This is a genomic window from Halomonas fontilapidosi (assembly GCF_014192285.1).
GTDB classification, from domain to species: Bacteria; Pseudomonadota; Gammaproteobacteria; order Pseudomonadales; family Halomonadaceae; genus Halomonas; species Halomonas fontilapidosi.
In genome coordinates this window covers 57,672-169,717 of sequence record NZ_JACHXQ010000004.1, presented here as the reverse complement: position 1 = coordinate 169,717, position 112,046 = coordinate 57,672, and the positions used below count along the sequence as shown (strand labels likewise).

Here is a 112,046-nt window from a genome sequence, read left to right as displayed (position 1 = left end):
GCCCTGAGCGCGACCTGCCGCGCCTGCCCGGCCTGCTCGCGCCGCGCTACCGCACCGCCGAAGCGCCGCCCATAGCCCCGCTGCACCGCCGCCGTTACCGGCAAGAAGCCAGCCGCCAGGGGGTACGCCACGCCAAGTATCACGCGCTTTCCACCTTTACCCTGGTGGAAACCACCGGCCTCGCCTGGGCCTGGAAGCTGATCCGTGACAGCCGCCGGCGCCCGGCCGCCTCGCCCTCACCGACACCCCTGGCGGGCCCCTTCCACGCCGTCGGCGGTGAGCCGCTGACCCCGGCGGAGCGCGTCGAACTCGCCCGGGGGCTGCTCGAGGGCCTGGCACCGGGCGGCGAGGTCGCCCCGCTACTGGTGCTGGTAGGGCACGACTCGGCGAGTGACAACAACCCTCACCACGCCGGCCTGACCTGTGGCGCCTGCGGCGGCCAGGGCGGTGGGCTCAACGCCCGCCTGGCCGCGCAGCTGCTCAACGACCCGGAGGTGCGGCGGGGGCTGGCCGCCCGCGGTATCGCCCTGCCGGAGGGAACCCACGTGCTCGCCGCCACCCACTGCACCCTGACCGACCGCGTTACCCTGCACGACACCGACGCAATGCCGGAGGCGCTGACGCCGCTGCTTAAGCGCTTCGAGCAGGCACTGGCAGAGGCGGGCCGCACCACCCGCGAGACGCGCGCAGCGACGCTGGGGGTCGCGGCCGAGGACGACGCGACGCGCCTGGCCGCCCTGGCCCGGCGCGGCGGCGACTGGTCGCAGCCGCGTCCTGAGTGGGGGCTCGCCAACAACGCCGCCCTGCTGCTGGCCCCACGGGAAGCGAGCCGCGGTCGCGACCTGGCGGGACGGGTGTTCCTGCACGAATATCACCCCGCCCACGACCCCGACGGCCGCACCCTGGAGGCGCTGATGAGCGCCCCCATGCTGGTGGCCAACTGGATCAACCTGCAGTACTTCGCCTCGAGGGCCGACCCCGAGCGTCACGGGGCTGGCAACAAGCTGCTGCATTCGGTGCTGGGGGGCCATATCGGGGTGATCGAGGGCAACTCGCCCCAGCTGCGCACCGGCCTGCCATGGCAGTCGCTGCACGACGGCAGCGACTGGCGCCACGAGCCGTTGCGCCTGACGGTGGTGATCGACGCGCCCAGGGAGCGCATCGAAGGGGTGCTGGCGCGCCAGCCCGACGTGGCCCGGCTGGTCGACCATCGCTGGCTCTGGCTCTGCCGGCTTACCGCGTCAGGGCTGGAGCGCTACATGCCGGGCGGCTGGCACTGCATTTCATAAGGCCATTCGCCACGACAGGCCCGCCCAGCGAATGGTCCCCCAGGCCGGGCCTTATGAGGCCTGGGGCATCTGCGCATCCCTAACCGTCTCGAGGAAGGCCAGCAACGCCGGCAATTCCTTGTCGATGTGCTGGCTGAGATCATGGTCGCCGGGCAGCAGGTGCAGCTCGGCGGGTGTCGCCCCGCGGCTGGCATACAGCCGCTCGGCGTCGCGGGGCGGAATCACCGTGTCGTCGCGACCATGCACCAGCAGCACCGGGCAGTGCACCTTGGGCAGCGTGTTCACCGGTGCAATGTCATCGAAGCGGTGGCCGATCACCCGCTCCACGTAGCGCATCACGTACCAGCCCACCGGAAAGAACGGCAGGCCCTTCTCCGCCAGCCAGCGGCGCATCATGCCATCTGGATGGGCGAAGGCGGAAAGGCTGACCACGGCGGCGATATCCTGGCGCCGTGAGGCGGCCAGCAGCACGGCCGCGGCACCCACCGAGTGGCCGAGCAGTGCCACCGGTTGCGGGGCCATGCCTGGCCGGGCATGCAGCCAATCCAGCGCGGCCTCGGTATCCTCGGCGAAGCGCGGCATGGAGGAGAAGCTGTCGGCGTCGCTGTCACCGTGATTGCGCATATCGACCAGCAGCACGTTCCAGCCTGCGGCCTGCAGCGGCGTCGCCAACGGCAGCATCAGCTCGCGGTTGGCGCCCCAGCCATGCGTGACCACCACCGTGCCTCGGCCCGGGGTCGCCGGCAGCCACCAGCCTGCCAGCATCCGGCCGCGGCGTGTGGGCAGGGTTACTGTCTCGCCCGCCACGCCGTGCTCGCCCAGGGAGCACGCGATCGGCACGCGCGGGGCCGCCAGGCTGATGCGCAGCCGCCGATGGAAGAGGTGCAGCAGCAGCGCCAGCCCTGCCGGTAGCAGGCCCCACCCCAACCATCCAGGCACGGTGATCATCGACTAGCCACCGCCGTTGAGCCACCAGGTGGCGGCATTCAGGTAGGCGGCGAAGCTCACCCAGGCCAGGTAGGGCACCAGCAGCCAGGCGGCAACGGGGGATACCCGTGCGAAGCGCCGGATAGTCAGCACGATCAAGCCCCACAGCAGCAGCAGGTCGAGCAGCGCCAGGAACATCCAGTGCAGCCCGAAGAACAGGATCGACCACAGGGCGTTGGCGGCCAGCTGGGCAACAAAGGGCCATAGGGTATGCCAGCGCGCCGCGGGTGGCGCCGCCAGAGTGGCTCGCCAGGCGGCCAGCGCCATCAGCAGGTAGAGGGTGCTCCAGGCGATGGGGAAGGCCAGGTCGGGCGGGGTGAGCGGCGGCTTGGCCAGGCCGGCGTACCAGTCGCCAGGCGGCGTGGCAATGCCGCTCATTGCCGTTAGCGTCACCAGGGCCAGCCAGCCGAGGAAAATCATCAAGGAACGGGACGCGGTCATGCTCGGCCTCCTTGGCCCGTCGGGAATCCGTGCGAGCGTAGCACACTCGCCCCGGGCTACCGGGGAGCGCATCGTCCTCCCCGTGACCGTGCGCCCGTTGCCTTGGTAATCTCGAATGTCTTGGCCATGGTGAGGTCCCGGCCGGCGGGGCACCAGGAGGAAAGCATGCACGAACAGTTCGACGTCATCATCGTGGGCGGCGGGATGGTCGGCGCGGCATTGAGCGCCGCCCTCGGCCAGGAGGGCATGCGGGTCGCCCTGGTGGAAGCCGGACAGGCGCCCGCGCCCGTCGATGACAATCACCTTGACCTGCGGGTCTCGTCACTCAACCTCGCCTCGCAGCAACTGCTCGAATCGGTGGGGGCCTGGTCATTGATCCCGCCGGCGCGGCGCTGCCCGTTTCGGCATATCCTGGCCTGGGATATCCATGGCCATGGCGAGACCCGGTTCAGCGCCGAGTCCATCGACCTGGAGGACTTCGGCAGTTTTGTCGAGAACCGGGTGATCCGACATGCCCTCTGGACGCGCCTGACCGACATGCCCACCGTCGAGTGCCTCTGCGAGACTGCGCCGATTGCCCAGCTCAGCGGCCACGACCGCGTCATGCTGGAGCTGGACAACGGTCGCCTGCTCGCAGGTTCGCTGCTGGTGGGGGCCGAGGGTGCCAGCTCAGGGGTGCGCGAACGGGCCGGCATCCGGCTCGATGTGACGGATTACCAGCAGCGTGCGCTGATCATCAATGTCGAGACGACACTGCCCCAGCAGGACATCAGCTGGCAGCGTTTCACGCCTGAAGGTCCCCAGGCCATGCTCCCCCTGCCTGGCCATCATGCCTCGCTGGTGTGGTATGGCGACCCCGACCAGACCGCGGCGCGGGAGGCACTGGATGACGAGGCCCTGAAGGACGCCGTCGAGCGGGAGTTCCCATCTCGGCTCGGCGGCATCGAGCGGGTGCTGGGCCGCGCCAGCTTTCCCATCAGGCGCCAGCACGCCCGACAGTACACCGCCTCGCGCACTGTTTTGGTCGGCGATGCCGCCCACGTGGTCCATCCGCTGGCCGGCCAGGGCCTGAACCTGGGCCTGCAGGACGTGATCGCCTTGCACGAGCGGCTGAGAACTGCCCGGGCGAACGGCAAGGACCTCGGCGGTCTCGCCACCATCGGCCGCTATGCGCTGGAGCGCCGCCCGCAAACCCTGGCGATGATGGCGGCGACCGAGACCTTCCACCGTGTCTTTACCGGCGGGGAGGGGCTGCGTAGCGCGGGCTCGGCGGCACTGGCCCTGGCCGAGCGGCTTCCCCAGGCCAAGCAGTGGATGATGCGCCGCGCCCTGGGCATCTAAGCCTCTGCTGTCTCGAGGCCGGCTTGGTCGAGAGACCGGGCTCCCTCGACCGCGCTGCTGATGTTATGTTATAACCTCCGCCAGTTTTCCGGAGGTCCCCCATGGCACACCACAGACACCGGCATCGCCCGGAAGGGCCCTGCCATTTCTCGCTGATGTCGCTTTCCGCGACCCGCCGCCTGCTGCTGGTCGCCGCCCCGCTGGTCGCCCTATGGCTGGCGGTCTCCTGGGCCGCGGGATGGTGGTCCTGATGGCGCGCCTGCAACTGCACGATCTGCAGCTGGCCCGCGGTGGCCAGACGATCCTCGAGCACCTGGACGGCCGCTTCATGGACGGCGCCATTACCGCGCTGATCGGCGCCAACGGCGCCGGCAAGAGCACCCTGATCGCCGCCATCATGGGCATGCTGGCGCCGGTGGCCGGCAGCGTGGAGTGTCGGGTGCCCCGCGAGCGCTGCGCCTGGCTGCCCCAGCAGCTGGCGCTGGACCTCACCTTCCCGATGAGCGTGGAAGAGCTGATCATGACCGGCACCTGGCCCAGTCACGGGGCCCTGAAAGGCTACTGCGGCCCCCACTATCGCCGCGGCCGCGAGATCATGGCGCGGCTGGGCATCTCGCACCTCGCCCACCGCCCTCTCGGCGAGCTCTCAGGCGGCCAGCGCCAGCGCGCCCTGCTGGGCCGCACCCTGATGCAGGAGGCCGAGCTGCTGCTGCTCGACGAGCCCTTCGCCAACGTCGACATCGAAACGGTGGACGTATTGATGGAGGTGCTGCGCGACATGGCCCGGCAAGGCGCCACCATCCTGCTGGTGATCCACGACATGGAGCAGCTCGCCCGCCTGGCCGACGACGTGCTGCTGCTCTCCGGCGGCCATGGCCGCTGGGTCAGCCCCGACGCCCTGCTCGACCAGCACAGCGGCCTGATGCCCCGGGCGCCGCGCCTGCCTATAACCTTTCCGGAGGCGTCCCATGCTGGCACTGCTTGACGCCTGGCTGCTGGTACCGCTCGAGTACGGCTTCATGCAGCGCGCTCTGGTGGCCGGCCTGGCGCTGTCGCTGGCCGCCCCGCCGCTGGGTGTGTTCCTGATGCTGCGCGGCATGAGCCTGATCGGCGATGCCATGGCCCATGCCATCCTGCCCGGCGTGGCGCTGGGCTTTCTGGCCGCCGGTTTCTCGCTGCCGATCATGAGCCTGGGCGGCATCCTCTCGGGGCTGCTGATCGCGGTGCTGGCCGGCAGCGTGTCGCAGATGACCGGTCACCGCGAGGACTCGGCGATGGCCAGCTTCTTCCTGATCTCGCTGGCCGCCGGGGTCATGCTGGTTTCGCTGGGTGGCAGCAGCGTCGATCTCACCCATGTGCTGTTCGGCTCGATACTGGCCGTGAATTCCACCGCCCTGATACTGATCGCCGCCATCAGCAGCCTGATCGTGGTGATGTTGGCGGTGATCTTCCGCGCCCTGGTGGTGGAGTGCCTGGACCCGCTGTTCCTGCGCGGCCAGGGCGTGCGCGGCGGCGTGGTGCACGGCATCTTCCTGGGACTGGTGGTGCTCAACCTCACCGCCGGCTTCCAGACCCTGGGCACCCTGATGGCGGTAGGCCTGATGATGCTGCCGGCCACCACGGCACGCTTCTGGAGCCAGCGCCTGGAGGGGTTGATCGCCATCGCGATCGTGATCGGCCTGGTGGCCAGCACCGGCGGTCTGCTGCTCTCCTATCACCTCAGCCTGCCCTCAGGCCCGGCCATCATCCTGCTGGCGGGCAGTGCCTACGTGCTCTCTGCGCTGTTCGGCCGCCACCACAGCCTGACTGCCCGCTGGCGCCGCCATGCCGCGCCGCTGGGCGCCCCCCAGCGCGACTGACACCGTTAAGGAGACCGCCATGCGTCTTTCCCGCACTACTGCCCTGCTGGCCGGAGTATCCACCCTGCTGGCCCTGCCCGCCGCCCTGGCCGCCGAACGCGTCCAGGTCGTCACCAGCTTCAGCATCCTCGCCGACATGATCGAGAACGTCGGCGGTGAGCATGTCGAGGTGACCGCCCTGGTGGGGCCAGACAGCGATGCCCATGTCTACTCGCCGCGCCCCACCGACGCTCGCACCCTGGCCGAGGCCGATCTGGTGATATTCAACGGCCTGCAGTTCGAGGGCTGGATCGAGCGGCTGATCGACGCCAGCGACTTCGCCGGTCCCCGGGTCGTCGCCACCGAGGGCATCGAGGCACGGCTCGCCGACCTGGCGGACGACGACCACGACGAGGCTCATGATCACGATCATGACGCCCAAGCGTCGCATCATGACGGCCATGACCATGGTGCCATCGACCCCCACGCCTGGCAGGACCTGGGCATGGGCGAGCTCTACGTGGGCAATATTCTCGCCGGCCTGATCGAGGCCGACCCGGACAATAGTGGCGCCTACGAGGCCCGCGCCGCACGCTACCTCGAGGAGGTCGCCGCCCTCGACAGCGAGTTGCACGAATTGCTCGACGAGATTCCCGCCGGCACCAGTGTGATCACCGGCCACGACTCCTTCGGCCACTTCGCCCGCGCCTATAGCCTGCAGTTTCTCTCGCCTCAGGGGCTCTCCACCGAGACCGAGCCCAGTGCGGCCAACATGGCCCGGCTGATCGACGTGATCCGCGAGGAGAACGTCCGCGCGCTGTTCCACGAGAACATGACCAGCCCGGCGATGATCGACCAGCTGGCCGAGGAGACCGGCCTGTCGGTGGCCGGCACCCTGTATGCCGATGCCCTGGCAAGCGACGGCGAGGCCAGCACCTGGCTGGGCATGATGCGCCACAACGCCCACACCCTGCACGACGCCCTGGCCGAGCCGGGCCATGATTAAGGACAACACGACGACGATAACCATGCGGGTGATGACCACGGTCATGACGACCATGACCACGATCACTGACCGTTAACCCCGCCACGCGACAGCGCCACCTTCGGGTGGCGCTGTTTTTCATATCACCACCGAATTTATGGGACCATCGAGCTTCGGCCGCCAAGGATGTTCCCTCATGCTCGAATTTCGCCAGGTCCACAAGGCCTATGCCACGCCTCAGGGCCCACTGGAGGTACTGGCGGGCGCCGACCTGACCCTGGCCAACGGCGAGAGCCTGGCGCTGATGGGTGAATCAGGCTCCGGCAAGTCGACCCTGCTGCACCTGGCTGCAGGGCTCGACCTGCCGGATCGCGGCGAGGTCAGGGTAGGGGGCGAGGTGGTCTCGTCGCTGGCCGAAGCCGACCGGGCGAAGCTGCGTCGCGAGACCCTGGGCCTGGTGTTCCAGCAGTTCCACCTGGTGCCGAGCCTGACGGTGTGCGACAACCTGCGCCTGCAGGCCCGCCTGGCCGGCCGCGAACGCCCCGACTGGACCGCCGAGCTGATCGAGCGGCTGGGCCTTGCTGGGCTCGAGAAGCGCTATCCGGAGCAGCTCTCCGGCGGCCAGCAGCAGCGCCTGGCAATCGGCCGCGCCCTGGCGCCACGCCCGGCCTTGCTGCTCGCCGACGAGCCCACCGGCAACCTGGACGAAGGCAGTGCCGACGACGTCCTGGCGCTGCTGCTGACCCTGGTACGTGATACCGGCTGTGCCCTGCTGGTAGTGACGCACAGTCCTCGAGTGGCCGCACCGCTGGACCGACGCCTGAACCTGACGCATGGCCAGCTAACACCACTCGCCACGGGGCAGGACGCATGCGCCTGATACTCACCGCCCTGGCAACCCTGCTCTCCCACTACAAGCGCCACCCCGGCCAGCTGGCCATGCTGCTGCTTGGCCTGTGGGTCGCGGGGGCGCTATGGAGCGGCGTGCAGGCGATCAACGCCTCGGCCCGCGACAGCTATGCGCGGGCCGAGGCACTCTTCACCACCGGGCTGGACCGCCTGGAGCGCCGCGATGGCGAGCCCCTCGAGCGCGAGGATTTCGTGACCCTGCGCCGCGCAGGCCTGCCGGTGTCGCCGCTCATCGAGGGCAGGGTGGTCGCGTCGACCGGCGAGCGGCTGACGGTGGTCGGCATCGACCCGCTGACCCTGCCCGGCGACAGCGCCTTCGCCACGGCGGGCAGCGGCGGCGAGCTGACGGCCTTCTTCACGCCGCCCTGGCAGACCCGAGTGGCGCCGGATACCGCGCCGCGGCTGGGACTCGAGCGACAGGCGGCCCCCGGGGCCGAGCCCGTGCTGGCCGATGGCCGACAGTTGCCGCCGCTGGCCATCGCGCCATCGCTGCCGCCGGATACCCTGGTGGTAGACATCGCCGTCGCGGCGCGGCTGTTGGAACGGGGTAGCGCGCTGAGCCGGCTGGTCACCGCACCCGACGCGCTGGAAACACCGCCCAAGGGCTATCGGCTCAGCCGCGCCGAGAGCCTGGTCGACCCGGGCGAGCTCACCGAGAGTTTTCATCTCAACCTCACGGCCATGGCACTGCTGGCGCTGATCGTCGGGCTGTTCATTGTCCAGGCGGCGCTGGGCCTGGCGCTGGAGCAGCGCCTGGGGCTACTGCGTACCCTGCGCGCGCTGGGCGTCCCGGGGCGCACCCTGGTCGCGCTGCTGGCGCTCGAGCTGGCCCTGCTCGGCGTCATCGGCGCGCTCGCAGGCATTACCAGCGGCGTCTGGCTGGCACGCGTCCTGCTGCCGGATGTCGCGGCCACCCTGCAGAGCCTCTACGGTGCCGCGGTCGGCACCCAGCTGCGCCTGCCCTGGCACTACTGGCTAGGCGGGCTCGGCGTGACCCTGGGAGGGCTCTTCGTTGCCGGCAGCGGCATGCTGTGGCGGGCCGCACGACTCGGCGTGCTGGGGCTTGGCCAGGCCCAGGCGTGGCGCGCCGGCTTCCAGCGCCAGCTGCGCGGCCAGGTGCTCGCCGGCACCCTCGCCGCTGCAGTGGCCCTGGCAGTATGGTCCTGGCTGGCCACCCGCCCCGCCGGCGAGGGGCTGGTCGCCGGATTCGTGCTGATCGCGGCGCTGATGCTGGCCTGCGCGCTCTGGCTGTCGCCCCTGCTCGCGGCAGGGCTCGCGGGCCTCGGCGGGCTCGCCCGGCACCATCCGCTGACCCAGTGGGCCCTGGCCGACCTCCAACTCCAGCTGCCGCGCCTCTCGCTGGCGATGATGGCGCTGCTGATCGCGCTCTCCGCCAACCTGGGGGTGGGCAGCATGGTCGGCGGCTTTCGCCTCACCTTCCTCGACTGGCTCGACCAGCGGTTGACCGCCGACTTGTACCTACGCCCGCCGGCCGAGCAGTTCGATGCGGTGCAGGCCTGGCTGGAGGAGCGTGACGAGGTCGCCGCGCTGCTGCCCACCGCCAACGCCGAGACGACGCTGCTCGAAGTCCGTGCGGGGGGCGACGGCCGGCGACTCGAGGTGCCGGTATCACTGTTCGGCATTACCCCGGGGGCTCGTCTCACGCCGACCTGGCCACTGCTCGCGACTCGCGCGGGACGGGACGCCGCCTGGACGGCTCTCGAGGAGGGCGACGCGTTCATCAACGAACAGCTGGCCCTCGGCCAGGGCATTGGTCCGGGCGACCGCCTGGTTCTCAGCGCGCCGGGCGGCCGACAGCCGGTAACGGTGGCCGCCGTCTACCCCGACTACGGCAATCCGCGCGGCGAGGTGCTGTTCGCCAGCGCCACGCTGCGCGAACGCTTCGCCGCCGCGCCGGGGTCGCTGGGCATCGTGCTCGCCGCATCGGCGCCCAGCGGGGAGCACGAGACCGAGGCGCGCTCGACAGCCCTCTCTCAAGCGCTCACCGAGCGTTTCGCGCTGGATTCGCAAGCGCTGATCGACCAGCGCGAGGTCAAGGCGCTCTCGACCGAGATCTTCGAGCGCACCTTCGCCATCACTCGGGCGCTCAACGCCCTGACCCTCGCCGTGGCGGCCCTGGCCCTGCTGGCCAGCCTGCTGGCTCAGGCCCGGGAGCGCCGGCGTCGGCTGGCGCCACTCTGGGCGCTGGGCGTGACCCGCGCTCGCCTGGCCAACATCCAGCTCGGCCAGCTGGGCGGCGCGGCCCTGGTCACCGGCCTGGCGGCCATCCCGCTGGGGATTGCCATCACCGCCTGCCTGGTGGCGGTGATCAACGTGGCCGCCTTCGGCTGGCGGCTGCCGCTGCATGTCTTTCCCGGCGAGATGGCGCTGACCCTCGCCACCGCCCTGGGCGTGGCGCTGCTGGCGGCGATCCTGCCGGTGCTGAAACTCTGGCGCACGCCGCCCCGCACCCTGCTGGCCGAGGAGGAAGCGACATGAGGCATTGGCTGAGCCGGCCACGGGCGGCACTATTGGCAACAGGACTGGCGATAGGCTTGGCGTCAGGGCTTACGGGCTGCGAAGGCGAGAGCTCCCCCACCCCCTCCCAGGGTTTCGCGGGGCTGGGCGCCGGGGCCGAGGGCTTCCGCCAGGCCGCCCCGGGCACGCCCCTGCGCTTTCCCGAGGATCATGGCCCCCATCCCGACTATCGCATCGAGTGGTGGTACCTCACCGCCAACCTGGAAGACGCGACCGGCGAGCCCCTGGGCGTACAGTGGACCCTGTTCCGCCAGGCCCAGCTGCCGCCTGCCGAGCGCCCCGAGACGCCCGGACCCTGGGCCGCCAGCCAGCTGTGGATGGCGCATATGGCGGTATCCCATGGCGAGACGCATCGGGTGGCCGAGCGTTTCGCACGAAGCGGGTCTTTGGCAAGCGATCGCGAACGCGATCAGGCCGGCGTGACCGCCTGGCCCTTCCGGGCCTGGCTCGACGACTGGGTGCTGGCCAGCCAAGTCAGTGAGTCAGGACGCGATGCGCTCGACCGCCTGACCCTCTCGGCGCGGGCCGGAGCGGAAGGTTCGCGCTTCGGCTACCGGCTGGCGCTGGACGCCGAGGGGCCCCTGGTGCGGCACGGCCGGAACGGCTTCAGCCAGAAGGCCGCCGACGGCCAGGGGTCGATCTACGTCAGCCAGCCCTTCTACCGGGTCAGTGGCGAGGTCACCCTCGATGGCCGCTCCCGACAGGTCACGGGCCACGCCTGGCTCGACCGCGAATGGAGCAGCCAGCTACTCGGCCCCGACCAGTCCGGCTGGGACTGGTTCTCGCTGCATCTGGCCGACGGGCACAAGCTGATGGCATTCCGACTGCGCGGCGGCGGCGATCGCGGGGGCGACTTCCTCTCGGGCAGCTGGATCACTCCCGACGGCAAGGTCACGCCGTTGGATGACGATGCTCTTGACCTTACCCCCCTAGCCACCTCGGCCGTGGCCGGCCGAGAATTGCCTACCCGCTGGCGGCTGCGCATACCCGAGCAGGATCTCGATCTGGTGGTCGAGGCGCCCAACGCCAATCGCTGGATGGCCACCACGGTGAACTACTGGGAGGGCGAGGTCATCGCGCTCGATCGAGACAGCGGTGACACCCTCGGTGAGGGCTATCTGGAGATGACCGGCTACTAAACCGGTTGATGGCCGCCGAGGGAATCGCGACGCCGCACACCAACGAGGCCGCCCTGTAAGGCGGCCTCGTCGTGTGGTGCATCACGGCAGGGATCAGGCGTCGGGCACGTCCAGCGCCTGCTGTACCACTGGCCAACCGGGCTCGCCGTCACGGGTGGTCACGCCCTCGAGGAAGGCCTGAACCTTACCCGGATTGGCGCGAATCCAGTCCAGCGCGACCGCCTCTGGCTCGCGCTCCTCGTAGCTGAAGCCGCGGATCATCGCGCTCTGATCGTCAGCCGTGAAGCTGAGCTGATCGAGCAGACGGGTGGCGTTGGGACTGCTATCGGCGAAGTCGCTGGTCACCAGGGTCCGCACGTCACTGCGACCGCCGTCGGGGCCCCACATGTCCTGGGTATCGGTCAGGTACTCGACGTCGTACTCGATGTTCATCCAGTGAGGCGTCCAACCGGCGAAGACGATCCACTCCTCACGGTCAATGGCCGAGTCCACGGCGCTGAGCATGCCGGGCGTGGAGGTCTCGGACAGCTTCCAGTCGCCCAGGCCATAGGTGTCGTTCTCCACAGCCTCATTGAGGGTGTCGCTCATGCCGGAGCCCACCTCAATGGAGTAAATGGTGCGATCGAGCTTCTCGGCGATGTCCTCGTCGGCCAGGTCCTCGGCGGAGGTCACGCCAGCCTCATGAACATAGGTCGGCACCGCAAAGCCCAATCGTGCGCCCTCGACGTTGTTGCCGAGGTCGACGATGGCACCCTTTTCCATGGTGGCATCGAACATCGCTTGCTGGGCGGGCAGCCACGCGGCGAGGAAGGCATCCAGTTCACCCTGGGTGAGAGCCTCGTAGGTGATGGTCGAGCCCAGCTCCTGCTGGCGGGTCTCGTAGCCCAGGGCATCCAGCAGTTGGCCGGCCAGGGCGCTCTTGACGGTCACGCCGGGCCAGGCGGGCACGGAAAAACGCACCTGGGCGGGCTCCTCGGCAAGAGCAGCGGCGCTCCAGGCCAGCGGCGTAGCCAGCAGGGCGCCGGCCAGGGCAAGGGTCACGGGGCGATTACGCGCTTTCATCGGGTCTCCTTGGCAGGTCATGCCATGAACAAACACGGCGCAGACCTTATCGCCCGATAGCGTGTATGGCAAAAACGCTATGTCGTGCCCGAGGCGAGAATCAGTCCCCCTTGCCCTTCATGCGGTCGGCCTGCACGACCTCGATCCAGTAGCCGTCGGCGTCCTTGACGAAGACGACGTCCTTCATCTTGCCCTGATCGCCGCGCTTGACGAAAGTCACGTCGTTGGCATCGAACCAGGCCTGGGCGGCCTCGAGATCGGGTACGCTGAAGCAGATGTGGCCAAAGCCCTGGGGTTCGGCATTGCCATCGTGGTAGGCGAAATCCTGCTGATCCTCGGTGCCCCAGTTGTGGGTCAGTTCGAGCACGCCGCGCTGGCTGAAGGTCCAGGCGGTGCGTTCAGCGGTCTCTTCGGGGACGCGCTCACCGGCTTCCGGCCGGGCCAGGAAGTAGAGCGAGAACTGCATCTCTTCGAAGTCGAGCCGACGCAGCACCTGCATGCCGAAGACGCGGGTATAGAAGGCCAGCGCCTTCTCCGGGTCCTTGATCCTCAGCATGGTGTGATTGAGTCGAAAGCCCTCGCTATCGACGGTAGGTGTCTGAACGCCTGGGTACTGTTCTCCCTGAAAGCTCATGAAAGCTCCTTCTCGCTGAAGTGAATGGACAAGATACCGTGGAGGTGAGGGCGACCGGCGGGCTTTTCCACCCCGTCGTGCATCCCCTCGGCGCCGTCGTCCGCCGCCTGCTATATAAGGAATATACAAATAATGTATAAGCCATTCGACCACCGGCAACCAACCCCATCAAGGGATGCTTGATTCAGGGGCAAAAACTTCTACACTAGTTATACATTCAAAAATGCCAATGAGGTTGCTCCATGTCCATCCCGGCCTATCAACTGGGTGATCACGTCACCCTGAAAGAGATCGCCAACGCCATCGACCATGGCCTCACGCCGATCGTCGAGGTCGAATCGATGGACGGTATCTACACGGTGCGCTTCCACCATGCCAACGATGTCTCGGAGCTGTCCGACAACAAGGGCAAGACCCGCACCTTCCTCGGCACCGGCGAGATCCGCGACCTGCTCGGCGGCATTGGCCTGACCCACGGCGTGCTGACCTGGGGCGATCAGTGCGGCGACGAGATGATCGGTGTGCCGGGGCACGCCCTCACGCCCGACGAAATGCTGGCCAGCGGTACGCGTATCGCTTTCCGCTGATGCATCGCCGGGGCGGCAGGCTCCCCTCAATGAGCGCTCAACCCGCCCCGAGGCGGGCATGTGCCGTGTCTAGCCGCCGCCCGGCGAGAAAGCAGAGCATGCGTTGGGCGGGCCTGCATCGACGCCTGACCCGCGAGATCGAGTCGTCTGCCCCACGCTTAAGCGGGCGTTAAGCTGCCGGGGCCACAGTATCGGGGAAACGTCATGGAGACGCCCCGATGCGATGCCCCGATCCCCTGCTCTCCCCTACCCCTTGCCGGCAGCCGCCGATGGGGCTGTGTTCGCCACCGTTGGCCTGGCGTGAAGCCTACCAATGGCGTGAGCGACGCTGTCTGGAACAGCTCGTATGCCACCGCTTCGCTGCCGAGCACGGTGCCTGCATCGGCCACTTCCTGCCGCGCCTGTTCGGGCTCTGGCAGGCCGATACCCCAGTGGCGGCAGTAGGCCTGCGCGCCGCCACCAGCGGAGCGCTGTTCCAGGAACGCTATCTGGACGACAGCGCCGAGGCCTTTCTCTCGCGCCGCCTCGGCCGGACGATATCCCGCGATAAGATCGCCGAGATCGGCAACCTGGCGAGCCAGCGGCCTGGCCTGCAGCGCTCGCTCTATCTCCATCTGGTGGAGCAGCTGGCGGAAGATGGCATCGCCTGGCTGCTGTTCACCGCCACGCCCGAGGTTAACAACGGCATCCGCCGACTGGGCCTCGACCTCCATCCGCTGATGCCTGCCGACCCGGTCCGCCTGGGGGCCGAACAGGCCGAATGGGGGCGCTACTACGACCGCCACCCCTGGGTGATGGCCGGCGACCTGCGCCGAGCCTACCGGGCGCTCGTCGACCGCGGCCTGCTGCCCCTGGCACGTCCTGCGGAGGTGACCGATGCCCGGCTCGCCTGAGGCCTTTCTCGCGCGGCTGGCCCGACACGCCGCCAATTGCCCCGACCGACCGGCACTGGCCGACGGCCAGCGCCGCGTCACCTTCGCCGAGTTGCCGGCCGAGATCGAGGCCCGGCGGCGGCGCCTGGCCGCCGCCGGGACGGAGCGGGTCGCCCTCGCCCTGGATAACGGCATCGACTGGGCACTGTGGGACCTGGCCCTGCTGCGTGACAGACGCGTCGCGGTGCCGGTGCCCGCCTTCTTCAGCGGCGTCCAGCGTCGTCACCTGGTGGCGAGTGCCGGGCTGGATGCCTGGATCGGCCCCGGCGGCGAGGCGCTCGGCTTTTCCGCCACGCCCGACCCGGCCATCGCCACCCGGCGCGTCGTCTCACCCCCGGCCCTGCACCCCGGCACCAACCGCATCACCTTCACCTCCGGCACCAGCGGCAACCCCAAGGGGGTCTGCCTGGATGCCGCCGCCCCGCTCACCGTGGCCGAGGGTATCGCCGCCGTGGTCGAACCGCTCAGTATCGAACGGCACCTGGCGATGCTGCCGCTGGCGACCCTGCTCGAGAACATCGGCGGCCTCTACGTACCTCTGTGGCTCGGCGCCACCGCCTGCCTGCCCGCGGTCGCCGAGCTGGGCTGGCAGGGGGCGAGCGGCTTCGACCCCCACCGGGCCCTGGCGGCCATCGAGGCCTTCCGGCCCCACAGCCTGATCCTGGTGCCCCAGCTGCTCCAGGCGCTGGTGACGGCGAGCCCCAAGGCCCCGGAGAGCCTGCGCTTCGTTGCCGTAGGCGGCGCCCGGCTGGCGCCAGCGCTGCTCGATCAGGCCAGAGAGGATGACTGGCCGGTCTTCGAGGGCTACGGGCTCTCGGAGTGCGCCTCGGTGGTGTGCCTGAACCGGCCCGGCGAGCCCGCCCGTGGCGTGGGCCGTCCCCTGCCTCATACCGAGGTGCGCATCGATGGCGCCGGAGAAGTATGGGTGCGCGGCGCTACCCAGCTCGGCTATCTCGGCGAGCCGGCGCCCGCCTCGGGCTGGCATGCCACCGGCGACCTGGGCCACTGGACCGGCGAGGCCCTCGTGCTGAAGGGACGCCGTCGCGAGGTCTTTATCACTGCCTATGGCCGCAACGTCGACCCCCAGTGGGTGGAAGGCGAGCTCTGCGCCCGTCCCGCCATCGCCCAGGCTCTGGTCTTCGGCGAGGCCTTGCCCCATAACCGGGCGCTGATCGTGCCCGCCGCGCCCGACCTCGACGACAGCCGTCTGGCGGCGGAAATTGCCGCGGCCAATTCGGTCCTGCCCGACTACGCCCGCGTCCATGAATGGCGGCGCAGCGCTCCTTTCACCTCCCACAACGACCAACTGACGGCCAACGGCCGACTGCGCCGCGACGCCATCCTCGCCGCCCATGGCGACTGGCTGCGCGCCACTACGTACCGCCCCCGGCCTGACATCCAAGAAGGAGTGAGCCCATGACCCCCTATCAGCAACTGCAGACCGCCACCCGCACCGAGCGCGACTGGCTGCTCGCCACCCCGCTGCTGACCCGCGCCCTGGCTGGCGAGGTGAGCCATGACGAGTACCTCGCCTTCCTCGGCCAGGCCTACCACCACGTGCGCTTCACGGTGCCGCTGATGATGGCCTGCGGCGCCCGCCTGCCGGACCGGCTGGAGTGGCTGCGCGCCGCTCTGGTGGAGTACATCGAGGAAGAGCACGGCCACGAGCAGTGGATCCTCGATGACATCCGTGCCGCCGGTGGCGATGCCGAGGCGGCCGTGGCGCGCCCAGCGGACCCCGCCACCCGGCTGATGGTGGCCGCGGTGCGCGACGAGATCACCCACGGCCACCCGGTGGGTTTCTTCGGCATGGTCCAGGTACTGGAAGGCACCAGCACGGCGCTGGCCACCCAGGCCGCCGAACGGCTGCAGGCGAGCCTCGAGCTGCCCGACGACGCCGTGCGCTACCTGACCTCCCACGGCAGCCTGGACATCGGCCACCTGGCCTTCTTCGAGGGGCTGGTGAACCGCCTCGAGGCCGACGACCTGGCGGCGGTGATCGATACCGCCAGGCTGGTCTACCGCCTCTACGGCGCCATGTTCCGCGGCGTCGAGGCGCGCTGTGCCAGTGGCAGCGCCACCCGGGAGCTCTCCGATGCGCTGGTCTGAGCGCTTTTCTCGACGCCCGCGGCTGCCGGAAGGGGGCTGGCCCGCCCAGCGGGTGCTGATCACCGGCGCCAGCGGCGGCATCGGCCAGGCGCTGGTGGACGAACTGGCCGCCGCCGGGGCGCAGCTGCTGATCTCCGGCCGCCGGGTGGAGGCACTCGAGGCCACGGCGGCTCGCCATCCCGACCGGATCATCGCGCTGCCCGCCGACCTGACCCAGGCCGAGGAGCGCCAGCATCTGGTGGCTGCGGCTCGGCAGGCGAACTGCACCATGCTGATCAACGCCGCCGGCGCGAACCGGGTCGCGCTGTTCACCGAGGGCTCCGATGCCGAAATCGAGCAACTGGTCGCCCTCAACCTCACCGCCACCCTGCAGCTGACGCGTGCCCTGCTGCCCCAGCTGATGGCGGCGCGCCATGGCTGGGTGATCAACCTGGGCTCGACCTTCGGCACGCTGGGCTACCCCGGCCAAGTCGGCTACTGCGCCACCAAGTTCGCCCTGCGTGGCTTCAGCCAGGCCCTGCGCCGGGAGCTCGCCGATACCCGGGTGCGGGTGCTGCACGTCTCGCCCCGGGCCACCCGCACCGCCATGAACGCCCCCGAGGTGGAGGCCATGAACGCCGCTCTGGGCAATGCCATGGACAGCCCCGCCCAGGTGGCCCAGGCGGTGCGCCACGCCGTGGAGCGCGGCCGCCCCGAGGCCCAGCTGGGCGGCCCAGAGCGCCTCTTCGTGCGCCTCAACGCCCTGCTGCCGGGGGTGGTCGACCACGCCCTGGCGCGCCAGCTTCCCGTCATCCGCCGTTTTGTCACCAGGCCAGACGAAGTCGGCCCCGGCGATACACTCTGATACCCCGCCACAAGGCGTCTTGCCATGACACGACACGACAGCAAACAATCGGCCATACGAGGCCACCTGATCACGGTCCTGCTGACCACGGCTCTGGTCTGGCTACCGGCGAGCAAACTACTGGCCTTAGAAACCGAGATTGCCGAACCGCTAGGTCGGCTGCAGCAGCGCTGGGCCGAAATCCGCTATGAATTGCCCGCAACGCAACAGGCGGACGCCTATGCCGACCTGGCCACCGAGGCCGACCAGCTGCTCGAGGCCCACCCCGATGCGGCCGAGCTGCATATCTGGGCCGGTATCGTGCGCTCTACCCAGGCCGGTGCCGAAGGCGGGCTGGGGGCGCTCGGTCTGGTCAAGCAGGCCCGCCATCACCTGGAGGCCGCCCTGGCGCAGGACCCGCTGGCGCTGAACGGCTCCGCCTATACCAGCCTGGGCGCGCTCTACTATCAGGTGCCGGGTTGGCCGATCGGCTTCGGTGACGACGACAAGGCCGAATGGCACCTCAAGCGCGCACTCACGATCAATCCCGACGGACTCGACAGCCTCTACTTCTGGGGCGACTATCTGCACCAGCAGGGCCGCGACGTTGAAGCGCGCCAGGCCCTGGAGAAGGCCCTGCAGGCGCCGCGTCGGCCCGGCCGCGAGCTCGCCGATGCCGGACGCCGCGAGGAAGTTCGCCACCTGCTGTCACAACTGGAGAAGTGAGACGCGATGCGCATCCTGCTGGTCGAGGATGACCCGAGCCTGGCGTCGGGCATTCGCCTGGCCCTCAAGCCAGAGCATTACACCGTGGATCACCTTGCCGATGGCGCCAAGGCACTGGCCGCCCTGCAGGGCAATGAACCCTTCGATGCAATGCTCCTCGACCTGGGCCTGCCTGGACTCGACGGCATGCGGGTACTCGAGGCCGTGCGGCGCGGCGGCAACCGAGTGCCGGTGCTGGTGCTGACCGCGCGGGACGCCGTTGACGACCGCATCGCTGGCCTCGATGCCGGGGCCGACGACTACCTGGTCAAACCCTTCGAGGTCGCCGAACTCAAGGCGCGCCTGCGCGCCCTGTTGCGTCGCAGCCAGGGCCAGGCCAGCCCGCTGCTGGAGTGCCGCGGCATCCGTCTCGACCCCGCCAGCCGGGACGTCTGCTACCGCGGCGAAAAGATCTCGTTGTCACGTCGCGAGTTCACCCTGCTCCAGGAGTTCATGGGCCACCCGGGGCGCATCTTCACCCGCGACACACTGACCCGGTTGGTCTACGGCTGGGAGGAAGACGTGGAGAGCAACACCATCGAGGTGCATGTCCATCACCTGCGTCGCAAGCTGTTCCCCGGCCTGATCCGCACGGTGCGCGGCATCGGCTACGTGATGGACCGCGCGCCCCAGGAGGCCGAGGCGTGACCTCCATCCGCCGCCGTACCCTGGGCCTGGTGCTGCTGGTGTTCGGCATCAGCATGCTGGCCATCGGCCTGGTCAGCTACCGCTATGCCGCTCACGAAATCGAGGAGCTCTATGACGCCAGCCTGGCCCAGAGCGCCCGCCTGCTGGAGGGGCTGATCCAGGCGCCGCTGCCGGTCGCGCAGCGCGAGGCGCTGCTGGCCAGCCTGGAGAGCGCCCTCCAGCGCGCCGAGCAGTCGGACAAGCGCCTCGCCGGCCACCGCTACGAGAGCAAGCTGGCCTTCCAGCTATGGGAGGGGGGACAGCTGGTGCTGCGCTCAGCCAGCGCGCCGGCGGAGCCCTTCAGCGATGCAGCCCCCGGCTATGTCAGCAGTCGAGTGGCGGGCCACGACTGGCGGGTCTATGTCCTCGACCTTCCGGAGTCGTCGCGGCGGGTGATGGTCGCCGAACGGGATGATGTGCGTGGCGAGCTGACCCGCGCCGTGGCGCTGCGCACCCTGCTACCGGACCTGATCGGCCTGCCGCTGCTGGCACTGCTGCTGTGGTGGGCCACCGGCCGGGGGTTGCGGCCGTTGTCGCGGCTGGCCACGGCGATCCGCCAGCGCGACCCGCAAAATCTGCGGCCGCTGGTGATGCACCCCCTGCCCCGCGAGCTGGACACCATCGTCGGCGCCCTCAACCGGCTACTGGAGCGCATTCGCCGCCTGCGGGTGCGCGAGAAACGCTTCATCGCCGATGCCGCCCATGAGCTGCGCACCCCACTGGCGGTGCTCGACCTGCATGCCCAGAATGCCCTGGCAGCCGAGGACCCCGCCGACCGTCGCGAGGCACTGGGGGAGCTGCGCAACGGGGTGGCCCGGGCTACCCGCCTGGTCGCCCAATTGCTGACCCTGGCTCGCCTGGAGCCCGAGGAAGAGGAGCAGGAGACCACCGCCCGCGTCGCGAGCGACCTGCTGGTCGAAGTACGCGAGGCACTGGCCGAGCTCTCGCCGCTGGCGGTCGAACGCGGCCAGGCACTGGACCTCGCCGCCGACGAGGGGAGCGACTGGCGACTGGCAGCCGAACCGGGTGCCCTCGGCATCCTGGTACAGAACCTGGTCGGCAACGCCCTGCGCTACACCCCGGACGGCGGCCGGGTGACGGTGACCCTGGACGCCGACACGACCCGGCTGCGCCTGCGCGTGGATGACCAGGGCCCGGGGATTCCCGCCGCGGAGCGCGAGCGCGTCACCGAGCGCTTCCATCGTGCCGGCCCCGGCGCCGGTGCCGGCCTGGGGCTCTCCATCGTCGAGCGCCTACTTGTACGTCATGGCGGCACCCTCAGCCTGGAGGAGGCCCCTGCCGGCGGCCTGCGCGCCGTGGCGACGCTGCCTCGGGGCGACTAAGGCTTCGTGTCAGCATGTCATGCCTGACGACACCTTGGCCCTGACAACGGAGTGCCGCGCCCCGAAAGCGGATGCCGGCGAGGCGCATCATCAGCAACGCCTCGTCGATACCGCCGTCGGGAGAAATGGTGCGCGGCGAAAGCCGCGAGAAGTCGGTCAGCATCTCGAGGGCGGGACTCGCGGCACTCAGTCGCGGACGAGGCGGAGTCACCAGCAGCGGCGCACTCTCAATCTGGCACCGGCTTTCCTGCCCGCCCCTGATGATCGATCGCGCTCTGCTATGGGGCAACGCACCAGCATCCATCAGTGTGAGGAACACAACAGCGCCCGGTCACTCCCGCTCCGGCGTGTCCCTGCTGGCCAGGCCGGGGCGCGTCTCGTATTCCACGCCATGGTCGCGCAGGTAATCGCGGATCAGCTGTCGTACCACCTGCGACGGCGTCAGGTCCTGGGCCGCACACAGCTGCTCGAAGGCCCGCTTCTTGTGCGGGTCGATCAGCAGGGTCAGGCGTGCCGTCTTCTTTTCCATCGTGACTCTCCGAAAAACATTATCATTAAATGTTAATTCTCGGCGTCACCCAAGGCAATGGCGGGGACGCATTTGTCGACAATACTAACGTCATGTTAATGTTATTCACATAAGCAACCGGTTCACCGCCTCAGAGAGATGCGACCACCAGCTCATCCGAGGGGCAGGTGACCCCGCAACAAGGAGACCCCGCGCATGGCACGCCACCGACCGTCCCCGCGCCTTCCCGGCATCGCCACCGGCCTGCGAGCGGCCTGGCGAGACGGCTACGGCCTGGGCGACCTGCGCCGCGACGTGCTGGCCGGGCTGACGATCGGCACCGTGGCAGTGCCGCTTTCCATGGCCCTGGCCATCGCCACCGGCGTGCCTCCCCAGCACGGGCTCTATACGGCAATCGTCGCCGGCGCCATCATCGCGCTGACCGGCGGCTCACGCTTCAATGTCTCGGGTCCCACGGCGGCCTTCGTCGTCATTCTTTTCCCCATCGTCCAGCAGCATGGCCTGGGCGGCCTGCTGATCGCCACGATGATGGCCGGGGTAATCCTGGTGGCGCTGGGCCTCACCGGCCTGGGACGCCTCATTCAGTACGTGCCCTATCCGGTGGTGCTCGGCTTCACGGCGGGGATCGCGGTGGTGATCGCGGTGCTGCAGCTGCCCGACTTCCTGGGCCTTGAGGTCGGGCAGCTGGGCGAACACTTCGTCGAGAACCTGTCACGTATTGTCGCCTCCCTGCCCAGTCTGAGCCCGCTGGAACTGGGCATCGGGGCCTTCACCCTGGGCGTCATGCTGCTGTGGCCGCGCCTGCACGTACCGCTACCGGCCCCGCTGATCGGGCTGGTGGTGGGGGCAGTGCTGGCCTATGCGGTCAACCACGGGATAGGCGACGCGAGCACGGGGAACCTGGTAGAGACCATCGCCTCGCGCTTCACCTGGGAGGCACAGGGCGAGACGGGCAGCGGGATTCCGCCTATCGCGCCGAGTTTCGCGGCGCCCTGGCGGCTGCCGGGCGCGGATGGCGAACCGCTGGTGGTGGATTTTGCGCTGCTGCGTGCGCTGCTGGGCCCCGCTTTCGCCATCGCCATGCTGGGGGCAATCGAGTCGCTGCTCTGCGCGGTGGTGTCCGACGGCCTGACCCGGACCCGGCACGACCCCAATGCCGAGTTGATCGGCCAGGGGCTGGGCAACATCGTCGCGCCGCTGTTCGGCGGCATCACCGCCACGGCTGCCATCGCCCGGACCGCCACCAATATCCGCAGCGGCGCCCGTTCACCGATCGCGGCCGTGGTGCATGCGCTGGTCGTGCTGCTGGCGGTGGTGGCCCTGGCCGGTCTGCTGGGGCTGGTCCCGATGGCCGCGCTGGCGGCGCTGCTGTTCATCGTCGCCTGGAACATGAGTGAGGCCCGCCACGTCCTGCATACCCTGCGCTCGGCACCGGCGGGTGACGTGGCCATCCTGGTGACCTGCTTCACCCTGACCGTGCTGTTCGACATGGTGCTGGCGGTGGCCGTGGGCATGGGGCTGGCCGCTGCGCTGTTCATTCGGCGCATGGCGCTGCTGACCCAGACCCGGCAGATCGACGCCGGGACGCACGCCAGCATCGACGAACTGCCCGGCGAAGTGGCCCTCTATGACATCGATGGCCCGCTGTTCTTCGGCGCCGCGGAAAAGGCGCTCACCTCGCTGCATCTGGTGGACCCGAAGGTGCGGATCGTCATCCTCGACATGCATGACGTGCCGAGCATGGATGGCACCGCCATCGTGGCCTTGCAGGCGCTGACCGACGAGATGCATCGCCAGGGGGTCGCCCTGGTACTGGTCGGCCTGCCGACGCACATCCTCGTCACGCTGCGCCGCGCGGGGATCCGCCGGCGCGCCGGCCGACTGACCTGGTGCCGAGAACTGGCTCAGGCCCGCAAGATCGCCCTGCGCTGGCTCGCCCAGGTCACCTGAGGGAAAGCAACGGCTGGCGATGCCCCTGACACGCCATTGTCATCACGCCTTAAGCGATCCTTAAGACGGCGCTTCTAAGGTACGGTGAACGGGACATGCAGTCCCGTCCATCGCACCACGGGAGACAACAATATGGACACCGTCATGGGCGAGACCGGCGCGGCAAGACCGTTGACCAGCGGGCATCGTGCCGGCCTGCTGGTGGTGGCCGGCTGGCTGCTGCTGGCCATCGGCGTGCTGCTCGCCGGCTGGGCACCGATCGCACTGCCGCTGGGGCTGATCGGCCTGGGCGCCGCGGCCATGGCCCTGATGTGGCCGAGCCGGGCACTTCCGCCAGACACCCTCGACGCCCTGCACAGCCTGACCCTGGCCAGCCTGATCACCCTTTCCGGCTTCCACCTGCTGGCCTGAACCCCGACCTTTACAGCCTAGAAGCGGGCAGCGATAGTGGGCCCTCACGACAGGGGCGCCGCGGCAATATCGCCACGGCTGAGAGGCACCCTCGGAACCTGACCCGGATAATGCCGGCGTAGGGAGTCGTGCGGCCCCGGCCCTGCTGCCGCGCTGCACCTCCCGCGCCGGGGAGGCCCCATGCTTGCCATCGATCCCGCCACGCACCTGAGCCGGGTGCGCGAGACCAGCCCGCTGGTCCACAACATCACCAACCATGTCGCCATGAACAGCATGGCCAACGTGCTGCTGGCCATCGGCGCCTCGCCGGCCATGGTCCATGCCCGCGAGGAAGCCGCCGAGTTCACCGCGCTGGCCAGCGCCCTGACGATCAACATCGGTACCCTCTCGCCGCACTGGGTCGAGGCCATGGAGGCCACTGCCCTGGCCGCCAGGGAGACCGGCCACCCCTGGGTGCTGGACCCGGTGGCCGTGGGCGCCACGCGGTTTCGCCGCGAGACCGGTGCCCGGCTGCTGGCGCTCGCGCCGGACGTGATCCGGGGCAATGCCTCGGAAATCATCGCCCTGGCGGGGCAGGCCGGCGGCGGCCGCGGCGTGGACAGCACCGACCCCGCCGAGGCGGCCCTCGACGCCGCCCGCCGTCTGGCCCGCCAGACGGCGGGCGTGGTCGCGGTCACCGGCGAGGTGGACCTAGTCACCGACGGCCAGCGGGTCGCCCGCGTCCGCGGCGGCCACCCGCTGATGCCCCGGGTCACCACCCTGGGCTGCGCGCTGACCGGCGTGGTGGCAGCGTTCCTGGCCGGCGCCGATGACCGGTTCGAGGCGACGGTGGCGGCGCTGGCCTGCTATGCCGTGGCCGGCGAGCTGGCCGGCGACGTGGCACAGGGCCCCGGCAGCTTCGCGGTGGCCTTTCTCGATGCCCTCTTCCACCTGGAGGACAAGGCCCTGGCCGAACGGGCCCGCCTGGAGGTCGACGATGCGCCTTGATCTCTCGCTCTATCTGATCACCGACCGCGCGCTCTGTACGAGCCCGGGGCTGGTGGAGACCGTGACGGCGGCGGTGCGCGGGGGCGTGACGATGGTGCAGCTGCGCGACAAGCATGCCTCTGATGCCGAACTGGTCGACCAGGCGCGTCGCCTCAAGGCCGCGCTTTACGGCAGCGGCGTGCCGCTGATCATCAACGACCGCCTGGAGGTGGCAATCGCCGCCGGCGCCGACGGCCTGCACCTAGGACAGGACGACGGCGACGTGGCCGATGCCCGCGTGCTGCTGGGCCCTGAGGCGATCCTTGGCCTCTCGGTCCAGACGCTGGAACAGATGGCACGCCTGGACGTCGAGCATCTCGATTATCTGGGGCTGGGTCCGGTGTTCGCCACGCCCAGCAAGCAAGACCATGCCGAGCCGCTGGGTTTTGCGGGACTGGCCAGGCTAGTGGCCGCCAGCCCCCTGCCGAGCGTGGCCATCGGCGGCCTCAAGGCCGAACACGTGGCCGCAACACATGAAGCCGGCGCCGAGGGCCTGGCGGTGGTCTCCGCTATCTGCGGCACCCCCGACCCCGAGGCTGCCGCGCGGCGCTTCTTCTCGTGATGCAGCCGGCCGTGGCGCCGCGCACTACACCATCGGCCAGCTGACGCCGCTGCGGATAGAGATCGGCACCGAGCGATCGAAGCCTACTCCAGGTCGTTGCCAAGCGACTTGAGCTTTTCGGAACTCAGGGCAAGGTCGTCGTTACGGTTGACGCCAATACCCTGATCGATGATGCCCCGAGCGATCTCCTGTGCCTCCTCCAGAGAGTGCATCTGGTAGGTGCCGCACTGATGCTCGTTGAGCTCCGGAATCTCCTCCATGCGCTTGACGTTCAGCACATCGTGCATGGCGGCCTGCCAGGCAGCGGCGACGCCCTGCTCGCTGGGGCTGCCCAGCAGGCTCATGTAGAAGCCGGTGCGACAGCCCATGGGGGAGATATCGATGATCTCGACGCCGTCGCCGTTCAAGTGCTGGCGCATGAAGCCGGCAAACAGGTGCTCCAGGGTGTGAACCCCCTTTTCCCCCATCATGTCCTCGTTTGGCTTGTTGAAGCGCAGGTCGAAGACGGTGATGGTGTCGCCCGAGGGGGAGCGCATGGTCTTGGCGACGCGCACCGCTGGGGCACTCATGATGGTGTGGTCCACGGTAAAACTGTCGAGTAGCGGCATGTCGGCTCCTGCAGGTAATGGGGAAGGGCGAGGCAGCACAGGCCGCACCCGGTGCGAGCATGGTATCTCGCCGCGCCGCCTGTTCGCCAACGCCAGGCGCTTGATGAACGCCCATGCTCATGGGCATGCCCGGCATGCTGGCCAAAGGTGGCATTGAACAGCAGCGTGGCCACCCAGCCGTCGTCCTGACCGGCAGAGTCCTCGTGGCTGGCCTGCGCCTCCTGGAGCATGCCATGTGTCCACACTTTCACTGTGACAACCTGCCCGTGCGGCTGGTCACGACCTCTCATGGCCACGGTTGCGAATGGCTACCCGAGTGGGCGGTAAACCGCCAGCGCTTGCTGCTGACGCTGGCCCCCGCCTAGTTGCAGGAACCTCAGGAGGTCGGGCGGCGCTTCAGGGTGGTGCGTCGCTCGTGGTAGGCGATTGCCAGGCCGCTGCCGATGATCAGCACACTGCCGAGGAACACCCAAAGATCCGGCATCTCGCCCCAGAACCACCAGCCCAGCAGCACCGCCCAGAGCATGGCGGTATAGTCGAAGGGGGCGGCGATGGCCGCCGGCGCATGGCGGAAGGCTAGGGTGATGAAAGCGGTGGCGCCCACCCCGAAGAGACCCGATCCCGCAAAGGCCAGCCAGTGCCAGGGATGCGGCGTCTGCCACACCCAGGGCAGCGCCAGAGCGGTCAGGACGAAGGGCACCAGCGTCATGTAGAAGACCATGGCCCAGAGGTGTTCGCTACCGCCCCAGCGCCGCGCGGTGATCATCATCAGCGCATAGAAGACCGCCGCGCCGATCAGCGCCAGGGCGCCGGGGTCGAAGGCCTCGCCACCGGGACGCACCACGATCAGCACCCCGGCAAAGCCCACCAGCGAGGCCAGCAGCACCGGCCCTTCAATACGCTCACCCAGCAGTGGCACCGAGAGCAGGGTGACGAACAACGGGGCCACAAAGGCGATGGCGGTGGCCTCGGCCAGCGGCAGCAGGGTCAGGCCCAGCACGAAGCAGAACATGGTGCCGGTGTAGATCAGGCCGCGCAGCAGGTGGATCCCGGGACGACGCGTACGCAGCTTGGTCAGGCCGCCACCGAACCTGGCCAGCACCGCGATCAGCGGCAGCGAGACCAGGGTACGGAAGAAGATGATCTGCAGCGGCGAGTGCACCTCGCCAAGCCACTTGGCGATGGCATCGCCAATGGCCAGGCAGAGCACGCCCAAGCACATGAAGCCGATGCCCTTGAGTGACGCTGACATGCCGAAGGCCCTCCCCTGGCCGAACCCCAAAAAGCCACCCCGCCGGCCTGGGGCCGGCGGGGTGAAGTAAGACCTCTACGCTAGTCGGTGACGCCCCGGAGGGCAAGCTCTCACAGGCTGGCCTGGACCACCATGCACTCCATGCCCTCGGCCACCAAGCGCCGACAGGCGGTATGCGCCTGGCCCTCGTCCATGTCCACCAGGCGGGCGCGATAGACGCCGACCCGTTCGGCATCGGCCACGGCGACTCGGGCGTCGGCCAGCTCGCTGGCCAGCTGACTGGCGGCGCGAGACGCCAGGGTGCGGGCATGGACGGCATCGCTGAAGGCACCGACCTGCACGCCCCAGCCTCCCCGCGGGGCGCTGCCGGAAACGGCATCCACCGAGGCATGAGAGCTTGCCATCAATTCGCGGATGGGGTCGTCGGCAGACCCCTGCTCAAGGTTCACCATGCCGGCGACGGCAGGAGTGTCTGCGGTGGCGACGCGTGATGCCAGCGCCTGACGCGAGGCGTTCACAGCCGCTGTCGGCGCCTCGATCGGGGCCGGCGGGAAGGCCTCAGCCGGCGAGGCAGCGCTCGGCGACGGTGCGCCGAGACTGGCCAGGCGGACCCGGTTGCCGACCGGCTGGCCCGGCGCCTGGGGCTCGCCCGGCATCAGCCGGCCTCCGGAGATATCGGCACTGGCCAGCCAGCCCCGACCATCGGCCAACGAGGCGCGCAGGAAGCCGCGATCCAGCAGGTCGGCGGTGTGCGCATCGCGCGACGCGGCGCTGAAGCCACCCATCACCACGGTCAGCAGGCGACGGCCATCACGCACCGCCGAGGTCGCCACGTTGAAACCCGAGGCACGGATGAAACCGGTCTTGAGGCCATCGGCACCGGCATAGTTCTTGAGCAGGCGGTTGTGACCCGTGATGGTCTTGCCCTTCCAGCGGAAGCTCGTCCGCGAGAAGTAGGGATAGTATTGAGGGAAGTCGCGCATCAGGTGCCGGGAGAGCACCGCCATGTCGCGTGCCGTGGTGACCTGGCCGGCGTCGGGCAGACCGTGGGGATTACGAAAGACGGTGTCCGGCATGCCCAGTTCACGGGCCTTGTCGGTCATCATGCGACCGAAATGCGCTTCGCTACCGCCGAGGGCTTCGGCCACCACCACGGCCACATCGTTGGCCGACTTGATCACCAGCGCCTCGATGGCCTTTTCCACGGGAATGCTGGAACCGGCCTTCACATAGAGCTTGGAAGCCGGCCTGGACGCGGCATGGGCAGAGACCGGCAGCGGCTGGCTCAAACTCAGCCTGCCCTCCTCCATGGCCTCGAACATCAGGTAGAGCGTCATCATCTTGGTGAGCGAGGCGGGATAGCGCAGCCGGTCGGCATTCTCAGCGTAGAGAATCTCCTGGCTGTCGGCATCGACGACGATACCGGCATAGCGTGGATTGGCCTGAGCAGTTGCCGTGGCCAGTAACAGGCAGGCCATCAGCACAGTGATGCCCCCTGCGAGGCGCCGGTTGATTGTTGTGATAGGCACCATGTCGCGTTCCCTCGAGGTTCGTTACTTTTGCATAAACCATTATGGCCGCCTGTGGCGCCCTGTACAGGGTGAAGTCGTGACTTTTTTGGCGATTTTTCGCCGCATTACCGTGTCACGTCAGCCGATCGTCGGCGTGTCATCCCTGCCGATTGTTCACACCTAGCTGCCTGACCTTCACCCCGCGCCCACCAGCCGCTGCCCGCCGAGCCATACCAGGCGCAGCGCCAGCAGCGTCAGCGCCCACTTGAAGAGGCTGTCGAAGCGGTGATCCGAAAGACGATGCAGCACACGCAGGCCAAGCCAGGTGCCAAGAAAGCCCGCCGCCACCATCACCAGGATCAATGCCAGCCAGTCGTGGAAGACGAACCCGGCCACGCCGAACACGAAGGCCTTGCTCAAGTGTTGCAGCAGCATGCAGGCGGAAAAGGTGGCGACCTTGGCCAGGCGACCGACCTGGCTCTGCTTGATGAAGGCGGCCACCATCGGGCCGCTGGCGCCCACCAGGCTGGAGAGCAGGGTGGTGACGGCGCCGGCAACCAGCACGCCTCCCCGTCCCAGGGCCCGTTTCGGCAGCCCCGGTCCCCAGCAGGTGAAGAGCACGAACGCGGCGATGCAGAGCTCGAGCACCCCCGCCGGCAGGCGTACCAGCAGCCAGGCTGCCGCCAGCGCACCCAGCACCACCCCCGGCAGGAACGCCGCAAGCGTGATGCGATCGACATGGCGCCAGGTCAACGCCGTACGACCGACGTTGGAGCCCAGCTGAACCATGCCGTGGACCGGAATCAGCGCCGCCGCCGGCATCACCTGGGCCAACGCCATGATCATCAGCACCCCGCCCCCGACGCCCACCGCGGCGGTGAAGGCCGAGGTGAGCACCGAGAGCAGTATCAGGAGAAGATTGATCCCCGCCGAGAGCGGTGAGAGAACGTCCAGTAGCGCCATCATGCACTCCCTGCCAAAGCGTAAGACAGCGGCCCATGCTAACCAGGATTTTCGCCAACGGTGAGCTATCTCGGTCTGTGCTTCCTGGCTTGTCGCTTTATGCCAATAAAGATTCGCTCAAGGTCAAGACGGTACGACGAGGGGCATTCACACTGGGCGTATCGAATCCCCCACCCCGAGGAGCGGAGCATGAACCGCAACGTCATACTGACCTGTGCCGTCACCGGCGCCGGCGACACCACCGGCAAGAACCCCAACGTGCCCATCACACCGAAGCAGATCGCCGATGACTGCATTGCGGCCGCGAAGGCGGGCGCCAGCGTGGCGCATATCCACGTGCGCGACCCCGAGACCGGCGGCGTCAGCCACTCCGTCGACCACTTCCGCGAGGTCATGCAGCGGGTGCGCGAGGCCGACGTCGACATCGTCATGAACATCACCGCCGGTGGCGGCGGCGACTGGATCCCCGACGCCGAGGACCCCACCCGCGGTGGCCCGGGCAGCGACATCCAGACCCCGGCCGAGCGCCATGAGCCAGTGGGCGAGCTGCTGCCGGAGCTCTGCACCCTGGACTGCGGCAGCCTCAATTTCGGTGACATGGTCTACGTGAACCCGGCCGACTGGCTGCGCGAGCATGCCCGCCTGGTGCAGGCCGCCGGCGTCAAGCCGGAGCTCGAGTGCTTCGATCTGGGCCATGTGTGGTTCGCCCGTCAGCTACAGCAGGAGGGCCTGCTCGATGGTGACCCCCTCTACCAGCTCTGCCTGGGGATTCCCTGGGGCGCCGAGGCGGACACCGAGACCATGCTGGCCATGCGCAACAAGCTGCCGGAAACCGCTCAGTGGGCGGCCTTCGGCATCGGCCGCCACCAGATGCCCATGGCGGCCCAGGCGATACTGCTGGGGGGGCATGCCCGGGTCGGCCTGGAGGACAACCTCTATCTGGAGAAGGGGGTGCTGGCCACCAACGCCCAGCTGGTGGAGAAGGCCTCCCGCCTGTTCGAGAACCTCGGCGCCGGCGTCATGACGCCGGCCGAGACCCGCGCGCATCTCGCGCTGCGCGACCCGAATACCCGCCAGGTCGTGGAAAGAACCGTCGGAGGTGAGGCATGAGCCACCAGCTGAGCGTGATCGGCACGGGGGTGATCGGCAACGGTTGGATCGCCCGCGCCCTGGGCCGCGGCTGGGATGTGGTGGCCTTCGATCCCGACCCCGAGGCCCCGGCGCGCACCCGTGCCTTCGTCGACAATGCCTGGGCCTCGCTCGAGCGGCTGGGCCTGGCCGAGGGCGCCAGCCCCGAGCGGCTCACCTTCGTGGATAGCCTGGAGGCGGCCGTGGCGGGCGCCGACCTGATCCAGGAGAACGTGCCGGAGCGCCTGCCGCTCAAGCAGGAGATCCTCGCCGCCCTCGACGCCGTCGCGGCGCCGGAGGTGGTGATCGGCTCCTCCACCTCCGGTTTCAAGCCCAGCGACCTGCAGCAGGACTGCACCCAGGCGCCGGGGCGGGTGATCGTCGCCCACCCCTTCAACCCGGTCTACCTGCTGCCGCTGGTCGAACTGGTGGGCGGCGACGCGACCCGAGCCGAGCACACCGAGCATGCCCAGGCGCTCTACCAGGGGCTGGCGATGCGCCCGCTGGTGGTCAAGCGCGAGATCGAGGGGCATATCGCCGACCGCCTGATGGAGGCGCTGTGGCGTGAGGCGCTGCACCTGGTCAACGACGGCGTGGCCACCACCGAGGAGATCGACGCCGCCGTGGTCTACGGCTGCGGCCTGCGCTGGTCGCTGATGGGCACCTTCCTGACCTTCCACCTGGCCGGCGGCGAGCAGGGCATGCGCCACATGCTCGAGCAGTTCGGCCCGGCGCTGAAGCTGCCCTGGACCAAGCTCGAGGCCCCGGAGCTCACCGATGAGCTGATCGACAAGGTGGTCGAGGGCTGCGAGTACCAGGCCGCCGGCCGCAGTGTGGCCGAGCTTGACCGCCGCCGTGACGACTTCCTGGTCGAGCTGCTCGGTCTGGTGCAGAAGTACTGGCCTGAAGCGGAAGGCCTGGAGGGGCGCATCTGATGATGATCCTGGAGACCTGCGTAGCCCCCGAGTGGGTGGACTACAACGGCCACATGAACGACGCCGAGTATGCCCGCGTGTTCTCCCTGGCGGTGGAGGCGCTGATGGACCATATCGGCCTGGATGCCGCCGGCCGCCAGCGGCACGGCTATACGATCTACACCCTCGAAACCCACCTCTGCTATCGCCGCGAGGCCCACGAGGGTCAGCCGCTACGCGTCGCCCTAAGCCTGCTGGATCGCGACGCCAAGCGGCTGCATGCCTTCTTCGAACTGCTCGATGAGGCGGGCAACCTGCTGGCCACCAGCGAGCAGATGCTGATGGGCATCGACAGCGAGGCCGGGCGTCCCGCGCCCTTCCCCGCCCCCGTCGAGGCCGCCATTGGCGCACTGCCCCACGTCGCGCGTGACGCCTGGCCGGCACTGGCCGGGCGCACCATCGGCATCCGTCGTTGAGCGAGCCGCGTTATGCTCTGCGAGCCGCCCTCCCCCTGGGCGGCTCGTGGTGTATCCTCTGCCCTTCACCCAGGTGACGCCGCCTCAGGGTGACGGGGGCGGGATGGGTCACTCACTCGCTTGTCGACGCGCCTCGCGGGGGGATTGCCCGTAGTGCTCGCGAAACGCCCGCGAGAAACTGGGACCGGAGGTAAAGCCACAGGCCAGCCCGACGGAGAGCACGTCCATGTCGGTCTCGGTGAGCAAGTGCTGCGCACGGCCCAGACGCAAGGTCAGGTACCAGCGGCGGGGAGAGGTGGCAAGGTGCTGCTCGAAGAGGCGCTGCAGCTGACGCTGAGAGATGCCGCTGCGGCGGGCGATATCGGCAAGCTCCAGCGGCATCTCGAGATGCCGCTCCATCAGTGCGACCGCTTCCACCAGACGGCGGTTATGGGTGCCCAGGCGACGCGCCAGGGTCATGCGCTGCTGATCATGGCGACTGCGCAGCCGTTCGTGGATCAGCTGTTCGGAGACGTCGATGGCCAATCGAGATCCATGGCGACGGGCGATCACCTCCAGGACCATGTCCATGGCGGCGGCACCGCCGGCGCAGGAGAAACGACGCTCCCCGAGTTCGAACAACTCGTCGGAGGTCTGGATAGCGGGGAAACGTTCACGGAAGGCAGGCAGACTCTCCCAATGCAACGTCACGCGCTCGCCCTTCAGGAGTCCTGCGGCGGCAAGCAGAAAACAGCCGGTATCCAGGCCTCCCAGAACACAGCCAGCCTCGTCCAGGCGGTGAAGCCAGCCCATCAATGGCCGGGCAAGATGCGCCTCGGGCTCGAAGCCGCTGCAGACCGCCAGCGTGGGCAGATGGTGCACCTCGTGGATGGAATGGTCAGAGAGCAATGTCATGCCATTGCTGGCAGTCACCGGCTCGCCGTCGACGCTGATCAGGGTCCAGTCGAACAGTGGCCTGTCACTGATGCGGTTGGCAATGCGCAGCGGCTCCACCGCGGCGAAGAATGCCATCATCGAGAAACGCGGCAACAGCAGAAAACCCACCGACTCAGGCAGCGGGCCGTGGTATTCGAGGCGCATGCTCGTCTCCTCAACGCTGCCGCCGCATGAAGACCATGGAGCCGACAACACGCCCGGGATGATTGGCGTGGACGGTCAGTCGTCGCTCAGCATGGTGTCACGTAGCTTCTGCTCGTCAAGCACGATCAGGCGCTGGCGGTCGATGTTGATGACGCCCTCCTCCCGCAGCCTGGCCAGCAGCCGCGAGAGGGTTTCCGGGGTCATGGCCAGCTGGGCGGCCAGCCAGCGCTTGGGGATAGTCAGCCGCACCACGCGGGGTTCCCGAGCACGGCCCGCGGGGAGCTGGCGCAGAATGTAGCTGACCAGGCGCGCCATGGCATCGGCCTGGGTCAACAACGCCATGTCCTCGAGGCGCTCGGTGAGTTCCAGGGCCAGGCGGCTCATGAACTCGGCACGGCAGGCCGGCTGACGGTCCATGATCTCGCGGCAGTGCGCCGCGCGGATGGTCAACACATGGGTACGACGCAGGGCCTCGGCGGAATAGAGGTAGACCCCGGCGCTGGAGACCATGCTCAGCTCGCCCAGAGTGCCGCCGCGCTCCACGCAGCGGATGGTCGCCAAGCGGCCGTCGCCGGCGCTGCGCACCAGACGCACCGCCCCGCTGATCACCACGTAGAGCCATTTGGCCGGGGCATCCTGGCGAAACAGCCACTCGCGGGGCTTGAGGGTGCGAACCTCGCTATCCTTCAGCAACGCATCGAGCTGCGCTTCGTCGAGGTCGTTCAGCCAAGGCACCCCACACACCAGCTCACGCAGCTGCCGAGGACGGAACAGCAGATCAGTCGAGGAACTGGGAACCGGGGCAGTATCCGTAGACATGGCCTTCCTCCACGTGGGTGTCGGCTTCGATGATCAGGTAGCCATGGGCCTGGCTGGCGGCGCTGAGCATGTGGGAACCCTGGCCGCCGGCCAGGCGCGCAACGGGGGCCTCTCCACTCCAGTCCAGCACCACCCTGAGCAGCTCGCGGCGGCCTTTCGGTGCCTGCCGGGAAAAACCCGCGACGACCGGAAAGCGTTGCAGCGCCGACGGGGTACGTCCCTGGCGGCCCTGCACCAGAGGCCGTGCCAACCACTGCCAGCCCACCAGCGAGGCCACCGGATTACCGGGCAGGCCGATGAACGGGGTGCCGTCACGCAGCGAAGCGCCGAGCCAACCGAGGGTGAACGGCTTGCCGGGCTTGATTGCCACGCCGTGGAAGGCAATGCCCCCCAGGCGCTCCAGGACCGGACGCACGTGGTCTTCCTCTCCCACCGAGACCCCACCCGTACACACTACCAGATCGGCTTCCTCACCTGCCTGGCCAAGACATTGATCCAGGTCAGCTGAGGTGTCGGCGACGACGCCCAGGTCAAGGACCTCGCAGCCCTGCTGGACAAGCAGGGCACGCAGCATGGCACCATTGCTGTTGTAGACCTGGCCGGGCGCCCAAGCTTGCCCCGGCTCAATCAGTTCGTCGCCGGTGCTGATCAGGGCCACGCGAACCCGCCGGTACACCGTCACGGCTGCGGTGCCCTGGCTGGCCAGCAGGGCGATAGCCGCGGCGCTCAGCCGCGTGCCCGCGGCCAGCAGCATATCGCCGGCACCGCTCTCCTCGCCGCGGAAACGGATATTGGCGCCGTCGGCCAGCTCCCCCGCGACGTGAACCCGCCCCGTGGCATCCAGGCTGACCTTCTCCTGAGCCACCACGGCGTCCGCCCCCCGCGGCACCGGGGCGCCGGTGAAGATGCGCGCGCAGCCTCCCTCGGGCAGCTGCAACACTCCGGCGCCGGCGGGCACACGCAGCACCACCGGCAAGCCATCCGGGCTCGCGGCGAGCTCACGACGACGCAGGGCATAGCCGTCCATGGCACTGTTATCGACCCCGGGCAGGTCTAGGCTGGCCCGGGCATCCTCGGCCAGCACCCGGCCGGCCGCCTCGGCCAGGGCGACCCGCTCACTGCCGACCACTGCCACGCCGGCGGCCATCATCAGGGCGCGGGCGTCGAAGAGGTCCAGCAGGCCGGGTGTGACGACCGCCGCGCAGCCGCAGTTCATGCCTCTGCCCCTTCCGCCATGCCCTCGTCGATGCGCTCCTGTCGGGATGCGCAGCGTCTTGCCTCCGGCAGCACCATGGCAACGAAGTTACAGGGCCTCGTGCGGGCGTCGAGCTGGGCGGCCAGGATGCCATCCCAGGCGGTGGCGCACGCCTTGGGCGAGCCGGGCATGGCGAACACCAGGGTACGATCGATCAGCCCGGCCACCGCCCGGGACTGGATGGTGGAGGTACCGATGGTGGCCAGCGAGAGCTGGCGGAACAGCTCACCGTAGCCGTCGACCGCCTTGTCGAACAGCGGCATCAGTGCCTCGGGGGTGGTGTCTCGCGACGTGAAACCGGTGCCGCCGTTGACCAGGATGACCTGAATATCCTCGCGGACCACCCAGGCCGAGACCACCGCGCGGATACGATAGACGTCGTCGGGCACGATGCGCCGCTCCACCAGGGCGTGACCGGCCTCGGTGAGGCGCTCGGAGAGCAGGTCGCCGCTGCCATCCTCGTCGAAGCCGCGGGTGTCGGAGACGGTGAGCACGGCGATGCCAAGCGGGGCGAAGGGCGTATTGGCGTGAACGTGGGCCATGGAGTCCTCCTCGCCGCCCGCGGCACAGGCGGCGGCATGGAAAGGAGCGTCGGAAACGTCGAGGGGGCCGAACCGGCCCCCTTTCAGTTGGCTACTGCATCAGGGCGCTGGCGCTGTCGTCGTCGAGCGCAATGCCCTCGACGCCGATTTCGGCCTCCAGCGCCAGCAGGTAGTGGCGCAGGGCCCGACGAGTGGCCTGCTCGCGCAGGCTGTGACGAACGTGCTCGGCGACCTGCTCATAGGGCAGCTCGCGGCCCTCGGCGCGCTGGTCGATGGTGACCACATGCCAGCCGTAGCGCGAAGCCAGCGGACGGTCATGGAGCCCCTCGGGCAGGTGCTGCAGGGCGCGGTCCAGCTCGGCCACGGTCTGGCCGGGCGCCAGCCAGCCCAAGTCACCGCCCTGATCCTTCGACGGGCAGGCGGAGTGGCGCTGGGCGAACTCGGTAAAGCGTTCGGGCACTTCCTGCAGCTCGCGGACCAGCTTCTCGCCCAGGCGATAGCCGGCGTCGCGGGCCGGCGCATCGTCCGGAGCGGCGGCCAGCAACACGTGGCGCACGCGCAGGCGGGTCGGCTCGCTGAAGCGCTCGGGGTGCGCGGCGTGGAAGCGCCGGCAGTCCGCTTCGGCAGGCTCGGGTACCTCCAGCTCGCGCTCCAGCAGCTCGGCGATGGCCGAGTCGGCCTCGTCGAACGCCTCGCCGGCGGCCTCGGCCACACCCAGAACCGCCGCCCGCTGGCGCAGCAGTTCGCGCACCACCAGGGCACGGGCCGCCTTGAGCTGGGCAGTACCGGCGCTGTCCGCCGGATGATATTGCATCTCCTCGGCGATGGCGGCCTCCGCGATGGTGGCCTCGCCGACCCGGATGGGTGGGGGCGTGGCGCCCCCCGGGATCATCTCGATATCGATCTTCTGCATGGTGATAACTCCTCAGCCCCGCTTGCGGACGACTTGGTAGCGGCGCGTCACGTAGCCAAAGGGCACGCTCCAGACGTGAACCAGGCGGGTGAAGGGAAACAGCAGGATGATGGTCAGGCCGAGGAAGACGTGCACCTTGTAGATCCAGGAGACCTCGGCCATGTAGTCGGCCGCCCCGCCGCTGAAGAACACGATGGACTGGGCCCAGCCCGCCAGGGTCAGCATCATCGCGCCGTCCAGGTGGCCCAGCGAGAAGAACACGCTGATCACGCCCAGGCCGGCCTGGAAGACAATCAAGCCGAGGATGGCGGTATCCATCATGCTCGACGAGGCCTTGACCCGCGGGTTGGTCAGGCGACGGTAGAGCAGCATGGCACCGCCGGCCAGGCACAGCACCCCGGCGATACCGCCGATGACGATCGCCAGCACCTGCTTGGTTCCGGCGCTCAGGAAGGGCGCATAGACCCAGTGCGGGGTCAGCATGCCGAACAGGTGGCCAAAGAAGATGACGATGATGCCGATATGGAAGAGGTTGCTGGCCAGGCGCATGTTCTTCGACGAGAGCATCTGGCTGGAGCCGGTCTTCCAGGTGAACTGGCCATGGTCGTAACGCATCAGGCTGCCGACCAGGAACACCGTGCCGGCCAGATAGGGGTAGTAGCCATAGATCAGGTGTTGCAGATATTCGCTAAACATGACGGTTCTCCTTTAGCGATCGGTCACGGTGCGGTCGGTATGGCCGCTGCCGGGCATGATCCTGACGGGGTCGCTGGGCACGGCCTGCTTGCGCTCGGCGAGGCGGCGACCCTCGGCGGACTGCAGCGCGCAGTCCTCGTCGGAGGCGGCACTGAAGCGCACCGCTTCCTCTTCCCAGACCTCGTCCAGCGCCTCGGGGGTATCATCGGGGGCTTCATCCTTCACCGTCTCGCGGTGGGCGTCGACGTCCCCTTCGGCACCGATCAGCGCCAGCAGCGCCAGCAGCACCAGGGCATGGTCGGCCTCGCGCTCTTCCAGGCGCGCACTGAGCAACGCCAGGATATGACGGATCTCGCCCAGCCAGCGGCCGATATCGGCCTCCGGGCGGGTCGAGAGGTACTCCAGGAACATCGGCAGGTAGTCGGGCAGCTCACGCGCATCGAGCTCGAAGCCCGCGGCGCGGTACTCGGCCATCAGGTCGACCATCGCCTGGCCACGATCTCGGGACTCCCCGTGAACGTGCTCGAAGAGCAGCAGCGAGGTCGTGCGACCCTTGTCGAATAGCGCCACGTACTCGGACTGCAGTTCCAGCAGGTCGGCCTCCAGCAGGCGCTGGCACCAGTCCATCAGGCGAGCGCGCAGCGCCGCCTCCCAGCGGCGCTCGTCGTTGATGATCTCGATCAGCTCCGGCGCAGCCGCCTGGAGTTCCGCGGAGGGATAGTCGAGCAGCCGGGCCAGCACACGCAGACTCAGCATGTCAGGCTCCGCCACCGGGTATTGGATGGCTGCCTCAGCCATGACGCACCTCCTCGTGCTGTTGCTTGCCCTGTGCCTGGGGGTCGAAGGTCTCCACCGGCTGTACCAGGGTGGTGGTCTGTGAACGGCCGTTGAACAGGCTCGGCTTGCTCTCGCCGTGACAGCCGTCGCCGAAGGTGAAGCCACAGCCGCCGCGCTCCGGGAAGGCCTCGGTGGCCATTTCGCGATGGCTGGTGGGGATCACGAAGCGATCCTCGTAGTTGGCGATGGCCAGATAGCGGTACATATCCTCCACCTGGGCCTCGCTGAGGCCGACGCTCTCCAGCACCTCGGTCTCGGCCTTGCCTTCGACGTGCTTGCCACGCATGTAGAGGCGCATCGCCATCAGACGCTTGAGTGCCAGTACCACGGGCTCTTCCTCGCCGGCGGTCAGCATGTTGGCCAGGTACTTGACCGGAATGCGCAGCGACTCGATCTTCGGCATCACGCCGTCGAACTCGACGTTGCCGGCCTCGGCGGCCGACTGGATCGGCGACAGCGGCGGCACGTACCAGACCATCGGCAGGGTGCGATACTCCGGGTGCAGCGGCAGTGCCAGGCCCCAGTCCATGGCCAGCTTGTAGACCGGCGAGGCCTGGGCGGCAGCGATCACATTGTCGGTGATGCCGTCCTTCTTGGCCTGGGCGATGACTTCTGGGTCGTTAGGGTCCAGGAAGATTTCACACTGGCGGTGATAGAGGTCACGCTCGTCCGGGGAACTGGCCACTTCCTCGATGCGGTCGGCATCGTAGAGCAGCACGCCGAGGTAGCGGATCCGCCCCACACAGGTCTCGGAACAGATGGTCGGCTGGCCGGCCTCGATGCGCGGATAGCAGAAGATGCACTTCTCGGACTTACCGGTCTTCCAGTTGTAGTAGATCTTCTTGTAGGGGCAGCCGGAGATACACATCCGCCAGCCGCGGCACTTGTCCTGATCAATCAGGACAATGCCATCCTCCTCGCGCTTGTAGATCGCGCCACTCGGGCACGACGCCACACAGGTCGGATTGAGGCAGTGCTCGCAAAGCCGCGGCAGATACATCATGAAGGTGTTCTCGAACTGGCCGTAGATATCGGCCTGGATCTTCTCGAAGTTCGAGTCCTTACGCCGCTTGGCGAACTCGGTGCCGAGAATCTCCTCCCAGTTCGGGCCCCACTCGATCTTGTTCATGCGCTCACCGGAGACCAGCGAACGCGGCCGCGCTGTGGGCTGATGCTCGCCCTGCTTGGCGGTGTGCAGATGTTGGTAATCGAAGGTGAACGGCTCGTAGTAGTCGTCGATCTCCGGCAGATCGGGGTTGGCGAAGATGTTCGCCAGCACCCGCCACTTGCCACCGATGCGCGGCTCGATCTTGCCATCCTTGCGACGCAGCCAGCCGCCCTTCCACTTGTGCTGGTTTTCCCACTCCTTGGGATAACCGATGCCGGGCTTGGTCTCGACGTTGTTGAACCAGGCGTATTCCACACCCTCACGGCTGGTCCAGACGTTCTTGCAGGTCACCGAGCAGGTATGGCAGCCGATGCACTTGTCGAGGTTGAGGACCATGCCTACTTGCGAACGAATCTTCATTTGACGGCCTCCTGCACGGTGTCATTGCCTTCGCCATCCAGCCAGTCGATGTTCTTCATCTTGCGAATCAGGACGAATTCGTCGCGGTTGGAGCCGACGGTGCCGTAGTAGTTGAAGCTGTAGGAGAGCTGCGCGTAGCCGCCGATCATGTGAGTCGGCTTGGGGCAGATGCGGGTGACCGAGTTATGGAAGCCGCCACGCGTGCCGCTGACCTCGGAGCCGGGAATATTGGTGATGCGCTCCTGGGCGTGGTACATCATCACCATGCCGGTCTTGACCCGCTGGCTGACCACGGCACGGGCGGTGATCGCACCATTGGCGTTGTAAAGCTCGATCCAGTCGTTGTCTTCAATGCCGATCGACTGCGCATCGTCTTCCGACAGCCAGGCAATGGGGCCGCCGCGCGACAATGTCAGCATCAGCAGGTTTTCACTGTAGGTGGAGTGGATCCCCCACTTCTGGTGCGGCGTGATGAAGTTCAGCGCCTTGGTCTTGTAGCCATTGTCGGCCGGCAGGGTGAAGCCCTGCGCCGCCTTGGTATTGATCGGCGGCCGATAGGCCAGCAGGCTCTCGCCGAAGGCGCGCATCCAGGGGTGATCCTGGTAGAATTGCTGGCGGCCGCTGACGGTGCGCCAGGGGATCAGCTCGTGGACGTTGGTATAGCCGGCATTGTAGGAGACGTGCTCGTCCTCGAGGCCGGACCAGGTCGGGCTGGAGATGATCTTGCGCGGCTGGGCAACGATGTCGCGGAAACGGATCTTCTCGTCTTCCTTGGGATGCGCCAGGTGGGTGTGATCCCGCCCGGTGATCTTGGAAAGCGCGTCCCAGGCCTTCACCGCGACCTGGCCGTTGGTCTCCGGCGCCAGGGTCAGGATCATCTCGGCGGCGTCCACGGCACTCTCGATCTGCGGACGCCCCTTGTGCGGCCCGTCCAGCTTGCGATGGTTGAGCTTGCCGAGCAGTTCGACCTCGGACTCGGTGTTCCAGTTGATGCCCTTGCCGCCGTTGCCGATGCTCTGGAGCAGCGGGCCCACGGAGGTGAAGCGCTCATAGGTCTCGGGGTAGTTGCGCTTGACCTCGATCAGTGCCGGCATGGTCTTGCCCGGGATCGGCTCGCACTCGCCCTTCTTCCAGTCCTTGACCTCGACCTGGGAAAGCTCCGCCGGGGAGTCGTGCTGGTGCGGCAGGGTGACCAGGTCGGTCTCCTCGCCAAGATGCCCCACGCAGGCCTTCGAGAAGGCCTTGGCGATGCCCTTGTAGATCTCCCAGTCGCTGCGCGACTCCCATGCCGGGTCGGTCGCCGCGGTCAGCGGGTGGATGAAGGGGTGCATGTCGGAGGTATTGAGGTCGTTCTTCTCGTACCAGGTCGCCGTGGGGAATACGATGTCCGAGTAGAGGCAGGTGGTGGACATGCGGAAGTCCAGGGTCACCAGCAGGTCGAGCTTGCCCTCGGGCGCCTGGTCATGCCACTTGACCTCTTCGGGTATGGTGCCGCCTTCCTCACCCAGGTCCTTGCCCTGGATACCGTGACGAGTGCCCAGCAGGTACTTGAGCATGTACTCATGGCCCTTGCCAGAGCTGCCCAGCAGGTTGGAGCGCCAGATGAACATGTTGCGCGGGAAGTTCTGGGAATTGTCCGGGTCTTCCGCCGCGAAGGAGAGCTCGCCACTCTTGAGCTGCTGAACGGCGTAATCCTTGGTCGACATCCCGGCTTCCTCGGCCTGCTTCGCCAGTCGCAGCGGGTTGGTGCCCAGCTGGGGGGCGGAGGGCAGCCAGCCCATACGCTCGGAGCGCACGTTGAAGTCGATCAGGCTACCCGGATAGTCCTCGGCCTTGGCCAGCGGCGAAAGGATCTCCTTGATCTCGAGCTTCTCGTAGCGCCACTGGGAGGAGTGGTTGTAGAAGAAGGAGGTGGAGTTCATGTGACGTGGCGGACGCTGCCAGTCGAGACCGAAGGCCAACGGGGTCCAGCCGGTCTGCGGGCGCAGCTTCTCCTGACCCACATAATGGGCCCAGCCACCCCCGCTCTGACCGATGCAGCCGCACATGACCAGCATGTTGATCAAGCCGCGGTAGTTCATGTCCATGTGGTACCAGTGGTTCATGCCGGCACCGACGATGATCATGCTGCGCCCTTGGGTCTTGTCGGCGTTGTCGGCGAACTCACGGGCAATGCGCGCGCACTGAGCCGCTGGCACACCGGTGATCTTCTCCTGCCAGGCCGGGGTATAGGGGCGGATCTGATCGTAGGACGTGGCACCGTCATCTTCGCTATCACCGCTGAAGCCGCGGTCGATGCCGTAGTTGGCGCACATCAGGTCGAACACGGTGACCGCCAGCATCTCGCTGCCGTCGGCCTTCTTCATTTTCTTGACGGGCAGATTGTGGAACAGCAGGTCATCCGCCGCACCCGCGCCTTCGCCTTTCACATGGTCGAAGTGCTCGTGCTCGATGCCGCCGAAGTAGGGGAAGGCGACCTTGGCCACGCTGTCGTGGTGCTCGGCGAGGCTCAGCAGCGGCTTGATCTCGGTGCCTTCGGCGTCGAGGGGCTCGAGGTTCCACTTGCCGACCTCGTCACCGGTCTCGCCCCAGCGGAAGCCGATGGAGCCGCGCGGCACCACCAGCTGGTCGCGGGTCTCGTCCCAGGCGACGGTCTTCCACTCCGGGTTGTTCTCCTGACCCAGGCTGGCATCGAAATCGCTGGCACGCAGCTGACGTCCCGGCGCATAGCTGCCGTCTTCACGGGGCTCGAGCTCGACCAGGAACGGCATGTCGGAGTAGCGGCGCACGTAGTCGGTAAAGTAGGCGCTGGGCTTGTCGAGGTGGAACTCCTTGAGGATGACGTGGCCCATGGCCATCGCCAGCGCGGCATCGGTGCCCTGCTTGGCAGAGAGCCACTCGTCGGTAAGCTTGGAGACCTCGGCATAGTCCGGGGTGATGGAAACGGTCTTGGTGCCCTTGTAACGCACCTCGGTAAAGAAGTGGGCATCCGGCGTCCGCGTCTGCGGCACATTGGAGCCCCAGGCGATGATATAGCCGGAGTTGTACCAGTCGGCGGACTCGGGCACGTCGGTCTGCTCGCCCCAGGTCATCGGCGAGGCCGGCGGCAGGTCGCAATAGAAGTCGTAGAAGCTCATGCAGACGCCGCCGATCAATGACAGGTAGCGACTACCGGCGGCATAGCTGACCATCGACATGGCGGGAATCGGCGAGAAGCCGATGATGCGGTCGGGCCCGTACTGCTTGGCGGTGTAGACGTTGGAAGCCGCGACCAGCTCGTTGAGCTCGTCCCAGTTGCCGCGCACGAAGCCACCCATGCCGCGGGCGCGCTTGTACTGCTTGGCCTTGTCGGGGTCCTCGACGATGGAGGCCCAGGCATCGACCGGATCACCCTTGGCCTCGAGAGCCTCGCGCCACAGCTTGAGCAGCGGCTTTCTGATCAGGGGGTACTTGAGACGGTTGGCGCTGTACATGTACCAGGAGTAGCTGGCGCCGCGCGGGCAGCCACGAGGCTCATGGTTGGGCAGGTCCGGCCGTGTGCGCGGATAGTCGGTCTGCTGGGTCTCCCAGGTGACCAAGCCATTCTTGACGTAGATCTTCCAGCTGCATGAACCGGTGCAGTTCACCCCGTGGGTGGACCGTACCACCTTGTCATGCTGCCAGCGCTGCCGGTAACTGTTCTCCCACTCGCGGGACTCCTGGCGAACTTCACCATGGTCGTTGGCGAAGGGTTCGCGGGCCTTGCGGAAGAAGTTCAGCCGATCGATGAAGTGACTCATGGTCGCTCTCCAGGCTCCTGAAAAGATGCGTGGCCATCCCCGGCCACTCGAACTGCCACTCCCTCACAGGGCTCAGGCAGCTTCCATGGAGGGAATTCTGGGGGATTGGAAGGCACAATTCTGCCCGGTTACCTCCATATACATGCCCTCTACCTCCAAGGGGATAGACGCGTAAAAAGGAGGGGTTAGATGGCGCGTTCAGCGGGCACGGCGCCGATCTCGCGCATGATCGGCCAGCATGATCAACATGCATGCCACCAGCGCCGCATAGAGGAACATGAAGCCCACCGTACGTACGCCCAGCCACTCGCCACCCAGCACGAAAACCGGCGGCAGCAAGGCGGCGAAGAGTCCACCCAAGGTCAGGGCCAGCCCACCCACCAGCGCCATGTCGCTGCCATGATCACGATGGATCAGCCGCATCAGGCTACCCTGTCCTATCCCCATGGCGACGCCCATGGCCACCAGCAGTCCCAAAAAACCCCATAGCGGGGCCGCATAGCGCAGCGTCAGTTCGCCATGTATCCCCTCGATGCGCATGGAGAAGGGGGGATAGGAGAGCAGGAAGAGGCAGACCAGTACGAAGGCGCTGACCCACCAGCGCAGACTGCGAAAGTCGCGCAGATCAGCCAGCATGCCGCCGATCACCTGGCCCGCTCCGACTGCCAGCGTGAAGGGCAAGGCCCAGAGGGCCGCGGCCTGCAGCGAGAGGCCATAGCGGGCCGCCAGGTGGCCGGGCAGCCACAGCGCCAGGGCCACGAAGGCGCCGAAGAAGAAGCTGTAGGTGATCGCCAGTCGCCACAGCTGCCAGTCGGCGAGGAGGCAGGCGACGCGGACGACGCGCGTCCTTGGCGAGCCCCGCGTCGGCGGTGCCTCGTCATCCCCGTCCTCGGTTGTCTCGGGGGAGGCGGGCGCATCGGCATCGTCGGCGAACAGCCATAGCAATGCCGCGATCAGCAGTACCGGCAACAGGTAGAGCAGCGGCGCCATGCGCCAGCCATAGGCCTGGCTGACCAGCGGCAGCAGCAGGTAGCTCAGCCCCGCCCCGACCATGCCGGCCCCGTAGAAGCCCAGTGCCAGGCCGGCATGTCGAGGCGGCCCCAGCTCCGCCACATAGACCAGGCCGGCGGCCAGGGCCCCGGCGCCCAGCCCCAGGCCCAGGCCGGCCATCAGAAATTCCAGATAGTGGTCCGCCTGGCTGATCCACCACAGAAAGGGGCAGATCAGCAGCAGGCAGCCGAGCATTACTCGGCGCCCGCCGAAGCGCCGGGCCAGTAGCGCCATGGGCAGGCTGGCCAGGCCCCCGGCGAGCATCGGCATGGCCAGCAGCACCGCGAAGCCGACGCCGCCCAGGGCCAGGTCGCGACGCAGCTCCACACCGAGCATGGCAAACAGGGTCCAGCAGGCGAAGACCAGGGCGAAGGCCAGCGGTGACAGAATCACCACCACCAGGGCCCGATAGCCGGGAGGCGCCGACGCGTCCTGTGACGGGTCGGCACGCGGCAGCGGCGGTGAAGTCTCGTCGTTGCGAGTCATGGGCGGCAGGCTTTGTGCAGGTTTTGTGAAGGGTTCCTGAATTCTCGGGAGCGCCGCCCGGGGCGTCAAAAGAGCAAGGGAGGTACACCTTTGAGGGAGCTATCACTACCCACTAGGGTATAGTGACACCCTGAATCCATGGACTTGTAACGCGCGCGGAGGCCCCACCCGCCGATGAAACTGCTGCAACGCTCTCTGGTGGCGCGCATCGTCGCCTCGCTGCTGGCGATCAGCGCCATGGCACTGATCAGCATCGTGGTGACCATGGTGGTCGCCAACGGCAGCCGCGGTGATGCCGCCGCCATCAACGTGGCCGGCTCGCTGCGCATGAATACCTACCAGATCGTCGCTGCCCTGCAGCGTTATGAACGCCAACCCGAGGCGTCGCAGCGCGAGCGTGTCGAGGTACTCAGCGAACGCTTTCGCGAGCGACTCAACAGCCCGCAGCTGACCGAGGCCCTGCCCGAGGCCGAGGATCATCCCCTGCAGACCCAGTACCAGATGCTCCGGACCCGCTGGGACGAAGCGCTGGCCCCCAAGGTGAGCCGCGCCATTGCAGGCGAGGGCGTGGACGTCGAGGTACTCCGTCAGACCCTGGACGGCCTGGTGGGTGACATCGACCAGCTGGTCTCCCAGCTGGAGCAGAACAGCGAGGCCAAGATCCGCCTGCTCAGCGTACTGCAGATTCTCTTCCTGGCGCTGACCGCCGTGGTAGTGGCCATCGCCCTCTACGACATCCGCCACAACCTGGTGGCCCCGCTGCACCAGCTGGTGGTGCTGGCCAGGGAGGCCGGCCGTCGCAACTTCGGCTACCGAACTCAGCTCAAGGGCAGCGACGAGCTGGCGCTGCTGGGCAGCACCTTCGATGGCATGGCCGAGGAACTCGGCGCCAGCTACGCGGCGCTGGAAGCACGCGTCTCGCGCAAGAAGGCCGAGCTCGAGCGCAGCAATCGGGTCATGCAGGTGCTTCACGACGGCAGCCGGGCCCTCTACGGTGGCGGCAATGACCTCTGCGCCAGTGCTGCCCCGATGCTGCGCCGCATCGAGGAGCTGCTCGAGATCGGTCCGATTCGGCTTTCGCTGCACGACCCCTATGACGACCGCGAGGTACCGATTCTCGCTACCCACTCACCCAGCCGACCGACCTACTGTCGCGACCATGACTGCCACGCCTGCCTGCTCGACCCCGAGCCGCTGGCGCTCTCCGAAGACGGCGAAGCGGAGTGCCTGCTGCTGCCGGTGAGCGTCGGCGCCACCCTGCTCGGCACTCTGGAAGTCTGGTATCCCCAGGACCGCGAGCTCACCGACAGCACCCGCCGGCTGCTCAACGCCCTGACCGACCAGCTGGCCACGGCGGTGTACCTGCAGCGGCGCATCGAGCAGCAGCAGCAGGTGACGTTGATGAACGAGCGCACCATCATCGCCCGGGAGCTCCATGACTCCCTGGCCCAGTCGCTCTCCTACCTCAAGATGCAGGTCGCCAGGCTCGAGCGCATGCAGGCCAAGGAGATGCCTCGCGACGCGCAGACAGCGGTCTTCGGCGAGCTGCGTACCGGGCTCGACAGCGCCTATCGTCAGCTCCGCGAGCTGCTCACCACCTTCCGCCTCAAGCTCGAGGGGCCCGGCCTCTCCAGCGCCTTGCGCCAGACCACCGAGGAATTCGCCGAGCGGCTGGGCTGCCAGGTAGAGCTGTTCTTCGACGTCCCGCCGCACCTGCTCAATCCCAACGAGGAGATCCATGTGCTGCAGGTGGTGCGCGAGGCGCTGGCCAACATCCACAAGCATGCCCACGCCCATTGGGCGGCGGTCACGGTGCGCTTCCAGCAGGCCCGGCTGCATGTCATGGTCGAGGACGATGGCATCGGACTGCCGGATAGCGGCTCGCCCCCCATGCACTATGGGCTGGTGATCATGCGCGACCGTGCCGATACCCTGGGCGGTGAGTTCGCGGTGCGCAACCGCCAGGCGGGCGGCACCCTCGTCGAGCTCACCTTCTCCCCGCAGACCGCGCGACTGATCGCCCAGCAGCCGGCCAGCGGCCCCGAGACCACCGCCATTCCACACGGACACAGGAACTCGCCCGGATGACACTCACCGATCACGACACCCCTGCCACGATCCTGCTCATCGATGACCATCCGCTGCTGCGCCGCGGCGTGTCGCAACTGCTCGAGTTGGAAGACGACCTGGTGCTGGCCGGCGAGGCGGGCGAGCCGGAGGTGGGGATCCGGCTCGCCGGTGAGCTCGACCCCGACATGATCCTGCTCGACCTCAACATGCCCGGTATGGACGGCATCGCCACCCTGAAGGCGCTGCGCGAGCAGGGCTATGCCGGGCGCATCGTGATGTTCACCGTTTCGGACCACGAGGAGGACGTGGTGGCCGCCCTGCGCAGCGGTGCCGACGGCTACCTGCTCAAGGACATGGACCCCGACGAGATGGTGCGCCAGCTGCGCCAGGCGGCGCTGGGTCGCATGGTGATCAGCGAGAGCCTCACCGCCCTGCTGGCCGAGGCCCTGCGCAGCCAGCGCAACCAGCCTGCGGCTCCGGATATCCACAGCCTGACCCAGCGTGAGCGCGAGATCCTGCGCGAATTGGCCGCCGGCCTCTCCAACAAGCTGATCGCCCGCAAGCTCGATATCACCGAGGGCACGGTGAAGGTTCACGTCAAGCATCTGCTCAAGAAGCTCAATCTGCGCTCGCGGGTCGAAGCCGCGGTATGGGCCGTTCAGGAGGGCGTGGACAAGTAGGTTCTGTGTGGATACCTCCAAAGACTCCCGCCGCGTCCTCTGGCTCTCGCCACGCTCGCCGTCTCTATAAAAATATTTTAAATATCAACGACTTGTCGGCGAATACCTCCTACCTCGCTGGAGGTATCCCGCCGATTTTGCGGCATTTTCTCCCCGTTTCGCCGCCCTCCGTCCAGGCGTATCTTGCGCGACAAAGCCCTGCCTCTTGATATCGGTCAACCGCGACCGCTGGCCGGGGCCTAACGCAAGCGCTCGGAGGGAAACACACCATGACCAGAAAGAACGCCGACATCGAACACTGGGATGTCGAGAACGAGGAGTTCTGGGAGAAGGAGGGCAAGAAGGTTGCCAATCGCAACCTCTGGATCTCCATTCCCAGCCTGCTGATGGGCTTCGCCGTGTGGCTGATGTGGGGCATGATCACCACCCAGATGCGCAACCTCGGCTTCCCCTTCACGGTGGACCAGCTGTTCACGCTGACCGCCATCGCCGGCCTCGCCGGCGCCACGCTGCGCATCCCGGCCTCGTTCATGATCCGCATCGCCGGCGGGCGCAACACCATCTTCCTGACCACCGCCCTGCTGATGATTCCCGCCCTGGGCACCGGCATCGCGCTGATGAATCCGGACACGCCCTTCTGGGTGTTTCAGGCCCTGGCGCTGCTCTCGGGCATCGGTGGCGGCAACTTCGCCAACTCGATGAGCAACATTTCCAGCTTCTTCCCCAAGAAGCAGCAGGGCTATGCCCTGGGCATGAATGCGGGCCTCGGCAACTTCGGCGTGACCACCATGCAGATCCTGATTCCGCTGGTGATGACCGTCGGCATCTTCGGTGCGCTGGGCGGCGATCCGATGGAGCTGCAGAAGGCCAGCGGTACCCTGATCGGCCGTATCGAGGCGGGTACCGATACCTGGATCCAGAACGCCGGCTTCATCTGGCTGGTCTTTCTGATCCCGCTGGCCTTCGCCGGCTGGTTCGGCATGAACAACATTCGCGCCATCACGCCCAATCCCGGTTCTCCGGTGCAGGCCTTCGGCAAGATCCTGGGGCTCTATGGCGTGGGGTTCCTGGCCTCGATCATCGGCGTCGTGGCGCTGGGCTGGCTGAACATGTGGATCGCCCTGCCGCTGACCATCGTGCTGACCCTGTTCCTGCTGCGCCTGATTCCCGGTGACATCAAGCCGAACATCCAGAAGCAGTTCGCGATCTTCTCCAACAAGCATACCTGGGCGATGACGGTGCTCTACATCGCCACTTTCGGCTCCTTCATCGGCTTCTCCGCGGCGCTGCCACTCTCCATCAGCGTCATCTTCGGCAACATGATGGAAGTGGGCGCCGACGGCAACCTGATGCGAGTGGCCAATCCCAATGCACCCAGTGCCCTGACCTGGGCCTGGATGGGTCCCTTCGTCGGCGCGCTGATCCGCCCGGTGGGCGGCTGGATCTCCGACAAGGTGGGGGGTGCGATCGTCACCCAGGCGATCTCCGTGGTGATGGTGCTGGCCTCCGCCGCCGTGGGCTACGTGATGATGCTGGCCTACAACGCCACCGACCCCAATCAGTACTTCTGGATGTTCCTGATGCTGTTCATCGTGCTGTTCGCTGCCAGCGGCATCGGCAACGGCTCCACCTTCCGCAGTATCGGCTTCATCTTCGACCTGCAGCAGAAGGGGCCGGTGCTGGGCTGGACCTCCGCGGTGGCCGCTTACGGCGCCTTCATCGCCCCGCGGGTGATGGGCGAGCAGATCAAGGCCGGCACCCCGGAGATGGCCATGTACGGCTTCGCGGTCTTCTACGCCCTCTGCCTGGTCGTCAACTGGTGGTTCTATCTGCGCAAGAACGCCTACGTGAAGAACCCCTGATTCATCAAGCCGGTAGCGCCCGGGAAGATCCCGGGCGCCCCTACCCGAGATAGCGAGATCCGCCATGAAGATCATGCTTGCCTACGATGGTTCGCGGAATGCCAGGCTTGCCCTGGAACAGACCATGCAGATGTTCCACAACAGCGCGCCCACCCTGGTGCTGGTCGGGGTCGCCGAGAACCCGCGGGATGCCACGGATGCCAACGAGGAGCTCTTCCAGGAGGAGTACCGGGAGCTCAAGGCACAGCTGCAGGAGGGTGTGGAGACGGCCGTGAAGGCCGGATTCGATGCAGAACTGCTGATCGCCGAAGGCGATGCCCGCAAGCTGCTGCTGCAAGCGACGCACAAGGAGCGGCCCGATCTGCTAGTGATCGCACGTCACAGTCACGAACCCGATCCGAGCTTCATCGCCAAGTCGCTGAATGCCATCTTCGATGAATTCGACTACATGACCTTCGGCAGCGTCAGCTCCTTCCTGACCCGCCGTGCCGAGTGTCCCTTGCTGATTCTTCCCACCGGCGAATCGGCAACACAGGAATAACGACCATGAAAGTCTCTTCCGTCTTCAAGGTGAAAAGTCCCGAGATCCGGGCCCTGCACCTGACCTGGATCGCCTTCTTCATTACCTTCTATGTCTGGTTCAACATGGCGCCCCTGGCGTCAAGCATGCTCAAGAGCGTCGACTGGCTGACCCAGGACGACATCAAGCTGTTCGCCATCTGCAACGTGGCCCTGACCATACCGGCGCGGATCATCGTCGGCATGGCGCTGGACCGCTTCGGTCCGCGGCGGGTGTTCTCGATCCTGATGGTCACCATGTCGGTCCCGGCCCTGGTGTTCGCCTTCGGCGATACCATGGCGCAGTTGCTGGTCTCGCGCCTGGTGCTCAGCTCCATCGGCGCCAGCTTCGTGGTCGGTATTCACATGACCGCGCTGTGGTTCAAGCCACGGGACATCGGCTTCGCCGAGGGTTTCTATGCCGGCTGGGGTAACTTCGGTTCGGCGGCGGCGGCCATGACCCTGCCGACCATCGCCATCACCATGTACGGCGGTGACGACGGCTGGCGCTGGGCCATCGCCCAAAGCGCCATCGTGATGGCGGCTTATGGCGTCTACTACTGGTTCGGCATCACCGATGGTCCGGATCCCAAGGCCCACCGCAAGCCGCGCAAGGCCGCCGCCATGGAGGTCAGCAGCTGGGCCGACATGATCAAGCTGATCCTCTGGACCATCCCGCTGGTCGGCGTCCTGGGCATCCTGGTGTGGCGCATCCAGAACATGGGCTACCTTTCCACCACCGGTGCCGTGATCGCCTATCTGGCCATCGTCGCGGTCGTCATCTATCAGATCATCCAGATCCTGCGCGTCAACGTGCCGATCCTCAAGGAAGGTGTCCCCGAAGACGACAAGTACCCCTTCAGCAGCGTGGCGGCGCTGAACAGCACCTACTTCGCCAACTTCGGTGCCGAGCTGGCCGTGGTCTCGATGCTGCCGATGTTCTTCGAGGAAACCTGGGGCCTCAGTGCCGCCATGGCCGGCCTGATTGCGGCGTCCTTCGCCTTCGTCAATCTGGTGGCGCGCCCCATGGGCGGGCTGGTCTCCGACCGCATGGGCAACCGCCGCTTCGTGATGCTCAGCTACATGTTCGGCATCGGCATCGGCTTCGTGCTGATGGCCATGCTCAACTCGAGCTGGCCGCTGATCGTCGCCGTGGCCATCACCATCTTCACCTCCTTCTTCGTGCAGGGGGCCGAAGGCGCGACGTTCGGCATCATTCCCTCGATCAAGCGTCGTATCACCGGCCAGATCTCAGGCATGGCCGGCGCCTACGGCAACGTGGGGGCGGTGGTTTACCTGACCATCTTCACCTTCGTCACGCCGACCCAGTTCTTCTACATCATTGCCACCGGCGCCTTCCTCAGCTGGCTGATCTGCCTGATCTGGCTGAAGGAGCCCGAGGGCGCTTTCGACGAGGAGTATCACGTCTCCTCGGTGGATCGCATGATCGAAGAGCAGGCAGCGCTAAAGGCCGGACAGGCCTCGCGCTGAGGCGTTTCCCCCGACCCGGGCGGTTCAACGACCGCCCGGGTCGCTGCGTCTTGAGCCACGGTATCGCGCGTCGCTGGTGACGCAACGAGGAGTGCGGCCCCGAGGCTATCACCAACGAGATAGAGATGAGATTTGAGGAGGTAGGCCAGCGCTGAAATTGATGCACATCAAACTCGATCTCGCCAAGGCTGACAGGCTGTAAGTCAAAGCTTCACGCAACGTCGAGGGAGGCACGCCATGCAACATCTCGAGGGGGTAACCCGGCCCCAGCAATACCGGGCGCTGGGCCTCAGTACCCTGGCCTTCACCACCTGCTTCGCGGTATGGACGATCTTTTCCATTATCGGTGTCCAGATCAAGCAGGACCTGGGACTCAACGAGACCCAGTTCGGCATCCTGGTCGCGACCCCGATCCTCACCGGCTCGATCAGTCGCATCTTCCTGGGCATCTGGACCGAGCAGTTCGGCGGTCGGCGTGTGTTCAGCGTGCTGATGCTGATCACCGCCGTCTGTGTCTTCCTGCTCTCCTACGTCGAGAGCTATGCGATGTTTCTGGTCGCGGCACTCGGGGTCGGCCTGGCCGGGGGTTCCTTTATCGTCGGTATCGCTTATACCTCCTACTGGTTCGAGAAGGAGAAGCAGGGCACGGCGCTGGGCATCTTCGGTGCCGGTAACGCAGGGGCCGCGGTGACCAACTTTGCCGCTCCCTTCCTGCTGCTGGCGCTGGGCTGGGAGCAGACCGCGGTGGTCTATGCGATCGTGCTGGCGGCCGTCGCCGTGGGCTTCTGGGTGTTCTCCAAGGAGGATCCGATGACCCGCGCCCGCCGCGGCCAGGGCGGCAAGGGCTCCTCCGCCCGGGACCAGCTCGAGCCGCTCAGGCACCTCCAGGTGTGGCGCTTTGCCCTCTACTACTTCTTCGTGTTCGGTGCCTTCGTGGCCCTGGCCTCCTACCTGCCGCGCTACTATGTCGGCGCCTACGACGTCAGCATCGCCGTGGCCGGCTCACTGGCGGCCCTCTACACCCTGCCGGCCAGCGTGTTCCGCGCCCTGGGCGGGTGGATGTCCGACCGCTACGGCGCGCGGGCGATCATGTACCTGACCTTCATCGCCTCGCTGGCCTGCCTGTTCCTGCTCGCCTATCCCGAGACCCGCTACGTCGTGCAGGGCAAGGAGGGCGAGATCGCCTTCTCGCTCGCCATGCCGCTGTGGGGCGTGGTGGTGCTGACCGTGCTGCTGGGCTTCTTCATGTCGCTGGGCAAGGCCGCCGTCTACAAGCACATCCCGGTCTACTATCCGGAGAACGTCGGCTCGGTAGGCGGCCTGGTCGGCATGATCGGCGGCCTGGGCGGTTTCTTCCTGCCGATCCTGTTCGGTGCCGTGCTCGATCTCACCGGCATCTGGACCAGTTCCTACATGGTGCTGTTCGTGCTGGTGGCGGTATCCCTCGCCTGGATGCACGGTGCCATCCGGCGCATGGAGCGCCAGCGCCTTCCCGAACTCGGTGAAGAGCGCTATCGCTACCTGCCGGAGATCCAGGCGCCAGCCGAACAGTATGCCGAGCACCGGCGGTCGCAGCAGCGCAAGGAGTGACGCCACGTAACGAACGACGTGAATGCCACCTGCGGGTGGCATTCGTGCTTTCGGTGGAGTGTCTTGATCCAGGCCAGGAAAATCCGCCGCGTCTCACGCTATAGTGGCATATGAAATACATCAATAGGTCGGGGCCTCGATATGGTCCCGGCCGACCTGCCGGATGCGAGGTATCTCCCATGTCCCAATCCCTGGCCCATGAATTGCCCGTCAACGCCGACAAGAGCGCTCGTGGCCGCGGCGTGGCCATCGTCGTCTACATGCTCTTCCTGGGCAGCGTGCTCACCGTCGTCACCGCGCCTATCGGCGTACTGATCGCCCACCTCAAGCGCCAGCGCGCCGAGCCCTGGGTAGAAAGCCATCTGCAGTTCCAGATCCGCACCTTCTGGCTGGGCATGCTGGGCGGTGGGCTATTCGTCGCCACCTGGCAGCTGCTGGGGCTGGTGGGCGCTCCAGCCGTGGCGCCCTGGGCGCTGGGCTATGTCTACTTCACCGTCTGCCTGATCTGGATGGTGGCGCGCTGCGGCGTGGGCATCAGCCGCCTGACCTCCAACCAGCCGGTGGCCGACCCGCGCAGCCTGGCCTTTGGCGGTGCCCGGGTGACCCTGGCCGACGAATGAAGGAACGGGCACTTCCCAATCCCGGCTGGGGACCGCTCTCGGCGCTGCCCGGCAACCCGCTGATGTGGGTGCTGATCCTCAGCGAGATGTTGGTCTTCAGCGCCTTCTTCGCGCTGTATGCCGCGGAACGAGTGGCGGCAACGGCCCTCTTCAATGCCTCCCAGCGCGAGCTCGATCCGCTGCTGGGTGGGCTCAATACCCTGGTACTGCTGACCAGCGGACTCTTCGTAGCCCTGGCGGTGGAGGCGGTGAGCGCCGGACGGATTCGCCGTACCCGCCAGTGGCTGGGTGCCTCCATGGCGCTGGGTGTGCTGTTCGGCGTCATCAAGGGCATCGAGTATGCCGGCAAGTTCGCCGTCGGCATCACCCCGGAGACCAACGCCTTCTTCGGTTTCTACTATGGGCTCACGGCGTTCCATTTTGCCCATGTGCTATTTGGCCTGGCGTTGCTGGCGCTGGTGACCTGGCGGACCTCCATCGAGAACGTGGAGACCGCTGCCGCCTTCTGGCACATGGTCGACCTGATCTGGATCCTGCTCTACCCGCTGCTCTATCTATTACGTTGAGCTGATGGCTCCCTATTGCGCTGAAGGCTCTCCATCAAGCTGAGGGCTATCTATCAAGCTGAGGGCTCTCTATCAAACAAAAAGCTGAGGGCTCCCTCCCGAGGTGACCATGACATGCTGCCCGGCACCCGCCGCCTGCTCATTACCTGGGCCACGCTGATGGCCCTGACGCTGCTCTCGATGATCTCGGCGCAGCTGGATCAGGACAGCTGGCAGGCACTGCCGCTATGGTCGGCGGGCCTGGTGATCGCCGCCACCGGCTTCAAGGCCCAGCGGCTGCTGATGGTCTACCTCAACCTGCGCGCCGCCACGCCGGCCTGGAAGGGCACCTTCGTGGGCCTGGTGGTGTTGACGCTGGCACTGATCGCCGGCGGCTACCTGGTAGCGCGGCTGACCGGCTGACGCCGACGCCGGCCGCTCCCCCCTGCCGCGGTGCGAAGGCGAGAGACCCCCCGGCGCCCGCTGGCACGTCGCGATCTCGCGTCACCTCCTGTCGTTACGGTAAACCAGCAAGATCGTGCCCCGCGCCGAGATGCCTGTTATAAGTGAAAGTGCAGGCAGCAAGCACCCTGCCCATTCGGCAACTGACTCACGCGAACGTGGCTGCTGCGTTGGCTCAAAAGCGTCGCTCGGCGACGAAAGTTATGACTTCCCAACACCCCGTGGCACCCGGCCGCATCGTGGCCATCGGCGGCGCCGAGGACAGGACCTCCGATCTCGAGATCCTGCGGGAGGTCTTTGCCTTGGCCCCCGAGGGCCAGGACGAGGTCGCCGTCATCGCCACCGCGAGTGGCATTCCCGACGAGGTGCTGCCCGACTATGAAGCGGCCTTCTCTCGCCTCGGCGCCAGCCGCGTCCATCTGCTGGGGATCCGGGACCGCCAGCAGGCGGCCGAGGATGACACCGTTCGCCTGATCAAACAGAGCGGCGTCATCTTCTTCACCGGCGGTGATCAGCTGCGCCTGACCAATGTCCTGGGGGGATCTCCGGTGCTGAGTGCCATCCGTGATCGCCTCGAGGACGGCGCAGTGGTGGCCGGGACCAGTGCCGGTGCGGCAGCCATGCCGGGCACCATGATCTACAACGGCGCCGCCGCCGATGCCCTGCGCAAGGGCGCCGTCAACATGACCTTCGGCCTGGGCTTCGTCGATGGCCTCATCATCGACAGCCACTTCCTCGAGCGCGGGCGCTTCACGCGCCTGATGGAGGTCGGGGCAAGCAACCCGGAATACCTCGGGGTGGGCCTGGGCGAGGATGCCGGCGTGATCATCCACCCCAACGGCATCCTCGAGGCCATCGGGCCGGGCCATGTCGTCCTCATCGACAGCCGGGACCTGGCGAGCTCGAACATTGCCGACCTCTCCATGGGCGAACCGGTGGCCGTCGAGCACATGATCCTCCATGCGCTGGTCAGCGGCCACGGGTTCGACATCGAGGCACGGCGCTATCTCGTCCCCCACGAACTCGGCGCCATTCTCGCGGAGAGTCGATGAACATTCTCGAGCACCGGGCACTGCGCGGCCCGAACTACTACAGCCGCTACCCGGCGATCTTCATGCGCCTGGACATCGGCGACCTCGAGGAGAAGCCAAGCGATACCGTCGCCGGTATCGTCGAGCGGACTGCCGCCCTGCTACCGACCCTGCAGGAGCACCGCTGCTCGGTGGGCCGGCCCGGCGGCTTCCTGGAGCGACTGGAGCGTGGCACCTGGGCCGGCCATGTCGTCGAGCATGTGGCGATCGAGCTGCAGAACCTGATCGGCTTCTCGGTGGGCTACGGCAAGACCGTCGACAGCTACGAGCCCGGTATCTACAACGTCGTCTACCGCTACCGTGACGAGGCCTGCGGCCTGGCGGCCGGGATCGAGGCTGTCGACCTCGTCGAGCGACTGTTCGCCGGCGAGGCGATCGACATGCCGGCGATCATCGAGCGCCTCAAGCAGGTGCGCGACGCCCACATGCTGGGGCCCTCCACCGCCTCGATCATTGCGGCCGCCGAGCGTCGTGGCATTCCCCACATCCGCCTGAGCGAGGAAAACAGCTACATCCAGCTGGGTCACGGCCACCGCCAGCAGCGGATCCAGGCGACGGTAACCGGCCATACGGACCTGATCGGCTACGGCATCGCCGGTGACAAGGCCTGGACGAAGCAGGTGCTCGGCGATGCCGGCATTCCGGTTCCCGAGGGCCGTGTCTGCGACTGCCTCGATGACGCCCTCGAGGCCGCGCACGCCATCGGCTACCCCGTCGCGGTGAAGCCGCTGATCGGCAACCATGGCCGCGGCGTGAGCACCAACGTCGACGATGACCAGGCCCTGCGCGAGGCCTTCGGCATCGCCTCCCGCCACAACCCCTCGGTGATCGTCGAGCAGTACATCGAGGGCGAGGACCACCGTCTGCTGGTCATCGACAGCAAGCTGGTGGCCGCGGCCAGGCGCCGCCCGGCCCATGTGATCGGCGATGGCGTCGCCACCCTGCAGGCCCTGGTCGACAGGGAGAACCAGGACCCGCGTCGCGGCGTCGGCCATGAGAACCTGCTCACCCAGATCCAGCTCGACGAGCAGTCGCTGAGGCTGATCGGCCAGCAGGACCTGAGCCTGCAGAGCGTCATCCCGGCCGGCGAGATCGTCTACCTGAAGCCCACGGCGAATCTCAGCACCGGCGGCACGGCCACGGACGTGACCGACGACGTCCACCCGGAAGTACGCTACGCGGCGGAGCGGATCGCGCGGCTGGTCGGGCTCGACATCATCGGCATCGACCTGCTGGCCGAGACCCTGACCCGGCCCCTGGAGGAGCAGGCCGCCGCGGTGGTCGAGGTCAATGCCGGACCCGGTTTTCGCATGCACCTGTCGCCCACGCACGGCGAGGGACGCGATGTCGGCCAGCCTGTGATCGACATGCTGTTCCCGGACAGCGAGACCGACGCCCGCATTCCCATCGTGGCGGTGACCGGGACCAACGGCAAGACGACCACGGTACGCCTGCTCTCACACCTGCTCCGCCAGGCGGGACGCAACGTCGGCATGGCCTGTACCGGCGCCATCGAGATCGACAACCATGTCATCATGCGCGGCGACTACAGTGGCCCCCAGGCGGCGGCCATCGTGCTGCGCGAACCCACGGTCGAATACGCCGTGCTCGAAGTGGCCCGTGGCGGCATCATGCGCCGCGGCCTCGGCTTCGACGAATGCGACGTGGGGGTACTGCTCAACATCGCCAGCGACCACCTGGGGGAGCATGACATCCACACCCTCGACGAGCTGGCACGCTGCAAGACCGTTGTCATCGATGCCGTGCGCCAGGGCGGGACGGCCGTGCTCAATGCCGATGACCCGCGGGTGATGGCCGGCCAGGAGTGGGCGCGAGGCGATGTCACCTTCTTCACCCTGGACCCGGAGGCTGCCTCCATCCGCCAGCATGTCCGCGATCACGGGGTGGCCTTCACGGTCCACCAGGAACGCATCGTGATGCGTCTGGGCCAGGTCGAGGCCGAGGTGATCCCGGTGGTGGACGTGCCGATCACCTTCGAGGGCCATGCCCGCTTCAATGTCGCCAATGCCCTGGCCGCCAGCGCGGCCGCCTATGCCCTGGGGCTCTCCATCGCCGATATCCAGATGGGCCTGCAGACCTTCCACCCCACCCCCGGACAGAATCCCGGACGCACCAACCTCATCGACGCCAACGGCATGAAGGTGCTGATCGACTACGGGCACAACGTGCCGGCGCTCGAGGCCTTGAGCGAACTGGTCGGCTGCATTCCGGCCCGACGACGCATCAGCGTGGCCAGCGCCCCGGGGAATCGCCGTGACGAGGACCTCGTCAGCCTCGGCACCCTGCTCGCCCGGATGCACGACGTCGTCGTCATCTACGAGACCGATGCCCGCGGTCGCGCCGTCGGTGAAGCCGCCGACCTGCTGCGCGACGGTGCCGAATCGATGGGGGGCTGTCGGGTCGAGATCGTCCTGGAGGAGCACCAGGCCGTCGACCGGGCTTTCGACGAAGCCTGCGAAGGTGACCTGCTGGTGCTGCTGATCGACGATGTCGAGGGCGCCATCGAGCGCCTGAAGGGTCGTCGCTTCTCGCCACCGGCGGCGACTGACCCCAACGGTGAGTCACCATGATGCCCCTCGATGAGCGGGACGCCCCCCTGCTGACCCTGCTGCGCGTCGGTCGCATCTTCGCCCCCCAGCCCCTCGAGGCGACCGACCTGCTGATCGCCGACGGCCGGCTAGCGGCCTTGGGGCGAGAGCTCGACGTCCCGACGGGCTGGCCGGTGCGGGTCGTGGAGGCGCGTGATCTGACCGCCGTTCCTGCCTTTATCGACCAGCATGTGCATGTGACGGGTGGCGGCGGCGAAGGCGGCTGCGGCACCCGCTGCCCGGAGATCACCGCCCGGGAGATCGCCGCCATGGGCATTGGCACCGTGGTGGGGGTGCTGGGCACCGACGGCATCAGCCGCTCGCCGGCGGACCTGCTGGCCAAGGTCCGGGGACTCAGGGCCGAGGGCATTGCGGCCTACATGTACACGGGGTCCTATCGCGTGCCGCCACCGACCCTCACCGGCGACCTGCAGCGCGACCTGGCCTGGATCCCCGAGGTCATCGGCCTGGGCGAGCTGGCGATCTCGGACCACCGCTCCAGCCAGCCCCGCCAGGACGAGATCGCGCGGCTGGTCAGCGAGGTGCGCGTCGGTGCCATGCTGGCCGGCAAGCGCGGCATCTGTCACTTCCATGTCGGTGACGGCCAGCGGGGACTCGAGCCGCTGCGCCGGCTGCTCGCGGAGACCGAGATTCCCGCCGACCAGGTGATACCCACCCACGTCAACCGCCACCGCGTGCTGCTCGAGGAGGCTGCCGACTATGCGCTGGCCTTTGCCGCCAGCGTGGATGTGACCGCCTTCGAGGACCCCGGCGAGGAGGGTCTCTCCGGCTTCGATGCCGTCTCCCGGCTGCTCCTGCGCGGCGTGCCGGTCGAGCACATCACCATGAGCTCGGACTGCAACGGCAGCCTGCCCGAGTTCGATGCCCAGGGTCACTACATCGGCATGCGGGTGGCGCGCAACACCGCCCTGATCGCGGACTGGCAGCGCCTGGTGCGCGAGGAGGTGTTGCCACTCGACCAGGCCCTGGGCCTGATCTCGGGAAACGTGGCGCGGGTGCTCGGGCTCGATGGCCAGAAGGGCCGCCTGGCCGCCGGTTTCGATGCCGACGTGACCCTGCTCGACGACGACCTCCAGCCGCAGCAGACCTTCGTGGCAGGGAAGCGAGTCTATGCCAGGGACGACTCGCCGTAGCACCGCGGGCGCAGCGCCTCGAACTCGCGACGCAGCCGGCGGATGCGACGCGGTTAACCCCAAGTCCGATCGGCTGCTAGGCTGAAAGACATTCTCCAGATCCCGAATGTCCCCTTCCTCGCTACCGATATCCGACGCGGAGCTGACAATGCAGATGTCCCTCTCGCCTCCCGACGCCACCCTGACCGTCCGGCTGATCCTGAACGGTGAGCCAGTCACCCTCGAGGTCCCCCCACAGGCCATCCTGCTTGATGTGCTACGCGATCAGTTGCACCTCGGTGGCACCAAGAAGGGCTGTGACCATGGCCAGTGTGGCGCCTGCACGGTGCATGTCGATGGCCGCGCGGTGAATGCCTGTCTGCGCCTGGCGGCGATGTGCGAGGGCCAGGCCATCACCACCATCGAGGGACTGGCGGAAAAGGGGCAACTGCACCCGGTTCAGGAAGCTTTCCTCGTGCATGACGCCTACCAGTGCGGCTACTGCAGCCCGGGGCAGATCATGTCCGCCGTGGCCCTGCTTGAGGACCCGGAGGCCGCCACCGACGATGCCGCGGTCCGTGACGCGATGAGCGGCAACCTGTGCCGTTGCGGGGCCTACCGCAACATCCAGGCGGCCATCGCCGATGCCCGCCGCCATCTGGAGAGCAATGCGCAACAGCAAGGCCGCCAGCCATGAAACCCTTCGCCTTCTCCCGTGCCGATAGCCTCGAGACTGCCGTGGAGTACCGCCAGGCCGAGCCGAACAGTGCCTTCGTGGCCGGCGGTACCACCCTTCTCGACCTGACCAAGCTCGATGTCATGCGTCCATCGCGGGTCATCGACATCAACGCCCTGCCGCTGGAGGGAATCGAGCGGCTCGGGGATGACCGCCTGCGTATCGGCGCCCTGGTGACCAACGCCGAACTCGCCCGCCACCCCGCCGTGCGCGAGGATTACCCGCTGCTGGCCCGGGCGATACTGGCCGGCGCCTCGACCCAGGTGCGCAACATGGCGACCACCGCCGGCAATATCATGCAGCGCACGCGCTGTCCCTACTTCCGCGACGTGGCGGCGGCCTGCAATAAGCGCCAACCGGGCAGCGGCTGTGATGCCATCGGCGGCATCAACCGCATGCATGCCGTGCTCGGTGGAAGCGAGGCCTGCGTGGCCGTCCATCCGTCTGACATGTGCGTGGCGCTGGCGGCCATCGGGACCACGCTCACCCTGCACGGCCCGCAGGGCGAGCGCGAGATCGATTTCGCCGATTTTCACCGTCTTCCCGGCACCACGCCGCATCTGGAGCATATGCTCGGCGACGACGAACTGATCGTCGCGATCACCCTGGACCCCCCGCTGCGGCCTCTTGGCACGGCCTACCTCAAGCTGCGCGACCGCGCCTCTTACGAGTTCGCGCTGGCCTCGGCGGGTGCCATGCTCTCGCTGGACGACGGGATGATCGGCGAGGCGCGCCTGGCGCTGGGCGGCGTGGCCACCCGGCCCTGGCGCTGTCACGAGGCGGAAGCGCTGCTCGTCGGTCGACGCGCCGAGGAGGCCGCCTTCACTCAGGCGGCAGATGCCGCCCTTGCCGAGGCACAGCCGCTTTCCCACAACGCTTTCAAGGTCGTGCTGGCACGTCAGGCCATCGTGCGCGCCCTGCGCGATGCCAGGGAGGGACACCCATGAGCGAGATCAACGACCCCGCCATCGTCGGACATCAGACGCCGCGTATCGATGGCGAAGACAAGCTGACCGGCCGCGCCACCTATACCACCGACTGGCAGGTCACGGGCATGCTGCATGGCTATCCGGTGCCCGCCACCATCGCCCATGGCACCCTCGAGGCGCTGGAACTCGACGAGGCGCGTGCCATGCCCGGGGTAGTGGATATTCTCCACCACCGGCACTTCCCTGAGCTGCAGCGCAGTCCCAACAGCATGAAGCACGGCGACCAGGTCAGCGAGGTGCGCCTGCCCTTCGAGGACGAGCGCATCTATTACCACGGCCAGTATATCGCCCTGGTGGTGGCCGAGACCTTCGATCAGGCGCGTGCCGCCGCCCTGTGTGTCCGCGCGCGCTACCGGCGCGAGCACGATGTCAGGCCCGGCCTGCTGTCAGGCGATGCCGAGGGCGAGACGGTCGACGACTATTCGCGTGGCGATCCCGATATCGCCTTCGCCTCGGCGCCGGTGATCCATGACGCCACCTACACCATCGCACCCGAGAGCCATGTACCGCTCGAGCCCCATGTCACCCTGGCCGAATGGCATGGCAGTGAGCCGCGCCTGATCGTGCACGAATCGACCCAGGGCATCTTCTACGAGCGCAATGCCCTGGCGCGCATCTTCGACCTGCCCGCGGAACGGGTCGAGGTGATCTCCCATTACATCGGTTCGGGCTTCGGCAACAAGCTGTTCATGTGGCCCCATGCTGTCGCCACCGCTGCCGCCGCACGCCTGCTGGGGCGCCCCGTCAAGACGGTGCTGCCACGTCAGCAGGACATGATGAGCACCGGGCAGCGGCCGGCATCGCGCCAGCGCATCCGCCTTGCCGCCGATCCCGACGGCCGGCTGATGGCGATCCATCACGACAGCACCAGCGAGACGTCGCTGGTCGATCGCCACGTCGATGCCTGTGGCGGGGCCACGCCGAGCGCCTACGCCTGCGACAACGTCGCCACCCGCCAGCGCCTGCTGGCGGTCAATCACGGCACCCCCTGCCCGATGCGCGCCCCGGGCGAGGTGTCCGGCATCTTCGCCCTGGAGTCCGCCATCGACGAACTCGCCCTGGAACTCGACATGGATCCGCTGGCCCTGCGTCTACGCAACTATGCCGATCACGATCCCCAGCGCGACCTGCCGTGGTCGAGCAAGCAGCTCGATGTCTGCCTGAAGGGCGCAGCCGAGCGGTTCGGTTGGGCGGCTCGCGACCCGCGCATCGGCGCGATGCGGAAAGGCGACGAGATCATTGGTTACGGCATGGCCTCGGCCACCTGGTTCGCCGGGCGCCAGCCCTGCGAGGCACGCGTGGAGATCCGTGCCGACGGCTCGCTGCTGGCCGCCTGCGGGACCCAGGACATCGGCACCGGCACCTACACCATCGTCGCCCAGGCGGTCGCCGAGCTCACCGGCGTACCAGTGGCCAGCATCGATGTGCGGCTTGGCGAGACAAGCCTGCCCGCCGGGCCGCTCTCCGGGGGCTCGATGACCACCGCCACGGCCCTGCCGGCGGTAGCCGCCGCAACGCGCGATGCCCTGGATGCCCTCCAGGAAATCGCCGTTGGCCCGGGCGGCCACTTCGCGGGCCACGACCGGGCGTCGCTGGAGGTCAAGGAAGGAGCCCTGGTGGCCAAGGGACAGCGCGCCGGCTTTGCCGAGATCCTCGCCAGACACCGCCTTGGCAGTGTCTCCGGCAAGGGCAGCGCCGCCCCGGGCGGTGAGCGTCGCCAGTACAGTTTTCGCTCCTTCGGCGCCCACTTCGTGGAGGTGCGCTGGGATCCGGGCATCTCGCGGCTGCGCGTCGCCCGGGTGGTGAGCAGCATCGATGTCGGTCGTGCCGTCAATCCGCTCGCCGCGCGCAACCAGGTGGAGGGGGCGATCGCCATGGGCATCGGCATGGGACTGCTCGAGCGGCTCGAATACGATCCGCGCGACGCGCGCCTGATCAACGCCAATCTCGCCGACTATCGGGTGCCGGTGCATGCCGACATGCCGGACGTCGACGTCGAACTGCTCGACTATCCCGACTTTCGCTTCAACGAGTTCGGCGCCCGCGGCATCGGCGAGATCGGCCTGACCGGCATCGCCCCGGCGATCGCCAATGCCGTCCACCATGCCACCGGCAAGCGAGTCCGCGACCTGCCGATCACCATCGAGACGCTGCTCGACTCGCCGCTGATCATGACTTAGGGCCCATCGCCCTCGTCAGGGCCGCGGGGGTGGCGATGAGGCGCGTGCCCAGCCTTCCAGGGCACGCCCCAGGCGCATGAGACCGTAGACCACAAAGGGCGTCAGCAACATCAGGCCGATGCCCCAGTCGCGGTTGTTGATCAGCCATACCAGTGGCAGTACCACCGCCATGGCGGCCAGGCCCCAGGTCACCACGGCGAGGATGAGTCGGGTTTGTGTCGTCATGGCGGGCTCCTCGCGTCGGGCTCGGCTAGCGATGGTTCAGTTGGCGATGATCTGGCGGTAGATGCCCGGCAGCGCCAGCGAGAGATGTTCGGGACGCTGGACGATGGCATAGCCGCCGCGGCCGAACAGGTGGGGGATGTAACGGCCCGCCTCGCGGTCGATGGTCACCCCGAACACCCGAACCTCCTGGCGACGCGCCTCGAGTACCGCCTTGCGGGTGTCCTCGATGCCATAGCGCCCCTCGTAGTAGTCGTTGTCGTTGGGCTTGCCGTCGGTCAGCAGCAGCAGCAGCCGATGCCGGTTGGGCCGTCCGGCCAGCTGACCGGACAGATGACGGATCGCCGGTCCCATGCGGGTATAGGAGCCCGGCTTGAGCGCGGCGATGCGTCGCGAGACGCCGTCGCCCATGGGCTCATCGAAGTCCTTTAGGGTATTGACCCACACCTTGTGGCGGCGCTGGGAGGTGAAGCTGTGGATGGCGTAGTCGTCGCCACAGCCGGCCAGACCGTGGCCCAGCACCAGCAGTGCCTCCTTGGCCACGTCCAGTACCCGGCGATCCTGCAGCCAGGCCTCGGTGGAGAGCGACACGTCGACCAGGATCGATACCGCCAGGTCGCGGGCCTGGGTGCGGCTGTCCAGGTAGAGCCGATCGCTGGACTCACCGGTGGCGGCCAGGTCGCAGCGCGAGCGAATCACCGCATCCATGTCGAGTTCGCTGCCGTCCAGCTGGCCGCGCAGTATCTCGCGACGCGGACGCAGGGCCTCGAATTCGCGGCGAACGCGGCGGATACGCCGCCGCGTCATCTCGTCTGGCCGCCAGTCTTCCCCCTCCTCGCTCTGCACGTCGCTGAGCACTACGCAGTGGTCCGGCAGGTAGGCCTGCTTGCGATGGTTCCACTCGGGATAGGTATGACGCCCCTTCAGCCGGCCACCGGTGGCCTCGTCCGGCGCCAGGTCGAGGTCGAGCTTGAACCGGGTGGCCGCCTTCTTGCGGTTGGGCGTGAGCACGATCTCGTCGATCTGGTCGGCGGCCTGCTTGGCATCCTCTTCCTCATCGTCGTCCACGAGGCGGTTGAGGTTTACCATTTCGGCCCAGGAGAGCATCTTCTCCATATTATTGAGCATCAGCGGGTCATCGCGGTCGGCCTGGTCCTGCTCGCGGCGGTCGGCCTTGCGCTTGCCCTGGTCGTCCTCCTGCGCGGAGGGCCCTGACGCCAGCTCCTCGTCGTCGTCCACCGTGGCCTCGCGGGCGCCGTCGCGGGTACCCAGGGTCACCGCCTGGCCCCATAGCGGCACCGGCAGCGGCGGGCGATAACCGCGCGGGGCACGGAAGTCGTCCAGGGGGAAGGTCTCCTCGCGGATGGCGCGCTGCATGGCCGTGGCCCAGGCCTCCTCGGGGTCGGGAGCACCCAGTTCGGCGCATAGCGCCGCTTCCAGGGCCGCTTCCATGGGCGGCAGACGCTTGCGCCGCGGACGAATGGCGAGCAGTTCGCCGCACAGGCGCACGTAGCGATCGGTCAGCCCCGGAAAGCGCGCCAGGGCGGCGCGCGCGGTGCGCCGCGCCTCGCGCAGGCGCTGCAGATCGGCCTGCAGCGGGTCCGCGGAAAGCGTCAGCGGCCGGGCCTCGGCCAGGAAGGCGGTGAGCCACAGGTAGAGGTCGCGGTTAAGGGCCGCCTCGGGGAACAGCGCCAGGCGCGGCGGCAGCAGCAGGTTCTCCTCGTCGCGGCGGGCCTGGTCAAGGTCCTCCTCGTCGAGCCCCAGGCGCTGACGCAGGCTCAGCCGGTGGGCGGAACCGCGCCGGGCGATGGCGGCCACCTCAAGGCCGGCTTCGCCGCCGCCGGCGCGAAAGAAGACGCCGAGCATGGGGCGCAGGCTCTCGAGGGTCACCGCTGCCTCGGGGTGATCCGGATAGCTTGCCGCCCCGGAGGCCCAGCGGTGCCAGAAGCGGCCGACGGTCTCCTCGACCTCAAGAAAGTCCAGCATGATCAAGCTCCCGGGTATCGAAAGGGGCTAATTACGCCCCCTTTCTCCCTCTTTTCCATGTGATACCTGATTAACCGAAGGTGGCCTGGATGGCTTCCATCAGCCCTTCCTGGACGTCCGCATCGTCGGAGAGCGGCTCCACCAGGGTGGCCCGGGCGGCATCGCGGATCGGCATGCCGGCTCGGATCAGGGTGGCGCAGTAGACCAGCAGGCGGGTAGAGACACCCTCCTCCAGGTCCTGGCCCTTCATGTCGCGCAGACTGGCCGCGAGGTTGACCAGGGCAGCGCACTGGTCGGCCGGCAGGCCGCTCTCGCGAGCCACGATATCGCGCTCTACCTGGGGCGGAGGAAAGTCGAAGGACATCGCCACGAAGCGCTGTCGGGTGCTCGGCTTCAACGACTTGAGAATGTGCTGGTAGCCGGGGTTGTAGGAAACCACCAGCATGAAATCGTCCGGCGCTTCGAGCAGCTCGCCGGTGCGCTCCAGCGGCAGCAGTCGCCGGTCGTCGGTCAGCGGGTGCATGACCACGGTGACGTCCTTGCGCGCCTCGACCACCTCGTCGAGGTAGCAGATGCCGCCCTCGCGAACGGCGCGCGTCAGAGGGCCGTCGACCCAGCGGGTCTCGCCGCCCTGCAGCAGGTAGCGCCCGGTGAGATCGGCGGCGGTCAGGTCATCGTGGCACGAAACGGTAAACAGTGGCTTGCCCAGCTTGGCCGCCATATGGCTGACGAAGCGAGTCTTGCCGCAGCCGGTCGGCCCCTTGAGCAGCAGCGGCAGGCGCTGCTGGAACGCCTGCTCGAACATGGCGCACTCGTTGCCGACGCTCTGATAGTAGGGAACCTCTTGCTCGCTGGCGTTGGCGGCCACGGAGGAAAGGGGCATGAGGATCACTCCCATGAGGATTAACGAAAGAGGGCCCCAGGTGGGGCCCTCGGGTGGTCAGGTGCGCTCGGGGCCCGCGGTCAGCTGGGTGCCACCGGCCGGCACCTGCTCGCGGGCCGGACCGAAGAAGGCGTAGAGCAACATCACCGCCCCGATGGCTACCGCCACGCCGGCGCCCAGGCGCATCAGGTAGAAGAGACCGAGCTGGTCCTGCACTTCCATGTAGTTCATGCCCAGCACGCGCTGCAGGTGGGTCTGAACCACCCCGGCGAAGGTCAGCGTGAAGGTCATGAAGCACATGGCACCGGTCATGATCCAGAAGCCCCACATGTTCAGCACCTGGTTATAGGGCTGCACGCGGCGCAACTGCGGCATGGCGAAGGTGATAACGCCGAGGATCAGCATCACGTAGGCCCCGTAGAAGGCCAGGTGGCCGTGGGCAGCGGTAACCTGGGTGCCGTGGCTGTAGTAGTTGATCCAGTGCAGGGTATGCATGAAGCCCCATACGCCGGCACCGAAGAAGGCCACGGTCGGGCACCCCAGGGCCCACAGCATGGCGGCCTTGTTGGGGTGGTTACGGCTGCCTTTCCAGAACATGGTGAAGGCGAACACCACCATGGCGAAGAAGGGGATCACTTCCAGAGTGGAGAAGATGCTGCCGATGGGCTGCCAGTAGCTCGGCGCACCGATCCAGTAGTAGTGGTGCCCGGTACCCAGCAGGCCCGAGAAGAGCGACAGGCCGACGATGATATACAGCCACTTCTCGATCACTTCGCGGTCGACACCGGTCATCTTGATCAGCAGGTAGCCCAGCAGCGCCGCCATGATCAGCTCCCAGACGCCCTCGACCCAGAGGTGCACCACCCACCACCAGTAGAGCTTGTCCACGGCGAGGTTGCTGGGGTTATAGAAGGCGAACAGCCAGAACACCGCGGCCAGCCACAGGCCCAGCATCAGCACCAGGTTGATCGCCGTCCGGCGCCCCTTGAGCAGGGTCATGCTGGTGTTGAACAGGAACATCAGGAAGGAGATGGTGATCAGCACCTTGACCCAGAACGGCTGCTCCAGGAACTCGCGCCCCTCGTGGATCCCGAACTGGTAGCCCACCAGCGCCGCGGCGCCGGCGAAGGCAAACATCGCCAGCTGGATGTAGGCGATGGTCGGACTGTGGATCTCCTGCTCGGCCTCTTCCGGCATCAGGTAGTAGGTGCAGCCCATGAAGCCAAGCAGCAGCCAGACGATCAGCAGGTTGGTATGGCTGACGCGCATGATGTTGAAGGGCATCAGCTCGGCCATGAAGTTGGGCCAGGCATAGACGGTGGCGGCCAGCAGCCCGAAGACCACCTGCAGCGCGAAGAGCGCCATGGCCACCATGAAGAATGGCAGCGCCACCTTCTGGGTTTCGTATTTCATTGGTGTCGTTCTCCTTGATTCATCCCGGTCCGGCGATCCGGCGGTCCGGTGGTTCGGCGTTCAGGCGACTCAGCCGGCGGGATGCGGCGGCCAGTCCTGGTCGTCGATACCGTCGGTCCACTCCAGGAAGTCGATCAGCGCGTTCATCTCCTCGTCACTGAAGTCGTAGGCCGGCATCTGGCGGCGACCCTCGGCCCCCAGCGGCTGGGCGCGAATCCAGGCGGCGAGACCCGCCCGGGCCGCCTCCGGATTATCGTGCCCCCCGTAGCGCTCCCAGACATTGCCAAGCTCCGGCGCGAAGTAGGCGCCCTCGCCCATGATGCTGTGGCAGTTGATGCACATGTTCTTTTCCCAGACGTGCTTGCCTTCCACGACCGACTCGGTGAGCCCTTCGCTGTCGGTGGACGTGTTGACCATGTACCAGTGGCTGTGGGCCGTCAGCGCGGCAAACAGCAGAAAGAAGAACAGCGACCCGCCATAGAAGATGTTGCGGGCCGCCGACTTGGTGAGACCATCGGCCATGGACCATACCCCCTTGCTCGTGTGGCAGTTCCGCCGCCTTCATGGCAAGCGGCCCTGCATCTCTTTTTAAGATGTATAGCAGATACTTGTTAAGCGTAGCAGGAGAGCACGGGGTAGGGCTTTGACGCCGGTCAATTTCCGGGAAGGGAAGGCAGGCGACAGCCGAACAGGCTGCCGCCCGGGAGACGGCTCAGTGGCCGAGGATCTGACTGAGGAACAGCTGGGTGCGTTCGGATCTGGGATGGTTGAAGAAGGTCTCGGGAGGCGCTTGCTCGATGATCTGCCCCTGGTCCATGAAGATGACCCGATCGGCCACGGTCTTGGCGAAGCCCATCTCGTGGGTCACGCAGAGCATGGTCATGCCTTCGCGGGCCAGCTCGACCATGACGTCGAGCACCTCCTTGATCATCTCGGGGTCCAGCGCCGACGTCGGTTCGTCGAAGAGCATCACCTCCGGCTGCATGCACAGCGCCCGGGCGATGGCCACCCGCTGTTGCTGACCGCCAGAAAGCTGGCCCGGATACTTGCGAGCCTGATCGGCAATCTGCACCCGCTCGAGAATCTCCATCGCCGTGCGCTCGGCCTCGGCACGCGGCTTCTTCTGCACCCAGGTCTGGGAGATGCAGCAGTTGTCCAGCACGCTCAGATGGGGAAAGAGATTGAAGTGCTGGAACACCATGCCGACGTTGCGACGGATCTGCTCGATGCGTTTCACGTCGCGGGTCATGGGCAGGCCATTGACCACGATGCGCCCTTCCTGATGCTCCTCGAGGTGGTTGATGCAGCGAATCAGCGTCGACTTGCCCGAGCCGGAGGGGCCGCAGATGACGATGCGTTCGCCCTGCGCCACCGTCAGATCGATGTCGCGCAGCACGTGGAAGTCGCCATACCACTTGTTGAGCCCGGTGATCTCGATCATGGGCGAATCGGCCCGGGCGGTGTTTGCCTGGTTCATGACAGGGTTCCCTTCGTGGTAATCAGTTGCGGTGGCCGGTGTGCAGGCGCCGTTCGATATGCTGGCTGTAGCGCGACATGCTGAAGCAGAACACCCAGAACACCAGGGCGGCGAAGACATAGCCCTCGGTGGCGAAGCCCAGCCAGTCGCTGTCGGTCAGCCCCGAGCGAATGATCGCCAGCAGATCGAAGAGCCCGATGATCAGCACCAGCGAAGTGTCCTTGAACAGCGCAATGAAGGTGTTGACGATGCCGGGGATGACCAGCTTGAGCGCCTGGGGCAGCACGATCAGTCCCATGCGTTGCCAGTAGCCCATGCCCATCGCCTTGGCCGCCTCCTCCTGCCCGCTCGGGACGGCCTGCAGGCCGCCGCGAACTACCTCGGCCATGTAGGCGCTCCAGAAGAACATGATGCCCACCAGGGCCCTAAGAAGTTTGTCGAACTCCACCTGGGTGGGCACGAACAGCGGCAGCATGACCGAGGCCATGAAGAGCACGGTGATCAGCGGCACGCCGCGCCAGAACTCGATGAACACCACGCAGAAACCTCGCACCAGCGGCATCTGCGAACGCCGTCCCAGCGCCAGCACCACCCCGATGGGCAAGGAGCCGACGATCCCCACAGTGGCAATGGTCAGGGTCAGCATCACGCCGCCCCAGTTGCCGGTCGGCACATGTTCCAGCCCGAACGCGCCCCCTACCAGCAGAAAGAAGGCAATGACGGGAAAGGCGACCATGGCGAAGAGCCCCACCCAGCGCTTGGCGGGCAGGCGTGGAATCACCAGCCAAGCCACCAGCACGGCCATCAGCAGGAACACCAGATCCACCCGCCAGCGCGCCGCCTCGGGGTAGAAGCCATAGACAATCGACTCGAAGCGGGCACTGATGAAGACCCAGCAGGCCCCCTCGCCGCTGCACGCCTCACGGGAATTGCCCAGCCAGTCGGCCTGAATGACCGCCCATTGCAGCGCGGGCCAGAGCAACATGGCCAGCAGCACGGCGGTCACGATGGTAACGGCGCCATTGAGCGGGGTATTGAAGAGATTGGCCCGCAGCCAACCGACCATGCCGCGGCGCAGATCGGGCGGGCGGCGCGCGGCGACCATCTCGGTCACGGTGTTGGTATCCACCATCTCAGCGCTCCTTGAGTAGCGTGCGCGCGTTGTAGAGGTTCATCAGCAACGACACCACCAGGTTGATCAGCAGATAGACGGCCATGGTCATGGCAACGATCTCGATGGCCTGCCCCGTCACGTTCAGCGCTGTGCCGGCAAATACCGCGACCAGATCCGGGTAGCCGATGGCGGTGGCCAGCGAGGAGTTCTTGATCAGGTTGAGGTGCTGGCTGGTCAGCTGCGGCACGATCACCCGCATCGCCTGGGGTATCACCACCTTGCGCAGGATGATACCGCCGGGCAGGCTCAGCGCCTTCGCGGCCTCGACCTGCCCCTGGGGCACCGACTGAATGCCCGAACGCACGATCTCGGCGATGAAGGAGGCCGTATAGATGGAGAGCGCCAGCCATAGCGCCATCAGCTCGGGCAGCACCGTCACGCCACCCTGGAAATTGAAGCCCTTGAGCTCGGGAATCGACCACTCAAGCGGCATGCCCGTGGCGACAAACACCACCGCCGGCAGACCGATCAGCAACAGCGCCCCCAGCTTGAAGACCGGTAGCGGTCGGCCGGTGCGCGCCTGGCGCCGCTTGGCGAAACGCACCAGCCCCCAGGTAGCGATCACCGCCACCAGCAGCGCCCAGGGGGTGGCGGCAAAGCCGCTCAGCGGCTGCGGGTCGGGGAGCACCACGCCACGCACGTTGAGGAAGATCGCCTCGAACAGCGAATGGCTGTTGCGCGGACTGGGCAGGGCCTGCAGCACCGCAAAGTACCAGAACAGGATCTGCACCAGCAGCGGAATATTGCGGAAGATCTCCACATAGGCGGTGGCCAGGCGGGCCAGCAGCCAATTGGGCGACAGCCGGGCAATGCCCACGGCGAAGCCGATCAGGGTCGCCGCCACGATGCCCATGGCGGACACCAGCAGGGTATTGAGCAAGCCCACCAAGAACGTGCGGGCATAGGTGCTGTCGCCGGAGTATTCGATCAGGGTCTGGGGAATGGAGAAGCCGGCCCGGTCCTGAAGGAAGCCGAAGCCGGTGGTAATACCCCGGGCCTCGAGGTTGGCCATGGTGTTCGACACCACCATGACGATGAATGCTCCCAGCGCCAATAGCAGGATGCCCTGCACCAGCAGGGCGCGGAAGGTGGGGTCACGCCACAGCGGCCCCTGCTCCCGTGAAGAAGAACGCAGCATATCGAGCCTCGCAGACGTACCCGAAGCGGCACCACGCATGTCGCCATGCGTGGTGCCCCGTCATTGGACGTTCAGGATGGATCAGCGAATCGGCGGAGCGTAAAGGATGCCGCCTTCGTCCCACAGCGCATTCACGCCGCGGCTGATCTGCATGGGGGAGTCAGTGCCCACCGTGCTGGCGAACACCTCACCGTAGTTCCCCACCTGCTTGATGATCTGGTAGGACCAGTCCTTGTCGACTCCCAGCTGCTCGCCGTAGTTGCCATCCACACCCAGCAGGCGTGCCACCTGGGGATTGGACGGGTTGGCCTGCATGTCGTCGACGTTGTCGCGGTTCACGCCGAGTTCCTCGGCATTGATCATGGCAAAGATCGACCACTGAACGATATCCAGCCACTGGTCATCGCCCTGGCGCACCACGGGACCGAGGGGCTCCTTGGAGATCAGCGTCTCGAGAATCTCGACACTGTCCGGCTCGGGAAGCTGCAGGCGCAGGGCGCTGAGCTGGGAGGTATCGGAGGTCAGGATATCGCAGCGGCCGCTGGCGAACCCCTGGGCGGTCTGATCGGGGGTATCGAAGGTCACGGTCTGGATATCGATGCCGCGGGAGGGGAAGTAGTCAGCCAGGTTGAGCTCGTGGGTGGTACCGGACTGGATGCAGATCGAGGCGCCATCGAACTGCTCGGGGCCCTCGATGCCCAGATCCTTGGCCACCATGAACCCCTGGCCGTCATAGAAGGTCGTGGCGGTGAAGTTCAGGCCCAGCGAATTGTCGCGCGTCGCGGTCCAGGTGGTATTGCGCGACAGGACGTCGATTTCGCCGGACTGCAGGGCGGTGAAGCGCTCCTTGGCCGTCAGCGGCGTGAAGGAGACCGCGTCCGCGTCTCCTAGCACCGCAGCAGCGATACCCCGGCAGGTCTCCACATCGAGCCCCTGCCAGGTGCCCTCCTGGTCGGGCGATGAGAACCCGGAAAGGCCCACGTTGACGCCACAGCGAAGCTCGCCACGCTCCTTGACTTCGTCCAGTGTCGCCGCCGAGGCGGATGAGATCATGCCAACGCAGAGCGCGGCAGCAGAAAAAGAGAGCAGTGTCTTGTTGTTGTACCGCATGAAACGACTCCAGGTCTGTTATGTCAAAGATTGCTAAGGCAACGACTTTGAAACTAACAGACCTCTGCGTCGTGGCGCCAGAAAGAGATTAAACGCTTGTCCCAGCGACCCGAGGGCCGCCGGGGGGATCAGGATTCGGTAATGTCCTCGATCCAGGTCAGGGCCGCGACACCGCTGGGCAGCCCAAGCGTGGGGATGGCCAGCATGGCCACCTGCTTGAGCGCTTCGGCGGACTCGCCCTCCTCCAGGCCGCGGCGCACATGCGAGTGCACGGCGCCCTCGGAGCGCGCGCCCACGGCCAGCGCCAGCTTGACCAGGCGGCGGGTGCGCGCGTCCAGCGGACCGGCTTCGGCACAGACGCGGCCCAGCTCGGCGTAGGCGTTCCAGACATCGGGATACTGCTCGGCTACCTCGCCGGCGCCGGAGGGAAGGTCCTGTTTCGACATGAGATTATCCTTCTTCGGAAGAGTGGTCAGAACAGTGTAGGCGAGCCACGACGCCCACTGCATCACGCCAGCCAGGAAAGCGGGCTATGACGGATGGCCGCGCCCAACATGTAGGCGAAGGTGAGGACCGCTGCCAGGGCGGCAATGGCTCTCGCCCGCGGTGTCCGGCCGCGCTTGATCGCCAGCGTACCCAGGCCGATATAGGCCAGCAAGGCGATCAGCTTGGCGGCCAGCCAGGGATGCTGATGGGGCCACAGCGAGAGCATTACCATCAGCACCACGCCCAGTACCAGCAGGGTGGTATCGATAAGATGCGGCACCACCCTCACCCAGCGCGCCTTGAGCACCGCCGCCTCGCGCACCGACCACCAGGCCCTCAGCATGAAGAAGAGCAGACTCAGGGAGGCGGCAGTGACGTGAAGGTGCTTGATAAGCGCATAGTGTTCGATCATGGCGCGCGCTCCGGATCGTGCCTAGCCGTCCTTGCCGTCGGCTCGGGCCGACAGCAGGGGCCCCACATAGTGGAACAGGAAGATCAGGTAGGCCAGGCACCAGAAGATGATGCCCAGGTTGTAGGTCCAGTGGGTGATCTGCGGGAAGAGCGCCAGCACCGGCGAGCGCAGCAGGGCCGCGGCAACCATCAGTCCCAGCGCCACCCCGATACCCGGCAGGGTACGAATGGGACGCGCCGTATGGCCCAGCGAGACCCGCGACATCATCGCCAGCATCATGGTCCCCATGCCGCCGATGGTCAGGGCGTGCAGCGCGGCGTCGGCGCGGTCGCCGGTGAACAGTGCCAGCGACCACATGGCCAGGCCCAGGGGGATGAAGGCATAGCTCAGGTGCAGCCCCCAGAGCAGCGGCTCGCGCCAGCTATGCAGCCCTCCCCAGCGCGACAGGCGCACGGCGTTGGCCAGGGCGGCCAGGCCCATCAGGGCGGCCAGCAGGGGAGCGGGCACCGCCACGCCGAGCATCACCAGCAGTTGGCCCAGCACCACCGCCATCATGCTGCCCAGGCTCAGGGTCTCCAGGGCCGGGATCGGCGGCTTGCGGGTCAACCCCAGGCGGTTGGCGGTGAACATGGCGATCACCCGACCGCCCACCACCACCATTAGCAGGGTGACCAGCAGCACCGCCAGGTAGGCAGCCTGGCGAATCAGCTCGGCGTTGCCGTTCAGCACCCCGAGATGCATGGCCAGGTTGGCCAGGACCAGCAGCCCCAGGGCGGGAAGGAACACCAGATTGCGCCAGCGCTTGGCGGCGATCACCAATCGCGCCACGACGCCCGCCACCAGCGGCAGGAACGCCAGGTCGACCAGCGCCGGCAGCCAGGCTGGCAGGCCCATGGGAAAGGCCATCAGGATTCGCCCGGCCAGCCAGACCCCGACCAGCGCCAGCAGAGGGCCGCCTTTAATGCTGGACAGCCCGGTCCAGTTCTGCACGGCGGTGAGCAGAAAACCGGCCACCACGGCGGCGACGAAACCGAACAGCATCTCGTGCTGGTGCCAGAACATCAGCCCGCCAACGGGGCGCAGCAGGATATCGCCATGCCAGAAGGCGAACCACACCCCCAGCGAGAGCACACTGAACAGCGCGGCCAGCAGGAAGAAGGGCCGGAACGCCAGTCGCGCCAACGGCAGGCGCGACAGCGTGGAGGAGCGAACGGCGGAAGAGGAGGTCGATTGCATGGCGCCATACCTGACTAAAACACTAGGTTATGGCCATTGTGCCCCACTCCCGACGCGCCTTCCATGACAGGTATCAAGAATACTTCTTATGGTGTCTCAGTGGCTGGTGCCCTCCTCATACCGCGTCTTGTTCCAGACGTTGTACTTGCCGGAGGGCTTGCTCATGGGAATGCGTTGCTCCTCCTCCAGGGTATCGCCGTCATAGACGATCACCGCGCCATCCTCCTCCCAGAGGCTGAGCAGCAGCTTGTCGCCATGGCGGTCGAACTCCACGTGGGCAGCGGTCTTGCCGGGCTCGGGGATCAGCGTCTCGACGATCTCGAGGCTCGCCTTGTCGATGACGTGCACCCGGTCGCGGTTGGGGCCGAAGAAGACGTCCGCCCAGACGAAGGGCGAGTTGGCGTGGCTGCGCATGAAGAAGCCGGGGCCGTCGGTCTCTAGGGTCTTGATCACCGACCAGTCCGTCATGTCGATGATCGAGACCGCTGCGCGCGTCAGGTGGGGCGTGGCCATGACGCGACGCCCTTCGTGCTCCCAGGTAATGCCCGACCCGAGATGGGGCATCCCCTCGAGCGGAAGGTCGGCCACCTTCTCGCCGCTATCCAGGTTGATCACCATGCCGCCCTGGCCGTCACTCTCACTACCTCGGGAGGCGCCGATCACGTGGTCGTACTCGAGGTCGAAGAAGAAGTCGTCCAGGTAGTCGGGCACCGCGATGCGCCGCACCTGGAAGTTCGGCGTGTCATGCCCGCGGTGCTGCTCAAGCGGCGTCGCCATATGACCGGTGGAGACCACCGGCTCGGCGGGTAGCGGCCAGGGAATCTCCCACACCTCCTCGAGATCCTTGAGCGCGGCGATGAAGCTGCCCCGCGGCGGCGCGGCATAGACGGCGCTGACCCGCGAACTCTCGCCCTCTTCGCTCACCACCGGATAGACCTTCATCAGGTCCAGGTTGTGGGCGTCGAACAGGACCAGGCTATGAGGCAGGTAGTTGGCGGCCATCACGTAGCGACCGTCGCCGGAGACGGCGATATTGCGCATGTTGATGCCCGCGCGCACCTCGGCCACCACCTCCATGTTGTAGATGTCGTACTTGGTGATCCAGCCGTCCCGGGAGCCGAAGAAGACATGGCGACCGTCGGGTGTGAACTTGGGCCCACCATGCAAGGCATAGCGCGTCTCGAAGCGATGGAGACGCTCGAAAGTATCGCCGTCGAGCAGGCTGGCATGGTGATCGCCGGTCTCCACCACGATGAACAGGTTGAGCGGGTCGGCGTCGAAGCGCGGCACATCCGGCAGTGACCCATCCGGATGGATGACCTCGTGGCTGGCGAGGATCTCGTCACGCCCCCAGCGGGGTTCGACCTCGGGCGGACGGTAGATCCACTCGGCCAGTGAGGTGATGTCCGCCTCATCGAGCTGATCGCCGAAGGCCGGCATCTGGCTGGCCGGTCGACCGTCGCGGATCACCGCCTCAGCGGCCTGTGGGGTGAGGCGCGAGAGGTTGCCCGGCAGTAGCGCCGGGCCAATACCGCCCAGACGCTGCTCGCCATGGCAGGACGCACACTGGGCCTGATAGAGCGCACGGGGTTCATCGGCCACGACCGGCGCGATAGCCGCGACCAGCAGCGCCGCCGACAGGACCCGCCGTGACATTCCGGGAAATATGACGCGTTTCACAGGGCAATCCGCTCCGGCACCAGTTCCAGGGTCTCGCCCTCGGCGAAGGTCGGCTCCTCGGGAGCTGGCTGAGCCAGGGTGTCGGCCAGGCGCACCACCTCGCCGACCACGATCAGGGTGGGTGGCTTCAGCCCCTCCCGGGCGATGGTCTCGACCAGCTCGCCCAGGCAGGTAATCACCTGGCGCTGCTCGGGAGTGGTCCCCCGCTCCACCAGGGCGACCGGGTGGTCTGCGGGCAGGCCGTGATTCTGCAGCTGCCGACTGATCAGCTCGGCGTTGGCCAGCCCCATGTAAAAGACCGCCGTGTGATGTGGCACCGCCAGCGACGTCCAGTCCAGGGCCAGGTCGCCGTCACCCTTGCAGTGGCCGGTAACGAAGGTGACGCTCTGGGCATGGTCGCGATGGGTCAGCGGGAAGCCGCCGTAGGCCGCACAGCCCTGGGCGGAAGTGATGCCCGGCACCACCCGAAAGTGGATGCCGTGGCCGATCAGCTCCTCGGCCTCCTCGCCGCCGCGACCGAAGATGTAAGGGTCGCCGCCCTTGAGGCGCACCACCCGCTTGCCCTCCTCGGCCAGACGAACCAGCAGGGCATTGGTCTCGTCCTGGGTCAGGGCATGACAGCGCGAGGCCTTGCCCACGTAGAAGCGCCGGGCCTTGGGGTTTGCCAGGGCCAGCACCTCCTTGGAGACCAGGCGGTCGAAGACCAGGCAGTCGGCCTGTTCGAGCAGCGACAGGGCACGCAGGGTCAGAAGGCCGGGGTCACCGGGCCCGGCACCGACGATGGCCACCTCGCCGGGGGCCAGGGGAGACTCGGCGAGATCATAGGAAATGCGACGTGACGGCATGGCGGAGCTCCTCGCAAGCCTTACGGGATTTCGACGGCCTGGATGGCCTCATAGGGTGGGGAGACATAGGGGGCAGAGATACGGCGCTCGCTCTCGTCGGCAACCCCGATCTCCTGGTTGGTCAGATAGCAGCCGGGATCCTCTTCCCAGGGGTCGCCGCTGACCTTCCAGGCGCGCACCCGGGTATTGCCATTGCAGATCGCCAAGTAGCGGCACTCGCCGCAGCGCCCCTTGACCGGTCGCGGGCGCTGGCGCATGCCCAACATCATGGGATCTTGGGTATCTCGCCAGATCGCGGAGAAAGGCCGCTCACGGACACTACCCAGGTCGTGGTCCCACCAGAAGGTGTCGGGATGGACATTGCCCAGGTTGTCGATGTTGGCGATGTTCTCGCCGGAGGCATTGCCGCCCCAGTTGGTCAGCCGCTGCTCCAGCGCCGGGGCCTGCTCGGGGAAGTGCTCCCAGGCCCACATCAGCAGGAAGGGACCGTCGGCATCATTGTTGCCGGTAACGTACTCGCGCTCCACGCCGCGCTCGAGTTCATCGCGGCAGTGATCGAACAGCCGGGTCATGGCATCGCGGGTCATGCGATACCAGGCGTCCTGCTTGCTGTGGCGCCGGCCGCGGCCGCCATAGTTGAGGTGCGAGAGGTAGAACTTGTCGACGTCGTGCTCCTCGAGCAGCGCCAGGATGTCACCGAGCTGCTCGTAGTTCTCGCGCGTCAGGGTGAAGCGCAGTCCGACCTTGATGCCGCGCTCCTTGCACAGCCTCACCGCGTGCATCGACTCGCGAAAGGCGCCCTTCCGCTGGCGGATGACGTCATGGGTCGCCTCCAGGCCGTCGATGCTGATCCCCACGTAGTCGTAGCCGACCTCGGCGATTTGATCGATGTTCGCCTCGGTGATCAGGGTGCCGTTGGTGGAGAGGCCGGTGTAGATACCCAGTTCGCGGGAGCGATGCGAGAGCTCGAAGATGTCGGGACGCATCAGCGGCTCGCCGCCGGAGAGGATCAGCGCCGGCACCCGAAAGCCGTGCAGGTCATCGAGCACCGCGTGGGCCTCGGCGGTGGACAGCTCGCCGGCAAAGTCGATATCTGCCGAGGTGGTGTAGCAGTGCTTGCAGGTCAGGTTGCAGCGGCGAATCAGGTTCCAGATCACCACCGGGCCGGGCGGCTTGCGCGCCGGCGGCACCGGGGCCGGTTCCATCAGGCTCTTGATATAGCGGGTGACGCGGAACATGGCGTTCTCCTGCTGGGGTGGGCTGGGCTGAGTCATCGCGACGGACGCGACTCACCCCCGCCGTTCGATATCCGACGCAGCGCCCGGCCGACTGCCGGCCAGGCGTAGCCCGGTCTTCTTGAGGATTCGCGAACTGTAGAGGATGCGGTGGTCGCGACACGCCTCGCCCAGGCACTCGCGCAGCACCGACGCCTGGCGCTCGACCTCGTCGTGGCTGCGGCCGTGGAGCATGGCAAAGAGGTTGTAGGGCCAGTGGGGCAGGTGGCGCGGGCGGCGATAGCAGTGGCTGACCCCTTCGAGTGCCGCCACCTCGCGGCCCAGCCGCGCAACATGGGCGTCGTCCACGTTCCACACCGTCATGCCGTTGGCCACATAGCCGAGTCGATAATGGTTGGGCACCGCCGCAACGCGGCGAATCACGCCGCGAGCCTGCATCGCCTGCATGCGCTCGAGCACCGCCTCGCCGCTCAGGCCGACCTCGCGACCCACCGCGCCCCACGGGTCGGGGACCAACGGCAGACCGGCCTGCGTGGCCAGCACGATGGCGCGGTCTACAGCGTCAAGCTCACGGGGCTCGCACGCCTGAACATCGCGGCTCGAGACCGGGCTAGACGGGCAGGTGGAGACGGACATGGAACTCCTCCTCCTTGGGCATGTTGTAGACCGGCAGGCCGGTGGCCGCCTCGATGCCGGCGATGGCCGTGTCGATAGCCTCGGGCGTCTCGGTGGCCAGCACGAACCACATGTTGAGTTCGTGCTCGCGGCGATAGTTGTGGGCCACCTCGGGGAAGGCGTTGACCGCATCAATGACCCGCTCGAAGTCGGCCTCGGGTACGGCCAGCGCCGCCAGGGTCAGGCCACCCCCCAGCCGTTCGGCGTGGTACATGGGGCCGAAACGGCTCAGCACCCCGCCCTCTCGCAGGCGCTCCAGGCGATAGAGCAGGTCGCCCTCGGCGACCTCCAACTCATCGGCCACGGCGGCATAGGGGCGCGCCACCAAGGGCAGGCCATCCTGCAGTCGGTTGATCAGGCGACGGTCGATGTCGTCCAAGTCATCAAGGGTCATGCCGCCCCCTCTCGCACATAGCGTCCACCGCGCTGGCGGTAGGCGTGGGTACTGAACAGCACGCGGTGTTCCAGCGCGTCCAGGCCCAGCCGCTCGACGATGCCCTCGAGCTCCGTCAGCACCCGCTCGCGACGCGTGCCATGGATCATGCAGAAGAGGTTGTAGGGCCAGTCGGGCAGCCGCCGCGGACGTCGGTAGCAGAGCGTTACCGCGGTTTCCCGGGCGAGCCGGCGGCCTACCAGGGCGACCCGCTCGTCGGGCACGTCCCACACCACCATGGCATTGGCCTGGATCCCCAGACGGCGATGGCGCACCACCAGCCCCAGGCGCTTGATCATGCCGTCGGCCTGCCAGCGACGCACGCAGGCCATCACCTCCTCTTCGGCAAGACCCGCCTGCTCGGCCAGGGCCTGCCAGGGCCGCGGGGTGAGCGGTAGCCCCTGCTCCAACAGGGCGCGCAGGCGGCGGTGGGCGTCCGACTCGCCGGGCGCGTCGGCGGTCTCGAGAGGCTGCGGGGTGGCGATGCTCATGTGCGCTCCAGTTCGGCCCAGGGAATCGGGAAGGAAAGGTCGATATGGAAGCCCTCCAGCATCGGCAGACGCAGGATCGGCAGCCCCAGGCGGGCTTCCAGGTCATCGAGGCGCGCCTCGAGTTCGGGCTCGTCGGGCGCGGTCATCACGAACCAGAGGTTGAAGCCGTGCTCGCGGGCCGGATCTTCACGGGCATAGTTGTGGTTGACGCCGGGAGCGGCGTTGATGAGCTCTGCGAAGGCATCACGCTCAGCCTCAGGCACGGCCACGGCGGCGAGCAGGCTGGCACCGGCTCGGGCATGGTCGAAAACCGGCCCCACGCGGCTGAGCACGCCCAGCGACTGCAGCCGCTCCAGGCGCGCGATCACCTCGGCCTCGCAGGTGCCCAGGCGCTCGGCCACGGTGTGAAAGGGTCGGGTACAGACCGGCAGGCCACGCTGATAGCTATCGATCAGGCGGCGGTCCAGGATGTCGAGCTCTTGAACCTGGCAATACGGGGCTTGGCAATGCATCGGCACAGCTCACTTGCGCGTCGGTCAGGCGGGCGGGCCCTGAGGGCCCGCCGCCATCTTCCGATCAGTAGATGTCTTTCTGAGTGTTGATCACGTTGAACTTGCCGGTCGGGGTGACCAGACGCTCGTCCTTGATCACGTGCTTCAACTCGCGGGTCGTGTCATCCACGACCACCAGCGCGGAGGTCTCGTCCATGGTGTTCCAGACGGAGAACCACACTTCGTCGCCAGCCTGGTTGTACTCCGGCTGCACGACCCGCTTGACGCCTTCGCCGACGTCGGCCCACTCGGCGATCGGCAGCACTTCATAGCCGGCCTCGAGGTCGTTGATGTCGAAGACCGCCACGCTCTGGCTAGGCCCTTCACCCGGGTTGAGGGCGGTATCGACGTAGAGGTTGTCGGACTCGGGATGGGTCTTGATGAATAGCGAGCCGCCGCCCTGGCCTTCCAGGGTGCGCACCACCTTCCAGGCGTTGTCCGGATGCCCTTCCGGGTCCGTGCCGATCAGCGAAATGGTGTTGTCGCCCAGGTGGCTGGTGGCCCATACCGGTCCATGCTCGGCATCGACGAAGTTGGCACCACGCCCCGGATGGGGAATCTTGCCCACGTCGACGATCTCCTCGAGCTCACGCTCCAGGGCGTCGATGACGACGATCTGGTTGGATTCGTTGGCCGCGGTGAGGAAGTAGCGGCCCGAGGCGTCCCAGCCGCCATCGTGCAGGAAGCGCGAGGTCTCGATCTCGACGGTGGAAAGCGCATCCAGGTCCTCGTAGTTGACGAGCTGAACCTTGCCGGTCTCCTTGATGTTGACGATGAACTCGGGGTGCTGGTGAGAGCCCACGATGGCCGCCACGCGCGGCTCCGGGTGGTATTCCTGGGTATCGACGGTCATGCCACGGGTGCTGACAATCCTGTTCGGCTCCAGGGTCTGGCCATCCATGATCACGTACTGCGGCGGCCAGTAGGCACCGGCAATCGCATACTTGTCTTCGTACCCCTGGTACTTCGAGGTCTCGACGGAGCGCGCCTCCATGCCGACCTTGATGGATGCCACAATGCTCGGCTCCTCCATCCACAGATCGATCATGTCGACCTTGGCATCGCGGCCGATGACGAAGATGTAGCGACCGGAGGCAGACATGCGCGAGATGTGCACCGCATAGCCGGTCTCGAGGATCTTGACGATCTCCTTGCTACCACCGTCGATCAGCGCCACCTGGCCGGCGTCACGCAGGGTGACCGAGAACAGGTTATCGAGGTTAAGGTCATTCATCTGTTCGGTGGGACGGTCCTCAGGGGCAACCAGCACTTCCCAGGTATCCATCATCTCGGGCATGCCGAACTCAGGCGGCACCGGTGGCTCGTGCATGATGTACTTGGCCATCAGCTCGACCTCATCATCGGTGAGGTCGCCCGAGGTGCCCCAGTTGGGCATGCCGGCCGCGGAACCGTAGGTGATGAAGGCCTTGAGGTACTCCAGGCCGCGCTCCTGGGTAATGTCGGTGGTCAGCGGCTTGCCGGTGGCCCCCTTGCGCAACACGCCGTGACAGCCGGCGCAGCGCTGGAAGTAGATCTCCTTGGCCTTCTCGAACTCGTCCTCGGTCAGGTCCGGTGCCCCGGGCGTCCGCACCGACTTGGCAGCGCTCGGATCGACGGCGGACTCGGTGCCCTGATAGGCGCCCTGAGATTCGTCGAGATCCTTATGGCCTTCCTGCGCCTGGGCCGCGGTAATGCCCAGCGCGACGGTGGTTACCGCCACGGCCAATGGCTTGAGATACCAGTCTTTTTTCATCGTGTTCCACCTCTGTCATGATCCTTGAATGCGCCGTCGCCAGGTCATGGGCGAGTCATTGTTGTCATTCGCCGGAGAGCCACCCGGTGCTGCACAAAGGGCGGCCTTCCTGCGCCAGAGGTTGGCTCATTAACGCGTATAATTCATGCATCTTTAATGGCTCTCGCACCGCTTTTGCGGGTGAGTTTGACCTGCGTCAAAGGGGCCTGGGCCTACCTCCAAAGAGACATTGCGGGGTTGGCGTCCGCATGCTTCATAGGCCCTGCAGGACAACGCTTTGACCACCGTCAAGGCGCGCCCGGCCATCAGCGGTGACACTGCCATCAGCCATGACACCGGTCGCCCTCGCCCACAGGAGATGCCATGCCCTTCCCCACCCGTCTCGTACTGCTGGTGATCTGCTGGCTGCCGATAGCTGCCCTGGCCGATGGCTCGCTCTCTGCCGAGCGCGAGCAGGAGCTCGAGACCCTGCTCTACCAGGACTGCGGCTCCTGTCACGGCATGACCCTGCGCGGCGGCCTCGGCCCGGCGCTGCCCAAGTCGCGCATGAACGCCTATAGCCGCGAGGGCCTGGCCGCGCTGATTCTCAACGGCGTTGCCGGCACCGCCATGCCCGGTTGGGCCGGCCTGCTGAGCCAGCAGGAGGCGCGCTGGCTCGCCGACCACCTGCAGAACGATAACCCCCTGGATGAGTGAGCCATCGCGATGATCCCACAAGGAAGCAATATGGCCGTGTTCCCACGCACCCTGCGCAAACCTCTCGCCGCCGTCGCGCTGCTTGCCGTGCTGGCCGGCTGTCAGGCCACCCCGCAGGCCGAGTTGCGCGGCACAGGCGATCTGGGCGTGGTGGTGGAACGCGCCACCGGCAGCCTGGCGGTGGTGGATACCAGCCACCACCGGATCCTCGATCGCGTCGAGGGGCTGGGGGATCTCTCCCACGCTTCGGTGAAGTTCTCCCGCGATGCCCGCTACGCCTTCGTCTTCGGCCGCGATGGCGGATTGAGCCGGGTCGACCTACTCAGCGGTGAAATCACCCACCGGGTGATGCAGTCCGGCAATAGCATCGGCGGCGCCATCTCCCAGGACGGCTCGCTGGTAGCGGTGGCCAACTACGAACCGGGCGGCGTGAAGGTCTTCGACAGCGAGACCCTGGAGGCGGTGGCCGAGATTCCGGCAACCTACCGGGACGAGAACGGCGAGACAAAGCGCTCCAAGGTGGTGGGCCTGGTGGATGCCCCCGGCAACCGCTTCGTCTACAGCCTCTTCGAGGCCGGGGAGATCCACATGCTCGACATGCGCGAGGGCGTCCCCGACGTGACCCGCTTCCGCGAGATCGGCGAGGCACCCTATGACGCCCTGATCGGCCCCAACGGCCGCTACTACATCGCCGGGCTATTCGGCGAGGACGGCCTGGCGCTGCTCGACCTCTGGCATCCGGAGGCCGGCGTGCAGCGCATCCTGCCCGACTATGGCCGCGGCGAGGAGCGTCTGCCGGTCTACAAGATGCCCCACCTGGAAGGCTGGGCGATGGCCGGCGATGAAGCCTGGCTGCCGGCGGTGGGCCGCCACGAGGTGCTGGTCGCCGACAGCGACGACTGGTCGCTGGTGGAGCGCATCGCCGTCCATGGCCAGCCGATCTTCGTGATGTCCCGCCCGGACGAACGCCAGGTATGGGTCAACTTCGCCCACCCCGACAACAACGTGGTGCAGGTGATCGACACCGAATCGCGCGAGATCGTCGCCACGCTGGAACCGGGCGAGGCGGTGCTGCACATGGAGTTCACCCCAAGGGGCGAGCAGGTGTGGATCTCGGCTCGCGACAGCGACCGGGTGGTGGTCTACGACACCCACACCCTGGAGGAGGTCGCCAGGCTCGACAGCGAATCGCCCAGCGGCATCTTCTTTACCGACCGGGCGCACCGTATTGGTCTGTAACTCGCTCAGACTAACTCAGCGACAGGTCTACGACCTGTCGCTGACGCCCTCGCTGATGCGAGACCTTGGCGACTAGCGCCGCACGTGCAGCGGCACCTCGGCGTAGCCGCCGGCGGGGTAGCGAGCACGCACCGCAGGGCGGCCGGGTAGCGGGCGGATATCCACGGTGGCGTCGAGCAGCGCGTCCATGAAGTCGTGAAGCTCCATGCGCGCCAGGGGCGCCCCGGGGCAGACGTGGATACCGGCCCCGTAGAGCAGGTTATCCGTCGGGTCGCGATCCAGGCGCACCTCGTCGGGGTCGCCGAACACCGCCTCATCTCGGTTGGCCGAGCCCCACAGGAGCGTCAGACGCTCACCCGCTTCCAGGTGGCGGTCGCCGATCTTCACTGCCCGGGTCGTGATGCGCCGATTGGACATCAGCGGCGCATCGAGACGCAGGATCTCGTCGATGGCCGCCGGCAGCAGCCCAGGGTCGGCACGCAGCCGATCCTGCATGTCCGGGTGCGCCGCCAGGTAGCGCATCAGGATGCCGATGCTCGCCGAGATGGTACCCAGCTCTCCCACCGTCCAGTTGCGCAGGATGCTGACGATCTCCTCGTCGGCGAGCGCGCGCCCCTCCACCGTCTCGTTCATGATCCGCGTGGTGACGTCGTCCGGCGCGGCGTCACCAGCCTCACGGCGACTGGCGAGCAGGTCGCGGATCACCCCATCGAACTCGTGCGCCAGCTCACCCAGTGCCTCGCGATCGCCGGCCAGGGTGGCGGCCTGCTGGCGCCTTACCCAGGCACGCAGCGGCTCATGCAGACTGGTCGGCCAGCCCATGAAGGCACACTGGATCTCCAGGGCGAAGTCCTGGCCCATCGCGGTCATCGCCTCTACCTCGCCGTTGGCGGGCAGGCGATCCACCACGTCCTCGGCGATAGCACGGCACTGCGGGGCAAACTCGCCCATCGCCTGGGGGCCAAAATAGGGCTCAATCAAGCGCCGGAAGCGGGTGTGCTCGGGCGGGTCCATGGCATTGGGCACCGAGAGGTGGCGGCTTGCCGCGTTGCTGAAGGTCTCGTGGTCCTCGAGCACGCGCATCACGTCCGCGTGGCGCAGCAGCGACCACTGCAGGTAGTCGCTGAAGGCTACCGGGCAGCGGTGGCGCATCGCGTCGTAGGCGGCAATCTGGTCTGCCTGGACGTCCTCATCGCGCGGGTCCCAGTCCTGCTGGCGCGTATTGCTCATGTCATCTCCTAAGAGGGGCAAGCGTGCGGCAAGCAGACCAGAAGCCCCCCGAAGGTGCATTGACACAGGTCAGCGGACCAGATTCATGGTTCAGGAAAGTTCGGGCCAGCCCGGCAGGCTGAACTCCTCTTGTAGATGGCGCAGCTCGGGCTGGTGCAGCTTGGCGATGCGACGCCCCAGTTCGGCACCGCGAGCCAGCAGATGCACCTCGGTACGCCGGCGGTCATCTCGGCTCTGGCGGCGTTCCACCAAGCCCAGCTGCTCACAGCGATCGACCAGCATCACGGTGCCGTGGTGCTTGGCCTGGAGCCGCTCGGCCAGCTCACCCACCGTCGCCCATTCGCGCCCCTCGAACCCCAGCAGGTGCAACAACAGCTGGTACTGAAGCGGCGTGAGGTCGTGATCGCGGCAGAAGTCCTCGCTCTGCCGCAGGAAACGGCGCAGTTGGTAGCGGAAGTGCGAGAGGCGCTGGAAGTCTTGCTTACTGAGGGCGTCATCACTCATGAGGGAGATCCGAGGGTAGATGGACAGTGGCCCGCCGCTTGACAGGCGTGAGGAGGGAACCTAGAGGTTAATAAACCATATCACAGCATGATACTTGTTCACTGCTGCCGACGAGGATACCGCCATGAACCCCTTGACCGTGATCCAGCTGCCCTTCACCCGCCAGGCGGGTTGGAAGAACCTCCAACAGCGCAAGCCGTCAATTCCTACCCTGGCTTGGTGCTTGGTTCTACCGATGTCGCTGCTGCCGCCTGTACTGCTCTACTACGCCGGCACGCACTACGGCGATGAGTTCGTTGCCGGCTTTGCCGGCCGGGAGTGGCGCTTCATCACCACCATCCTGTTCCTGGCCGAGCTGCTGACGTTCTTCGTGATGGGCTGGTTGATTCATGCCGTGGTCAATGCCACGCGGGAATTATCGATCAACTATCACGACGCCTATCTGCTGGCAGCCCTGGCCCCGCTGCCGCTGTGGTCCTCGGCCATCGTGCTGCTGATCCCCAGCCTGCTGCTCAATGCCCTGGCGGTGCTGGTGGCCCTGGGTATCGCCTGCAGCCTGGTCTACCACGGCCTTCAGGCGCTGTGCGAACGCAGCGACAACGACGTCAACACCATGTCGGCCACCTACACCATCATGGCCGCCGGTGTGTTGGCCTGGGGACTACTGATGGCCGTCGTCTGGGCCTACTGACGCCGAATGATGTGGCGCAACGTCGCAGGTCAGCATTACCGGGCTATAACATGTAATTTATATACATCTTATGACGATAGAGAGCCCCCCGATGCTGACCCCAGAGCAGGAAGACCTGATCGCGGCCACTGCCCCCGCGGTGGCCGATCATCTCGACACCATCACCCAGCGCTTCTACCCCCTGATGTTCGAGCGCTATCCGCAAGTGAAGCCGCTCTTCAACCAGGCCCACCAGCAGGACGGCGGCCAGCCAAGGGCCCTGGCCGGTGCCGTGCTCGCCTATGTGGGACTGCGCCAGGACCCCCAGCAGGCACGCGGCGTGCTGGCCACGGTGGTCAGCAAGCACGTCTCCCTGGGCATCCAGCCCGACCAGTATCCCATCGTCGGCGAGTGCCTGATGGCTGCCATTGGCGAGGTGCTGGGCGAGGCGGTGACCCCGGAGGTCGCCGCGGCCTGGAGCGGCCTCTACGAGGAGCTCGCCGGCCTGCTCATCGAGCTGGAGGAGTACCGCTATCGGGAATTCGAGCAGCGCCCCGGCGGCTGGCGCGGCACCCGCCGTTTCCGTATCGCCGACACTCGCCAGGAGAGCGCGGTGATCCGCTCCTTCGTGCTGGAACCCGAGGACGGCGGCCCGGTGGCCGACCACCAGCCGGGCCAGTTCATCGGCGTGAAGCTGACTATCGACGGCGAGCCGGTCTATCGGCACTACAGCCTCTCGGACGTGCCGAATGGCCGCCACTACCGGATCTCGGTGAAGCGCGAGCCACAGGGCCGCGCCAGCCGTCACCTGCATGACGCCATGAGTGTCGGCGACACCCTGGAACTGCTGCCGCCGGCCGGCGACCTCACCCTGGCAGACGGTGACGAGCCCCTGCTGTTGGCCAGCGGTGGCGTCGGCCAGACCCCGATGCTGCCCATGGCCCGCCATGCCCTCGCCGCGGGCCGCCGGGTGATCTATCTCCACGCCGCCCTGGACGGTGAGCATCACGCCTTCCGCGACGAGGTGGCGGCCCTGGCCGCCGAGCACCCTCAGCGGCTTCGGGCGGTGAGCGTGCACGAGCGCGGCGATGCCGCCGACCATATCGGCCGGATCGACCGCAAGCTGCTCGCCAGCCTGCTGCCCGAGGATGCTCGCTGCTATTTCGTGGGCCCCCAGGGCTTCATGACCGCCATGGACCAGGCGCTCGCCGAGTTGGGCGTGCCAGGCGAACGTCGCCACTACGAGCACTTCGGTCCCTCGCGCCCCCTCGACGCCGCCTAAGGCCAGCGACACCTGCATCGGCGGCGCCCCGGCCATGCTGGGGCGTCGCCGTTGCGTGGGTTTTGGGGATGGGGCTTAGCTGCCGAGAGCCAGAAGCATCGCCTTGATATGACCGATGGCGCGCACCGGATCATGCTACGCTTCACTCCCGCCAGTAGTCGTTGGCCGCGGCGACGGTCTGAAAGTGCGTGGCGATGACGTGGGAGGCCGCGATCAGGCTGTCGGGATCCTCGGCATATTCGGGACGCTGTGCCTTGCGCACCTCGGCGTCCGGTTGGGTGGTCCCCACCCCCTTCTGGGAGAGCGTCACTGCCAGGGCGAAGCCCTCTTGGGGCGTCTCGGTGATCAGGCTCGGCAGCCAGGTATCACCGGATTCCTTCGCTTCATGGTCATCGGCCAGAGCGATACCGCCCAGTAGCAGCGAGGCCGCCAGCAGCAGTGCGCCGGTGACCTTGGCCGAAGCGGGAGCTCGGAAGGTGAGCGACATGGTAACCTCCTCAATCTATAAGATGCATATCCTATGCACCTTTGAAAGGTAGCCAATGCCCTCTCAGCGTCAAGAGGAGGCGTCACGACATCGTCGGCCTGAGGCCGACTTCTGCCCGCTATACGACGCCCGACCAGCCACCTCGTCTTGATCCGACACGAAAACGCTTCCACGGCATTGGCCTCCCTGGACTTCGCCCCTGGAGTCCTCGAGATACTGGCCTAACCGGCGGGGTCGCATCGGTCGTAGTGGAAGGTCATGAAAACAATGCCCGGCGTCATCACCAGCCGCCAGGCCAGCTCGACGTCGTCATCGAACTGCTCGTCGAAGGTGCGAACCGTGTCGATCAGGGTCTCGAGCCAGAGGTCATAGAGGGCCGGGTGGATATCGCGGTGGGCGCGATCGTGGCTGATCGCCACCGCCTGGAGATAGTAGTCGGCATGGCTCGACACATAGAACGCCAGCAGATGATAGAAGGACTTTTTCAGCATGGCCCGCTGGCGCGCCATGTCGGTATGGCGAAACTTCGCGGCGACGGCTGGCGAGGACGCAATAAATCGCTCATAGAAGGCCTCGAAGAACTCCCGCCCCTCGACCTCCCGGCTCAGCACACGCACGTAGCTGACATCGAACAGGCCTTCAATGTCCATGACGACTCCCGACCGGTGAACAGGCCTGATCCCAGGTTAGGCCAGACACTCGCTCAACACCGCGTCGGATAGCGTGCGCATCGCCCCGTCATGATCTGCATCATATCCGAGGTGAATCGCCCCCTCGTCGTGACGTCCGTCAAGGGCCGAGCAAGGATCGTCGACTAGCATGGTCGGGTTTTCACCGAGAGGAGGCTCACCATGGAGCTCGTCTGCCCTGCCGGCAATCTGCCCGCCCTGAAGCGCGCCGTGGACGAAGGGGCCGATGCCGTCTACTTCGGCTTCCAGAACACTACCAACGCCCGCCAGTTCGCGGGTCTCAACTTCACCGACAAGCGTGCGAGGGAGGGCATCGACTACGCCCATGTCCGCGGCAAGCGGGTGTTCTGCGCCATCAACACCTACCCACAGCCGGACGGTTGGGCGATGTGGACCCGCGCCGTGGACCAGGCCGCGGATCTCGGCGTCGACGCCCTGATCATGGCCGACATGGGGCTGCTCGATTACGCCACCCGCCGCCACCCGGACCTCGCCCGCCACCTCTCGGTGCAGGGCTCGGCGACGAGCCACGAGGCGCTGCGCTTCTACCACGACCAGTTCGGCATCAAGCGCGCCGTGCTGCCGCGGGTGCTCTCCATCACCCAGGTGCGTGACCTGGCGAAACAGAGCCCGGTGGAACTGGAGGTGTTCGCCTTCGGCAGCCTGTGCATCATGGCCGAGGGACGCTGCTACCTGTCGTCCTACCTCACCGGCGAGTCCCCCAACACCCGCGGCGTCTGCTCGCCTGCCGCCCATGTGCGCTGGGAGGAGACGCCGGAGGGTCTGGAGTCACGCTTGAACGGCGTGCTGATCGACCGCTACGGCGAGGGCGAGAACGCCGGCTATCCCACCCTGTGCAAGGGGCGCTTCGAGGTGGGCGGCGAGACCTATCACGCCATCGAGGAGCCCACCAGCCTCAACACTCTGGAACTGCTGCCAGAGCTTGCGGAGTTGGGCATCAGTGCGGTGAAGATCGAGGGTCGCCAGCGCAGCCCGGCCTATGTGTCGAAGGTCGCCGGCATCTGGCGCCAGGCGCTGGACCGCCTCGCGCGTGCCCCAGGCCGCTTCCAACCCGAACCTGCCTGGATGACCGGCCTCGGCGAGGTCTCCGAAGGCAGCATCACCACCCTGGGCGCCTATGAGCGCCGCTGGAAATAGGAGAGCGCCCATGTCCGCCACCCCCATGCTCCAACTGTCGCTGGGCCCGGTGCTCTTCTACTGGACCCGCGAGCGCTACGCCGACTTCTACCGCGAGGCCGCCGACTGGCCGGTGGAGATCGTCCACCTGGGCGAGTCGGTCTGCTCGCGGCGCCGCGACATGAAACTCGATGACTGGCTGGGGATAGGCCGCGAGCTGGCCCAGAGCGGCAAGCAGGTGGTGCTCTCGAGCCAGACCCTGATCGAGTCCGAGGCCGACCTGCGCGACCTGCGCAAGCTTTGCGACAACGGCGAGTTCATCGTCGAGGCCAACGATCAAAGCGCGGTGCAGCGCCTTACGACAGCAAGCCTGCCGTTCACTGCCGGAGCGGCGCTGAACCTCTACAACCCGGCCACTCTGAGCGTGCTCAAGCGCGCCGGCATGCAGCGCTGGCAAGCCCCAGTGGAAATGTCGAAGCAGGACCTTACCCGGCTGCTCGCCGACTGCCGCGAGCAGGGGCTCGAGACACCCTGCGAGGTGTTTGCCTACGGCCACCTGCCGCTGGCCTGGTCGTCGCGCTGCTTCACCGCACGCCGCTACCAGAAGCCCAAGGACCGCTGCCAGTTCGTCTGCCAGAAGCATCCCGAAGGCCTGGCGCTGCGCACCCAGGAAGCGGCCCAGGTCTTCAACCTCAACGGCATCCAGACCCTCTCCGGCGCCTGCCAGGACCTGCGCCACGAGGTACCGGACATGGCCGAGATGGGCGTCAGCTTGGCGCGCCTGAGCCCGCGCCCCGACGGCATGGCCGAGGTGGTCAGCGTCTTCGATGCCGCGCGCGACGGCACCCTGCCGGCGCCGGACCCGCTTGCCCTGGTCGATGCCGAGATCTGTGACGGCTACTGGAACGGCCGGCCCGGCATGGCGCATACCCAAGGGCGGGAGGCATCATGATCGGCTCCGCCCTGCGCCTCGAACCGGAGGAGACCTCCGACATCCGCCTGCCGGTGGCCAGCTTGACGACGTCGAGTACCGCGGATTTCCCCGGCCGGCGTGCCACCGTGATCCACCTCCAGGGCTGTCCGCTGCAGTGTGGCTACTGCGAGGTGAGCGAGATGGCCCCCACCCGCCGCGGCGACCCCGGCGAGTGGGAGGCGATGCGCGCGTTCCTTCAGGCCCGACCCGATGGGCTCGATGCCGTGGTGTTCAGCGGCGGCGAGCCCACCCTGCATGCCGACCTGCCACGCGCCCTGGAGCAGGCGCGCGAGATGGGATTGGCCGTGGGGCTGCATACCGCCGGCCCCTACCCGGAGCGCCTGGCCGCCCTGCTGCCACAGCTGGACTGGGTGGCGCTGGACGTCAAGGGACGCGGGCGAGACTTCGACCGGATCTGCGGCCGCCGCGGCATCTGGCAGCAGCATGCTCGAAGCCTCTCGCTGCTGCTGGAGGGCAACACCCCTTTCGAATGCCGCACCACGGTGCACTGGCGGGACTTCGCCCTGGAGGACCTGGAGCGCCTGGCGATGACGCTGGCCGACTGCGGCGTGCGTCGCTATGCCATTCAGGTGGCCCGCGTGGAGCGCTGCCGCGACCCCGACTACTGCCTGCCGGTGGCCGGCGCACCGCCCCGGGAGGCGCTGGAGGCCTTGGCTCGACGGCTGACGCCCCACTTCGCGCGGCTCGAGCTGCGCCACTGAGCCCGGTGGCAATGTGTCCCTACCAACGACAACGCCCCGGCTGCTTGTGCATCCCGGGGCGTTGGCGTTGCGAAAACGGGCGTTCAGTTCGACTGGCCTGGGTTATCCACAGAGCCTAGGAAGAGCCTGCTTATCCACACTTGGACCAGCCGCAGCCGGAGTAGCAGGTGGGGCAGCCGTCCATCATGATCAGCTCGCCGTTGCACTCGGGGCAGTGGCCGACAACGGTGGGACCGTCGCCCTTCGCCTGGGCGGCGTGCTGAGCCTTGCGCTCGGCCTGCTCGAGCTCTTCCGTGGTGGGCGGCTGCCAGGGATGACCGCTGGCCAGGCGCTGGGCATAGCGGCTGACCAATTCTTCCACCGGGACCTGGTTGCCGTCCTGGTCGAGAAAGCCGCGACGATAGAGAATCTGCTGGATCGACCAGGCGATGGCCGCGACCTCGGAGTCGTGGAACATCGGCTTGCCCCAGCGGTTCATGCCGCAGCGCACCAGGCCCTTGTCCCAGGCCACTTTGCGCAGATCGGCCACCGCCTGGGTGACGTAGCCGCCGCGAGCCGCCAGCGACAGGCTGCGCATGGTGGCGGTGATCCACTGGTGCTCGCTGGAGAGCTGGCCGGAGGGGAAGAAGAACTCCACCGGGCGCTCGATCACCACCCGCTTGCCGTTGAGCACGCCCTCCACCGGCATGAACGACACCAGCAGATAGACCTTCTTGCGCCCCTCGGCGCCGACGTAGGAGATCTTCTCCGACACGGCCTCCAGGGTGCCCTCGGGGCGCGAGGGGATGCGCACCGTGAGCGGGTTCTCTTCGGCCAGGGGCGGCTCTTCCACCGCCTTCTTGACGCTATAGGACACGATCTTGGAATTGATCTCGACGGCCATCAGGAGGCTCCTCCGGAAAGTTGTTGGGTGGCACTGGGCATCAGACAGATCGGTTTACCACTTGCCATAGGTACCTTCCTTCAGCCCGTCGTAGAGGTTCGCCGCGTTGTGCTCCTCGCCGTCGTAGATGACCTTCTCGTCGCCCGCCAGCTCGACGGTCTCGCCGTTCTCGAGTTCAAAGACATAGGTGGTGTTCTTGAGATCGTCCTCGCGCACCAGCACGCCCTGGAAGGCCTCCGGGTTGAAGCGGAAGGTGGTGCAGCCCTTGAGCTTGCTGGCGTAGGCGTCGAGATAGAGGTCCTTGAAGTCTTCGAAGGCAAACTCGGTGGGCACGTTGACCGTCTTGGAGATGGCCGAGTCCACCCATACCTGGGCGGCGGCCTGCACCGCCACGTGCTGTTTCGGGCTCACCGCGTCGGCGGTGATGAAATAATCGGGCAGGTCGCTCTCTACGGCGTCGGCGGCGATGAAGTGGCGATAGGCCGCCAGCTCGAAGGAGACCACCTCGACCTGCTCCTTGGTCTTCTTGCCCGACTGGATGACGTTGCGGAAATAGCGGTGCGAGAAGGAGGGCTCGATGCCGTTGGAGGCGTTGTTGCCCAGCGACAGCGAGATGGTGCCGGTGGGGGCGATGGAGCTGTGGTGGGTGAAGCGCGCGCCGTGCTCGGCGAGCTGGGCCACCAGCTCCGGCTCCACCTCGGCGACCTTCTGCATATAGCGGCTGTAGCGGGCGTGCAGGATGCGGCCGGGCACCTTGTCGCCGACTTCGTAGCCGTCCTGCTTGAGCTCGGGGCGCTCGCGCATCATCCGCGGGGTGATCGCGTAGTCCTCGGCCAGGGCCGGCGCCACTCCCTTCTCGCGCGAGAGCTCAAGCGCCTGCTTCCAGCCCTCGAGGGCGAGGTTGCGGCTCACCTCTTCAGTAAAGGCCAGCGACTCGGGAGAGCCATAGGGGATCTTGAGCATGGTCAGGGTAGAGCCCAGGCCCAGAAAGCCCATGCCGTGACGGCGCTTGGCCTCGATCTCCTTGCGCTGGCCTTCCAGCGGGAGGCCGCTGATCTCCACCACGTTGTCGAGCATGCGAGTGAAGATCGCCACCACCTGGCGGTAGCGCTCCCAGTCGAAGCGGGGCTTCTTGCCGAAGGGGTCGATGACGAAACGGGTCAGATTCACCGAGCCCAGCAGACAGGCGCCCTCGGGAGGCAGCGGCTGCTCACCGCAGGGGTTGGTGGCGCGGATCTCCTCGCAGAACCAGTTGTTGTTCATGCGATTGACCTGGTCGATCAGGATGAAGCCTGGCTCGGCAAAGTCGTAGGTCGAGGCCATGATGGTGTCCCACAGCTCGCGGGCCTTGATCACCTCGACAATGCGGCAGGCCACGCGCCCCTCGGCGTCGACGGTGTACCCCTCCTCGACCACCGGCCAGTCGCGGTAGATCAGCTCGCTTTCCTCGACGTCGTCCTTCTCGCCCTCGTGAAGCGGGAAGGCCAGCGGCCAGTCGGCGTCGTTCTTCACGGCTTCCATGAACTCGTCGGTGATCAGCAGGCTGAGGTTGAACTGGCGAAGCCGGCCCGCTTCGCGCTTGGCCTCGATAAACTGACGCACGTCAGGATGGCCGACGTCGAAGGTGCCCATCTGAGCGCCACGGCGCCCACCCGCCGAGGCCACCGTGAAGCACATCTTGTCGTAGATATCCATGAACGCCAGCGGGCCGTTGGTGCCGGCGCCGGCGCCGAACACGAAGGCGCCCTTGTGGCGCAGGGTGGAGAACTCGTAGCCGATGCCGCAGCCCGCCTTGAGGGTCATGCCGGCATCCACCACCGAGTCGAGGATGTCGTGCATGGAATCGCGGATGGTGCGCGAGACGGTGCAGTTGATCAGGCTCACCGCTGGCTTGTAGGCCTCGGCGCCGGCATTGGACATGATCCGCCCGGCCGGAATGGCGCCGTTCTCCAGCGCCCAGCGGAACTTCGGCAGCCAGGTCTCGGCATTGTCGCCTTCCACCGCGGCAAGTGCCCGGGCCACGCGTTCCCAGGTGGCGGTAACGTCCTTGTCCACGGCGTGGTCGTGACGGTCCTTAAGGCGATACTTGGCATCCCAGATGTCACGGGACGGCCCCTGCAGGGGCACCTCGTTGGATGACTTCACTGCCTTGGTGGAAGTGCTCATGCGGATGGCTCCGGAAAAAATCATTGAACGAAATAAGGTCAGCGCGTGTGCTGTGCAAGCCTCTCCAGGCGGACCAGCAGCTCTCCCAGGCGTCCCTGGGCCAGCCCCTCCTCGCGACCGTCGAGAAGGTTCTTGACCATCAGGCCCAGCTCGGTGTCGCCCTCGATCAGCAGCCGGCGCTGGAAGAACAGGCTGTCGGGGTCCTCCCGGCGTGTCGCCAGGCAGAGAAACTCACGCCAGCCACCACGGATGGTCGCCTCGCCCGGCGCGTGACAGAGCACCAGGCGCTGCGCCGCAAGGCTCAGCGTCAGCGTCACGCCGAGATCCTCGATGGCCAGACTGATCCGGCGCCCCTCCAGGGCATCGAACTCACCCTCTTCCAGCGGCTCGGCGAAAGTACGGTTGAGCACAGGCTCAACCAGCCGACGCTTGACGATCAGCGGCACTCGAGGGTCGAGAATGCGGATCAGGCGACTCGGCGCCAGCGGCTGCGGAAATGACAGTGACGGAAGAGGCAGGGACATGAGGGTTCTCCTGATGACGTCGACGCGGCTGGGCCGCCGAACCGCTCATCCTAGGGGCCATCTAAACCGCCTGCACTGACATGCGTCAAGCCGTTACCGGCACCGCGTATCCTGACGGGCCAATACCATATATAGACCAGCTGACGGACTCAAGCACAAGATGTGCAAAAATTTCCCCCTCATTCGAGACAGCCGAAACCGGCGGAGGGGCGCCATTCTCGCCCCCTTGCTGACCCCCAGCATGGTAGACCGCACAACGGCAGCGCTCTGCCCTGCTGCCCTGCTGCCCTGCTGCCCTGCTGCCCTGCTGCTGCCGCAGCTTCGTTGAGACAGCGTATATCAAAAACTATAAATGTATTAAAATGGTGCATACATTTTCGCGATTTTAAAGGCATTTCCTCCCATTATTATGTCTATTCCGCGCATAGGGCATACAGTTGCTGCATATTGGTGCATTGCCTTATAGTGCTGGCGACCCGCTTCGACCGCACAGGAACCGTCCCATGCCCTATGTCCATGACACCCTCGAGGCGCTGCGCAGGAGCAGCCCGGCCCAGACCGAGTTCTACCAGGCCGCCGAAGAGGTGCTGGAGTGCCTGCGCCCGCTCTTCGAGCGCAGCCCCCACTACCTCGACCACGGCATCATCGAGCGCATCGTCGAGCCGGAGCGCCAGATCATGTTCCGCGTCTGCTGGACCGACGACGCCGGCAAGGTAAAGGTCAACAAGGGCTATCGCGTCCAGTTCAACTCCGCCCTCGGCCCCTACAAGGGCGGGCTGCGTTTCCACCCCAGCGTCACCTCGGGCACCATCAAGTTCCTGGGCTTCGAACAGATCTTCAAGAATGCCCTGACCGGGCTGCCCATCGGCGGCGGCAAGGGTGGCTCGGACTTCGACCCCAAGGGCCGCTCGGATGGCGAGATCATGCGCTTCTGCCAGGCCTTCATGAGCGAGCTCCATCGCCATATCGGCCCGACCACCGACGTACCGGCCGGCGACATCGGCGTCGGGGCCCGCGAGATTGGCTTTCTGTATGGCCAGTACAAGCGCCTGACCGGCCGCTACGAGGGCGTGCTGACCGGCAAGAGCCTCAACTGGGGCGGCTCCCTCGGGCGCAAGGAGGCCACCGGCTATGGCGCCGTCTACTTCGCCGAGAACATGCTCGAAGCCCGCGGCGAGACCCTGGCGGGCAAGACCTGCCTGGTGTCCGGTGCCGGCAACGTGGCCCTCTATACCATCGAGAAGCTTCATGAGCTCGGCGCGATTCCCGTCAGTTGCTCCGACTCCCGCGGCACCCTCCATGATCCCCGCGGCGTCGACCTGGCGCTGCTCAAGGAGCTCAAGGAGGTCAAGCGCGTCTCGCTGGAGGCGTATCGGGAGACGCATCCCGAGGCGAGGTACCTGCCCGCGAGCGACTACCCGGCCGATGGTCATGCGGTCTGGCGTCTCGAGGGTGACGTGGCCTTCCCCTGCGCCACCCAGAACGAGCTGACCGAGGCGGATGCCGAGACATTACTGGGCAACGGTGTGACCTGCATCAGTGAAGGGGCCAACATGCCCTCCACCGCTGCGGCCGTGGACCGCTTTCTGGCCGCAAGGGTTGCCTACGGCCCCGGCAAGGCGGCCAATGCCGGCGGCGTGGCCACCAGCCAGCTGGAGATGGCCCAGAACAGCAGCATGCAACAGTGGCCGCTGGAGAAGGTCGACGAAAAGCTCAAGGCGATCATGGCCAACATCCACCGCCAGTGCGCCGAGACCGCCGCCGAGTTCGGCGACCCCACCAACCTGGTGCTGGGCGCCAACATCGCCGGCTTCCGCAAGGTGGCCGATGCGATGATCGAGCAGGGCGTCGTCTGACGCCGATCCCTGTCGAGCGCTAGTGAATACAAAACGGCGTCCCTGGGGCGCCGTTTTGTGTTGGCAGGAGATCGCGCCTCAGACGGTGCGCGAGTAGCGCCCCTTGCTGTGTGCCAGGTAGGCATCGAAGGCCATGGCGGCATTGCGCATCATCAGCCGCCCGGCCGGCAGCACCTCGATGGCCCCATCGCCGATCGCCAGCAGGCCGTCGTCGGCCATCTCCTCGAGCTCGGCGAGGGCATCGGCGAAATACGTCGTGAAGTCGATGCCGTGGTCTGCCTCGATCGTGGCGAAGTCGATACGGCCGTGACACATCAGGGCGTTGATCACATCGCGGCGCAGCCGATCGTCGGCATTGAGGCGGTAGCCGCGCATGACCGGCAGTCGCCCCGCCTCCAGACGTGCCTGGTACTGAGGCGTCTCCTTGACGTTCTGGCTGTAGCTGTCGCCCACCTTGCCGATGGCCGTATTGCCCAGGCCGATCAGGTCACAGTCGGCATGCGTCGAATAGCCCTGGAAGTTGCGCTGCAGGGTGCCGTTCTGCTTCGCCAGCGAGAGCTCGTCCTCGGGCAGGGCGAAATGGTCCATACCGATATAGACATAGCCTGCTTCAGTAAGACGACGGATGGTCAGCTCCAGCAGCTCGATCTTGCGCTCCGGCGGCGGCATGTCTTCGGGGCGGATCAGGCGCTGGGCCTTGAACAGCTCCGGCAGATGAGCATAGCTGTAGGTAGCGATACGGTCGGGGCGCAGGGCGATGATCTTGGTCAGGGTCTCGTCGAAGCTCGCCACAGTCTGCAGCGGCAGGCCGTAGATCAGGTCGACGCTGACCGACTGGAAGCCGGCCTCGCGCGACGCGGCGACCAGCTCCACCACCTGGGCCTCGCTCTGGATGCGGTTGACCGCCTCCTGGACCCGAGTGTCGAAGTCCTGCACGCCGAAGCTCAAGCGGTTGAATCCCAGGGCATGGAGTTCGTGGATCTGCTCGGGCGTCACGGTGCGCGGATCCACCTCCAGGGAGAACTCCCGCGTCTCGGGCTCGGCGAAGTGGAAGGCGGCATCCAGTGCCGCCATCAGCTCGCCGAGCTGATCATTGCTCAGGTAGGTGGGTGTGCCACCGCCCAGGTGCAGCTGCGTCATGCGCCGCGTGTCGTCGAACAGCGCGCCCTGCAGGGCGATCTCGCGCTTGAGCCAGGCGAGGTACTCGGCGGCTCGCTCGCGATTGTGCGTGATGATCTTATTGCAGGCGCAGTAGTAGCAGAGGCTCTCGCAGAACGGGATATGCACATAGGCCGACAGCGGCTTGGGCGTCGTCGCCCGGTTGCTGCGCTCGGCCGCGGCACGATAGTCGTCCTCGGCAAAGGCCGCCTGGAACTGCGGTGCCGTAGGGTAAGAGGTGTAGCGCGGGCCCGGACGATCGTACTTCTCGACCAGGGGACGGATGAACGGCAGGGTATCTTGCATGATCGAATCGAGCCTCTAGAACCGATAGGCGACGACCGCAGCCGTCACCGCAATGGGCGAATTATGCCAGCCAAGACCGGGCGCGTCGGTACCCTTCAAGGGGTAGCTGACCCAGATCAAGTCGAGGCAGCCGGTACTCTGGCGACAGCTCGCCGGCGCCAGTGCACCAGGCGCCACGCCACCAGCAGCCAGGCCAGACTCCAGACACCGGCGGCGCCCCACAGCACCGGGGTGCCGGCCTGCGGCCACGCGAGCCGCAACAGCGCTGCCAGGGAGAAGAACAGGGCCAGGCGCGGCAGCCAGCGCTCTTCTCCCGGGCGCCCCTTGGCCCTCAGGATGGCCTGGCGCAGCATGATGCCGCTGGCCAGGGTGCCGAGCGCGCCCACGGTGAGCGCATGCAGTCCTGACGCTGGGGCGTCTCCCGCCATGAGGTCGACCGCCACCCGCAGGGACCCCATGCCCAGCCAGGCATAGCCGAGCAACAGGCCGAGCAGGTCCGGTCGATCGCCAAGCGCCCAGGGCGCCCACCGCCAGAGCCGTATGAAGATCGCCGCTCCAGCCAGCACCAGCATCACCCCGGCCAGCGGCCATAGCAGCGGCCATATCGCCAGCAGCCCCGCCACGCCCAGCAGGCCGATCAATGCCGCCTCGAGCCGCGGCTGAACGCCGACCCCGGCCACCCGGTCGCGGGCCATCAGGTGCCCGTTCACCGCCGGGGCGATCACGCGGCCGCCCATGAAGGCCATCAGCAACAGCAGCCAGAGTACGCCCTGGTGCAACAGGGGCGAGAGCAGGTTTGGAGAGAGCAGGCTTGGAGGGGCCAGGTGCACCACAAGGCTGGCCACTGCCAGCACACAGAGCAGCCCGAGCAGCGGCGAGAGCAGGCGGTTGCGCCACTTCTTGGCGGCCAGGAAACGCGGCACTACTTGCCAGGCCAGCAGCAGCGCAAAGCCGACATCAGCCAGCAGCAGCGGCCAGGCCGCATGGCCCGCCAAGCCGCCGAGACGCCCGACGAGCCACAACGCTGCCAGAAGCGCCAGCCGACGAGGCGACAATGGACCCAGCAGGTATCCCGCCATCACCGCCAGGGCAAAGCCGAACAGCAGCTCGCGACCATGCGCTGAGGGTGTCGTCAGCGCCGGTCGCCAAGCAAGCCAGCCCCACATCGCCGCCAGCGACAGCGGCACCGCCAGGGCCGCATGCAGAGCGGCGAGCGGGAAAAACAGCGTCCAGGCAGGACGCCGGTCGGTGCGGCGGGTGCCACCGGTTTGACCTGGATCACTGGCAAAGCGACATAACATGCATATAAATTACATCTTAGCTGTGATCACGCCAACCGCGCCGCTACGCGACCGAATGCCGCAGTCGCGAATCAAAGCTAACTGGCATGCTGTTAGTATTATCTGTTTTGTCATTACGCCTCGCGAGGCCTCCAACGTGCCGGGACGCCCATGCACCTGACTCGATTCACCGATTATTCGCTGCGCGTGCTGATCTATCTCGCCGTCAAGGGTGAGCAGCGCTCGACCATCACCGAGATCGCCGAGCGTTTCGAGATCTCCCGCAACCACCTGATGAAGGTCGTTCAGGATCTCAATCATCGTGGCTACATCACCGCCATCCGCGGCAAGAACGGCGGCCTGCTGCTCAAGCGTGCCCCGGAGACGATTCGGCTGGGCGAGCTGGTCCGCGACACCGAGCGTGACATGAACCTGGTGGAGTGCTTCGGCGACGCCAACGAATGCGTCATCACGCCCGCCTGCCGGCTCAAGCCGATCCTGGCAGAAGCCCTTAATGCCTTTCTTGCCGTACTCGACCACTACACCCTCGCCGATCTGATGGGCCCACAACGTCCCAAGCTGATCGGGTTGCTGCAGCTCGATGACGTACCTCCCGCCAGCTGAACCACGCTGGCACCCCTGCATTAGCACCCTCTTTTACCTTTTCCGCCTTCGGGTCTAGGCTGAACGTGACGCACGTCAAGCCTCGCCCGGGTATCGGCTGGCATCATGCCCTCACTCGCCCGGCGTGGTCACAGCCCGGTCCGGGCTTTTTCAAGCACTTAAAGATTCATATTGGAGGTATGTTATGAAGCCACTGCTGATTGCCGGCCTGCTCGGCGGCGCCTTACTGGCCATGGATGCCCAAGCCCAGTCCGGTGACCCGGAAGCCGGCAAGGACAAGATCGCCGCCTGCGCTGCCTGCCACGGCACCGACGGCATGGGTACCGCGCCGATCTATCCGAACCTCGCCGGCCAGTCCGCCACCTACCTGGAAAGCGCCATGAAGGCCTATCGCGATGGCAAGCGCGGTGGCGGCATGTCCGCGATCATGGCGCCCCAGGCCCAAGGGCTCTCCGATGAGGACATCGCCGATATGTCGGCCTACTACGCCAGCCTCGAGCCCTGATCCCCCGGCCGGCCCTCGGGCCGGCCTCCCTTGTTGTATGGCGGCCGAGATGCCGCCCCGCATTGCCCAGGCTCATGCCCGCAAGGACCTCGTCATGCCCGCACGACTCTCTCGGCCCGCCGGCCTCGCCGGCTTGCTGCTGACGCTACTCCTCCTGCTGATCGCCCTGCCCTTGCACGCCCTGGAGCTGGAGCAAGTGCGTGAGGGCTTTCCCACGGCGGACCGCCTGGAGCCGGCGGAGTCCCAGTGGCCGGTGCGCGAGGTGCATGCCGGTGACGAGCTGCTCGGCTACGCCTTCGAGAGCGTCGACATGGCGCCGATTCCCGCCTATTCGGGCAAGCCGGTCAACCTGCTGGTGGGTATCGACCTGGAGGGGACAGTCGTTCAGGCAGACGTCATCAGCCACGAGGAGCCCATCATGCTGGTGGGCATCCCCGAAGCAAAGCTCGAGGGCTTCGCCGACGACCACGTCTCCGCTCACGTCAACGACCGCATGAAGGTCGGCGACAACCTCGACGCCATCTCCGGCGCCACCGTCACGGTCATCGTGGTCAGCGACACGATCATGCGCGCCGCGCGCCAGGTCGCCGCCGAACAGGGGCTGATCGCCGACCCCTCCAGCGCACCACCAGCCAGGGTGCGCCAGGACGTGTTCTCTCCCGCCGACTGGGAGGCGCTTACCGGTGATGGCACTATCCGCCGTCTGCACCTGACCCATGGCGAGGTGGACGCGTCCTTCGTCGGCACCCCCGCCGAAGACTTCATGCACACGCCGCAGCCGGCGGAGCGCACCTTCATCGAGCTCTTCTATACCTACCTGAACCCGCCCACTGCCGGTCGCAACCTGCTGGGCGATAGCGGCTACGAGCGCGTGATGGAGGAACTCGACGAAGGCGAGCATGCCATCGCGGTGTTGGGTCGCGGCGATTACTCCTTCAAGGGATCAGGCTATGTGCGTGGCGGCATCTTCGATCGCATCGAGCTTTCCCAGGGCAACACCAACATCAGCTTCCACGACCGCGATCATATTCGCCTGGGCGATCTCGCCCTGGACGGCGCACCGGCCTTCGACGAGCGCGACATCTTCATTATCCGCGAGGACGCTGCCTTCAACCCCGGCCAGCCATGGCAGCTGGAGTTGCTGGTACGCCGCGCCTCGGGCCCGCTGGATACCGAGTTCAGCCGCTTCACCGCCGACTACGCGGTGCCAGAGGCCTATATCGAGCGACCCGAGCCGCCCAAGGAAGTGCCTATCTGGGTGGAGGTATGGAAAGACAAGGCCTTCCAGATCGGCGTGCTGGCCGCCGGTCTGCTGGTGCTCACCGGTATCATGCTGTTCCAGGACGTGCTGGCACGCCACCCGAGGATCTTGCGCCCGCTGCGTTTGGGCTTTCTGGTCTACACCCTGGTGTTCATCGGCTGGTATGCCCTGGCCCAGCTGTCGGTGGTCAACATCCTGACCTTCACCAATTCGCTGATCAGCGGCTTCAGCTGGAGCTCCTTCCTGATCGACCCGATGATGTTCATCCTCTGGTCCTTCGTCGCCGTGAGCCTGCTGCTGTGGGGCCGCGGCGTGTTCTGCGGCTGGCTATGCCCCTTCGGCGCCCTGCAGGACCTGGTCAACAAGGCCGCGCGCAAGCTGGGCGTGAAACAGATCGAGGTGCCCTTCGGGCTTCACGAGCGCCTCTGGGCGATCAAGTACATCATCCTGCTGGCGCTGTTCGGTCTCTCGCTGCACTCGCTGGGCACCGCCGAGCGCTATGCCGAGGTGGAACCCTTCAAGACCGCCATCACCCTGCGCTTCCAGCGCGACTGGGGCTTTGTGCTCTACGCCCTGGGGCTGGTGGCGATCTCGGCCTTCAACCACAAGTTCTACTGCCGCTACATCTGCCCCTTGGGCGCCGGCCTGGCGATCCCCGCCCGCCTGCGTCTCTTCGATTGGCTGAAGCGGCACCGCGGCAGCTGTGGCACCCCGTGCCAGATCTGCGCCAACGAATGCGAAGTGGCCGCCATCCATCCCGATGGCCGCATCAATGCCAACGAGTGCCACTACTGTCTCGACTGCCAGGTCCTCTACTACGACGACCAGCGTTGCCCGCCGGTGATCAAGCGTCGCAAGCGCTATGAGAAGGCGGCGCGCATGGCCGCGGGCCAGGGTGGCGTGGAGACGCACGACCCCGGCAGTGCCCGAGAACGCAAGCTGCAGCGAATCCCGACCCTTCAGGAGGATTGACCATGAGTGACAAGAAGAAAGCGATCGAGAACCTTGGACGCCGCCACTTCCTGCGCAACAGCGCCGTGACCGGTGTCGCCGGCGCCGGCCTGGCCGGTGGCTTCGGCGCCGGCGCGCTGATGAGCAGCCAGGAGGCCAAGGCCGCCGAGGACGGCATCGAGGTCGCGCCCGGCGAGCTCGACGAGTACTACGGCTTCTGGAGCGGTGGCCACCAGGGTGAGGTGAGGGTGCTGGGCATCCCTTCCATGCGTGAGCTGATGCGCATCCCGGTGTTCAATATCGACAGCGCTACCGGCTGGGGCATCACCAACGAGTCGCGGCGCATCCTCGGCGACTCGGCGCGCTTCCTCAACGGCGATTGCCACCACCCGCACATCTCGATGACCGACGGCCGTTACGACGGCAAGTACCTGTTCATCAACGACAAGGCCAATACGCGGGTGGCGCGTATCCGTCTCGACATCATGAAGACGGACAAGATCACCACCATTCCCAACGTCCAGGCGATCCACGGCCTGCGCCTGCAGAAGGTGCCGCACACCAAGTACGTCTTCGCCAACGCCGAACTGCCCATCCCCCAGATCAACGACGGCCGCGACCTGGAGACCCCGGACAACTACTTCACCATGTTCAACGCCATCGATGCCGAGAGCATGGAGGTGGCGTGGCAGGTGATCGTCGACGGCAATCTCGACAACACCGACGCCGACTACACCGGCCGTTTCGTGGCCTCGACCTGCTATAACTCCGAGAAGGGCATGACCCTGGCCGATACCATGCGCGCCGAGCGTGACTGGGTGGTGGTCTTCGACGTCGACGCCATCGAGGCCGCCGTGTCAGCCGGCGAGTTCGAGACCCTGGGCGACAGCGACGTGCCGGTACTCGACGGTCGCAAGGGCTCGCAGCTGACCCGCTATATCCCGGTGCCCAAGAACCCTCACGGCCTCAACACCTCGCCGGATGGCCAGTATTTCATCGCCAACGGCAAGCTCTCGCCGACCTGCACCATCATCGGCATCGACAAGCTTCCCGCCCTGTTCGACGACGCCATCGCGCCCCGCGACACCGTGGTCGGCGAGCCGGAGCTGGGCCTGGGGCCGTTGCATACCACCTACGACGGCCGCGGCAATGCCTATACCACGCTGTTCATCGACAGCCAGGTGGCCAAGTGGAACATCGAGGACGCGATCCGCGCCTACAACGGCGAGGAAGTGAACTACCTGCGCCAGAAGCTCGACGTCCACTACCAGCCGGGCCACAACCACGCCAGCCTGACCGAGTCGCGGGATGCCGACGGCAAGTGGCTGGTGGTGCTCTCCAAGTTCTCCAAGGACCGCTTCCTGCCGGTGGGTCCGCTGCACCCGGAAAATGACCAGCTGATCGATATCTCCGGCGAGCAGATGAAGCTCGTCCACGATGGCCCCACCTTCGCCGAACCCCACGACTGCATCCTGCTGCGCGCCGACCAGCTCAGTCCCAGCCGGGTGTGGACGCGTGACGATCCCTTCTTCGCCGAGACCCGCGCCATGGCCGAGGCCGACGGGGTAAATCTCGAGACCGAAAACAAGGTGGTCCGCAATGGCAACAAGGTACACGTCTACATGATCTCGGTGGCGCCCCAGTTCGGTCTGAGCGAGTTCAAGGTCAAGCAGGGTGACGAGGTCACCGTGGTGGTGACCAACCTCGATCAGGTGGAGGACCTGACCCACGGCTTCGTCATGGTCAATCATGGCGCCTCCATGGAGATCGGCCCGCAGCAGACCTCCAGCGTTACCTTCACCGCCGACAAGCCCGGGGTGTACTGGTACTACTGCTCCTGGTTCTGCCACGCCATGCACATGGAAATGACCGGTCGCATGCTGGTCGAGAAGGCCTGATCGCTATCGAATCAAGGTAGCAGGCCAAGGGAGGGTCACCGTTAGCCTCATGAAGCGAGAGGCGCCGGGGACAAGCCGAAGAGGAGGTCCTACGCCAGGGGTGAGGAGCATTGCTCCGAACGGGCGGGCCATGGATGGCCCGCACCGGCCCTGCAAGCGGCGCAGGATGCGAGAGCGCCGCAGGGCGTCGGTAGCGTACAAGGATGTATTCACAGCGCCTCCTCGCAGGCTTGTCGCCGGGTCAGCCTCGAACGATGAAAGCCAACCCTACTGCCCCTCGGAATTCCCCCGCTTTTTCGCGGAGAGACGCATGACTCGACGACAGTTTCGCGTCGTCCCCCGACTGATTCTTGTCGCCTGGTGGCTCACGTGGCTACCCGGCGACCTGCTGGCCGCCGACTGGACGGCCAGCCCCGGCGAATCGCTGCAGCCGCTGATCGACCAGGCCAGCGACGGCGACCGCCTGATGCTGCCCGAGGGCCGTTACCCCGGCTCGCTGACCATCGACCGCTCGCTCACCCTGCAGGGCGAGCCGGGCGCGGTGATCGACGCCGGCGGCATCGGCCACGCCATGGTGCTCGAGGCCCCCGACATTGTGATCCAGGACCTGACCATCGAGAACTGGGGCGCCAACCTCACCGACATGGATGCCGGCATCTTTGTCGAGGAGAACGCCACCGGCAGCGTGATCCGCGACTCGCGGCTGAGTGGCCCCGGCTTCGGCATCTGGCTCGATGCCGTCAGTGACGTGCAGGTGCTCGACAACGTGATCCGCGGCGACGCCGCGCTGCGCTCCCAGGATCGCGGCAACGGCGTGCACCTGTTCAACGTCCGCAACGTGACGGTGGCCGGCAACGATATTCGCCACACCCGCGACGGCATCTATATCGACACCAGCAGCCAGAGCTTGCTGCGCGGCAACCACATGCAGGACCTGCGCTACGGCGTGCACTACATGTATGCCCACGACAATCGCCTGGAGGGCAACACCACCCGCCACACCCGCACCGGCTACGCGCTGATGCAGTCCAAGCGGCTCGAGGTGATCGACAACCGCTCGGAAGACGACCGTCGCTACGGCATCCTGATGAACAACATCACCGACTCAATCCTGCGCGGCAACCGCATCACCGGCATCGAGCAGCGTCGCGACGCGCAGGGCCAGGGGCTGATCAGCGGCGGCGAGGGCAAGGCACTGTTCGTCTATAACGCCCAGTACAATCGCTTCGCGGCCAACCGCTTCGCCGGGAGCGATATCGGCATCCACCTCACCGCCGGCTCCGAGGACAACACGCTGGTAGGCAACGCCTTCGTCGGCAACCGCCAGCAGGTGATGTACGTCGCCACCCGCGCCCAGGAATGGTCGGTGGAGGGGCGCGGCAACTACTGGAGCGACTACCTGGGATGGGACCTGGACGGCGACGGCATCGGCGACACCGCCTACGAGCCCAACGATGCCATGGACCGCCTGCTGTGGCGCTATCCGGTGGCGCGGCTGCTGATGCACAGCCCGGCGGTGCTGGCCCTGCGCTGGGTGCAGCGCCAGTTCCCGGTGTTCCGACCCCAGGGCGTCAAGGACAGCCATCCGCTGATGAACGAACCCGACTTCGACGAGGCCGACGCATGACCGCGGTAATCGATTTCCAGGGCGTCACCCGCCGCGACGCTGAGCTGGTGCGCCTCGACGCCCTCGACCTCCAGGTAAGCGAGGGCGAGGTACTGGCCCTGCTCGGCCACAATGGCGCCGGCAAGACCACTACCATGCACCTCATCCTCGGGCTGCTCTCGCCCAGCGCGGGACGCGTGACGGTGCTGGGTGGCGCACCCGACGGTACCCACGCCGAGACGCTGCGCCGCCGCCTGGGCTACCTGCCGGAGAACGTGCGCTTCTACGAGCAGCTCAGCGGCCGCGAGGTTCTCGACTATTTCGCCCGGCTCAAGCGGGTCGATCGCCGCCAGGTGAACGAACTGCTGGACCAGGTGGGTCTCGGCCACGCCGCCTCGCAGCGGGTGAAGACCTATTCCAAGGGCATGCGCCAGCGCCTCGGACTGGCCCAGGCGCTGCTCGGCGACCCGCGCCTGCTGCTGCTCGACGAACCCACCACCGGCCTCGACCCGGCCGCCACCCGCGCCTTCTTCGATACGGTGCGTCGCCTGCGCGAGCGCGGCTGCACGGTGCTGCTCTCCTCCCACGTGCTGCCCGGCGTCGAACCCTATATCGACCGTGCGCTGATCCTCGGGGGGGGCAAGCGGCTGGCACTGGGCAGCCTGGACGACCTGCGCCAGCAGGCCGCGCTACCGCTCATCGTGCAGGCGCGTGGACACAGCGCCGAGGCCAACCTGGCTCACCACCTGGGCAAGTGGGATGACCCACGCATCGAGGCGCGGGCGGTCAACGGCCACGAAGTGGAACTGACGGTGCCCGCAGACGCCAAGCTCGCGGTGCTGCGCCGGCTGACCGACACCCCAGGCATCGAAGACATCGAGCTGCTGCCGCCCACCCTGGAACACCTCTACACCCACTTCTCCGCCGGCCTCTCGCCCGCGCAACGAGGAGACGCCCGATGAACGCCATCCTGACCATCGCCGGCAAGGAGTTCCGCGACGGCCTGCGTAACCGCTGGGTGCTGGCCATCGCCCTGGTACTGGCCTTCCTCGCCGTGGGCATCGCCGGGTTCGGCGCCGCCGCCAGTGGTGGCCTGGGCTTCACCTCGCTGGCCACCACCCTGGTCAGCCTGGCGACACTCGCCGTGTTCCTGATTCCGCTGATCGCCCTGCTGCTGGCCTACGACGCCGTGGTCGGCGAGCAGGAGGCGGGCACCCTGCTGCTGCTGCTCACCTATCCGATCAGCCGCACCCAGCTACTGCTGGGCAAGTTCCTCGGCCACGGCCTGATCCTCGCTGCCGCCACGCTGTTGGGCTTCGGCGTGGCCGGCGTGGTGATCGCGGTAGGCGCCGAGGGCGTGCCGCTCGCCGAGTTGGCTGCCGGCATGGGTCTGTTGATCGGCAGCAGCATCCTGCTGGGCTGGGTATTCATCGCCTTCGCCTACCTGATCAGCGTGTGGGTCACCGAAAAGGCCCGCGCCGCCGGCCTGGCGCTGGTGGTGTGGTTCCTGTTCGTGCTGGTCTTCGACCTGGGGCTACTGGCGCTGCTGGTCAGCGTCGAGCGAGGCGGCGACTGGTTGCCGTGGCTGCTGCTGCTCAACCCCACCGAATGCTTCCGGCTGATCAACCTGGCCGGCTTCGAGGCCGCCCGCAGCTACAGCGGCCTGACCTCCATCGCCGAGGGCAGCGCCTTTCGCCCGGCCATCGTCACCACCCTGCTGGTGGCCTGGATCCTGGTGCCGCTGGGGCTGGCGCTGCTGCGCTTCCGCCACCGCGCCGCCTGAGCCACCGTGTCCACGCCATGAGAGAGACCGTCATGACCCGATTCGCCCTCTTGTTCGCCCTGCTCGTCGGTCTACTGCTGGCCGGCTGCGGCGAATCCGAGCCCGAGACCCTGGCGGCCCCTGTCCCCATCGAGTCCGGCGACAGTTGCCATGTCTGCGGCATGCTGATCAGCGAGCACCCCGGCCCCAAGGGCGAGGCGTTCCTGGACAAGCAGGGCGAAGCGCTGAAGTTCTGCTCCACCATGGACCTCTTCGCCTTCCTCAAGCAGCCCGAAAACGAGACGCGTCTCTCCCACGCCTATGTCCACGACGTAGGGGTAACGTCCTGGGGCAGGCCCTCGGACGAGGCCTTCATCCTGGCCAGCGAGGCCGTCTATGTGGTCGGCCATGACCGGCGTGGCGCCATGGGCCATACCCTGGCGTCGTTTGCCGAACAGGCCGACGCCGAGGCGTTTCGCGAGCCCCACGGCGGTGAGCTGGTGAGCTTTGATGAGATCGACCTCGAGCTGTTGGGTCGCCTGGGCCGCGGCGAACTGGGAGGTAATAGCGACGGGCGGATGGACGAGATGTCCGGCCACGACTAGCGACAGCATGGCTGGCCAGGGATGGGCCAGCCCTCTCCGGCGTGATAGCCTCGGGCGCACCCCGGCCCGAGGACTCGCCATGCCCTGCCTATCCCGATTCGCCGCATCGCTGCTGCTGCCGTTGTGCCTGCTGCTTGCCGGGGCCGCGTCGGCCACCGACTACAATATCGGCGACGTGCGGGCCCATGGCGGCTGGCACTCCTTGGTCCTGTCGCTGGGCGAGGAGCGCCACTTCCGCGCCATCGACCAGCAGAGCTACAGCGACGCCATCTTCAGCGTCAACGCCAGTGCCGGCGCCTGCGACCTGCCCTGGCTGGAGCTGCGGGTGGAACTCGCCGAGAATCAGGCCAGGAGCGCCACGGTGAACCGCGTGCCGGCCGACCTGCGCGTCGATCAGGCGACCATCCACAGCGGCAGTGCCGCCTTCATCACCGAGCGTGGTGACAAGGGCTTCTACGTGCGCTTCGCACTCCCTGACCTCGAATTGCTGTTCGAGGAGATGGCCAACGGCAAACTGCTGCGCCTGCGCATGATGCGCAGCGAGGACGACCCCTGGTTCATGGTGTTCGACCTGGCAGGCGCCGGCGAGGCGATCGAACGCCTGCATCGCCTGTGCAACGCGACCGAGCGCTGAGCGGCGCGGGCAGCATTCGCAGTGATCGATACCGTGATCGATAGGAGGTAAGGCGTGGCCGTGCTGCTGTTCCATCTACGCAACGTGCCCGAGGAGGAAGCCGAGGCGGTTCGCCGGCTGCTCGACGAGCATGGCCTGGCGACCTTCGAGACTCGAGCGGGCTTCTGGGGGCTGGGGGTGGCCGCGATCTGGCTGCGTGACTCGGACGAGCTGCCGCAGGCCCGCGCCCTGATCGATGACTACCAGCAGACACTCGGCGAGCAGGTGCGGCGCGAGCATGATGCCCTCGTCGAGCGTGGCGAGGCGCCCACCCTGTGGCGGCGCCTGATGCGCCAGCCGATCCGCACGCTGCTGTTCGCCCTGCTCGCCGCCGCCGTGCTGGCCTTGTCGCTAGTGCCCTTTGTGTGGCTGACCGACTGAGGTGTGGCTGACCGACTGACGCCGCCTCAGTCGCGTGCCCGACGGCTCTCGTCGCGCAATGCCGCCAGTGCCGGCTCCATGTCCTCGGCCAGCGCGCCCACCGCCGGCCGCGCATGGAAATAGCCCTGCTGGTGGTTGATGCCGGCGCGCGCCAGCCACAGGGCCTCCTTGCGGGTCTCGACACCCTCGGCAATCAGCCGGATGTCGAGTTCGTCGGCCAGTCGCTTCACGGCCTCGAGCAGCACTTGGCGGCGACGGTCTCCGTCGCACCCCGTGATCAGTTCGCGGTCGACCTTGAGGCGGTCGGGCGTCAGGTCGGTCAAGAGGTCGAGGTTGGCGTAGCCGTTGCCGAAATCGTCCAGCGCCGTGGCGAAGCCCATGGCACGGTAGGCGTCGATGATGCTGCGCAGGTGCTGACGGTCGCGGACCCGTTCGGTCTCGGTAATCTCGAAGACGATGCGCTCGGTAGGCCAGCCGACCCGCGCCGAGACATCCAGAGTCGCCTGGATACAGGCCTCGGGCTCATAGACCGCATTGGGCAGGAAGTTGATCGACAGGTTCTCGCGCATGCCCAGCGCGCTGGCCATCTCGATGGCTCGCACCCGGCACGCCTGGTCGAAGCGATAGAGCAGGTCATCGGTGACCTGGGAAAGGACGCTCCAGGCCGACTCTCCCGCCGGCCCTCTGACCAGTGCTTCGTAGGTGGTGATGCTTGCCGCCTCTACATCGACGATCGGCTGGAAGGCCATGGTGAAGTCGAAGGGCAGTTCCCCTTCGCAGCGGCCGCAGTACCCCGCGACGCGCGCACAGCTCGACATCGGCGACTCCTTGTCAGTGCTTGTCGATCTTTCCCGGCAACCGTTGCGGGAAGCTGTCGGCCTGGCCGAGAGCAGGCACGAACCGCAATACTATCCCAAGCGCGCCAGGATGGCGCAATCACCGGGTCGCTCGGTAAGCGTGAAAGGCAGCGCCAGATGAGGGGGCTGACCGCGCCGGGCGTCGTCGCCGCCCGGCGTCGGATCACTGACGAATGAGGTAGTCGAAGGCGCCCAGCGCGGCCTTGGAGCCCTCGCCCATGGCAATCACGATCTGCTTGTAGGGAACGGTGGTCACGTCACCGGCCGCGAAGATGCCGGGCACCGAGGTCATGCCGTGGGCGTCGACCACGATCTCGCCGCGCTCGGAAAGTTCGATGGGCGAGTCCTGCAGCCACTCGGTATTGGGTACCAGGCCGATCTGCACAAACACCCCCTCGAGCTCGAGACGGCGGATCTCGCCGCTGGTCCGCTCCTCGTAGGTGAGGCCGTTAACGCGCGTGCCGTCGCCATTCACCTCGGTCGTACGCGCGCCGAGGATAATCTCCACGTTGGGCATGCTGCGCAGCTTCTTCTGCAGCACCGCGTCGGCGCGCATCTCGTCCATGAACTCGACCAGGGTG

Annotated in this window: 108 protein-coding genes and 1 riboswitch (2 of these 109 cut by a window edge); of the genes, 58 read left to right on the top strand and 50 right to left on the bottom strand. The window is 66.9% G+C overall.

Translation table 11 applies throughout. The annotated features are described in order from the left end of the window. A protein-coding gene (locus FHR95_RS08180) for a putative inorganic carbon transporter subunit DabA (RefSeq protein ID WP_183314033.1) crosses the window boundary here: on the top strand, positions 1–1,289 show its 3' portion. The gene continues 1,081 nt to the left of window position 1, outside the view; the window shows 1,289 of its 2,370 coding nt (coding positions 1,082–2,370); its start codon lies beyond the left edge, outside the window; its stop codon occupies positions 1,287–1,289. A 51-nt stretch (positions 1,290–1,340) separates the two neighbouring features. Here FHR95_RS08180 and FHR95_RS08175 read toward each other — a convergent pair whose 3' ends face one another. Beyond that, positions 1,341–2,237, bottom strand: coding sequence for an alpha/beta hydrolase (locus FHR95_RS08175; protein ID WP_183314032.1), 897 nt, complete (start codon positions 2,235–2,237; stop codon positions 1,341–1,343). 3 nt (positions 2,238–2,240) lie between these two features. Then, positions 2,241–2,717: a TspO/MBR family protein gene (locus FHR95_RS08170; RefSeq protein ID WP_183314031.1), complete on the bottom strand. Its 477-nt coding sequence runs from the start codon at positions 2,715–2,717 to the stop codon at positions 2,241–2,243. Positions 2,718–2,882: 165 nt separating this feature from the next. Here FHR95_RS08170 and FHR95_RS08165 point away from each other — a divergent pair, with 165 nt between their 5' ends. The 8 genes from FHR95_RS08165 (at position 2,883) to FHR95_RS08130 (ending at position 11,467) form a co-directional block, all read left to right on the top strand. After that, the gene (locus FHR95_RS08165; protein WP_183314030.1) at positions 2,883–4,058 is read left to right on the top strand and encodes a UbiH/UbiF/VisC/COQ6 family ubiquinone biosynthesis hydroxylase; all 1,176 of its coding nucleotides are present in this window, start codon (positions 2,883–2,885) and stop codon (positions 4,056–4,058) included. A gap of 101 nt (positions 4,059–4,159) precedes the next feature. Then, on the top strand, positions 4,160–4,309 hold the full coding sequence (locus FHR95_RS08160) for a hypothetical protein (protein WP_183314029.1): 150 nt from the start codon (positions 4,160–4,162) through the stop codon (positions 4,307–4,309). After that, entirely contained in the window at positions 4,309–5,043 is a 735-nt protein-coding gene (locus tag FHR95_RS08155) for a metal ABC transporter ATP-binding protein (RefSeq protein ID WP_183314028.1), read from the top strand. The genes FHR95_RS08160 and FHR95_RS08155 overlap by 1 nt, the downstream gene beginning before the upstream one ends. Next, positions 5,027–5,917 (top strand): metal ABC transporter permease, encoded by an 891-nt coding sequence (locus FHR95_RS08150; RefSeq protein ID WP_183314027.1) that lies wholly within the window; start codon positions 5,027–5,029, stop codon positions 5,915–5,917. The genes FHR95_RS08155 and FHR95_RS08150 overlap by 17 nt, the downstream gene beginning before the upstream one ends. 19 nt (positions 5,918–5,936) lie before the next feature. Continuing rightward, the gene (locus tag FHR95_RS08145) at positions 5,937–6,902 is read left to right on the top strand and encodes a metal ABC transporter solute-binding protein, Zn/Mn family (protein WP_183314026.1); all 966 of its coding nucleotides are present in this window, start codon (positions 5,937–5,939) and stop codon (positions 6,900–6,902) included. 175 nt (positions 6,903–7,077) lie between these two features. Further along, the gene (locus tag FHR95_RS08140; RefSeq protein ID WP_183314025.1) at positions 7,078–7,761 is read left to right on the top strand and encodes an ABC transporter ATP-binding protein; all 684 of its coding nucleotides are present in this window, start codon (positions 7,078–7,080) and stop codon (positions 7,759–7,761) included. Further along, on the top strand, positions 7,752–10,289 hold the full coding sequence (locus tag FHR95_RS08135) for an FtsX-like permease family protein (RefSeq protein ID WP_183314024.1): 2,538 nt from the start codon (positions 7,752–7,754) through the stop codon (positions 10,287–10,289). The genes FHR95_RS08140 and FHR95_RS08135 overlap by 10 nt, the downstream gene beginning before the upstream one ends. Next, positions 10,286–11,467 (top strand): lipocalin-like domain-containing protein, encoded by a 1,182-nt coding sequence (locus FHR95_RS08130; RefSeq protein WP_183314023.1) that lies wholly within the window; start codon positions 10,286–10,288, stop codon positions 11,465–11,467. Before FHR95_RS08135 ends, FHR95_RS08130 begins: the two co-directional genes overlap by 4 nt. Before the next feature lie 93 nt (positions 11,468–11,560). Here FHR95_RS08130 and FHR95_RS08125 read toward each other — a convergent pair whose 3' ends face one another. Next, positions 11,561–12,529: an ABC transporter substrate-binding protein gene (locus tag FHR95_RS08125; RefSeq protein WP_183314022.1), complete on the bottom strand. Its 969-nt coding sequence runs from the start codon at positions 12,527–12,529 to the stop codon at positions 11,561–11,563. Positions 12,530–12,629: 100 nt separating this feature from the next. Beyond that, positions 12,630–13,163 (bottom strand): lactoylglutathione lyase, encoded by a 534-nt coding sequence (gene gloA, locus FHR95_RS08120; RefSeq protein WP_040183338.1) that lies wholly within the window; start codon positions 13,161–13,163, stop codon positions 12,630–12,632. A 242-nt stretch (positions 13,164–13,405) separates the two neighbouring features. On the opposite strand from gloA, the gene FHR95_RS08115 reads away from it, so the two are divergent. The 8 genes from FHR95_RS08115 (at position 13,406) to FHR95_RS08080 (ending at position 20,409) form a co-directional block, all read left to right on the top strand. Then, on the top strand, positions 13,406–13,750 hold the full coding sequence (locus FHR95_RS08115; protein ID WP_040183339.1) for a hypothetical protein: 345 nt from the start codon (positions 13,406–13,408) through the stop codon (positions 13,748–13,750). 218 nt (positions 13,751–13,968) lie between these two features. Continuing rightward, entirely contained in the window at positions 13,969–14,643 is a 675-nt protein-coding gene (locus FHR95_RS08110; protein ID WP_246378448.1) for a thermostable hemolysin, read from the top strand. Continuing rightward, positions 14,627–16,102, top strand: coding sequence for an AMP-binding protein (locus FHR95_RS08105; protein ID WP_183314021.1), 1,476 nt, complete (start codon positions 14,627–14,629; stop codon positions 16,100–16,102). The genes FHR95_RS08110 and FHR95_RS08105 overlap by 17 nt, the downstream gene beginning before the upstream one ends. Beyond that, positions 16,099–16,791: an iron-containing redox enzyme family protein gene (locus FHR95_RS08100; protein ID WP_183314020.1), complete on the top strand. Its 693-nt coding sequence runs from the start codon at positions 16,099–16,101 to the stop codon at positions 16,789–16,791. The genes FHR95_RS08105 and FHR95_RS08100 overlap by 4 nt, the downstream gene beginning before the upstream one ends. Then, on the top strand, positions 16,778–17,635 hold the full coding sequence (locus FHR95_RS08095; RefSeq protein WP_183314019.1) for an SDR family oxidoreductase: 858 nt from the start codon (positions 16,778–16,780) through the stop codon (positions 17,633–17,635). Before FHR95_RS08100 ends, FHR95_RS08095 begins: the two co-directional genes overlap by 14 nt. 24 nt (positions 17,636–17,659) lie before the next feature. Next, positions 17,660–18,340 carry a tetratricopeptide repeat protein gene (locus FHR95_RS08090; RefSeq protein WP_221199262.1) on the top strand — a complete coding sequence of 227 codons (681 nt, stop codon included), beginning with the start codon at positions 17,660–17,662 and terminating at the stop codon, positions 18,338–18,340. A gap of 6 nt (positions 18,341–18,346) precedes the next feature. Further along, positions 18,347–19,027 carry a response regulator gene (locus tag FHR95_RS08085; RefSeq protein WP_040183356.1) on the top strand — a complete coding sequence of 227 codons (681 nt, stop codon included), beginning with the start codon at positions 18,347–18,349 and terminating at the stop codon, positions 19,025–19,027. Then, a complete protein-coding gene (locus tag FHR95_RS08080; RefSeq protein ID WP_183314018.1) occupies positions 19,024–20,409 on the top strand; it encodes an ATP-binding protein in 1,386 nt (461 codons plus the stop codon). The genes FHR95_RS08085 and FHR95_RS08080 overlap by 4 nt, the downstream gene beginning before the upstream one ends. Positions 20,410–20,740: 331 nt before the next feature. Here FHR95_RS08080 and FHR95_RS08075 read toward each other — a convergent pair whose 3' ends face one another. Continuing rightward, positions 20,741–20,938 (bottom strand): hypothetical protein, encoded by a 198-nt coding sequence (locus tag FHR95_RS08075; RefSeq protein WP_040183365.1) that lies wholly within the window; start codon positions 20,936–20,938, stop codon positions 20,741–20,743. Between the two features lie 195 nt (positions 20,939–21,133). Here FHR95_RS08075 and dauA point away from each other — a divergent pair, with 195 nt between their 5' ends. The 4 genes from dauA (at position 21,134) to thiE (ending at position 24,887) form a co-directional block, all read left to right on the top strand. Beyond that, positions 21,134–22,888: a C4-dicarboxylic acid transporter DauA gene (gene dauA, locus FHR95_RS08070; RefSeq protein ID WP_183314017.1), complete on the top strand. Its 1,755-nt coding sequence runs from the start codon at positions 21,134–21,136 to the stop codon at positions 22,886–22,888. Between the two features lie 132 nt (positions 22,889–23,020). Then, on the top strand, positions 23,021–23,299 hold the full coding sequence (locus tag FHR95_RS08065; protein ID WP_040183369.1) for a hypothetical protein: 279 nt from the start codon (positions 23,021–23,023) through the stop codon (positions 23,297–23,299). Between the two features lie 41 nt (positions 23,300–23,340). Further along, a riboswitch (TPP riboswitch) is annotated at positions 23,341–23,441 on the top strand. A 38-nt stretch (positions 23,442–23,479) separates the two neighbouring features. After that, on the top strand, positions 23,480–24,286 hold the full coding sequence (thiM, locus tag FHR95_RS08060) for a hydroxyethylthiazole kinase (RefSeq protein ID WP_183314016.1): 807 nt from the start codon (positions 23,480–23,482) through the stop codon (positions 24,284–24,286). Then, on the top strand, positions 24,276–24,887 hold the full coding sequence (gene thiE / locus FHR95_RS08055) for a thiamine phosphate synthase (RefSeq protein ID WP_183314015.1): 612 nt from the start codon (positions 24,276–24,278) through the stop codon (positions 24,885–24,887). The genes thiM and thiE overlap by 11 nt, the downstream gene beginning before the upstream one ends. 83 nt (positions 24,888–24,970) lie before the next feature. On the opposite strand, the gene luxS is transcribed toward thiE, so the two are convergent. Beyond that, positions 24,971–25,495 carry an S-ribosylhomocysteine lyase gene (gene luxS / locus FHR95_RS08050; protein WP_040183371.1) on the bottom strand — a complete coding sequence of 175 codons (525 nt, stop codon included), beginning with the start codon at positions 25,493–25,495 and terminating at the stop codon, positions 24,971–24,973. 113 nt (positions 25,496–25,608) lie between these two features. Between luxS and FHR95_RS17415 the strand changes: the two genes are divergently transcribed. After that, positions 25,609–25,860, top strand: coding sequence for a DUF1826 domain-containing protein (locus FHR95_RS17415; RefSeq protein ID WP_183314014.1), 252 nt, complete (start codon positions 25,609–25,611; stop codon positions 25,858–25,860). 11 nt (positions 25,861–25,871) lie between these two features. Here the strand turns inward: FHR95_RS17415 and FHR95_RS08040 are convergent, their stop codons facing one another. From FHR95_RS08040 to FHR95_RS08030, 3 genes are all read right to left on the bottom strand, one after another. After that, the gene (locus tag FHR95_RS08040) at positions 25,872–26,747 is read right to left on the bottom strand and encodes a DMT family transporter (RefSeq protein WP_040183373.1); all 876 of its coding nucleotides are present in this window, start codon (positions 26,745–26,747) and stop codon (positions 25,872–25,874) included. A gap of 110 nt (positions 26,748–26,857) precedes the next feature. After that, a complete protein-coding gene (locus FHR95_RS08035; RefSeq protein WP_183314013.1) occupies positions 26,858–28,279 on the bottom strand; it encodes a D-alanyl-D-alanine carboxypeptidase in 1,422 nt (473 codons plus the stop codon). A 174-nt stretch (positions 28,280–28,453) separates the two neighbouring features. Continuing rightward, positions 28,454–29,221 (bottom strand): sulfite exporter TauE/SafE family protein, encoded by a 768-nt coding sequence (locus tag FHR95_RS08030; RefSeq protein ID WP_183314012.1) that lies wholly within the window; start codon positions 29,219–29,221, stop codon positions 28,454–28,456. 189 nt (positions 29,222–29,410) lie between these two features. On the opposite strand from FHR95_RS08030, the gene FHR95_RS08025 reads away from it, so the two are divergent. From FHR95_RS08025 to FHR95_RS08015, 3 genes are read left to right on the top strand one after another with little or no spacing between them, the layout of a single operon-like run. Further along, positions 29,411–30,331 (top strand): beta-keto acid cleavage family enzyme, encoded by a 921-nt coding sequence (locus FHR95_RS08025; protein WP_183314011.1) that lies wholly within the window; start codon positions 29,411–29,413, stop codon positions 30,329–30,331. Further along, the gene (locus FHR95_RS08020; RefSeq protein ID WP_183314010.1) at positions 30,328–31,284 is read left to right on the top strand and encodes an L-carnitine dehydrogenase; all 957 of its coding nucleotides are present in this window, start codon (positions 30,328–30,330) and stop codon (positions 31,282–31,284) included. The genes FHR95_RS08025 and FHR95_RS08020 overlap by 4 nt, the downstream gene beginning before the upstream one ends. Continuing rightward, positions 31,284–31,739 carry a thioesterase family protein gene (locus tag FHR95_RS08015; protein ID WP_183314009.1) on the top strand — a complete coding sequence of 152 codons (456 nt, stop codon included), beginning with the start codon at positions 31,284–31,286 and terminating at the stop codon, positions 31,737–31,739. Before FHR95_RS08020 ends, FHR95_RS08015 begins: the two co-directional genes overlap by 1 nt. Before the next feature lie 108 nt (positions 31,740–31,847). Here the strand turns inward: FHR95_RS08015 and FHR95_RS08010 are convergent, their stop codons facing one another. From FHR95_RS08010 to FHR95_RS07965, 10 genes are all read right to left on the bottom strand, one after another. Beyond that, on the bottom strand, positions 31,848–32,819 hold the full coding sequence (locus FHR95_RS08010) for a GlxA family transcriptional regulator (RefSeq protein WP_183314008.1): 972 nt from the start codon (positions 32,817–32,819) through the stop codon (positions 31,848–31,850). 75 nt (positions 32,820–32,894) lie between these two features. Beyond that, complete coding sequence (locus FHR95_RS08005) at positions 32,895–33,638, bottom strand: Crp/Fnr family transcriptional regulator (protein WP_183314007.1); 744 nt, start codon at positions 33,636–33,638, stop codon at positions 32,895–32,897. Beyond that, positions 33,598–34,854 carry a molybdopterin molybdotransferase MoeA gene (locus FHR95_RS08000; protein WP_183314006.1) on the bottom strand — a complete coding sequence of 419 codons (1,257 nt, stop codon included), beginning with the start codon at positions 34,852–34,854 and terminating at the stop codon, positions 33,598–33,600. Before FHR95_RS08000 ends, FHR95_RS08005 begins: the two co-directional genes overlap by 41 nt. Continuing rightward, positions 34,851–35,435, bottom strand: a complete 585-nt coding sequence (moaB, locus tag FHR95_RS07995; protein WP_183314005.1) for a molybdenum cofactor biosynthesis protein B — start codon at positions 35,433–35,435, stop codon at positions 34,851–34,853. Before moaB ends, FHR95_RS08000 begins: the two co-directional genes overlap by 4 nt. A 91-nt stretch (positions 35,436–35,526) precedes the next feature. Beyond that, positions 35,527–36,348, bottom strand: a complete 822-nt coding sequence (locus FHR95_RS07990) for a peptidylprolyl isomerase (RefSeq protein WP_040183398.1) — start codon at positions 36,346–36,348, stop codon at positions 35,527–35,529. Positions 36,349–36,360: 12 nt separating this feature from the next. Beyond that, positions 36,361–37,044 carry a respiratory nitrate reductase subunit gamma gene (gene narI, locus FHR95_RS07985; RefSeq protein WP_040183400.1) on the bottom strand — a complete coding sequence of 228 codons (684 nt, stop codon included), beginning with the start codon at positions 37,042–37,044 and terminating at the stop codon, positions 36,361–36,363. A 12-nt stretch (positions 37,045–37,056) separates the two neighbouring features. Further along, complete coding sequence (narJ, locus tag FHR95_RS07980) at positions 37,057–37,842, bottom strand: nitrate reductase molybdenum cofactor assembly chaperone (protein ID WP_183314004.1); 786 nt, start codon at positions 37,840–37,842, stop codon at positions 37,057–37,059. Then, complete coding sequence (gene narH, locus FHR95_RS07975) at positions 37,835–39,409, bottom strand: nitrate reductase subunit beta (RefSeq protein WP_183314003.1); 1,575 nt, start codon at positions 39,407–39,409, stop codon at positions 37,835–37,837. The genes narJ and narH overlap by 8 nt, the downstream gene beginning before the upstream one ends. Continuing rightward, positions 39,406–43,188 (bottom strand): nitrate reductase subunit alpha, encoded by a 3,783-nt coding sequence (locus FHR95_RS07970; protein WP_183314002.1) that lies wholly within the window; start codon positions 43,186–43,188, stop codon positions 39,406–39,408. The genes narH and FHR95_RS07970 overlap by 4 nt, the downstream gene beginning before the upstream one ends. A 198-nt stretch (positions 43,189–43,386) precedes the next feature. Beyond that, a complete protein-coding gene (locus tag FHR95_RS07965; protein ID WP_183314001.1) occupies positions 43,387–44,724 on the bottom strand; it encodes an MFS transporter in 1,338 nt (445 codons plus the stop codon). A 174-nt stretch (positions 44,725–44,898) separates the two neighbouring features. On the opposite strand from FHR95_RS07965, the gene FHR95_RS07960 reads away from it, so the two are divergent. From FHR95_RS07960 to FHR95_RS07890, 15 genes are all read left to right on the top strand, one after another. After that, positions 44,899–46,812 carry a type IV pili methyl-accepting chemotaxis transducer N-terminal domain-containing protein gene (locus FHR95_RS07960; protein ID WP_183314000.1) on the top strand — a complete coding sequence of 638 codons (1,914 nt, stop codon included), beginning with the start codon at positions 44,899–44,901 and terminating at the stop codon, positions 46,810–46,812. Further along, complete coding sequence (gene narL, locus FHR95_RS07955) at positions 46,809–47,474, top strand: two-component system response regulator NarL (protein WP_040183408.1); 666 nt, start codon at positions 46,809–46,811, stop codon at positions 47,472–47,474. Before FHR95_RS07960 ends, narL begins: the two co-directional genes overlap by 4 nt. Positions 47,475–47,743: 269 nt before the next feature. Continuing rightward, entirely contained in the window at positions 47,744–49,336 is a 1,593-nt protein-coding gene (locus FHR95_RS07950; protein ID WP_040183410.1) for an MFS transporter, read from the top strand. A gap of 64 nt (positions 49,337–49,400) precedes the next feature. Then, a complete protein-coding gene (locus FHR95_RS07945; RefSeq protein ID WP_040183411.1) occupies positions 49,401–49,877 on the top strand; it encodes a universal stress protein in 477 nt (158 codons plus the stop codon). A 5-nt stretch (positions 49,878–49,882) separates the two neighbouring features. Next, the gene (locus FHR95_RS07940) at positions 49,883–51,385 is read left to right on the top strand and encodes an MFS transporter (protein ID WP_183313999.1); all 1,503 of its coding nucleotides are present in this window, start codon (positions 49,883–49,885) and stop codon (positions 51,383–51,385) included. 237 nt (positions 51,386–51,622) lie between these two features. Beyond that, entirely contained in the window at positions 51,623–52,975 is a 1,353-nt protein-coding gene (locus FHR95_RS07935) for an MFS transporter (RefSeq protein WP_040183414.1), read from the top strand. Positions 52,976–53,154: 179 nt separating this feature from the next. After that, complete coding sequence (locus tag FHR95_RS07930; protein WP_040183415.1) at positions 53,155–53,595, top strand: DUF4870 family protein; 441 nt, start codon at positions 53,155–53,157, stop codon at positions 53,593–53,595. Beyond that, positions 53,592–54,161, top strand: coding sequence for a cytochrome c oxidase subunit 3 family protein (locus FHR95_RS07925; RefSeq protein WP_183313998.1), 570 nt, complete (start codon positions 53,592–53,594; stop codon positions 54,159–54,161). Before FHR95_RS07930 ends, FHR95_RS07925 begins: the two co-directional genes overlap by 4 nt. Before the next feature lie 114 nt (positions 54,162–54,275). Further along, the gene (locus FHR95_RS07920) at positions 54,276–54,563 is read left to right on the top strand and encodes a hypothetical protein (protein ID WP_183313997.1); all 288 of its coding nucleotides are present in this window, start codon (positions 54,276–54,278) and stop codon (positions 54,561–54,563) included. Between the two features lie 242 nt (positions 54,564–54,805). After that, complete coding sequence (locus FHR95_RS07915) at positions 54,806–55,654, top strand: cyanophycinase (RefSeq protein WP_183313996.1); 849 nt, start codon at positions 54,806–54,808, stop codon at positions 55,652–55,654. Then, positions 55,651–58,284 carry a cyanophycin synthetase gene (gene cphA, locus FHR95_RS07910; protein ID WP_183313995.1) on the top strand — a complete coding sequence of 878 codons (2,634 nt, stop codon included), beginning with the start codon at positions 55,651–55,653 and terminating at the stop codon, positions 58,282–58,284. The genes FHR95_RS07915 and cphA overlap by 4 nt, the downstream gene beginning before the upstream one ends. Beyond that, a complete protein-coding gene (iadA, locus tag FHR95_RS07905) occupies positions 58,281–59,456 on the top strand; it encodes a beta-aspartyl-peptidase (protein ID WP_183313994.1) in 1,176 nt (391 codons plus the stop codon). The genes cphA and iadA overlap by 4 nt, the downstream gene beginning before the upstream one ends. A 148-nt stretch (positions 59,457–59,604) precedes the next feature. Further along, a complete protein-coding gene (locus tag FHR95_RS07900; RefSeq protein WP_040183424.1) occupies positions 59,605–60,132 on the top strand; it encodes a (2Fe-2S)-binding protein in 528 nt (175 codons plus the stop codon). Beyond that, a complete protein-coding gene (locus FHR95_RS07895) occupies positions 60,129–61,118 on the top strand; it encodes an FAD binding domain-containing protein (protein ID WP_183313993.1) in 990 nt (329 codons plus the stop codon). Before FHR95_RS07900 ends, FHR95_RS07895 begins: the two co-directional genes overlap by 4 nt. Continuing rightward, positions 61,115–63,340 carry a xanthine dehydrogenase family protein molybdopterin-binding subunit gene (locus FHR95_RS07890; protein ID WP_183313992.1) on the top strand — a complete coding sequence of 742 codons (2,226 nt, stop codon included), beginning with the start codon at positions 61,115–61,117 and terminating at the stop codon, positions 63,338–63,340. The genes FHR95_RS07895 and FHR95_RS07890 overlap by 4 nt, the downstream gene beginning before the upstream one ends. A gap of 15 nt (positions 63,341–63,355) precedes the next feature. Here FHR95_RS07890 and FHR95_RS07885 read toward each other — a convergent pair whose 3' ends face one another. From FHR95_RS07885 to FHR95_RS07790, 20 genes are all read right to left on the bottom strand, one after another. Then, the gene (locus tag FHR95_RS07885; RefSeq protein WP_183313991.1) at positions 63,356–63,565 is read right to left on the bottom strand and encodes a hypothetical protein; all 210 of its coding nucleotides are present in this window, start codon (positions 63,563–63,565) and stop codon (positions 63,356–63,358) included. A 36-nt stretch (positions 63,566–63,601) separates the two neighbouring features. After that, positions 63,602–65,548, bottom strand: coding sequence for a nitric oxide reductase activation protein NorD (locus FHR95_RS07880; protein ID WP_183313990.1), 1,947 nt, complete (start codon positions 65,546–65,548; stop codon positions 63,602–63,604). 70 nt (positions 65,549–65,618) lie between these two features. Continuing rightward, positions 65,619–66,431: a CbbQ/NirQ/NorQ/GpvN family protein gene (locus FHR95_RS07875; protein WP_040183457.1), complete on the bottom strand. Its 813-nt coding sequence runs from the start codon at positions 66,429–66,431 to the stop codon at positions 65,619–65,621. Positions 66,432–66,488: 57 nt separating this feature from the next. Next, positions 66,489–67,844, bottom strand: coding sequence for a cbb3-type cytochrome c oxidase subunit I (locus FHR95_RS07870; protein ID WP_040183458.1), 1,356 nt, complete (start codon positions 67,842–67,844; stop codon positions 66,489–66,491). A 69-nt stretch (positions 67,845–67,913) separates the two neighbouring features. Then, on the bottom strand, positions 67,914–68,366 hold the full coding sequence (locus tag FHR95_RS07865; protein ID WP_040183459.1) for a c-type cytochrome: 453 nt from the start codon (positions 68,364–68,366) through the stop codon (positions 67,914–67,916). 190 nt (positions 68,367–68,556) lie between these two features. Further along, entirely contained in the window at positions 68,557–69,285 is a 729-nt protein-coding gene (locus FHR95_RS07860; RefSeq protein WP_183314094.1) for an amino acid ABC transporter ATP-binding protein, read from the bottom strand. A gap of 58 nt (positions 69,286–69,343) precedes the next feature. Beyond that, positions 69,344–70,453: an amino acid ABC transporter permease gene (locus FHR95_RS07855; RefSeq protein ID WP_181243509.1), complete on the bottom strand. Its 1,110-nt coding sequence runs from the start codon at positions 70,451–70,453 to the stop codon at positions 69,344–69,346. Between the two features lies 1 nt (position 70,454). Then, positions 70,455–71,633, bottom strand: a complete 1,179-nt coding sequence (locus tag FHR95_RS07850) for an amino acid ABC transporter permease (RefSeq protein WP_040183461.1) — start codon at positions 71,631–71,633, stop codon at positions 70,455–70,457. Positions 71,634–71,714: 81 nt separating this feature from the next. Continuing rightward, positions 71,715–72,743 (bottom strand): amino acid ABC transporter substrate-binding protein, encoded by a 1,029-nt coding sequence (locus FHR95_RS07845; protein WP_183313989.1) that lies wholly within the window; start codon positions 72,741–72,743, stop codon positions 71,715–71,717. A 128-nt stretch (positions 72,744–72,871) separates the two neighbouring features. Further along, a complete protein-coding gene (locus FHR95_RS07840) occupies positions 72,872–73,189 on the bottom strand; it encodes a carboxymuconolactone decarboxylase family protein (RefSeq protein ID WP_183313988.1) in 318 nt (105 codons plus the stop codon). 62 nt (positions 73,190–73,251) lie between these two features. After that, a complete protein-coding gene (locus tag FHR95_RS07835; protein ID WP_221199261.1) occupies positions 73,252–73,641 on the bottom strand; it encodes a SirB2 family protein in 390 nt (129 codons plus the stop codon). Between the two features lie 21 nt (positions 73,642–73,662). Continuing rightward, positions 73,663–74,877: an NnrS family protein gene (locus FHR95_RS07830; protein WP_183313987.1), complete on the bottom strand. Its 1,215-nt coding sequence runs from the start codon at positions 74,875–74,877 to the stop codon at positions 73,663–73,665. 96 nt (positions 74,878–74,973) lie between these two features. Continuing rightward, entirely contained in the window at positions 74,974–76,557 is a 1,584-nt protein-coding gene (locus FHR95_RS07825) for a cytochrome D1 domain-containing protein (protein WP_343065198.1), read from the bottom strand. Continuing rightward, positions 76,554–77,402, bottom strand: coding sequence for a uroporphyrinogen-III C-methyltransferase (cobA, locus tag FHR95_RS07820; RefSeq protein WP_183313986.1), 849 nt, complete (start codon positions 77,400–77,402; stop codon positions 76,554–76,556). The genes FHR95_RS07825 and cobA overlap by 4 nt, the downstream gene beginning before the upstream one ends. A gap of 20 nt (positions 77,403–77,422) precedes the next feature. Next, positions 77,423–78,640, bottom strand: coding sequence for a heme d1 biosynthesis radical SAM protein NirJ (gene nirJ, locus FHR95_RS07815; protein WP_183313985.1), 1,218 nt, complete (start codon positions 78,638–78,640; stop codon positions 77,423–77,425). A gap of 51 nt (positions 78,641–78,691) precedes the next feature. Next, complete coding sequence (ahbB, locus tag FHR95_RS07810; protein WP_183313984.1) at positions 78,692–79,273, bottom strand: siroheme decarboxylase subunit beta; 582 nt, start codon at positions 79,271–79,273, stop codon at positions 78,692–78,694. Continuing rightward, positions 79,248–79,706, bottom strand: coding sequence for an Lrp/AsnC family transcriptional regulator (locus tag FHR95_RS07805; protein ID WP_183313983.1), 459 nt, complete (start codon positions 79,704–79,706; stop codon positions 79,248–79,250). Before FHR95_RS07805 ends, ahbB (FHR95_RS07810) begins: the two co-directional genes overlap by 26 nt. Continuing rightward, positions 79,703–80,236 (bottom strand): siroheme decarboxylase subunit beta, encoded by a 534-nt coding sequence (gene ahbB, locus FHR95_RS07800; RefSeq protein WP_183313982.1) that lies wholly within the window; start codon positions 80,234–80,236, stop codon positions 79,703–79,705. Before ahbB (FHR95_RS07800) ends, FHR95_RS07805 begins: the two co-directional genes overlap by 4 nt. Further along, on the bottom strand, positions 80,233–80,748 hold the full coding sequence (locus FHR95_RS07795; RefSeq protein ID WP_183313981.1) for an Lrp/AsnC family transcriptional regulator: 516 nt from the start codon (positions 80,746–80,748) through the stop codon (positions 80,233–80,235). Before FHR95_RS07795 ends, ahbB (FHR95_RS07800) begins: the two co-directional genes overlap by 4 nt. Before the next feature lie 64 nt (positions 80,749–80,812). Next, positions 80,813–82,540, bottom strand: coding sequence for a nitrite reductase (locus FHR95_RS07790; protein ID WP_183313980.1), 1,728 nt, complete (start codon positions 82,538–82,540; stop codon positions 80,813–80,815). 363 nt (positions 82,541–82,903) lie between these two features. On the opposite strand from FHR95_RS07790, the gene FHR95_RS07785 reads away from it, so the two are divergent. Next, positions 82,904–83,236, top strand: coding sequence for a c-type cytochrome (locus tag FHR95_RS07785; RefSeq protein WP_183313979.1), 333 nt, complete (start codon positions 82,904–82,906; stop codon positions 83,234–83,236). 30 nt (positions 83,237–83,266) lie between these two features. Continuing rightward, positions 83,267–84,475: a cytochrome D1 domain-containing protein gene (locus FHR95_RS07780; RefSeq protein WP_183313978.1), complete on the top strand. Its 1,209-nt coding sequence runs from the start codon at positions 83,267–83,269 to the stop codon at positions 84,473–84,475. 72 nt (positions 84,476–84,547) lie between these two features. Here the strand turns inward: FHR95_RS07780 and FHR95_RS07775 are convergent, their stop codons facing one another. Then, positions 84,548–85,705 carry a cytochrome P450 gene (locus FHR95_RS07775; protein ID WP_183313977.1) on the bottom strand — a complete coding sequence of 386 codons (1,158 nt, stop codon included), beginning with the start codon at positions 85,703–85,705 and terminating at the stop codon, positions 84,548–84,550. Positions 85,706–85,795: 90 nt separating this feature from the next. Continuing rightward, complete coding sequence (locus FHR95_RS07770; protein ID WP_040183472.1) at positions 85,796–86,209, bottom strand: MarR family transcriptional regulator; 414 nt, start codon at positions 86,207–86,209, stop codon at positions 85,796–85,798. A 124-nt stretch (positions 86,210–86,333) separates the two neighbouring features. On the opposite strand from FHR95_RS07770, the gene FHR95_RS07765 reads away from it, so the two are divergent. Further along, complete coding sequence (locus FHR95_RS07765; protein WP_040183473.1) at positions 86,334–86,900, top strand: YIP1 family protein; 567 nt, start codon at positions 86,334–86,336, stop codon at positions 86,898–86,900. A 91-nt stretch (positions 86,901–86,991) separates the two neighbouring features. After that, positions 86,992–88,161 (top strand): NO-inducible flavohemoprotein, encoded by a 1,170-nt coding sequence (gene hmpA, locus FHR95_RS07760; protein WP_183313976.1) that lies wholly within the window; start codon positions 86,992–86,994, stop codon positions 88,159–88,161. Between the two features lie 142 nt (positions 88,162–88,303). Here the strand turns inward: hmpA and FHR95_RS07755 are convergent, their stop codons facing one another. Further along, positions 88,304–88,648: a hexameric tyrosine-coordinated heme protein gene (locus FHR95_RS07755; RefSeq protein WP_183313975.1), complete on the bottom strand. Its 345-nt coding sequence runs from the start codon at positions 88,646–88,648 to the stop codon at positions 88,304–88,306. A 221-nt stretch (positions 88,649–88,869) separates the two neighbouring features. Beyond that, positions 88,870–89,298, bottom strand: a complete 429-nt coding sequence (locus FHR95_RS07750; RefSeq protein WP_183313974.1) for a globin — start codon at positions 89,296–89,298, stop codon at positions 88,870–88,872. Between the two features lie 201 nt (positions 89,299–89,499). Between FHR95_RS07750 and ubiU the strand changes: the two genes are divergently transcribed. Genes ubiU through FHR95_RS07735 form a run of 3 tightly spaced genes read left to right on the top strand, consistent with a single transcriptional unit; the run spans position 89,500 to position 92,169 of the window. Further along, positions 89,500–90,495 (top strand): ubiquinone anaerobic biosynthesis protein UbiU, encoded by a 996-nt coding sequence (gene ubiU / locus FHR95_RS07745; protein WP_183313973.1) that lies wholly within the window; start codon positions 89,500–89,502, stop codon positions 90,493–90,495. 10 nt (positions 90,496–90,505) lie between these two features. Continuing rightward, positions 90,506–91,426, top strand: a complete 921-nt coding sequence (locus tag FHR95_RS07740; protein ID WP_246378445.1) for a U32 family peptidase — start codon at positions 90,506–90,508, stop codon at positions 91,424–91,426. Beyond that, complete coding sequence (locus tag FHR95_RS07735) at positions 91,423–92,169, top strand: anaerobic ribonucleoside-triphosphate reductase activating protein (RefSeq protein WP_183313972.1); 747 nt, start codon at positions 91,423–91,425, stop codon at positions 92,167–92,169. The genes FHR95_RS07740 and FHR95_RS07735 overlap by 4 nt, the downstream gene beginning before the upstream one ends. A 130-nt stretch (positions 92,170–92,299) precedes the next feature. Here the strand turns inward: FHR95_RS07735 and FHR95_RS07730 are convergent, their stop codons facing one another. Genes FHR95_RS07730 through ubiT form a run of 3 tightly spaced genes read right to left on the bottom strand, consistent with a single transcriptional unit; the run spans position 92,300 to position 95,742 of the window. Then, a complete protein-coding gene (locus FHR95_RS07730; protein WP_040183486.1) occupies positions 92,300–93,052 on the bottom strand; it encodes a hypothetical protein in 753 nt (250 codons plus the stop codon). A gap of 54 nt (positions 93,053–93,106) precedes the next feature. Further along, positions 93,107–95,218 (bottom strand): adenosylcobalamin-dependent ribonucleoside-diphosphate reductase, encoded by a 2,112-nt coding sequence (locus FHR95_RS07725; RefSeq protein ID WP_040183487.1) that lies wholly within the window; start codon positions 95,216–95,218, stop codon positions 93,107–93,109. Between the two features lie 38 nt (positions 95,219–95,256). Beyond that, positions 95,257–95,742 (bottom strand): ubiquinone anaerobic biosynthesis accessory factor UbiT, encoded by a 486-nt coding sequence (ubiT, locus tag FHR95_RS07720; protein ID WP_183313971.1) that lies wholly within the window; start codon positions 95,740–95,742, stop codon positions 95,257–95,259. Positions 95,743–96,245: 503 nt separating this feature from the next. Between ubiT and gdhA the strand changes: the two genes are divergently transcribed. Continuing rightward, complete coding sequence (gene gdhA, locus FHR95_RS07715) at positions 96,246–97,598, top strand: NADP-specific glutamate dehydrogenase (protein ID WP_183313970.1); 1,353 nt, start codon at positions 96,246–96,248, stop codon at positions 97,596–97,598. Positions 97,599–97,676: 78 nt separating this feature from the next. Here gdhA and hemN read toward each other — a convergent pair whose 3' ends face one another. Both hemN and FHR95_RS07705 read right to left on the bottom strand, forming a co-directional pair. Next, positions 97,677–99,062: an oxygen-independent coproporphyrinogen III oxidase gene (gene hemN / locus FHR95_RS07710; RefSeq protein ID WP_183313969.1), complete on the bottom strand. Its 1,386-nt coding sequence runs from the start codon at positions 99,060–99,062 to the stop codon at positions 97,677–97,679. A gap of 116 nt (positions 99,063–99,178) precedes the next feature. Further along, the gene (locus tag FHR95_RS07705) at positions 99,179–100,363 is read right to left on the bottom strand and encodes an NnrS family protein (protein ID WP_183313968.1); all 1,185 of its coding nucleotides are present in this window, start codon (positions 100,361–100,363) and stop codon (positions 99,179–99,181) included. A 150-nt stretch (positions 100,364–100,513) separates the two neighbouring features. Between FHR95_RS07705 and FHR95_RS07700 the strand changes: the two genes are divergently transcribed. The 10 genes from FHR95_RS07700 (at position 100,514) to FHR95_RS07655 (ending at position 110,608) form a co-directional block, all read left to right on the top strand. Then, positions 100,514–100,966 (top strand): Rrf2 family transcriptional regulator, encoded by a 453-nt coding sequence (locus FHR95_RS07700; protein WP_040183491.1) that lies wholly within the window; start codon positions 100,514–100,516, stop codon positions 100,964–100,966. A gap of 184 nt (positions 100,967–101,150) precedes the next feature. Next, positions 101,151–101,471 carry a c-type cytochrome gene (locus FHR95_RS07695; RefSeq protein ID WP_040183492.1) on the top strand — a complete coding sequence of 107 codons (321 nt, stop codon included), beginning with the start codon at positions 101,151–101,153 and terminating at the stop codon, positions 101,469–101,471. Positions 101,472–101,565: 94 nt separating this feature from the next. Continuing rightward, entirely contained in the window at positions 101,566–103,704 is a 2,139-nt protein-coding gene (nosR, locus tag FHR95_RS07690) for a transcriptional regulator NosR (RefSeq protein ID WP_183313967.1), read from the top strand. 2 nt (positions 103,705–103,706) lie between these two features. Beyond that, positions 103,707–105,581 carry a TAT-dependent nitrous-oxide reductase gene (gene nosZ / locus FHR95_RS07685; protein ID WP_040183493.1) on the top strand — a complete coding sequence of 625 codons (1,875 nt, stop codon included), beginning with the start codon at positions 103,707–103,709 and terminating at the stop codon, positions 105,579–105,581. A 310-nt stretch (positions 105,582–105,891) separates the two neighbouring features. Then, entirely contained in the window at positions 105,892–107,208 is a 1,317-nt protein-coding gene (locus tag FHR95_RS07680; protein ID WP_183313966.1) for a nitrous oxide reductase family maturation protein NosD, read from the top strand. After that, positions 107,205–108,149, top strand: coding sequence for an ABC transporter ATP-binding protein (locus tag FHR95_RS07675; protein WP_040183494.1), 945 nt, complete (start codon positions 107,205–107,207; stop codon positions 108,147–108,149). The genes FHR95_RS07680 and FHR95_RS07675 overlap by 4 nt, the downstream gene beginning before the upstream one ends. Then, the gene (locus FHR95_RS07670; RefSeq protein WP_183313965.1) at positions 108,146–108,970 is read left to right on the top strand and encodes an ABC transporter permease; all 825 of its coding nucleotides are present in this window, start codon (positions 108,146–108,148) and stop codon (positions 108,968–108,970) included. Before FHR95_RS07675 ends, FHR95_RS07670 begins: the two co-directional genes overlap by 4 nt. 32 nt (positions 108,971–109,002) lie before the next feature. Next, the gene (locus FHR95_RS07665; RefSeq protein ID WP_183313964.1) at positions 109,003–109,554 is read left to right on the top strand and encodes a nitrous oxide reductase accessory protein NosL; all 552 of its coding nucleotides are present in this window, start codon (positions 109,003–109,005) and stop codon (positions 109,552–109,554) included. Between the two features lie 79 nt (positions 109,555–109,633). Beyond that, positions 109,634–110,188 carry a hypothetical protein gene (locus FHR95_RS07660; protein WP_183313963.1) on the top strand — a complete coding sequence of 185 codons (555 nt, stop codon included), beginning with the start codon at positions 109,634–109,636 and terminating at the stop codon, positions 110,186–110,188. 54 nt (positions 110,189–110,242) lie between these two features. Then, complete coding sequence (locus FHR95_RS07655) at positions 110,243–110,608, top strand: DUF6164 family protein (protein ID WP_183313962.1); 366 nt, start codon at positions 110,243–110,245, stop codon at positions 110,606–110,608. Positions 110,609–110,634: 26 nt separating this feature from the next. On the opposite strand, the gene FHR95_RS07650 is transcribed toward FHR95_RS07655, so the two are convergent. Further along, the gene (locus FHR95_RS07650; RefSeq protein WP_183313961.1) at positions 110,635–111,426 is read right to left on the bottom strand and encodes an EAL domain-containing protein; all 792 of its coding nucleotides are present in this window, start codon (positions 111,424–111,426) and stop codon (positions 110,635–110,637) included. A gap of 202 nt (positions 111,427–111,628) precedes the next feature. Continuing rightward, on the bottom strand, positions 111,629–112,046 hold the 3' end of the coding sequence (ahpF, locus tag FHR95_RS07645) for an alkyl hydroperoxide reductase subunit F (protein WP_183313960.1). 1,136 nt of this gene lie beyond the right edge of the window; the window shows 418 of its 1,554 coding nt (coding positions 1,137–1,554); the start codon falls outside the window, past its right edge; it ends in the stop codon at positions 111,629–111,631.

Coding starts and splice junctions, on each gene's coding strand:
- FHR95_RS08175 (WP_183314032.1), bottom strand. CDS start 2,237: ATGATCACCGTGCCTGGATGGTTGGGGTGGGGCCTGCTACCGGCAGGG.
- FHR95_RS08170 (WP_183314031.1), bottom strand. CDS start 2,717: ATGACCGCGTCCCGTTCCTTGATGATTTTCCTCGGCTGGCTGGCCCTG.
- FHR95_RS08165 (WP_183314030.1), top strand. CDS start 2,883: ATGCACGAACAGTTCGACGTCATCATCGTGGGCGGCGGGATGGTCGGC.
- FHR95_RS08160 (WP_183314029.1), top strand. CDS start 4,160: ATGGCACACCACAGACACCGGCATCGCCCGGAAGGGCCCTGCCATTTC.
- FHR95_RS08155 (WP_183314028.1), top strand. CDS start 4,309: ATGGCGCGCCTGCAACTGCACGATCTGCAGCTGGCCCGCGGTGGCCAG.
- FHR95_RS08150 (WP_183314027.1), top strand. CDS start 5,027: ATGCTGGCACTGCTTGACGCCTGGCTGCTGGTACCGCTCGAGTACGGC.
- FHR95_RS08145 (WP_183314026.1), top strand. CDS start 5,937: ATGCGTCTTTCCCGCACTACTGCCCTGCTGGCCGGAGTATCCACCCTG.
- FHR95_RS08140 (WP_183314025.1), top strand. CDS start 7,078: ATGCTCGAATTTCGCCAGGTCCACAAGGCCTATGCCACGCCTCAGGGC.
- FHR95_RS08135 (WP_183314024.1), top strand. CDS start 7,752: ATGCGCCTGATACTCACCGCCCTGGCAACCCTGCTCTCCCACTACAAG.
- FHR95_RS08130 (WP_183314023.1), top strand. CDS start 10,286: ATGAGGCATTGGCTGAGCCGGCCACGGGCGGCACTATTGGCAACAGGA.
- FHR95_RS08125 (WP_183314022.1), bottom strand. CDS start 12,529: ATGAAAGCGCGTAATCGCCCCGTGACCCTTGCCCTGGCCGGCGCCCTG.
- gloA (WP_040183338.1), bottom strand. CDS start 13,163: ATGAGCTTTCAGGGAGAACAGTACCCAGGCGTTCAGACACCTACCGTC.
- FHR95_RS08115 (WP_040183339.1), top strand. CDS start 13,406: ATGTCCATCCCGGCCTATCAACTGGGTGATCACGTCACCCTGAAAGAG.
- FHR95_RS08110 (WP_246378448.1), top strand. CDS start 13,969: ATGCGATGCCCCGATCCCCTGCTCTCCCCTACCCCTTGCCGGCAGCCG.
- FHR95_RS08105 (WP_183314021.1), top strand. CDS start 14,627: ATGCCCGGCTCGCCTGAGGCCTTTCTCGCGCGGCTGGCCCGACACGCC.
- FHR95_RS08100 (WP_183314020.1), top strand. CDS start 16,099: ATGACCCCCTATCAGCAACTGCAGACCGCCACCCGCACCGAGCGCGAC.
- FHR95_RS08095 (WP_183314019.1), top strand. CDS start 16,778: ATGCGCTGGTCTGAGCGCTTTTCTCGACGCCCGCGGCTGCCGGAAGGG.
- FHR95_RS08090 (WP_221199262.1), top strand. CDS start 17,660: ATGACACGACACGACAGCAAACAATCGGCCATACGAGGCCACCTGATC.
- FHR95_RS08085 (WP_040183356.1), top strand. CDS start 18,347: ATGCGCATCCTGCTGGTCGAGGATGACCCGAGCCTGGCGTCGGGCATT.
- FHR95_RS08075 (WP_040183365.1), bottom strand. CDS start 20,938: ATGGAAAAGAAGACGGCACGCCTGACCCTGCTGATCGACCCGCACAAG.
- dauA (WP_183314017.1), top strand. CDS start 21,134: ATGGCACGCCACCGACCGTCCCCGCGCCTTCCCGGCATCGCCACCGGC.
- FHR95_RS08065 (WP_040183369.1), top strand. CDS start 23,021: ATGGACACCGTCATGGGCGAGACCGGCGCGGCAAGACCGTTGACCAGC.
- thiM (WP_183314016.1), top strand. CDS start 23,480: ATGCTTGCCATCGATCCCGCCACGCACCTGAGCCGGGTGCGCGAGACC.
- thiE (WP_183314015.1), top strand. CDS start 24,276: ATGCGCCTTGATCTCTCGCTCTATCTGATCACCGACCGCGCGCTCTGT.
- luxS (WP_040183371.1), bottom strand. CDS start 25,495: ATGCCGCTACTCGACAGTTTTACCGTGGACCACACCATCATGAGTGCC.
- FHR95_RS17415 (WP_183314014.1), top strand. CDS start 25,609: ATGCTCATGGGCATGCCCGGCATGCTGGCCAAAGGTGGCATTGAACAG.
- FHR95_RS08040 (WP_040183373.1), bottom strand. CDS start 26,747: ATGTCAGCGTCACTCAAGGGCATCGGCTTCATGTGCTTGGGCGTGCTC.
- FHR95_RS08035 (WP_183314013.1), bottom strand. CDS start 28,279: ATGGTGCCTATCACAACAATCAACCGGCGCCTCGCAGGGGGCATCACT.
- FHR95_RS08030 (WP_183314012.1), bottom strand. CDS start 29,221: ATGGCGCTACTGGACGTTCTCTCACCGCTCTCGGCGGGGATCAATCTT.
- FHR95_RS08025 (WP_183314011.1), top strand. CDS start 29,411: ATGAACCGCAACGTCATACTGACCTGTGCCGTCACCGGCGCCGGCGAC.
- FHR95_RS08020 (WP_183314010.1), top strand. CDS start 30,328: ATGAGCCACCAGCTGAGCGTGATCGGCACGGGGGTGATCGGCAACGGT.
- FHR95_RS08015 (WP_183314009.1), top strand. CDS start 31,284: ATGATGATCCTGGAGACCTGCGTAGCCCCCGAGTGGGTGGACTACAAC.
- FHR95_RS08010 (WP_183314008.1), bottom strand. CDS start 32,819: ATGCGCCTCGAATACCACGGCCCGCTGCCTGAGTCGGTGGGTTTTCTG.
- FHR95_RS08005 (WP_183314007.1), bottom strand. CDS start 33,638: ATGTCTACGGATACTGCCCCGGTTCCCAGTTCCTCGACTGATCTGCTG.
- FHR95_RS08000 (WP_183314006.1), bottom strand. CDS start 34,854: ATGAACTGCGGCTGCGCGGCGGTCGTCACACCCGGCCTGCTGGACCTC.
- moaB (WP_183314005.1), bottom strand. CDS start 35,435: ATGGCCCACGTTCACGCCAATACGCCCTTCGCCCCGCTTGGCATCGCC.
- FHR95_RS07990 (WP_040183398.1), bottom strand. CDS start 36,348: ATGCAGAAGATCGATATCGAGATGATCCCGGGGGGCGCCACGCCCCCA.
- narI (WP_040183400.1), bottom strand. CDS start 37,044: ATGTTTAGCGAATATCTGCAACACCTGATCTATGGCTACTACCCCTAT.
- narJ (WP_183314004.1), bottom strand. CDS start 37,842: ATGGCTGAGGCAGCCATCCAATACCCGGTGGCGGAGCCTGACATGCTG.
- narH (WP_183314003.1), bottom strand. CDS start 39,409: ATGAAGATTCGTTCGCAAGTAGGCATGGTCCTCAACCTCGACAAGTGC.
- FHR95_RS07970 (WP_183314002.1), bottom strand. CDS start 43,188: ATGAGTCACTTCATCGATCGGCTGAACTTCTTCCGCAAGGCCCGCGAA.
- FHR95_RS07965 (WP_183314001.1), bottom strand. CDS start 44,724: ATGACTCGCAACGACGAGACTTCACCGCCGCTGCCGCGTGCCGACCCG.
- FHR95_RS07960 (WP_183314000.1), top strand. CDS start 44,899: ATGAAACTGCTGCAACGCTCTCTGGTGGCGCGCATCGTCGCCTCGCTG.
- narL (WP_040183408.1), top strand. CDS start 46,809: ATGACACTCACCGATCACGACACCCCTGCCACGATCCTGCTCATCGAT.
- FHR95_RS07950 (WP_040183410.1), top strand. CDS start 47,744: ATGACCAGAAAGAACGCCGACATCGAACACTGGGATGTCGAGAACGAG.
- FHR95_RS07945 (WP_040183411.1), top strand. CDS start 49,401: ATGAAGATCATGCTTGCCTACGATGGTTCGCGGAATGCCAGGCTTGCC.
- FHR95_RS07940 (WP_183313999.1), top strand. CDS start 49,883: ATGAAAGTCTCTTCCGTCTTCAAGGTGAAAAGTCCCGAGATCCGGGCC.
- FHR95_RS07935 (WP_040183414.1), top strand. CDS start 51,623: ATGCAACATCTCGAGGGGGTAACCCGGCCCCAGCAATACCGGGCGCTG.
- FHR95_RS07930 (WP_040183415.1), top strand. CDS start 53,155: ATGTCCCAATCCCTGGCCCATGAATTGCCCGTCAACGCCGACAAGAGC.
- FHR95_RS07925 (WP_183313998.1), top strand. CDS start 53,592: ATGAAGGAACGGGCACTTCCCAATCCCGGCTGGGGACCGCTCTCGGCG.
- FHR95_RS07920 (WP_183313997.1), top strand. CDS start 54,276: ATGCTGCCCGGCACCCGCCGCCTGCTCATTACCTGGGCCACGCTGATG.
- FHR95_RS07915 (WP_183313996.1), top strand. CDS start 54,806: ATGACTTCCCAACACCCCGTGGCACCCGGCCGCATCGTGGCCATCGGC.
- cphA (WP_183313995.1), top strand. CDS start 55,651: ATGAACATTCTCGAGCACCGGGCACTGCGCGGCCCGAACTACTACAGC.
- iadA (WP_183313994.1), top strand. CDS start 58,281: ATGATGCCCCTCGATGAGCGGGACGCCCCCCTGCTGACCCTGCTGCGC.
- FHR95_RS07900 (WP_040183424.1), top strand. CDS start 59,605: ATGCAGATGTCCCTCTCGCCTCCCGACGCCACCCTGACCGTCCGGCTG.
- FHR95_RS07895 (WP_183313993.1), top strand. CDS start 60,129: ATGAAACCCTTCGCCTTCTCCCGTGCCGATAGCCTCGAGACTGCCGTG.
- FHR95_RS07890 (WP_183313992.1), top strand. CDS start 61,115: ATGAGCGAGATCAACGACCCCGCCATCGTCGGACATCAGACGCCGCGT.
- FHR95_RS07885 (WP_183313991.1), bottom strand. CDS start 63,565: ATGACGACACAAACCCGACTCATCCTCGCCGTGGTGACCTGGGGCCTG.
- FHR95_RS07880 (WP_183313990.1), bottom strand. CDS start 65,548: ATGCTGGACTTTCTTGAGGTCGAGGAGACCGTCGGCCGCTTCTGGCAC.
- FHR95_RS07875 (WP_040183457.1), bottom strand. CDS start 66,431: ATGCCCCTTTCCTCCGTGGCCGCCAACGCCAGCGAGCAAGAGGTTCCC.
- FHR95_RS07870 (WP_040183458.1), bottom strand. CDS start 67,844: ATGAAATACGAAACCCAGAAGGTGGCGCTGCCATTCTTCATGGTGGCC.
- FHR95_RS07865 (WP_040183459.1), bottom strand. CDS start 68,366: ATGGCCGATGGTCTCACCAAGTCGGCGGCCCGCAACATCTTCTATGGC.
- FHR95_RS07860 (WP_183314094.1), bottom strand. CDS start 69,285: ATGATCGAGATCACCGGGCTCAACAAGTGGTATGGCGACTTCCACGTG.
- FHR95_RS07855 (WP_181243509.1), bottom strand. CDS start 70,453: ATGGTGGATACCAACACCGTGACCGAGATGGTCGCCGCGCGCCGCCCG.
- FHR95_RS07850 (WP_040183461.1), bottom strand. CDS start 71,633: ATGCTGCGTTCTTCTTCACGGGAGCAGGGGCCGCTGTGGCGTGACCCC.
- FHR95_RS07845 (WP_183313989.1), bottom strand. CDS start 72,743: ATGCGGTACAACAACAAGACACTGCTCTCTTTTTCTGCTGCCGCGCTC.
- FHR95_RS07840 (WP_183313988.1), bottom strand. CDS start 73,189: ATGTCGAAACAGGACCTTCCCTCCGGCGCCGGCGAGGTAGCCGAGCAG.
- FHR95_RS07835 (WP_221199261.1), bottom strand. CDS start 73,641: ATGATCGAACACTATGCGCTTATCAAGCACCTTCACGTCACTGCCGCC.
- FHR95_RS07830 (WP_183313987.1), bottom strand. CDS start 74,877: ATGCAATCGACCTCCTCTTCCGCCGTTCGCTCCTCCACGCTGTCGCGC.
- cobA (WP_183313986.1), bottom strand. CDS start 77,402: ATGCCGTCACGTCGCATTTCCTATGATCTCGCCGAGTCTCCCCTGGCC.
- nirJ (WP_183313985.1), bottom strand. CDS start 78,640: ATGTTCCGCGTCACCCGCTATATCAAGAGCCTGATGGAACCGGCCCCG.
- ahbB (WP_183313984.1), bottom strand. CDS start 79,273: ATGTCCGTCTCCACCTGCCCGTCTAGCCCGGTCTCGAGCCGCGATGTT.
- FHR95_RS07805 (WP_183313983.1), bottom strand. CDS start 79,706: ATGACCCTTGATGACTTGGACGACATCGACCGTCGCCTGATCAACCGA.
- ahbB (WP_183313982.1), bottom strand. CDS start 80,236: ATGAGCATCGCCACCCCGCAGCCTCTCGAGACCGCCGACGCGCCCGGC.
- FHR95_RS07795 (WP_183313981.1), bottom strand. CDS start 80,748: ATGCATTGCCAAGCCCCGTATTGCCAGGTTCAAGAGCTCGACATCCTG.
- FHR95_RS07790 (WP_183313980.1), bottom strand. CDS start 82,540: ATGAAAAAAGACTGGTATCTCAAGCCATTGGCCGTGGCGGTAACCACC.
- FHR95_RS07785 (WP_183313979.1), top strand. CDS start 82,904: ATGCCCTTCCCCACCCGTCTCGTACTGCTGGTGATCTGCTGGCTGCCG.
- FHR95_RS07780 (WP_183313978.1), top strand. CDS start 83,267: ATGGCCGTGTTCCCACGCACCCTGCGCAAACCTCTCGCCGCCGTCGCG.
- FHR95_RS07775 (WP_183313977.1), bottom strand. CDS start 85,705: ATGAGCAATACGCGCCAGCAGGACTGGGACCCGCGCGATGAGGACGTC.
- FHR95_RS07770 (WP_040183472.1), bottom strand. CDS start 86,209: ATGAGTGATGACGCCCTCAGTAAGCAAGACTTCCAGCGCCTCTCGCAC.
- FHR95_RS07765 (WP_040183473.1), top strand. CDS start 86,334: ATGAACCCCTTGACCGTGATCCAGCTGCCCTTCACCCGCCAGGCGGGT.
- hmpA (WP_183313976.1), top strand. CDS start 86,992: ATGCTGACCCCAGAGCAGGAAGACCTGATCGCGGCCACTGCCCCCGCG.
- FHR95_RS07755 (WP_183313975.1), bottom strand. CDS start 88,648: ATGTCGCTCACCTTCCGAGCTCCCGCTTCGGCCAAGGTCACCGGCGCA.
- FHR95_RS07750 (WP_183313974.1), bottom strand. CDS start 89,298: ATGGACATTGAAGGCCTGTTCGATGTCAGCTACGTGCGTGTGCTGAGC.
- ubiU (WP_183313973.1), top strand. CDS start 89,500: ATGGAGCTCGTCTGCCCTGCCGGCAATCTGCCCGCCCTGAAGCGCGCC.
- FHR95_RS07740 (WP_246378445.1), top strand. CDS start 90,506: ATGTCCGCCACCCCCATGCTCCAACTGTCGCTGGGCCCGGTGCTCTTC.
- FHR95_RS07735 (WP_183313972.1), top strand. CDS start 91,423: ATGATCGGCTCCGCCCTGCGCCTCGAACCGGAGGAGACCTCCGACATC.
- FHR95_RS07730 (WP_040183486.1), bottom strand. CDS start 93,052: ATGGCCGTCGAGATCAATTCCAAGATCGTGTCCTATAGCGTCAAGAAG.
- FHR95_RS07725 (WP_040183487.1), bottom strand. CDS start 95,218: ATGAGCACTTCCACCAAGGCAGTGAAGTCATCCAACGAGGTGCCCCTG.
- ubiT (WP_183313971.1), bottom strand. CDS start 95,742: ATGTCCCTGCCTCTTCCGTCACTGTCATTTCCGCAGCCGCTGGCGCCG.
- gdhA (WP_183313970.1), top strand. CDS start 96,246: ATGCCCTATGTCCATGACACCCTCGAGGCGCTGCGCAGGAGCAGCCCG.
- hemN (WP_183313969.1), bottom strand. CDS start 99,062: ATGCAAGATACCCTGCCGTTCATCCGTCCCCTGGTCGAGAAGTACGAT.
- FHR95_RS07705 (WP_183313968.1), bottom strand. CDS start 100,363: ATGTTATGTCGCTTTGCCAGTGATCCAGGTCAAACCGGTGGCACCCGC.
- FHR95_RS07700 (WP_040183491.1), top strand. CDS start 100,514: ATGCACCTGACTCGATTCACCGATTATTCGCTGCGCGTGCTGATCTAT.
- FHR95_RS07695 (WP_040183492.1), top strand. CDS start 101,151: ATGAAGCCACTGCTGATTGCCGGCCTGCTCGGCGGCGCCTTACTGGCC.
- nosR (WP_183313967.1), top strand. CDS start 101,566: ATGCCCGCACGACTCTCTCGGCCCGCCGGCCTCGCCGGCTTGCTGCTG.
- nosZ (WP_040183493.1), top strand. CDS start 103,707: ATGAGTGACAAGAAGAAAGCGATCGAGAACCTTGGACGCCGCCACTTC.
- FHR95_RS07680 (WP_183313966.1), top strand. CDS start 105,892: ATGACTCGACGACAGTTTCGCGTCGTCCCCCGACTGATTCTTGTCGCC.
- FHR95_RS07675 (WP_040183494.1), top strand. CDS start 107,205: ATGACCGCGGTAATCGATTTCCAGGGCGTCACCCGCCGCGACGCTGAG.
- FHR95_RS07670 (WP_183313965.1), top strand. CDS start 108,146: ATGAACGCCATCCTGACCATCGCCGGCAAGGAGTTCCGCGACGGCCTG.
- FHR95_RS07665 (WP_183313964.1), top strand. CDS start 109,003: ATGACCCGATTCGCCCTCTTGTTCGCCCTGCTCGTCGGTCTACTGCTG.
- FHR95_RS07660 (WP_183313963.1), top strand. CDS start 109,634: ATGCCCTGCCTATCCCGATTCGCCGCATCGCTGCTGCTGCCGTTGTGC.
- FHR95_RS07650 (WP_183313961.1), bottom strand. CDS start 111,426: ATGTCGAGCTGTGCGCGCGTCGCGGGGTACTGCGGCCGCTGCGAAGGG.